Here is a 115343-nt window from a genome sequence, read left to right on the forward strand (position 1 = left end):
GGGGGGCGTTGCGGGGGCCCCGCCCCGGGGGCGGGCGCCGCCCCCCCCCCGGGGGGGGGGGGGGCGCCCCGGGGGCCCCCCCCCCCCCCCGGGGGGGGGGGGCCCCCCCGCCCGCCGCGTGTGTGGGTGTCAGCCCATGTCGAACGTGGCCGGGTCCGGGCCGATCCGGCGGTCCTCGTTCAGGGCGCTGATGGCCGCGAGGTCCTCGGCGTCCAGGCTGAAGTCGAACACCTCGATGTTCTCCTTGATCCGCGACGGCGTCACGGACTTCGGGATCACGATGTTGCCGAGCTGGATGTGCCAGCGCAGCACGACCTGGGCCGGCGTGCGGTTGTGCTTCTGCGCGATGGCGACGACGGCCGGCACCTCCAGCAGACCCTTGCCCTGGCCGAGCGGCGACCAGGCCTCGGTGGCGATGCCCTGCTCCGCGTGGACCTCGCGCGCGGCACGCTGCTGCAGATGCGGGTGCAGCTCGATCTGGTTGACCGCCGGGATGACCGACGTCTCCGCGATCAGTCGCTGCAGGTGTTCGGGGAGGAAGTTGGACACGCCGATCGCCTTGACGCGGCCGTCGGCGTACAGCTTCTCGAGCGCCTTGTAGGTGTCGATGTGCTTGTCCCTGGACGGCAGCGGCCAGTGGATCAGGTACAGGTCCAGATAGTCGAGACCCAGCTTCTCCAGCGACGCGTCGAAGGCGCGCAGCGTGGAGTCGTACCCCTGGTCGCTGTTCCAGAGCTTGGTGGTGACGAAGATGTCCTCGCGGGGCAGGCCTGAGGCGGTGATGGCCTTGCCGGTGCCCTCTTCGTTGCCGTAGATCGCCGCTGTGTCGATGCTGCGGTACCCGGCCTCGAGCGCCGTGGCGACGGCGCTCTCCGCCTCGTCGTCCGGCACCTGCCAGACGCCGAAGCCCAGCTGGGGCATCTCGACGCCGTTGTTGAGGATGATCGGGGGGACCTTGCTGCTCACGAGCTTGTTGATCCTTCGGTTGTCGACAGGTGGTACTCCCATCGTCAACGATCACGCGCCATGATGCATTCCTGACCGCGGAATCCGCACCGACTGACCGGCGAGTCAGTTCCCGGAGGCGCAGATTGGCCGGAAACGCATCCGACGTTATCGGTTCGGACCATTGACCGCGGCCCGTCATCCCGGGACTCTGTATCGCGCCACCGGACGTGTCGATGAACCCGGTGCATGCATGTGAACGGCCTCTGACCACGGCCGCTGTCTGCCCTCTGAGAACCCCCACCCTCAGGAAAGCGGGTACGCACACATGAACAAAACCCTGTTTACGGCCCCTCGTACCGCCCACCGGGACCCGAAGACATCCGATGAAAAGGTCTGGCGAAGCCCCGGTTACCAGGTCGTGGAGACCGCTCTCGAGGTCACTGCCTACGCGCTCGCCGACCGCCGTCCGGCCGAGCCGCCCCAGGCCTCATGAGCACGACCGTCCCGCACATCGAGGACGCCCGGACCGTTCCGCGCACGGGTGCGGCCACGGCCGCCCCGCCCTCCGACGCCGCCTGGCCGGTCGCCGAGTTCACCGAGCGGCTGCGCGCCGTCACCGCCGCCCGCTACCACGACCGGCACCCGTTCAACCTCCGGATGCACCGTGGCGAGCTGACCCCCGCCGAACTGCGCCGATGGATCGCCGCCCGCTTCCACTACCAGCGGCACATCCCCGTCAAGGACGCCCTGATCCTCGCGGGGCTCGACCGGCCCGAGCAGCGCCGCCGCTGGCTGCGCCGCATCCGCGACCACGACGGCACGGGTGACGGCGGCCCGGGGAGCGAGGGCGGCATCGAGCGCTGGCTGCGGCTCGGCGAGGCGGCCGGAATCGGCCGCGAGGAGCTGTGGGACGCCTCCCGGGTGCCGTCCGGTGTGCGGTTCGCGGTCGAGGGCTACGTCACCTTCTGCCGCCTGCGTCCCACGCTGGACGCGATCGCCGCCTCGCTCACCGAGCTGTCCGCTCCGGACCTGATGCGCACCCGCATCGCCGCCTTCGAACGGCACTACCCGTGGATCGACCCGGCCGGCCTCGCCTACTTCCGCACGCGTGTCACCCAGGGTGCCCGCGACGGCGAGGAGGCCCTCGCCCTGGTCCTCGCCCAGGCCCGCACCCGTGAGCAGCAGGAACGGGCGGTGGCCGCCCTCACCTTCAAGTGCGAGGTGCTGTGGGCGCTGCTGGACGCGGTCGCCGCGGCGGACGGGAGCGGGCCGTGACGGCGTGGCGTCCTGCCCCCGGTCCGGCTGCGCAGGCCTCCGCCCCTGGCGGGACGGCGTGGCGCCCGGCTCCCCCGCCCGGGGCCCCGGGGGCGACGGCCTGGCGTCCCGCCCTCGCCCGGGGGGTGGTGCTGCGGCACGACCCGGTTCGGGACACGGATCTGTTGCTGCTGCCGGAGCGCGTGGTCGTCCTGCACGGCCACGCGGGCGCCGTCCTCGGGCTCTGCGACGGCAGCCGGAGCGTGGACCGCATCGTCGCAGAGCTGTCCGCCGGGTTCCCGGGCGCACCCGTCGCCGTCGAAGTCCCCGACTTCCTGGCCCGGTTGCGGAAGGAGGGCTGGCTGACATGACGGCTGTCGCACCACCGTGGGCCCTGCTCGCCGAACTCACCCACGCCTGTCCGCTGCGCTGCGGGTATTGCTCCAACCCCGTCGAACTGGTCGGTCGGTCAATAGAGCTGACCACTGAGCAGTGGGCCTCGGTGTTCCGGCAGGCGGGTGCCCTCGGAGTCGTGCACACTCATCTGTCGGGTGGCGAGCCGCTGTTGCGCCGCGACCTGCCCGACCTGGTGGCCGCCGCCGATACGGCAGGTCTGTACACCCAGCTCGTCACCAGCGGGGTGGGCCTGGGCGAGCGCCGGCTGGCCGGGCTGGCCGAGGCCGGCCTGTGCAGTGTGCAGCTGTCCGTGCAGCACGCGGACCCCGACCTCGCCGAACGCATCGCGGGCGTACGGTCGTTCGCGGCGAAGGAGCGTGCCGCGCGGCTGATCCGCGAGGCGGGTCTGCCGCTCGGGCTCAACGCCGTCCTGCACCGCGCCAACCTCGACGCCCTCGACGAGCTGATCCGGCTCGCCGTGGCGTGGGGCGCGGACCGTCTCGAACTGGCCCACACCCAGTACCACGGCTGGGCGCAGCGCAACCGGGCCGCCCTGCTGCCCACATCAGGGCAGGTCGAACGGGCCCGTTCGGCCGTCGCCCGGTGGCGTGAACGCCTCGGCGAGTCGATGGAGTTGGTGTGGGTGGCCCCCGATCTGGTGGACGCCACGGCGAAGCCGTGCATGGGCGGCTGGGGCCGCATCTCGCTCACCGTGGCGCCCGACGGCACGGTCCTGCCCTGCCCGGCCGCGGCCACCCTGCCGAATCTGGACCCGCCGAACGTCCGGGAGCACCGACTGGCCTGGATCTGGCAGGAGTCGAAGGCCTTCAACGCCTTCCGGGGCGAGTCCTGGATGCCCGATCCCTGCCGCGGCTGTGCCCTGCGCAGCACCGACCACGGCGGCTGCCGCTGCCAGGCGTACGCCCTCACCGGTGACCCCGCACGCACCGACCCCGCCTGCCGGCACGCCCCGGACCACCACCTCGTGCACGACCTCGTCCGCGGGCCCAGGCGGCTCGCGTACGCCTACCGAGAAGCCCAGCGAGAGGGAGGAACATGAGACGCCGACGCCTGCGGGCGGCCCTGACGGCACTCGCGCTCGCCACCGCCGGCCCGGCCGCGCTGCCCGCCGCCGCACCCCCGGCCGCCGCCACCCCCGCGGCGCACCGGCCGGCCGCCGCCCCCGACTGGTCCACCGCCGTCGTCGACTCCACCATGGCCCGCTACACGCCGGCCGGCATCGGCGGCTGGTCGTACCCGGTCGGGCTCTACCTCTACGGCCAGTACCTCACCTACCGGCGCACCCACGACGCGCGCTACCTCACCTACATCAAGAGCTATGTCGACCGCTTCGTGAAGAGCGACGGCTCCATCGGCCAGTCCTTCAACAACCTGGACAGCATGCAGGCCGGCCGCCTCCTGGTGATCCTGCACCACGAGACGGGCCAGGACCGCTACCGCAAGGCGGCGAAGAAGATCCGCGACCGTCTGAAGACCTACCCGCGCACCGGCGACGGCGGCTTCTGGCACGCGGACAACAGCAGCCGCGCCCACCAACTCTGGGCGGACGGCGTCTATATGGTGAACCCGTTCCTCGTCGAGTACGGCAGGGAGTTCGGCGACAGCACGTACACGAACGACGAGGCGGCCGAGCAGCTCGCCGTGTACGGCGGCCGTCTCCAGACGGCGAACGGCTTGCTGAGGCACGCCTACGACGAGTCGAGGACCGCGAGCTGGGCCGACCCGCGGACCGGGCTGGCCCCGGAGCACTGGTGCCGCGCGGTGGGCTGGTACTCGATGGCGATCGTGAACGTCCTCGACGCGATCCCGGCGAACCAGCCGCGGCGGCCCGCGCTCCTCGGCATCCTCCGGCGCCTGGCGGCAGGCCTGGAGAAGTACCAGGATCCGGCCAGTGGCCGCTGGTTCCAGGTCATGGACAAGGGGAGCCGGAGCGACAACTGGACCGAGACCTCCTGCTCCAGCATGTTCACCTACGCCCTCTCGCGCGGTGTCCAGCAGGGGTATCTCGACCCGCACTACGCGGCCGTCGCCCGGCGCGGCTACCAGGGCGTGCTGGCGAAGATCTCGGTCGGCGCGGACGGCCGCACGAACCTCGCCGACATCTCCGTCGGCACGAACGTCGGCGACTACGCGTACTACGCCGCCCGGACCCGGGCCACCGACGATTTCCACGGCCTGGGCGCCTTCCTGATCATGAACGAGCAACTGCGAGGAGATTAGTGTCATGAGCACGTCCAGAAGGAGGCTGTTCGGTACCGCGCTGGGCGGCGCCGCAGGGGCCGCCGTCGGCCGGCCGGCCGCGACCCCGGCCCGGGCCGCGTCGTGGCAGCTCAAGTGGTCCCCGTCGGCGAGCCGGGACGGACTCGGCGCCTTCGAGACCGTCGAGGACGACCGTGCCGACTCCCACCCGGCCGGGCACCCCCACATCCGCGCCACCGGCGACAACTGGCGCTTCGACATGCACACGGTCGACCGCGACACGTCGGCCGACCGCCAGCGGCAGGAGGTCACCGGCCTGCGCACGAGCGGCAGCAGCTACCTCAAGTGGACCGCGGGCCAGACCTGGCGGATCACCTACTCGATGTACATCCCGGGCTCCCTGAAGGCGACCACCACCTTCACGCACATCATGCAGATGAAGCAGCCCGGCAACGGCACGTCGCCGATCGTCGTCCAGTCCCTGCGCCGTGACGGGGGAGGGAAGCAGACCATCGAGCTGAAACTCGTGGACGACGACATCCTGGTGGGCCGCGCCGACCTCGACCCGCTGCACGACAAGTGGACCGACGTCGACTTCCGGATCAAGGTCGGCAACGGCTCGGCCGGTTCGGTCCGCTGGATCCTCAAGAGCGGATCCACGACGGTGATCGACAAGTCGAGGACCGGCGTCGACACCTTCCTCGCCGACCGCGTCCGCCCGAAGTGGGGCATCTACCGCTCCCTCGGCGACACCTCCGGCTCCCTGCAGGACACCTACCTGCTGCTCACCGACCTCCGCGGCTACCAACTCGTCTGAGGAGCCGTCACATGCGATCCAGCATCCCCCACGGGAGAGGTACGGCGGTGACCGTCCTGTCCGTCCTCGCCGTCGTTCTCGGTCTCACCCACCCCACCGCGCTCGCCGCCCCCCAGCCCTCGCACCGCGCCGCCGCCGTCTTCGACGTGCGCGACTACGGAGCCAAGGGCGACGGGTCCGCCAACGACACCCCCGCCGTCAACAAGGCCGTCACCGCCGCGCATTCGGCAGGCGGCGGTACCGTCCGCTTCCCGGCCGGCACGTACAAGTCCAAGAGCACCATCCACATGAAGAGCAATGTGACGCTCCAGGTCGACACGGGCGCCACGATCCAGGGCTCCTCCGCGGACACCTACGACCCGCCCGAGTCCAACGCCTACGACAAGTACCAGGACTACGGGCACAGCCACTTCCACAACGCGATGATCTACGGCGACCGGCTCACGAACATCGGCTTCACCGGCGGCGGGGTCATCGACGGAGCCGGCAACCTCATCACCGGCAACCCGAAGTCCGGCGAGGCCGACAAGATCATCTCGCTGACCCGCTGCGACGGACTGCGCCTCGGCGACGGCCTCACCCTGCGCCGCGGCGGCCACTTCGCGGCGCTGATCAACGGCTGCAAGAACGTCACCTCGGACCATCTCACCATCGACACCGTGAGCGACCGCGACGGCTGGAACATCATCTCCACGACCGGTGTCACGGTGACGAACGCGAACATCAGGGCCAACGACGACGCCCTGGTCTTCAAGAGCGACTACGCCCTCGGCGCCAAGCTCCCCAACGGCCATGTGCGGGTGAACGACTCGTACCTGTCGGCCAGATGCTGCAACGCCCTGATGTTCGGCTCCGAGACCTGCGGCGACTTCTCCGACTACCGGTTCGAGAACATCCGTATCGAGGGCGCCGACAAGTCCGGCCTCGGCATGGTCTCCATGGACGGCGCGAAGATCTCCGACGTCCACTACCGCGACATCACCATGACCGGCGTCCACTCACCGATCATGCAGAAGATCGGCACGCGGAAGCGGTGCGGCAACAGTCCGGGCGTCGGCTCGATCAGCGACATCACCTACGACAACATCACGGCCACCGGCACCAGCCCGTCCCTCAGCCCGAGCCTGTGGGGCGAGAGCGGCCACCGGATCAAGGACGTGACCCTCAACAACGTCGACATCACGGTCCCCGGCGGCAACGGCACCATGTCCACCGGTGTCCCGAGCAACGACCCCAAGGACTACAACCCGAAGTCGATCGGCACCCGGCCGGCCTACGGCTGGTACGTCCACAACGCCGACAATGTCCAATTCGCCGACAGCTCGGTGAAGTTCGCCGCGAACGACGGCCGCCCGGCGGTCATCGCCAACGCGGCGAGCAACATCCGTTTCACCCGCTTCACGGCCCAGAAGGGGAGCAACTCGCCCTTCGACGTGAGCTTCCAGGACACCACCGGATCCTGCCTGACGGACAGTCACAACACGTCCGGTGGCGCGCTGCGGGTCTCGGGCGGTCAGGACTGCGGTACGAAGGCCGGGCCGCTCGACCTGGAGAACCCGCGCCAGGACTTCCTGCGTGCCTCCGTCGGCGGTCTCTTCCTGCACTGGGGCCTGCGCACCGCCCCCGCCCACACCAGCTGCTCCACCTGGGAGAAGGACGTCACGAACGGCGGCTGGACCCCGGACTACTGGGTGAACGAGGCGCAGAAGCTGCACACCCAGTACCTGGTCCTCGCCACCTTCCACAGCCGACTCGGCTACGCCCGCCCCTGGCCGTCGAAGATCCCCGGATCCTGCTCCACCAAGCGGGACTTCCTCGGCGAGCTGATCAGCGCCGCCAAGGCCAAGGGCATGAAGGTCGTCCTCTACATGACCAACGACCCCCAGTGGCACGACGAGGGCGGCCACGAGTGGCTCGACTCGGCCGCGTACTCCGCCTACAAGGGCAAGAACATCGACCTGACCACCAACGACGGCTTCGGACAGTTCAGTTACGACAACTTCTTCGAGGTCATGGACCGCTATCCCGACCTCGGCGGCTTCTGGATCGACAACGACAACGCGTACTGGGAGAGCCACAACCTCTACGCGCAGATCTACCAGAAGCGCCCCAACTACACGCTCAGCAACAACAACGAAGACACGCCGATCATGGACATGATCAGCAACGAGCAGAAGACGGGGATGACGCCCGCCTACGACTACCCGCAGGCGGTCTACACGGCCCAACCCCGCCTGACCGAAGCCGACTTCAAACTGCCCTCGACCGGAGCCTGGTGGTACGACGGCTCCAATCCGTCCGTGGACAGGAAAATCACCCTCGGCAGACTGGTCACCGACGCCGGCTCCTCGGTGAAGTCGTTGATGGCCGAGACGGCTCAGGTCAACGGCAAGTTCCCGTCCAACCAGGCCTCTTTCAACACCTTCGCCGCCTCCTACCTTGCCCCCGTCTGGGAGTCCCTGCACGGCACCGAGGGCGGCGGCTATATGTACGGCGGCCTCAAGCCCGGCTTCTGGAACGACGGCGCCCACGGGGTGACGACCATCGCCAAGGGTGACCCGAACCGGCAGTACATCCACGTCCTGACCCCGCCCGGCACCAGCACCCTGCGCATCCGCGACAACGGCTACCGCATCGCCTCCGTCACCAACCTCCGTACCAGCAAGCCTGTTTCCTGGTCGCAGTCCGGGGGCGTGCTGACCCTGACCGGGCTCGGCGACTGGGACCAGTACGACACCGTCTTCAAGGTCACCAGCGCCGGCCGGCAGGGCATCCTCAGCGGTGTCAAGGTGTCCGCGAGCGCCTCCGCGAGCGGACACGCGGGGTCGGCCGCCGGCGACGGCGACCACCTCACCTACTGGGACAACAACAAGACCCTGCCCGTCAACCTCACCTTCGACCTCGGCTCGGCCAAGAACGTCCGGTACATCGGCCTCAACCAGCGCGAGGACTCCGTCGCCTACGCCCGCTCCGCCACCGAGCAGTCGGCGCGGATCAAGGACTACAAGGTGTACCTGAGCAACGACGGCTCGACCTGGGGGAGTGCGGTCAAGACCGGGCAGGTCCCAAGTCACCGTGGCATCCAGGGAATTGATCTCACCGGGGCCAACGCACGCTACGTCCGCCTCGAGGTCGACACCACCTGGGCCGCCTCCACCGACACGACACGTTACAAGCGGCTGCGCGTCGACGAGGCGTGGATCGGCACGTCCTACGCGACGCCCGTGAACGGGGGACAGTCATGAACCGGTTCAGATCACTCACGGCCGCGGTGGCCGGTCTGCTCGTCGCGGCGGCGGTGCCGCTCGTGGGCACCGCCCAGCCCGCGGCCGCCTCCGACAACGGCCGGTCCGTCCGGCCCGCCATGGGCTGGAGCAGCTGGAGCTTCGTGCGTCGGTGGCCCACCGAAGTGAAGATCGAGGCCCAGGCCGACGCGCTCGCGTCGAGCGGCCTGAAGGGCCACGGCTTCGTCTACGTCAACCTCGACGACTTCTGGCAGAAGTGCGACTCGAGCGGCTTCGTCGTCGACAACTACGGCCGCTGGGCGGTCGACACGGCCAAGTTCCCCGGCGGTATCAGGGCGCTCGCCGACTACGTCCACTCCAAGGGCCTGAAGTTCGGTTTCTACGTGACGCCCGGCATCGCGAAGAACGCCGTCACCAAGAACACCCCGATCGAGGGCACCTCGTACCACGCGAAGGACATCGCGGACACCTCGAAGACCGAGAAGAACTACAACTGCAAGAACATGTACTACATCGACTACTCCAAGCCGGGTGCTCAGGAGTTCGTGAACTCCTGGGCGAAGCAGTTCGCCTCCTGGGGAGTCGACTACCTGAAGATCGATGGAGTGGGCAGTCAGGACGTCCCCGACGTCCGGGCCTGGGACAAGGCGCTGCGCGCCAGCGGACGGCCCATCGACTTCGCGCTCTCCAACAACCTCCCGATCGCCGACGCTGTTAACTGGCGGAAGCTGGCGAACAGTTGGCGTACCCAGGGCGACGTGGAGTGCTACTGCGGCCCCGGTTCCAACGGCAGCGGCTATCCGCTCACCGACTGGTCCCACGTCTCGGCCCGCTTCAACACGGCGGCGTCCTGGCAGCCGTACGCGGGGCCCGGCGGCTGGAACGACCTGGACTCCCTGGAAATCGGCAACGGCGACCAGGTGGGCCTGAGGGCCGACCAGCGGCGCTCGCACTTCACCCTCTGGGCGATGGCCGCCTCTCCGCTGTTGCTCGGTACCGACCTCACCCATCTCGACTCCGTCGACAAGGCGATGCTCACCAACGACCGGCTGATCGCCGTCGACCAGGACGGCGTGGCCGCGAAGCGGATCGTGAACAGCGGCGTCAAGCAGGTCTGGAGCAAACGCGAGAGCAGCGGTGACTACGTGGTGGCGCTGTTCAACACCGGGACCTCCGGCAACTCGACGGTCAGCGTGAACTGGTCGCAGGTCGGCTTCACCGGCTCCGGCGACGTCACGGACCTGTGGTCCGGCTCGCACAAGGGCACGGTCGCGGACACGTACGGCGCGACCCTGCGCCCCGGGGAGACCCGGCTGATCCGGGTCAAGCCCGTCAGCTCTCCGAAGGCGGCCGCCGCTTCACCGGGCATGGCCGTCGCCCCCTATGAGTACCTCGGCTGGGGCAACCCCCAGAACCCGACCTCCGTGATGTCCGCGACGGGCGTCAAGTGGTTCACCTTGGCGTTCATCCTGTCCGACGGAACCTGCAACCCCAAGTGGGACGGCTCACGCCCGCTGACCGGCGGCAACGACCAGTCCAAGATCAACGCAATCAGAGACGCCGGCGGTGACGTCGTCGTCTCCGTCGGCGGCTGGAGCGGCGCCAAGCTCGGCGAGAAGTGCTCCAGCGCCGCCAGGCTCGCAAGCGCGTACCAGAAGGTGATCAGCGCCTACAAGCTGAAGGTCCTCGACATCGACATCGAGAACACCGAGTGGTCCAACGCCACCGTGCGGCAGCGGGTCGTGGACGCGTTGAAGACGGTGAAGGCGGACAACCCGGGCCTCAAGACGGTCATCACCTTCGGCACGACGAGCAGCGGCCCCGACTCCACCGGCGTCGACATGATCAAGCGGGCCGCGAACTCCGGTCTGGCGAACGACGTCTGGTGCATCATGCCGTTCGACTTCGGCGGCGGCGCCACCAACATGGGCACGCTCACCACCCAGGCCATGGAAGGCCTCAAGGCCCGGGTCAAGTCGGCGTACGGCTACGGCGACTCGACCGCTTACGCCCACGTCGGACTGTCGTCGATGAACGGAAAGACCGACGACTCCGGCGAGCGCGTCCGCGTCGCCGACTTCAAGACCATGCTCGCCTACGCCCAACAGCATCACATCGGGCGCCTCACCTACTGGTCCGTCAACCGCGACCGCCCCTGCGGCTCGGGCACCGACGGCGACTCCTGCAGCGGCGTCTCGCAGCAGCCCTACGACTACCTCAAGATCTTCACCCAGTACACGGGTTGAGGGGAACCCCCATGAATCTCAAGAGTGTTCTGCCGTACGGCGTCGCCACGGCCCTCGCCCTGCCCCTCGCGGGCCTGAGCCAGGGCACCGCGCTCGCCGCCACCGACTACCAGGCCGAGAGCGCCCAGATCTCGCAGGGCACCGTGGCCACCAACCACACCGGGTACACCGGCACCGGCTTCGTCGACTACACCAACATCAAGGGCTCCTATGTGGAGTTCTCGGTGAGTGCGGCCTCCGCGGCCACCTCGGCGGTGTCCTTCCGGTACGCCAACGGCACCGCCGTCGACCGGCCCATGGACATCTCCGTGGACGGTACGGTCGTCGCCTCCGGCGTGTCCTTCCCGGCCACCGCCGACTGGAACACCTGGGCAACCAAGACCGTCAACATCCCCCTGAAGGCGGGCTCCAACAAGGTCCGCGCGACCGCCACCACCGCCAACGGCGGCCCCAATCTCGACCGCATCAGCGTCGACACTGCGGCCGACACCCAGGCCCCGACCCGTCCCGGCCGGCCAAGCTGCTCGGACATCGGCGAGAACGGGCTCACCCTGGCCTGGGGCGCCTCGACGGACGACGTGGGCGTGGCCGCGTACGACCTCTACGAGCACGGCAACAAGATCGGTGAGGCACCGGGGCGTTCGACCTCGAAGGCCCTGACCGGCCTGAGCCCCAACACCACCTACAACCTGACCGTCATCGCCCGCGACGCGGCCGGCAACACCTCCTCCGCCAGCCCCGTCGTCGACTGCACCACCAAGCCCAGCTCCGACACCACCCCGCCGACCAAGCCGGGCACGCTCTCCGCCGCCGATGTCACCGCGAACAGCGCCGACCTGAGCTGGGGCGCCTCGACGGACGACACGGCGGTCGTCGCCTACGACGTGCGCAGCGACACGACGGTCTACAAGACCGTCACGAGCGGCACGTCGACCTCGCTGACCGGGCTCGCCTGCAACAGCCCGTACTCGCTGAACGTCGTCGCCCGCGACGCCGCGGGCAATGTCTCGCCCGAGAGCAACACGGTGAACTTCATCACCAAGGCGTGCGCGACGGACGGCGGCGTCCCGTCCTCCATCTCCACCCTCTCCAGCGGCTGGACCATCCCCTGGGGCACCTACTGGATGCCCGACGGCCAGTCGGCCCTGGTCACCGAGCGCGACGACTTCCGGGTCTGGAAGCTGACCAAGAGCGGCACCAGGACCCAGGTGGGCACGGTGCCCAACGCGGTCACCACCAACGGAGAGGGCGGTCTGCTCGGGGTGGCCGTCGACCCGAAGTGGGACACCGACCACTACGTCTACTTCATGCACACCGCGTCCGAAGGCAACCGGGTGGCCCGGATGACCTACGACGGCACCAAGCTCACCGACTACAAGGTCCTGCTCCAGGGCATCAAGAAGAACCGCTACCACAACGGCGGCCGCCTCCTCTTCGGCCCCGACGGCTATCTGTACGTCTCCACCGGAGAGGCCCAGACACCCGACCTCGCGCAGGACAAGAACTCCCTCAACGGCAAGATCCTGCGTATGACGACCGACGGCAAGCCGGCCCCCGGCAACCCGTTCGGCACCTACCTGTACTCCCTGGGCCACCGGAACCCGCAGGGCCTCGCCTTCGACCGCAACGGGCGCCTGTGGGAGGCCGAGTTCGGCAACAGCTCCAAGGACGAGCTGAACCTCATCAAGCCGGGCGCCAACTACGGCTGGCCCACCTGCGAGGGCAACTGCAGCGTCTCCGGCATGACCAACCCGAAGGCCACCTGGAACGTCTCCGAGGCCTCGCCCAGCGGCATCGCCATCGTCCGCAACGTCGTCTACATGGCGTCCCTGCGCGGCGAACGGCTGTGGCGCATCCCGATCAGCGGGGACACCGAGAAGGTCGGCACCCCGACCGCGTACTACGTCGGCACCTACGGCCGGCTGCGGACCGTCACCAAGGTGCCGGGCGCCGACCAGCTGTGGCTGTCCACCACCAACTGCGACAACAACGGAGGCGCGGCGGACGGATCCGACAAAATACTCAAGGTGACGATCAGCTGACGAGGCATCAGGCCCGGTAGAGGGCCTCGACCTCGCTCTCGTACGCGTTCTCGATCGCCTTCCGCTTCAGCTTCAGCGACGGTGTCAGCAAGCCGTGCTCTTCGGTGAACGGCTGCGCCAGGATGCGGAAGGTGCGGATCGACTCGGCCTGGGAGACGAGGGTGTTGGCGGCGACCACCGCCCGCCGCACCTCCGTCTCCAGGTCCGGGTCCCGCACCAGCTGGGCGGGCGTCAGCTTCGGCTTGCCGCGCATCTGCAGCCAGTGCTCGACGGCCTCCTGGTCGAGGGTGACCAGGGCGGCGATGTACGGGCGGTCGTTGCCGACCACGATGCACTGGTTGACCAGCGGATGGTCGCGGACCCGCTCCTCCAGGACACCGGGGGAGACGCTCTTGCCGCCGGAGGTCACCAGGATCTCCTTCTTGCGGCCGGTGATGGTCAGATAGCCGTCCTCGTCGAGGGAGCCGAGGTCGCCGGTGGCGAGCCAGCCGTCGTGCAGCGTCTCGTCGGTGGCCTTCTGATTGTTGAGATAGCCCTGGAAGATGTTGCCGCCGTGCAGCCAGATCTCCCCGTCGTCCGCGATGTGCACGGTGACTCCCGGGATGGCCTGGCCGACCGTGCCGTAGCGGGTCTGCTCGGGCGGGTTGGCGGTCGCCGCCGCCGTCGACTCGGTCAGTCCGTAGCCTTCGAAGATCTGCACGCCCGCGCCCGCGAAGAACAGCCCCAGCCGGCGGTCCATCGCCGAACCGCCGGACATCGCGTTCCGGATGCGCCCGCCCATCGCCGCACGCACCTTCGCGTACACGAGCTTGTCGAACAGCTGGTGCTGCATCCTGAGGGCCGCCGACGGCCCCGGACCGGTGCCCCAGGCCTTGGCCTCGACGGCGTCGGCGTACCGCACGGCGACCTCGACCGCCTTCTCGAACGGCCCCGACTTGCCGTCCTTCTCCGCCTTGCGCCGGGCCGCGTTGAACACCTTCTCGAAGATGTAGGGCACGGCGAGGATGAACGTCGGCCGGAACGCGGCCAGGTCCGGCAGCAGTGCGGCCGCGTGCAGCTGCGGCTGGTGCCCGAAACGGACCCGGCCGCGGATCGCGGCGACCTCCACCATCCGCCCGAAGACGTGCGCCAGCGGCAGGAACAGCAGTGTGGAGGCCGCGTCGTCCTTCTTGGAGCTGAAGACCGGCTCCCACCGCTCGATCATGGTGTCCGCCTCGAACATGAAGTTCGCGTGCGAAAGCACACAGCCCTTGGGGCGGCCGGTCGTGCCCGAGGTGTAGATGATCGTGGCGATCGAGTCCGGGGTGACCGCCTGCCGGTGCCGGTGCACCACCTCGTCGTCCAGATGCGCGCCGGCGTCGTACAGCTCCCGCACACAGCCCGCGTCCAGCTGCCACAGCTGGCGCAGCTGCGGGAGCCGGTCGATGACGGTGGCGATGGTCATCGCGTGGTCCTCGTTCTCCACGATCGCCGCGGAGACCTCGGCGTCGTACAGCATCCAGAAGCATTGCTCGGCCGAGGACGTCGGGTAGATCGGGATCACCTGGGCGCCGATCGTCCACAGCGCGAAGTCGAAGAGGGTCCACTCGTAGCGCGTGCGGGACATGATCGCGACGCGGTCGCCGAACCGGACGCCGCGGGCGAGGAGCCCCTTGGCCAGGGCGAGGACCTCGTCACGGAACTCGGCGGACGTCACGTCCCGCCACTGCCCCGACTCGTCCTTGCGGCCCAGCGCGAGATGCAGCGGATCCGTCCGGGCATGCTCGAACACGACATCGGCCAGACCGCCCACGGGCGGCGCCGACGCCAACGGAGGGGTGGTGAACTCGCGCAAACCTCGCTCCCCGTTCCTTTTTCCTCGGGCACGCCCGCGATGCTCCGCTTCAGCGCCGTGAAAGCTACCCCACCCGATCGTCGGACGGGAGGGGTACGGAAACCGAGCAAACCTCGCACTCTTCCCGGGCAGTGACCGGAAAATGCCCTCACATGGGGAAGGGCCGGACACAATACTGACGGGTCAGTAAGTTTCGGTGCCGTAATCTCCACCGAATCTGTACGACCCGCTTACGGCCCTCGGCCCCGGCCACACGCAGGCAAAAGACGGCCCCGCACGCCGCGGGACCGCCCCTGGAGGCACCGCCCGTCACCCGCGCGGAGGTACCGCTTCCACCTCCTGCCGCACCGCACCGGACGCCGCCCCCGGCGCCGGCAGCGGCGTCCGCACCCGTATCAGCACCAGCGCGGCCGCAGTGATTCCGGCCAGGCCCGCGACCATCAGCGCGCCGTTCGGACCCGAGGCGAACGCGGCACGCAGCGTGTGCTCCGGGACGCCGGCCCCTCCCACATCGCCGGCACCGCGGTCGTCCGTGACACCGCGAGCCTGTACGCCTGTCTCGGCGGGCCCCTCGGCCGGCTGGAGGGGGTGCGGCACGTGGAGACCACGCCGTTCCTGCGCCGGATCGAGCAGCTGACCTGTCAGCGCCCGCCGCGCTGACCCCGGTGCAACCGGTCCCCGCCCGTCAGGACCGCCGCCGCCAGCGCGTTCGCGGCGCCCTCGGCCGCGCCCCGCCCCCGGCCGTGCAGGAGCACGAAGTCGATCTTGCCCAGCTCCGGCAGGCCGGAGCGGTCCGGGACCCGGAACAGCCCCGGCGGAATCAGCCGCCGTGAGTGGGCCATGACACCGAGCCCGGCGCGGGCGGCGGCGATCAGGCCGTTGAGGCTGCCGCTGGTGCACGCGATCCGCCACTCGCGCCCCTGGGCCTCCAGCGTCTCCAGGGCGCGGGCGCGGGTGATGCCGGGCGGCGGATACACGATCAGCGGGACCGGGCGCTCGGGTTCCAGCCGGAGGTGTTCCGAGCCGATCCACACCAGGTCGTCGCGCCACACCAGCTCGCCGCGCGGATCCTGCGGGCGCCGCTTGGCCAGCACCAGGTCGAGCTTCCCCGCGGCCAGCTGCTCGTGCAGGGTGCCCGACAGCTCCACCGTCAGCTCCAGATCGACCTCCGGGTGGTCGTGCCGGAAGCCCTCCAGGATCTCCGGCAGGCGGGTGAGGACGAAGTCCTCCGAGGCGCCGAAGCGCAGTCGGCCCCGCACCCGGGTGCCGGTGAAGAACGCCGTCGCCTGCTCGTGCACCTCCAGCAGCCGGCGGGCGAAGCCCAGCATGGCCTCGCCGTCCTCGGTCAGTTCCACCGAGTGGGTGTCCCGGGAGAACAGCTGACGGCCGGTGGCGTCCTCCAGACGGCGCACATGCTGGCTGACCGTGGACTGGCGCAGCCCGAGCCGCCGGGCGGCCTGCGTGAAGCTGAGCGTCTGCGCCACCGCCAGGAACGTACGCAGATGCGTGGGGTCGTACACGGCGGCAGCGTACCCCCTGTCATCGCGGAACGCGATGGCAGTCAGAGTGGTATGCGGGATTCCCGATCGGCGTGCGGAGGAGGACGATGGAGGGGGCCCTTCGGGCCCGTGCACGCACGTGACGACCTGCAAGTGGAGCACCGTGAAACGCCTGCGCTGGCCGAGCTGGATGCCGATCGACCCCTACATCGTGCTGTTGCTCGGCACGGTGGGTCTCGCGGCGCTCTTCCCGGCCCGCGGCGTCGGCGCCGACGTCGCCTCCTGGGCCTCCACGGCCGCGATCGCCTTTCTGTTCTTCCTCTACGGCGCCCGGCTCTCCACCCGCGAGGCCGTGGACGGCCTGCGGCACTGGCGGCTCCACATCACCGTCCTCGCCTGCACCTTCGTCGTCTTCCCGCTGCTCGGCCTCGCCGCCCGCGGCCTGGTGCCGGTGATGCTGACCCAGCCGCTGTACCAGGGCCTGCTGTTCCTCACCCTGGTGCCGTCCACGATCCAGTCGTCGATCGCCTTCACCTCGATCGCCCGGGGAAACGTGCCTGCCGCCATCTGTGCCGGCTCGTTCTCCTCCCTGGTCGGCATCGTCGTCACCCCGCTGCTGGCCGCCGCGCTGCTGGGCAGCAACAGCGGCGGGTTCTCCGCCGACTCCGTGGTGAAGATCGTGCTCCAGCTGCTGGTGCCGTTCCTCGCCGGGCAGCTGACCCGATACTGCGGAGTCAGAAGGGGCCGCGCGAAGCGCGTCGAGCAGGGTGGTGGTGGGCGGCAGGCGGGCGGCTTCGTCGCCCGGCACAAGAAGGTCCTCGGTCTGGTCGACCGCGGCTCGATCCTGCTGGTCGTCTACACCGCCTTCAGCGAGGGCATGACCCAGGGCATCTGGCACCAGGTCAGCCCCGTCCGGCTGGCCGCACTGCTCGTCGTCGAGGCCGCCGTGCTGGCCCTGATGCTCGTCCTGACCTGGTACGGCGGCAGGGCGCTCGGCTTCGGCCGGGAGGACCGGATCGCCATCCAGTTCGCCGGGTCGAAGAAGTCGCTCGCCTCCGGGCTGCCCATGGCGAGCGTCCTGTTCGGCGCCCATGCCTCGCTGGCCGTACTGCCGCTGATGCTCTTCCACCAGATGCAGCTGATGGTCTGCGCGGTCATCGCCAAGCGGCGCTCCCACGACCCGGAGGCCGCCGAGGAACCGGCCGGGCCGGCCACGGGGTCACGCACCGCGGTCGGCACCGGCTCCCGCTGAGGCACGCCGGGCGTCGGCCGCCGGTCAGCCGCGGACCCGGTCGAGGGGCAGCCACAGCACGGTGTCCTTCGCGGACCGCAGCACCTTCGGGTCGGACAGTTCCTCGTCGGTGAGGGCGCGGTCCCAGACACGGACCTCGTCGATCGCGCCGGTGAAGAAGGCCCGGCTGTCCATGCGCTGGCCGATGTGCACCCCGAAGGGTGAGTTGCGGCTGACGGAGCCCGGCACATCGCCGACGCCGGACCGCGTACCGTCGACGGACAGCGAGAGCCCGTCGGCGCCCCGGCGCAGGACCAGGTGGTGCCACTGGCCGTCGTTGTACGCGGTGGCCGTACGCACGAATGCGGTCTGCGGAGCGGCCGCACCGTTGCGGACGGTGATGAGGCCCTGGATGCGGTTGTTCGCGGGCTCGCCGCGCACCCACACCTGCGGCTGACTGGTGCCGATGCCCCCCATCCACAGCAGCGGCTGCTCCCCGGTCGTGGCCGCGTACCGGAACCACAGCGACGCGGTGAAGTCCCCGCTGCCGAGCGGAAGCCCGGGGCGGTAGGGCAGGCGGACGGCGTCGTCGGTGCCGTCGAACTCCAGCGCCCCGCCGGACACACCGTCCGTCTCCTCGGCGCCGCCGAGCACCGCGGCCGGGCGGGCGTGCCGGGCGAGGTCGGCGGTACGCGGGTCGGGGCCCCGGCGCGGGGCGAGCCAGTCCTCGGTGAAACGGGCGAAGCGGATCTCGTCGCGCGCGTCGACCGCCCCGCCCTCGTACATCAGGCCCACCGTGTCGTGGTCGGCTCGCACCAGGTCGGAGTAGCCGGACCAGTCCGTGGTGACGACCGTGCCGCGGTCCACGCTGTCCCAGGTACGGCCGCCGTCGTAGGAGGAGCGGATCATCATGGTGCGCCGCCGGTCGGGGTCGGCGGGGCAGGCGAGCAGGATGCGGTCGCCCAGGCGCAGCATCGAGCCCTGCACCTGCGGGGTGTAGAGGTCCGGCAGGTCGCGGAAGGGCGCGGTGAAGCTGCTGCCGCCGTCCCGGCTGAGCGCCTGGGTGCGGTGTCCGAGGTCGGTGCCGTCCTGCTCACGGCCGCTGACCAGGACCGAGCCGTCCGTGCGTTCGGTCAGGGTGACTTCGGACGGCTTCTGCCGGAAGGTTCCGTCGGCGGCGATCGGCCAGGTGTCGGTGGCGCCGATCCGCCAGTGCCCGCCGTGGTCGTCGCTGACGATGAGCGCGGCGTGGTTGGCGGTGACCCGGCTGCCGTCCCACGTCTCGGTGTTGACGCCGAAGACCAGCCGGCCGGCGTAGCGGCCACGCGTGAGCTGGATGCCGTGCACGGGGCCGGTCGCGTACCAGGAGTTCCAGTCGGCGGGCAGGATCTCGGGGCTCAGGTCGCGCGGCTCGGACCAGGTCAGTCCGTCGTCGTCGCTGAACTGGAGGTGCGGGGTGCGGTCACAGGGCACCGAGCAGCCGGCGCTGTCCGTACGCCCGGTGTTGTACGTCTCGGCGAGCCAGATCCGGCCGGTGTCGCGGTCCACGATCGGTGCCGGGTTGCCGTGGGTGTCGCCCGCGCCCTCGTTGACCACCCGCAGTGGTCCCCAGGTGCGGCCGCCGTCGGTGGAGCGCTTGACCACGATGTCTATGTCGGCCGCGTCCCCGCAGTTGAGGACCCGGCCCTCGGCGAACGCCAGCAGCGTGCCGTCGGTCGACCGCACGATCGCAGGAATGCGGAAGCAGGCGTAGCCGGGGTCCTGGGACGCCTTGAAGAGGATCTGCTGTGCGAACTCCGGTGTGCCGGCGGCCGGCTGGGCGTGGGCGGGATGGGGGGAGGCGAGCGGCAGCACGAGCAGCCCCGCTGCCGTGAGGGCGGTGACCAGTGCGGATCTGAGACGGGCGCGAAGACCTGACGGCATGCTGCGACCTGCCCTTCGGCGGGACGGACATCCGGACATCCGGACGTCCCACGTCCAACGTCCGTCCCGTCGACGGTAGTTGGGGCTCGGGAGCCCCACAAGAAGCGTGCAGAACAAGACCGGAACAAGAAGCGGGCGAAGGCTACGGGCGCAGGACGACCTTGCCGAGATTGGACCGGGTCTCGATCGCCTCGTGCGCCTGCGCCGCGTCCTCCAGCGCGAACTCGCCGTGCACGGCGGGCCTCAGGGTGCCCTCGGCGAACAGCCGCCACAGCTCGTGCCGCCACCGCTCGTACAGCTCCGGCCGGCCGCGGGCGATCAGCGCCATCTGGAAGCCGATCACCGACTTGGCGCCGACCAGCAGGTCGTAGGCCTGGACCGTGCCGCCGCCCGAGCTGTAGGCGACCAGACGGCCGTGCGCGGCGAGTGCGGCGACAGCGGGGGTGAGCAGGTCGCCGCCGACCGCATCCAGGACACAGTCGACGGGATCACCCCACCTGCCGTCGCCGTAGGGGACGCAGTCGTCCGCGCCGAGCGAGCGCACGAAGTCCGCCTTGGCCGGATCGGAGACGGCGCCCACCACCCGGCCGGCACCCCGCGCCCGCGCCAGCTGCACCGCGAGATGCCCGACCCCGCTCGCCGCGGCCGTGACCAGCACCGACTCGCCCGGTTCGGGGCGAGCCGCCTCCAGTGCGCCGTATGCCACCAGCCCGCTGCGCACCAGCGCGACCGCGTCGACGGCGGTCGCCTTCTCGGGCACGGGCGAGGCCATGGTCTCGTGCAGCACGGCGAAGTCGGCGTACCCGTGTCCGAAGCACAGCCCGGTGACCCGGTCGCCGGTGCGGAAGCGGGTCACGCCCTCACCGACCGCCACCACCTCGCCGGCGAGCTCCCCGCCCAGTGCGATCGGCTCGGCGGCCTCGGCGACCTTGCGGACGACGGGCAGGGTGACGCCGACCGCCTCGCAGCGCACCAGCAATTCGCCGGCCGCCGGCTCGGGGACCGGAGCCTCCTCCAGGAGCAGGGGCCCGCCGGTGGACTCGTATCGAACGCGACGCATCGCAACCTCCAAAGGCCGGGCAGCACCCGGCGGACCGTTGGGAACACCCATGAATTCATTGGGGGCCCCAACGGTACTGAAGGTTCATTGGGGTGTCCAATGATTCTTCGGTAGGCTGCCGGTATGGCCGAAGCACCCCTCCCCGCGATCCGTGCCCTGCCCAGCTGGCTCCTCGGCCGGGCCGCCGCCCGCGGCCGCGCCCTGGTCGCCGCCGCCCTGGCGGCCGAAGGCCTGAAGATGTGGCACCACGTGGTCCTCTCCGCCGTCCGTGACCTCGCCCCCGTCGCCCAGGCCGACCTCGGTCGCGGTGTCGGCCTCGACCCCAAGGACCTGGTCGGCGTCCTCAACGATCTGCAGGCCGCCGGCCTCGTCGTGCGCGCCCCCGACCCCAAGGACCGGCGCAAGAACGCGGTCTCCCTCACGGACGACGGCGCCCGCCTGCTCACCCGCTGCGAGAAGGCCGCCCGGGAGGCCAACGACGAACTCCTGGCCCCTCTGTCGACAGCAGAACGCGATCAGTTCATGGGCCTGTTGATCCGGATTTCCGGCACGGACGGCTGATCGCGGCTAACGTTCCGTCATGACCGCAGCTTCCGTGCTCGATCCGCAGCGCACCGCCCTCGTCCTCGTCGACCTGATGGACCGCATCGTCGCGCTGCCCCTTGAACCCCGCAAAGGCACCGAAGTGCTGGCCACCGCCGAGCAGTTGGCGACCACCTTCCGCTCCGCCGGCGCGCTCGTCGTCCTGATCCGGGTCGAGAGGCCCACGGTCGCCGAGCAGCCGCCCGGCAGCGGGCTGGCGGCGGGACTGCGCAGGGACGGCGACCTGGAGATCGTCAAACGCACCATCGGCGGCTTCCACGGCACGGGCCTGGACGAGCGGCTGCGCGAACGCGGCATCCGCACCCTGCTGTTCGGCGGCATCGCCACCAACCTCGGCGTCGAATCCACCGCCCGCGCGGCCGCCGACCTCGGCTACGACCTCGTCTTCGTCGAGGACGCCATGGCCGCGTTCACCGCCGCCGAGCACGAGGCCTCGGTCAGGCTCGACTTCCCGAGGCTGGGAACCGTCGTGACCGCCTCCCAGGTACGCCTCGCGGCCGGCTGACCCCTCACACCAGCGCCCCGCCCCCGTCCACGAGAACCACCGAACCGGTGCTGTAGCCGCCGCGCATCAGATACAGGTACGCCTCCGCCACATCCGCCGGCTCGCCGACCCGCCCCACCGGGAGCGACTCGGCGGACGAGCGGAACAGCCCCTCCCGCTCGACCTGCGGCAGCTCCCGCCACAGGTCGGTGCGCACCAGACCGGGCGAGACCACGTTCACCCGAACCGGCGCCAGCTCCAGGGCCAGCGCCCGGGTCAGGGACTCCATCGCCCCGCACAGCGCCGCCGCGGCGGTCGTCCCCGGCATCGGCCGCCGCCCCGCCGTCCCGGTGGTCAGCACCACCGAACCGCCCTCGCGAATCGAGTCGGCGCCGTACTTGACCGCCGAGTACGCACCCCACAGCCGTGTGTCCAGGAACCGCCGGGCCCGCACGAGATCCGTCTCGGCCAGGCTCTCCAGCAGCAACGACTCGCCGGCCGTGTACACCAGGTGGTCGAAACCGCCGATCCGCTCGAAGAAGCCGCGTACCGACGCCTCGTCCGTCGCGTCCAGCACATGCCCCTCGGCGCTGTCCGGCAGCCGCTTCAGCGCCGCGTCCACGCTCTCCTGCCGGCGCGAGGCGACCACCACCTCGGCACCCGCCCGCGCAGCGCCCTCGGCGACCGCGAACCCGATGCCCGACGTACCCCCGATGACGACGACACGCTGTCCCTGCAGATCCATGGGAAGTCCCTCTCCAAGCCGGTGTTCCACCTCGTTCGGACGCTTTCCAGCCTGCGGCTGTGAGGACCCGCCCGTCCAAGACCTCTTTCGCCGACGGCGATACCCTGGAGGTATCGCCACCTGTACGACGGAAGGGGCAGCCATGGACCTGGATCTGCGGAAGGTCCGCTATTTCGTTGCGGTGGCCGAACTGCTCCACTTCGGCCGTGCCGCCGAACGGCTGCACATCGCCCAACCCGTCCTCAGTCGTCAGATCAGGGCGCTGGAGAAGGACTTGGGCGCCGATCTGTTCGTACGCGACAGCCATGGCGTGTCGTTGACCGAAGCCGGGCGGCAACTCCTCGACGACGGGCGACAGTTGCTCGACTCGGCCGACGGGACCCGGCGCCGCGTCCTGCGGGCCGCGCGCGGGACCGGGCGGCTCGTCGTCGGCTTCCGCGCCGGCGTCGTCGTCACCCACGCCCTGCGCGCCTTCTGGGCCACCCACCCCGACGTGGAGGGCCACGCCCGCCGGATCGAATGGGACGACCAGGAGCGGCTGATCCTCGACGGCACCGTCGACGTCGCCTACGTACGACGGCCCGTCCAGGAGGACGGACTGGAACTGCGCCCCCTGTACGGCGAGCCCCGTGTGGCGATGCTCCCGGACGGCCACCGGCTCGCCGGGAAGCAGGAGCTGTCCCTCGCCGACCTCGAGGCCGAGACCTGGCTCCGCTACTCCGATCCCCTCCCCGGCGACCTGCCGATCCGTACCATCGAGGAGAAATTCGAATGCGTGGCCGCGGGCACCGGCATCACACTCGTCCCGCGCTCGGTCGCCGAGCAGTACTCCCGTCCGGACATCAGCTACGTACCCGTCACCGACGCCGAACCCGACCAGGTCCTGCTGGCCTGGGCGGCCGGCCGGCACTCACCGCTGATCGCCGCGTTCGCCGAGGTCGCGGCACTGGCGGGCGAGGCGGCCGGACGCGACTGAGGCGGGGCCCCGCGGCGCAGGGGGCGCTCCCCGCCGGTCGGGGCCCCGCCGCCGTGCCGCGGGGAACCGGTCAGCCCTGGGCGGCCGTGGCCCGCAGGGCGACGCGGTCCTCGCCCGCGTACACGTTCATCGAGCTGCCCCGCAGGAATCCCACCAGGGTCAGACCCGTCTCCAGGGCCAGGTCCACCGCCAGCGACGACGGCGCGGACACCGCGGCCAGCACCGGGAGGCCCGCCATCACGGCCTTCTGCACCAGCTCGAACGAGGCCCGGCCCGAGACCAGCAGGATCGTCCGGGACAACGGCAGCCGCCCGTCCTGCAGCGCCCGCCCGACCAGCTTGTCGACCGCGTTGTGCCGGCCCACGTCCTCCCGTATGTCCAGCAGCTCCCCGTCCTCCGTGAAGAGGGCGGCCGCGTGCAGACCCCCGGTCCGGTCGAACACCCGCTGGGCCGCGCGCAGCCTGTCGGGGAGGCTCGCGAGCAGCTCGGGGGTGACCCGGACCGGGGGAGTGTCGGCGATCGGCCAGCGGGCGGTCGTGCGTACGGCGTCCAGGCTGGCCTTGCCGCACAGGCCGCACGAGGAGGAGGTGTAGACGTTCCGCTCCAGGGTGAACTCCGGCAGGGCGACGCCCGGCGCGGTCCGCACGTCGACCACGTTGTAGGTGTTCGAGCCGTCGGCCGTCGCGCCCGCGCAATAGACGATGTTCTGCAGATCCTCCGTGGCGGCCAGCACGCCCTCGCTCACCAGGAACCCCGCCGCCAGCGGGAAGTCGTCTCCCGGCGTGCGCATGGTGATCGCGAGCGGCTTCCCGTTCAGCCTGATCTCCAGGGGTTCCTCGGCGACGAGGGTGTCCGGCCGGGTGGAGACGGCCCCGTCCCGGATGCGGAGGACCTTTCGTCGTTCCGTGACTCGTCCCATGTCCTGATCAGCCCCGGTTCTGTACGTGCTGGTAGCCGAAACGGCCCTTGATGCAGAGGTTGCCGTGGGTCACCGGGTTGTCGTGCGGTGAGGTGACCTTGACGATCTCATTGTCCTGCACATGGAGCGTGAGGTTGCAGCCCACTCCGCAGTATGCGCACACCGTGGTCGTCTCCGTCTGCCGTGACTCGTCCCAGGTACCCGCCGCCCGCATGTCGAACTCCGACTTGAACGACAGCGCCCCCGTCGGACACACCTCGACGCAGTTCCCGCAGTACACGCAGGCGGAGTTGGTGAGCGGCGCATCGTGCTCGACGGCGATCCGCGCGTCGAAGCCGCGCCCGGCCACCGAGATCGCGAAGGAGTTCTGCCACTGGTCGCCGCACGCGTCGACGCACTTGTAGCACAGGATGCACTTGTCGTAGTCGCGCACATACAGCTCGTTGTCGACCCTCGGCTCCTCGTTCAGCCGGGCCGCGTCCGGGCCGAACCGATCCGGCTTCGCCTCGTACTCCTTGATCCACTCGGCGGCCCTCGGGGTGGTCGACAAGTCGACCGAGGAGGCCAGCAGCTCCAGCACGATCTTCCGGCTGTGCCGGGCCCGCTCCGTGTCCGTACGGACCTCCATCCCCGGCTCGGCCCTGCGCGAGCAGGCCGGCACGAGCGTCCGCGCCCCTTCCACCTCCACCACGCACACCCGGCAGGCGTTCTTCGGACGCAGCGTGTCGCCCTGGCACAGGGTCGGGATGTCCTTGCCCGCCGCCCGGCACGCGTCCAGGACGGTCGAGCCCTCCGGGACCCGGGCCTGCTCGCCGTCGATCGTGAACTCCAGCAGACGGCGCGGGATCCCCAGCGGTGTGACGGTCATTCGTACGCCCCCAGACGGTCGATGGCGGATTCGACGGCGTTCCACGCGGTCTGCCCCAGACCGCAGATCGAGGCGTCCCGCATCGCCCGGCCCACCTCGCGCAGCAGGGCGATGTCGTCGGCGGCCCCGGCGCCCGTGCGCTCCACGATCCGGTGCAGCGCCTCCTCCTGCCGGACCGTCCCGACCCGGCACGGCACGCACTGCCCGCAGGACTCGTCACGGAAGAACTGGGCTATGCGCAGCAGCAGGCGCGGGAGCGGCACGGTGTCGTCGAAGGCCATGACCACGCCCGAGCCCAGCGTGGTCCCGGCCTCCCGGGTGCCTTCGAAGGTGAGCGGGATGCCGAGTTCGTCGGGCCGTACGAACCCGCCGGCGGCGCCGCCCAGCAGCACCGCCCGCAACCGGTCCCGCACGCCGGCCAGCCTCAGCAGCTCGCCGAGCGTCGTACCGAACGGCAGCTCGTACACGCCGGGCCGCGCCACGCTGCCCGACACGCAGAACAGCTTGGGGCCGGTGGACCGCCCGGTGCCGATCGCCGCGTACGCCGGTGCCCCCATCGTCAGGACCGGGAGCACGTTGACCAGCGTCTCCACATTGTTCTCGACCGTGGGCCTGCCGAACAGGCCCTTCTCCACCGGGAACGGCGGCTTGGACCGGGGCTCGCCCCGGTGGCCCTCGATGGAGTTGAACAGAGCGGTCTCCTCGCCGCAGATGTAGGCGCCGGCCCCGCGCCGGATCTCGATGTCCAGGCGGTAGCCCTGGCCGAGGATGTCCTCGCCGAGCAGCCCGCGGGCGCGGGCCCGGTCGACCGCATGCCGCAGACGGTGAAGGGCGCGCGGGTATTCCCCGCGGATGTACACGAAGGCCCGGTGTGCGGATATCGCGTACGACGCGATCGTGATCGCCTCCACGAGCGCGTACGGGTCGCCCTCCATCAGCACCCGGTCCTTGAAGGTGCCCGGTTCGGACTCGTCGGCGTTGCACACCAGGTAGTGCGGACGGTCCGGCTGGGACGCCGTGGCCTGCCACTTGCGGCCGGTGGGAAAGGCCGCGCCGCCGCGCCCGACCAGCCCCGAGTCGGTGATCTCCCGGATCACCCCGGCGGGACCCAGCTCGAAGGCCCGCCGCAGGGCCGTGTAGCCGCCGTGCGCCCGGTAGTCGTCCAGCGAGGACGGATCCACCACGCCGACCCGGCGCAGCAGCACCAGCGACGGATCGCCCGCCTGGGGCACGGCCGCCCCCGCCGGCGGCTCCTCGGGCGCCGCGTCCGGCACGCTCGCCGCGTGCACGGCCGCCTCGGCGGCCGCCGGCGCCGACACGGCCGTACGCACCGGATCGCCCGCCCGGATCGCCAGGGCGGCGGGGGGCGCGCTCGCACAGGCCCAGACAGGGGCCGCGCTCGACGCTCACCCCGCTGTCCGGGCCGAGCCGCGACTCGATCCCGGCACACAGCTCGCCCGCGCCGGCGGCCGTGCAGGCCAGGTCCGTGCAGACGTGCAGGACGGTCGCGGGGCGCGGCCTCAGCGAGAACATCGCGTAGAAGGAGGCCACGCCGTACGCCTCCGCCGGCGGCACGGTCAGCCGCCGGCACAGGTAGTCGAGGGCGCCCTCGCTGATCCAGCCGATCCGGTCGTTGATCGCGTGCAGCCCCGGCAGCAGCAGTTCGCGCCGGTCGCGGGCCGCACGGCCGCCACGCGCCCACCTCAGGTCGGCATCCGTTCGGTCGGCGCCCTCCCAGGACGACTCCGGGGGGCCCAGCAACGCGTCGACGGCGGCCCGTTCCTCGTCCGTCGGCTTGCTGTCGCCGAAGTGCAGATCCACGCCATCACCTCACGTACGTCACGGCCGGGAGCTTCTCGATCCGGATCGCCGACGCCTTGAACTCCGCCGTGCCCGCGATCGGGCAGTTCGCCTCGATCGTCAGCTGGTTGGTGTCCACCTCGTCGGGAAAGTGCATGGTCATGAAGGCGAGGCCGGGCCGGAGCGCGGTGTCGACCCACACCGGCGCCAGCACCGAGCCGCGCCGCGAGGACACCCGCACCTCCTCACCGACGACGACCCCGTACCGCTCGGCGTCCTCCGGGCACAGCTCGACGTACTCGCCGCGCCGCAGCGGAGAGGCGAAACCACCGCTCTGCACACCGGTGTTGTACGAGTCCAGGCGCCGGCCGGTGGTGAGCCGGATCGGGTACTCCTCGTCCGTGAGGTCCACCGGCGGATCGTGCTGCACCAGCCCGAACGGCGCCGGAATCCCGCGCCTCTCGGGGTCCGGCTCCCACAACCGGCCGTGCAGATAGGTGGGTTCGAGCCGCTGGGTGCTCGGGCACGGCCACTGGATGCCCTGGTGCTCCTCCAGCCGCTCGTACGTCATCCCGTAGTGGTCCGGGGACACCGACCGCAGCTCGTTCCACACGGCCCGTGCGTCGGCGTACTTCCAGTCGTGGCCGAGCCGGGCCGCCAGCTCACAGATGATGTCGATGTCCTCACGGGCCTCGCCGGGCGGGGTCACGGCACGGCGCACCCGTTGCACCCGCCGCTCGCTGTTGGTGGTCGTGCCCTCCGTCTCCGCCCACCCGGCGGTCGCCGGCAGCACCACGTCCGCCGACTCGGCCGTCTTCGTCAGGAAGATGTCCTGCACGACGAGGAAGTCCAGCGCGCCGAGCCGCCGTACGGCCTGCTCGCTGTCGGCCTCCGACTGCGCAGGGTTCTCCCCGATGCAGTACACCGCCCGCAGCGAGCCCTCCTCCATCGCCTCGAACATCTCTGTCAGATTCAGTCCGTAGTGCGGCTGGATGACGGTGTCCCAGGCCGACTCGAACTTCAGCCGGACGTCGGCGTCGAGGATGTCCTGGAAGCCGGGCAGCCGGTTGGGGATCGCGCCCATGTCGCCGCCGCCCTGCACGTTGTTCTGCCCGCGCAGCGGCTGCAGACCGGAGCCGTACCGGCCGACATGGCCGGTCAGCAGGCACAGGTTGATCAGCGCGCGCACGTTGTCGGTGCCGTTGTGGTGCTCGGTGATGCCGAGCGTCCAGCACAGCTGGGCCCGCTCGGCGCGGGCGTAGGCGTGCGCCAGCTCCTGTACGGCACGGGCCGGCACGCCGGTCACCGTTTCCGCGAGCGACAGCGTCCACGGTTCGACCAGCTTGCGGTACTCCTCGAACCCCGAGGTGGCCCGCTGGACGAACGCCTCGTCGACCAGGCCCGCGTGGATGATCTCCCGGCCGATCGCGTGCGCCATCGGGATGTCGGTGCCGACGTTCAGCCCGAGCCAGCTCTCGGCCCACTCGGCGGTGGACGTCCGGCGCGGGTCGACCGCGTACATCCGGGCGCCGTTGCGGATGCCCTTCAGTACATGCTGGAAGAAGATCGGGTGCGCGAAGCGGGCGTTGGACCCCCACATCACGATGACGTCGGTGTGCTCGATCTCCTCGTACGACGACGTGCCGCCGCCGGAACCGAAGGCGGCCGACAGGCCCGCGACGCTCGGGGCGTGACATGTCCGGTTGCAGGAGTCGACGTTGTTGGTGCCCATCACGACCCGGGCGAACTTCTGCGCCACATAGTTCATCTCGTTGGTGGCGCGGGCGCAGGAGAACATCCCGAACGCGTCCCGGTTCCGCCGCAGCCCCCGCGCGGCACGGTCCAGCGCCTCCTCCCAGCTCGCCCGCCGGAACGGCTCGTCGCGGGAGTCCCGCACCAGGGGATGAGTGAGCCGGGTGTAGGTCTTGGGCTGCCGTTTCCTCATGCGGCGCTCCTCAGGGCGAGCAGGTCCGAGATGGCGTGCACGGTGCGCAGGGTGGGCACCGGAACGCCGGTGATCTCCGCGAGTTCAACGACGGCCGCGAGCAGCACGTCGAGTTCCAGCGGTTTGCCGCGCTCCAGGTCCTGGAGCGTCGAGGTGCGGTGGTCGCCGACGCGTTCCGCGCCCGCGAGCCGCCGTTCGACGGAGACCCCGACCTCGCAGCCGAGCGCCTCGGCGACGGCGAGGGTCTCGCGCATCATCGTCTCGATGACCCGGCGGGTGCCGCCGTGCAGGCACATCTGCCGCATCGTGGCGCGGGCCAGCGCGCTGATCGGGTTGAAGGAGATGTTGCCGAGCAGCTTGACCCAGATGTCGCCGCGCAGGTCCTGTTCCACCGGGCACTTCAGGCCGCCGGCCTTCATCGCCTCGCTGAAGTCCAGACAGCGCGCCGAGACGCTGCGGTCGGGCTCGCCGATGGCGAACCGGGTGCCTTCCAAGTGCCGTACGACACCGGGGGACTGCAGTTCGGTCGCCGCGTAGACGACGCAGCCGACGGCCCGTTCTGGCGCGAGGACGGCGCTGACCGCGCCGCCCGGGTCGACGCTCTCGACGCGGTGACCGTCGTAGGGGCCGCCGTGCCGGTGGAAGTACCACCAGGGGATGCCGTTCTGTGCGGCCACCACCGCCGTCCGCTCGTGCAGCAGCGGCTTGATCAGCGGCCCGCATGCCGCGTACGCGTTGGCCTTCAGGCCCAGGAAGACGAAATCGGCCGGTCCGACCCCGGTCGGGTCGTCGGTGGCCCGGGGGTGCGCGGTGAAGTCGCCGCGCGGGCTGAGCACGCGTACTCCGTACTGCCTCATGGCCGCGAGATGCGGTCCACGGGCGATGAGGTGCACATCGGCGCCCGCGCGGTGGAGCGCGGCACCGACGTAGGCGCCGATCGCACCGGCGCCGAGGACTGCGACTTTCACGGGAACGCTCCGTTCGGTTTGAGGGATACCGCGGAGGTGGGGGAGGAGGAGCCGAATCCTGTCGACGAAATATTGTCTACAGTATGGAGAGGGGGGCAGCAAGGGGTCGCGCGCCGACCGTTGAACGCATTCCGCATACCGTTCACCGCATACGGTCGACGCGGCGTCTTCTCAACTCCCGCGCCCCGCCCTACCGTCCGGGAGTCATGAGCAGCCCCCCTGTGGCACCCCCGGGCTGGAGCCGCTGGCTCGTCCCGCCCGCTGCCCTCTCCGCCCATCTGTCCATCGGCCAGGCCTACGCCTGGAGCGTGTTCAAGCCGCCCCTCGAGTCCGCACTGCATCTCGACGGCACCCAGAGCGCACTGCCCTTCCAGCTGGCGATCGTGATGCTCGGGCTGTCGGCCGCGTTCGGCGGCACGCTGGTCGAGCGCAACGGCCCGCGCTGGGCCATGACCGTGGCCCTCGTCTGCTTCTCCTCCGGCTTCCTGATCTCCGCGCTCGGCGCCGAGACGAAGCAGTACTGGCTGATCGTCCTCGGTTACGGCTTCGTCGGCGGGATCGGCCTCGGCATCGGTTACATCTCGCCCGTCTCCACCCTCATCAAGTGGTTCCCGGACCGGCCGGGCATGGCCACCGGCATCGCCATCATGGGCTTCGGCGGTGGCGCGCTGATCGCCTCGCCCTGGTCGGCTCAGATGCTCGAGTCGTTCGGCACCGGCCACACCGGGATCGCCCTCGCGTTCCTGGTGCACGGGCTGTCGTACGCCCTCTTCATGACGCTCGGCGTGCTCCTGGTGCGCGTGCCACGTGCGGAGGAGCCAGCGGCGAGCGCGAGCGGGCCGAGCGTCGTCGACGGCGTGCAGGTGTCCGCCCGCAGCGCCGTGCGCACCCCGCAGTTCTGGTGCCTGTGGGTGGTCCTGTGCATGAACGTGACCGCCGGCATCGGCATCCTGGAGAAGGCCGCGCCGATGATCACGGACTTCTTCGCGGACAGCTCCACCCCGGTGTCGGTCTCGGCGGCCGCCGGCTTCGTCGCCCTGCTGTCGGCGGCCAACATGGCCGGCCGGATCGGCTGGTCTTCCACCTCCGACCTGATCGGACGCAAGAACATCTACCGCGTCTATCTCGGCGTCGGCGCGGTGACGTACCTGCTGATCGCCCTGTTCGGGGACACGTCGAAGCCGCTGTTCGTGCTGTGCGCGCTGGTGATCCTCTCCTTCTACGGCGGCGGCTTCGCGACGATCCCCGCCTATCTGAAGGACCTCTTCGGCACGTACCAGGTCGGTGCCATCCACGGCCGGCTGCTCACCGCCTGGTCCACGGCCGGGGTGCTCGGCCCGCTGATCGTCAACTGGATCGCCGACCGGCAGGAGGCCGCCGGCAAGCACGGCTCGTCGCTGTACGGGCTGTCGTTCGGCATCATGATCGGCCTGCTCGTCGTCGGCTTCGCCGCCAACGAACTCGTCCGTCCGGTCCACGCCCGTCACCACGTCCCCGCCCAGAGGGAGGCCGCAGATGCCCAGCGACAGCAGCCCGCCTAGCCGACGGGGCCTGATCGCCCTGGCCTGGCTGTGGGTCGGAGCACCCCTCGCCTACGGGCTGTACGAACTCGTGCAGAAGGCGACGCAGCTGTTCACGGGGTGAGTGCTCGGGCGTCCGAGGGTCTGAGGGAAGCCGACAACTCGGGCGCCCGATTCCTGTGGCTTCACCTGCCGTCGTACCCGCGAGTCACTGATCAGACTGGTGGATCCCGCTACTCACGGCACCACCGAGGGGACCCACGACATGCACGGCACGCGCATCGCCGCCATTGGTCACTACCAGCCTGCGAAGGTGCTCACCAACGACGAGCTGGCAGGCATGGTCGACACCAGTGACGAGTGGATCCGCAGCCGGGTGGGCATCCGGACCCGGCACATCGCGGGGCCGGACGAACCGGTCGACGAACTCGCCGCACACGCCGCGGCCAAGGCCCTGGCCGCCGCCGGGCTCACGGCCACGGACATCGACCTGGTGCTGGTGGCCACGTCCACCGCCGTCGACCGTTCCCCGAACACCGCCGCCCGGGTGGCCGCGCGCCTCGGCATCCCGCAGCCGGCCGCGATGGACGTGAACGTCGTCTGCGCCGGCTTCACCCACGCTCTCGCCACCGCCGACCACACGGTCCGGGCGGGCGCCGCGACCCGGGCGCTCGTCATCGGCGCCGACAAGATGTCCGAGGTCACCGACTGGAGCGACCGCACCACCTGCGTCCTGGTCGGCGACGGGGCCGGGGCCGCCGTGGTCGAGGCGTGCGCGCCGGGGCAGGAGGCCGGGATCGGACCGGTGCTGTGGGGATCGGTGCCGGAGATGGGCAACGCGGTGCGCATCGAGGGCACCCCGCCCCGGTTCGCCCAGGAGGGGCAGAGCGTCTACCGCTGGGCCACCACCCAGCTGCCGCCCATCGCCCGGCGCGCCTGCGAGAAGGCCGGCATCGACCCCGCCGACCTTGCCGCGGTCGTCCTGCACCAGGCCAATCTGCGCATCATCGAGCCCCTCGCCGGCAAGATCGGCGCCGTCAACGCGGTGATCGCCCGCGATGTCACGGAATCGGGGAACACCTCCGCGGCCAGCATCCCGCTCGCCCTGTCCAAGCTGATCGAACAGGGCGCGGTCCGCAGCGGCGACGCGGCCCTGCTGTTCGGCTTCGGCGGCAACCTGTCGTACGCCGGGCAGGTCGTGCGGTGCCCGTGAAGCCGTTTGCGGGGGAGCGCGGGGCGACCTTGAAACCCTCCGGGGGGCGCACGGGGCGCCCGTGAAACCGTCCGCGGGGGCGCGCGGGGCGGCGTGACGCGTTCAACTCCCGCTACCTCTGGCTTTTGTGCACCGTAGACTGTAGACGAAAGACAATCCATAGTGGGCAGTCCACCGTGTACCGCACACAGCCCGCTGTGGACGGCTGCCAGCCGAGGAGGGGGACCGCGATGTTGTCGACCGGACTGCCGCAGGGGGCCGTGCCCAAGCTGGAACGGCCCGGACCCTTGCGCGACCGTGTCTACGAGGCGCTGCTCGAACTGATCACCACCCGCGCCCTGCAGCCCGGCCAGCACCTCGTGGAGAGCGAACTCGCCGGACACCTGGGCGTGTCCCGGCAGCCGGTGCGCGAGGCGCTGCAGCGGCTGAACACCGAAGGCTGGGTCGACCTGCGGCCCGCGCAGGGCGCGTTCGTCCACGAGCCCACCCAGGAGGAGGCCGACCAGCTCCTGACGGTCCGCACCCTCCTGGAGGCGGAGGCGGCCCGGCTCGCGGCCCAGAACGCCGACAAGGCGGGCATCGAGGCGCTGGAGGCGCTGTGCGCCGAGGGCGAGAAGGCGGTCGCGGCCGAGGACGTGGACCGTGCGGTCGCTCTCAACGCGGCCTTCCACGCCAAGGTGATGGACCTGGCGGGCAACACGGTTCTCGGTGAACTGGCCGCCCAGGTCGACCGCCGGGTGCGCTGGTACTACACGCCGGTGGCCCGGCAGCGAGGCCGGCAGTCGTGGATCGAGCACCGCGGACTGATCACCGCGATCGCGGACCGTGACGAGCAGCGCGCCACCCACCTGATGCGCGAGCACACGGAGCACACCCGGCGCTCGTACCACGAGCGGAACGCGACCTGAGCGGCGACGGCGGACCGGTTGCGGTGGGCTTCGGTCCTCGAGCAGCCGCCATGCGGTGAGGGCGAGTCCTGCCCGGGTCGGGCGGCCCGTCTCTTCGGCCGGGCCTGTCGCGAGCCGGATGCGCCCGTCCATGCCGTGTTCCCCCTCCAGCGATCGGTGAGCAGACCGCAGAGGGGGAACACCGCCTGGGGCGAGCGGAGTTGTGGCAGGCCGTCAGGAGGCCGGCTGCGGCTCCACGGCCGGTACCCCCGTCCCGCCGGCCCGGCCCGGCTGCCGCAGCAGCAGGGCGATCGCCGCCGCCACCATCGAGACGCCGCCGGCCAGGGCGTAGGCGCCGTTGTAGCCCCAGGCACCGACCACCATCGAGCCGAGGCCGCCGCCGAACAGGCCGCTGACCAGCTTGCCGCTGTACACCAGGCCGTAGTTGGTGGCGTTGTAGTTCTCGCCGAAGTAGTCCGGGGTCAGTGCGGCGAACATCGGGTAGAAGGCGCCGCCGCCGAAGCCGGAGAGGAAGGCGAAGAACAGGAACAGCCACTCGTTCTTCATGTCACCGGCCCAGATGACGCCGAACTGGGCGAGCCCGAGGACCACGATGACGAACACGAGCGTCGTCTTGCGGCCCCACAGGTCGGACAGCCATCCGACCACGGCGCGGCCCACGCCGTTGATGACGGCCATGACGCCCATCGAGGAGGCCGCGACCAGGGGACCGAAGCCGACGTCCTTGGCGAAGTCGACCTGGAAGGAGATCCCGAAGATCGACACTCCGGCGGTCATGACGACCGTGATCCACATCAGCGGGAGCATGCCGGTCCTGATGGCCTCCTTGGGCGTGAACTGGCGTACCGCCGGAGGGTTCTTCGCCAGACTCGCCGCGCTCTTGCCGTTCCCGGAGTGCGACAACGGGTCGACGTCGGCCGGCCACCAGTTCTTCGGCGGATCCTTGAAGAAGAACGCACAGACCGCGACCGCGATCAGTACGTAGACGCCGATCAGGTCGAGCACCTCGTCGTAGTTTCCGGTGTCGAAGGCGTAGTTGAAGATGAAGATGAAGGGCAGGGAGCCGTAGGCGAAGCCCCCGTTGACGAAGCCGGTCCTGGCGCCGCGCCGCTCCGGGAACCACTTGCCGACCATGTTGATGCACGTCGCGTAGATCAGCCCGGAGCCGACACCGCCCACCACGCCGAAGCCGCAGACGGCCAGCAGTACGTTGTCGAGGTGGGCGAGGGCCAGGAAGCCGAGCAGGCACATCGCGGCGCCTATGTACATGGCCCGGCGCGCGGTGAGAATGCCCCGCTCGCGCAGCCAGCCGGCCGGAAAGGCGATGCCCGCCTGGAAGAAGACCCAGACGCTCAGGATCCAGAAGGTGTTGCTCTGGGTCCAGCCATGGGCCGACGACAGGGTGTCCTCCGCCGATCCGTAGGCGTACTCGGAGACGCTGATGGCCATCATGGAGATCCAGGGGAGGTACACCATGAACTTGCGGGAGTGGCCGAGGATGTCCCGGTCGGTCTCGCCGATGCGGTAGACCCGGCCCCGGGCGTCGGTCACTTCGCGGTACGGGCGGTTCGGCGTGCCGGGGCCGGCCGGAGTGTTCCTTGTTGTGGGATCTGCCGTCATGTCAGGCCATCTCCTCGCCGAGGGGGTGCGGATTGGGGACGATGTGCCGGGCGCTCGGTCGGCCCGGAGCCTTGAGGAAGAGCGCCGGCACGGCGCAGGCGAGCCCGGTGCAGCCCGCCAGGACGAAGGCGCCGTGAGGGTGCAGGGCGCCGGGGGAGCCGGCTGCCGTGCCGAAGCCGGCGAGCACGGCGACGACCAGGGAACCGGCGACCAGCCCGTAGACGCTCGCGCTGTGGTTCTCGCCGAAGTGGTCCGCGGCCAGCGCGGTGACCAGCGCAAGGACCGCGCCGCCGGCGAGCCCGGCGGCCGCCGCGCAGCCGAGGAAGAGCGGGACGCTGCCGGCCCCGCCCGCGGCCAGCACCCCGAACTGCGCGATTCCCAGCACCAGACAGGCCGCGATCACGGTGCTGCGCCGCCCGATGCGGTCGGAGAGCGCACCGACCGCTCCCAGCCCGGCTCCGGCCGTGACGGCCAGGGCCACCGCCGTCCGCACGGCCTGGGCGGTGAACCCTGCCTCCCGGCCGAACGGCACCAGGAAGCGGATGCCGAGGGCGGTGACGCCGGCCGCGCCCAGCAGACAGAGCCACATGGGCCACAGCACCGGGGTGCGGGCGGCTTCCGCGGGGGTGTACTGGCGCACGGCGGGCGGGTTCTTCTCCCTTGCACGCCGTGCGACCGGATCGGCGGGCACCCTGAGCGGGTCGATGTGCGGCGGCCACCAGTTCTTCGGCGGGTCCCGGAAGAACCAGCCGGCCGACGCCACCACGAGGCTTACCCCGGCCCCCGTCGCGGCGAGCAGGATCCGGTGGTCCGCCCGGCCGAGCGCGGAGCCGAGGACGGGAAGGAACGGCACGGCCCCGAAGGCGAAGCCGCTCGCCACGAAGCCCGTCGGGCCGCCACGGCGCTCGGGATACCACTTGCCGGGCAGGGTCAGACAGGTCGCGTGGACCAGTCCGGCGCCGACGCCGCCGAGCACGCCGAAGCCCAGACAGGCGACCGGGAGGTTCGGTGCGAACGCGAGCGCGAGATACCCGAGCAGGATGCCGAACGCGCCGGTCAGGACGGCCGTGCGGGCGGGCAGGCGGCGGCTCTCCCGCAGCAGCCCGGCGGGAAGGGCGACGGCGGCCTGGCACAACGCCCACAGGCCGGCCGGCCAGAAGAGGTCTCCGCCCCCCTGGTGGGCGTCACGAAGACCGTCCCGCGCGGCGACGAACGCGTACGCGGCACAGGTGACGCCCGTCAAGCCCAGCCAGGGCAGGACGACCATCCAGATGCGGCTGCGGCCCATGATGTCGACGTCGCTCTCGCCGACCCGGTACACGCGGCCCTTGCGGTCCCTCACCTCCCTGCACAGGAGGGAGGCGGGTGGATCGGTGGTTTCCATGGTGTGGCTGCACCCCTTGCGTCGAAAGCTCTGGCCAGCGCCCCCTGTCCAATGCCTTTCGTGCGCGCACGGGTCCCGGGGCCGGCCGACGCGCACCGCCGGCCGGCCCCTCCTCACTCACCTCATGAACCGCCCCCCAACAAGCCGGCCGCCCGCGCCCACCGGTACTTCGCGCCGAGCACGGCGACCGGCCGCTCGGTCGTGTACGGATACGCCACGACCCCTCGCTCGTAGAGGTACTGGCAGGCCTCCTCGACCTCGACGTCCCCGGCGAGGGAGGCCACGACAGGCTTCTCGATGCCCCGTTCGCGGAACTCGGCGACCACGCGAGCGGTCAGCTCGGCGAACACCATCGGCGGGGTGACGATCGTGTGCCAGTAGCCGAGCACCAGCGCATGGATCCGCGGATCCTCCAGCCCCAGCCGGATCGTCGCCTCGTACGTCGACGGCGGCTCGCCCCCGGTGATGTCCACCGGGTTGCCGGCCGCCCCGAACGGCGGGATGAACCGGCGGAAGGCCTCGTCCAGATCGGGCGGGATCTCCATCAGGGACAGCCCGTTGTCGGTCACCGCGTCGGACAGCAGCACGCCGCTGCCGCCCGCGCCGGTGATGATCACCACGTTGTCGCCCTTGGGGGCGGGCAGGACGGGGAGGGCGCGGGCGTACTCCAGCATGTCGTTCAGGCCCGGCGCCCGGATGACGCCCGCCTGCCTGAGGATGTCGTCGTACACCGCGTCGTCGCCCGCGAGTGCCCCGGTGTGCGAACCGGCCGCCTTCGCGCCCGCCGCCGTGCGACCGGCCTTCAGCACCACGACCGGCTTCTTCGGCACGGTCGCGCGTGCCGCCTCCACGAACGCCCGCCCGTCCTTGAGGTCCTCCAGGTGCATGGCGATGCACTCGGTGTGCGGGTCCTCGCCGAACCAGGTCAGCAGGTCGTCCTCGTCCAGGTCCGACTTGTTGCCGAGGCCGACGATCGCCGACACACCCGTCTTCGTGGTGCGGGCGAAGCCCAGGATGGCCATGCCGATGCCGCCGGACTGCGAGGTCAGCGCCACCGGGCCCTTGACGTCGTAGGGCGTGCAGAACGTGGCGCACAGGTCGTGCCAGGTGGAGTAGTAGCCGTAGATGTTCGGGCCGAGGAGGCGGACGCCGTGCCGCTCGGCGATCCGCACGATCTCCGCCTGGAGTTCGTGCTCGCCGGTCTCCGCGAAACCGGAGGGGATGAGGACGGCGTTGGGGATCTTCTTGCGTCCCACCTCTTCCAGGGCCGAGGCCACGAACCTGGCGGGGATGGCGAAGACGGCCACATCCACCTCACCGGGAACGTCCGTGACACTCTTGTACGCCTTGCGGCCCTGGATGTCATCGGCCTTGGGGTTCACCGGATGGATCTCCCCGGAGAATCCGCCGTCGACGAGGTTGCGCATCACCGAATTGCCGATCTTGCCCTGCTCGTTGGAGGCGCCGATGACGGCGACGGAGGAGGGCTGCATCAGCCGGCGCATCGTCGACAGGATGTCCTCGCGCGCATACCGGCGACGCGACGGCGCCGGCGACTCGGCGAGGATCACCCGGATGTCGGCGGCCATCGCGCCCTCGGGAGTCGCGACCACCGGATTGAGATCCACCTCCGCGATCTCCGGGAAGTCCGCGACCAGTCGGGACACCCGCCGGATCTGTTCGGCGACCGCCCACCGGTCCACGCCCGCCCGCCCGCGCACCCCGCGCAGGATCTCCGCCGACCGTATGGAGTCGAGCATCGACAGCGCCTCGTCGGCCGACACCGGCGCGAGGCGGAACGTCACGTCCTTCAGCACCTCGACCAGCACTCCGCCGAGCCCGAACGCCACGACCTTCCCGAAGGTGGGATCGGTGACCGCGCCGACGATGACCTCCTGCCCCTCGGGCAGCAGCTCCTGCACCTGGACGCCCTCGATACGGGCCGCGGCGTCGTAGGCCCGCGCGTTCTCGACGATCCGGCAGAACGCGGCCCGCACCTCGGTCGCGCCCTCCACCCCGACGACCACTCCGCCGGCGTCGGTCTTGTGCAGGATGTCCGGCGAGACGATCTTCATCACGACGGGCCCCCCGAAGCGAGCCGCCGCGGCCACCGCCGCATCCACGTCCCTGGCCAGCTCCTCGCCCGGTACGGCGATCCCGTACGCGTCGGCGATCACCTTGCCCTCGGGCGCGGTCAGCGCGCTGCGGCCCTCGGCGCGCACGGAGTCGAGGAGCGACCGCACCCTCAGCACCCGGTCTTCGGCCATCACGTCAGATCACTCCGTTCGACTTCAGCAGGCGCAGCTCCTCGTCGCCGAGGCCCAGTTCGCCGATGTAGACCTCTTCGTTGTGCTCGCCGAGCAGGGGTGAACCGGTCACCTCGACGGGGGAGTCGGAGAGCTTGAGCGGGCTGCCCACAGTGACGAACTCGCCGCGCTCGGGGTGCGGGACGCGCACCACCATCTCGTTGGCGGCGAGCGAGGCGTCCTCGATGATCTCCTTGGTGGAAAGGATCGGCCCGCACGGGATGTTGTGCGCGTTCAGCCTCTCCAGGACCTCCCACTTGGGGAGCGTCGACGACCACTCCTCGATCAGCTGGAACATCTTGCTCAGCTTCGGCAGCCGGGCCCGAGGGGTCGCCCACTCGGCGTCGTCGGCGAGTTCGGGCCGGCCGATGAGTGCGCTGAGGGGTTTCCAGCCGACGGGCTGGACGATGACGTACACATAGTCGTTCGGGCCGCCGGGCGCGCACTTGACCGCCCAGCCCGGCTGGCCGCCGCCGGACGCGTTGCCCGAGCGGGGGACCTCGTCGCCGAAGTCCTCGTTGGGGTATTCGGCGAGCGGCCCGTGCGTCAGGCGTTGCTGGTCGCGCAGCTTCACCCGGCACAGGTTGAGCACGGCGTGCTGCATGGCCACGTTGACCCGCTGCCCACGCCCGGTCCTCTCCCGCTGGAACAGCGCCGCGAGTATCCCCGCCACGGCGTGCACACCCGTCCCCGAGTCCCCTATCTGGGCGCCGGTCGCGAGCGGCGGCCCGTCCTCGAAGCCGGTGGTCGACATCGACCCGCCCATGGCCTGTGCGACGACCTCGTACGCCTTGAAGTCGGTGTACGGGCCGTCCCCGAACCCCTTGATGGAGGCATAGACGATCCGAGGGTTGATCTCCTGGACGCGGTCCCAGGTGAATCCCATGCGGTCGACCGCGCCCGGGCCGAAGTTCTCGACCATGACGTCCGAGCGCCGGATCAGCTCGGTGAGGATGTCCTTGCCGCGGTCGGTCTTGGTGTTGAGCGTGATGCTGCGCTTGTTGCAGTTGAGCATCGTGAAGTACAGCGAGTCGACGTCAGGCAGGTCCCGCAGCTGCCCACGGGTGATGTCGCCGGTCGGCGCCTCCAGCTTGACGACGTCGGCGCCGAGCCAGGCGAGCAGCTGGGTGGCGGAGGGCCCGGACTGGACGTGCGTCATGTCCAGGACGCGGATGCCGTCGAGTGCTTTGATGGGCGTTCCGGTCATGCGGGCCACCTCACTTGTACATCGTCTGGTTCATGGTTCCGGGGGCGTACGCGTCCGGGTCGACCCAGACGTTGATCAGCGACGGCTTGCCCGACTCGCGGGCCCGGCGCAGCGCGGGGCCGATGTCGGCGGGGTCGCGGACCTCCTCGCCGTAACCGCCGAGCATCCGGGCGAACTTGTCGTACGCCACGTCGCCGAGGGTGTTGCCGACCCGCTCGCGCTCCTTGCCGTACTTGGCGGCCTGGCCGTAACGGATCTGGTTCATCGAGGAGTTGTTGCCGACGATGCCGACGAACGGGAGGCCGTAACGGACGAGGGTCTCGAAGTCCCAGCCGGTCAGGGAGAACGCGCCGTCGCCGAAGAGCGCGACGATCTCCTTGTCGGGACGTGCCTGCTTGGCGGCGAGCACGAAGGGGACACCGACGCCGAGGGTGCCCAGCGGCCCCGGGTCCATCCAGTGGCCGGGCGACTTGGGTTGGACGACCTGCCCGGAGAAGGTGACGATGTCGCCGCCGTCTCCTATGTAGATCGAGTCCTCGGTGAGGAAGTCGTTGATCTCGCCGACCAGCCGGTACGGATGGATGGGCGAGGCGTCCGAGCGCAGCTGCGGCAACCGCTTCTCGATCGCCGTCTGCTCGGCCGCGCGCAGTTCGTCCAGCCACTCCTTGCGCCTGGACGCGCCGCCGTTGATCCGCCCCGAGGCGGCCTCCGTCACTGACTTCAGCACGAGGCCGGCGTCGCCGACGATGCCGAGGTCGATGTCCCGGTTCTTGCCGACGGTGCGGTAGTCCAGATCGATCTGCACGACCGTGGCGTCGGGGGAGAGGCGTTTGCCGTACCCCATGCGGAAGTCGAACGGGGTGCCGACGATGACGATGACGTCGGCGTGGGAGAACGCGTACCGGCGGGAGAGCTGGAAGTGGTGCGGGTCGCCCGGCGGGAGCGTGCCGCGGCCCGCTCCGTTCATGTACGCCGGGATGTTCAGGGCGCGTACGAGGTCGATGGCGGCCTCGGTGCCGCGGGTCGTCCACACCTGGCTGCCCAGCAGGATCGCGGGCTTCTCGGCGTGCACCAGCAGGTCGGCGAGCTTCTCGACGGCCTCCGGGTCGCCGGCCGAGCGGGTCGAGGCCCGGTAGGCGCCGGACCTCGGCACCCGAGCCCTGTCCGCCGGCACCTTCGCGTCCAGGACATCGCGGGGGATCTCCAGGAAGGAGGGGCCGGGCGCGCCGTGGTAGCACTCACGGAACGCCATCGACACCATGTCCGCCGCCCGTGCCGTGTCCGGCACCGTCGCCGCGAACTTGGTGATCGGAGCCATCATGTCGACGTGCGGCAGGTCCTGCAGGGACCCCATCTTGTGCTGGGTGAGCGCCCCCTGGCCGCCGATCAGCAGCATCGGGGACTCCGCGCGGAAGGCGTTGGCGACCCCGGTGACCGCGTCGGTGGTGCCGGGGCCCGCGGTGACCACCGCGCAGCCCGGTTTGCCGGTGATCCGGGCGTAGCCGTCGGCGGCGTGTGCGGCGACCTGTTCGTGCCGTACGTCGATGACTTCTATGCCCTCGTCGACGCAGCCGTCGTAGATGTCGATGATGTGGCCGCCGCACAGGGTGTAGATGCGGTCGACCCCCTCGGCCTTCAGTGCCTTGGCAACGAGATGACCACCGGAGATCACGTCCTGGGTGTCGTCGGGCATGGCGAGGTCCTTGTCCCTTCGTTCAGGGGTGGGAACGCGCTGGTGCAGCGCATCCACGGGTTCGCTGCATACGGTCGACTGTCGATTGCATACAGTCGACGAATACTGTATGAAGCTTGTTATCCCGCATCCGGTGGGTGGTGTCCAGGGGGCGTGCGGCACTTTTCAGTCATCGGAGTTCGGCCTTTCGATGGCTTCGCAGACAGGAGCCGAAGTGGACCTGTACGAACACCAGGCAAGGGAACTCTTCGCGGAACACGGCATCCCGGTGCCGCAGGCGGAGGTCACCGACTCGCCCAAGGAGGCTCGTGAGATCGCGCGCCGGCTGGGCGGCCGCGTCGTGGTCAAGGCGCAGGTGAAGACCGGCGGCCGGGGCAAGGCGGGCGGTGTGAAGCTCGCCGCCGACCCGGCGGCGGCCGAGCTGACCGCCCGGCAGATCCTCGGGGCGGACATCAAGGGCCACACCGTCGGCAAGGTGATGCTGGCTCAACCCGTCGGGATCGAGAGCGAGTTCTACGTCTCCTACGTCCTCGACCGGGCGGCGGGCCGCTTCCTCGCGATCGCCTCGGCCGAGGGCGGCACGGAGATCGAGGAGGTCGCCGCGAGCCGGCCGCAGGCGGTCGCGCGGATCCCCGTCGACCCGGCCGAGGGCGTCACCTCCGCCAAGGCGGGCGAGATCGCCGACGCGGCCGGGCTGCCGCCGCAGACCACCGACGTCCTCGTACGCCTGTGGCAGGTGCTGGTGCGTGAGGACGCCCTGCTCGTCGAGGTCAACCCGCTGGTGCGCACCGACCGGGGCCGCATCGTCGCCCTCGACGGCAAGGTCACCCTGGACGACAACGCCCTGTTCCGGCAGGCCCGTTGGGGGGCCGGACCGCAGGAGCACCACGATCCGCTGGAGGCCGCGGCCGCCGCCCGCGGCCTCACCTACGTCAAGCTCGACGGCGAGGTCGGCATCATCGGCAACGGCGCGGGCCTGGTCATGTCGACGCTGGACGCGGTCGCCGGCAGCGGCGCGCGGCCCGCCGACTTCCTCGACATCGGCGGCGGCGCCTCCGCCCGGACCATGTCCGACGGACTCTCCGTGATCCTCTCCGACCCGGCCGTGAAGTCCGTCCTCGTCAACGTCTTCGGCGGGATCACCGCCTGCGACGCCGTCGCCGAGGGGATCGTGGCCGCCCTCGACAGCATTCGGCCGGCCAGGCCGCTGGTCGTCCGCCTCGACGGCAACAACGCCGCCCGCGGCCGCGCGATCCTCGACGAGCGCGCGCATCCCCTCGTCGAACAGGTCCCCACCATGGACGGCGCCGCCCGCCGCGCCGCCGAACTCGCCCGCACCGCCTGAGGAGAGGGAACATGGCCATCCATCTCACCAAGGAGAGCAAGGTCCTCGTCCAGGGCATGACCGGCGGAGAGGGCATGAAGCACACCCGGCGCATGCTGGCGGCCGGCACCGACGTCGTCGGCGGCGTGAACCCGCGCAAGGCCGGGCGGACCGTCGATTTCGACGGGCAGGCGGTGCCCGTCTTCGGGTCGGTCGCCGACGGTATGCGCTCGACCGGAGCCGATGTCACCGTCGTCTTCGTCCCGCCCGCCTTCGCCAGGGCGGCCGTCACCGAGGCCGTCGACGCCCGTATCCCGCTGGCCGTCGTCATCACCGAGGGCATCCCGGTCCACGACACCGTCGCCTTCACCGCCCACGCGGCACAACACGGCACCCGCATCATCGGCCCCAACTGCCCCGGCCTGATCACCCCCGGCCAGTCCAACGCCGGCATCATCCCCGCCGACATCACCAAACCGGGCCCCGTCGGCCTCGTCTCCAAGTCGGGCACTCTCACCTACCAGCTCATGTACGAGCTGCGCGAGACCGGCTTCTCCACCTGCGTCGGCATCGGCGGCGACCCCGTCGTCGGCACCAGCCACATCGACTGCCTCGCCGCCTTCCAGGACGACCCGGACACCGAACTCATCGTCCTCATCGGAGAGATCGGCGGCGACGCGGAGGAGCGCGCGGCCGCCTACATCCGCGAGCACGTCACCAAGCCTGTCGTCGGCTACATCGCCGGGTTCACCGCGCCCGAGGGCCGGACCATGGGACACGCGGGCGCGATCGTCTCCGGCTCGGCCGGCACGGCACAGGCGAAGAAGGAGGCCCTGGAGGCGGCCGGCGTCCGGGTGGGTCGCACCCCGACCGAGACGGCGGAGCTCGTGCTCGCACGGCCCGCCGGGACACAGTGACTTCACTCATAGTCGGCGCGCGGTGACTGTCGGCTTTCATGACCTGTCGGTAACTTCTTCGGTCGCGGGCTCCTGCGTACGACGCCCGACGTCCGGCGCACGGGGTGCGAGCCGTGCGCCGGACGGCCAGGCACCGCCACGCAGGACCCGCGGGCCCTTTCTCTCGACCGTGCACCGAGAGCGGAGCATTCGAATGGCACCCACCCTCACTCTCACCCTCAAGGCCGGAACGTCCTGGGCCGAGGCCTGGCGGCGCAGCCTCGCCGCCGCCCCCGAAGCCTTCCGGGACGACCGCGTCCTCAACCTCTGGAACGGCGCCTGGCACGCGGACGGCCGGGCGCTGCCCGCCATCAGTCCGGTCGACGGCAGCCCGGTCGCGGGTCCGCCCCGGCTGGACCGGGCCGCCGCGCGACAAGCGGTGAAGGCCGCGCTCGACCAGCACCGTGCCTGGCGGCACATTCCGCCGGCCGAACGGCGGGCGCGCGTCGCGGCCACCCTCGACGCCCTCGCGGAACACCGCGAACTCCTCGCGCTGCTGCTCGTCTGGGAGATCGGCAAGCCATGGCGGCTCGCCCAGGCGGACGTCGACCGGGCCGTCGACGGGGTCCGCTGGTACGTGGACGGCATCGAGCCGATGATCGCCGGCCGGGCGCCGCTGGACGGCCCGGTGTCCAACATCGCGAGCTGGAACTACCCGATGAGCGTCCTCGTCCACGCACTGCTGGTCCAGGCACTCGCGGGCAACGCGGTGATCGCCAAGACCCCGACCGACGGCGGTGTCGCCTGCCTGACCCTGGCCTGCGCGCTCGCCGCCCGCGAGGGGCTACCCGTCACCCTCGTCAGCGGCAGCGGCGGCGAACTGTCCCAGGCGCTGGTGCGGGCACCCGAGATCGGCTGTGTCTCCTTCGTCGGCGGCCGGGACACCGGCGCGGCGGTCGCCACGGCCGTCGCCGACCTCGGCAAGCGGCACATACTGGAACAGGAGGGCCTCAACACCTGGGGCATCTGGAACTACTCGGACTGGGACGCGCTCACCGCGGTGGTCCCGAAACTCTTCGACTACGGCAAACAGCGCTGCACGGCCTACCCGCGCTTCGTCGTCCAGCGCAGTCTCTTCGACGCGTTCCTCTCCGCCTACCTGCCGGCGGTCCGCAAGGTCCGGGTCGGCCACCCCCTGGCGGTGGAGCGGAGGGACGATCCCTACCCCGAGCTGGACTTCGGTCCGGTGATCAACGCGGCCAAGGCGAAGGAGCTGCGCGACCAGGTGGCGGAGGCCATCGACCGCGGCGCCGTCCCCCTGCACCGCGGCGATCCGGCCGACGCCCGCTTCCTGCCCGGCCAGGACACATCGGCCTACGTCCAGCCGGTCACGCTGCTCAACCCGCCCCGCTCCTCTCCTCTGCACCACGCGGAGCCGTTCGGCCCGGTCGACACGATCGTCCTGGTCGACACGGAGGCGGAGCTGCTGGCCGCGATGAACGCGTCCAACGGTGCCCTCGTCGCCACCCTCGCAACGGACGACAAGGCCACGTTCGAGAGGCTGGCTCCGCAGATCCGCGCCTTCAAGGTCGGCCACGGCAAGCCCCGCTCCCGCGGCGACCGCGACGAGCTGTTCGGCGGCTTCGGCGCCTCCTGGCGCGGCGCCTTCGTCGGCGGCGAGCTGCTGGTCCGTGCCGTCACCCGGGGCCCGGCCGACGAGCGGCTGCCCGGAAACTTCCCCGACTACCAGCTCATGCCCTGACCACCACCCCACCTCCGCCGGCTCATGCCCTGACCACCACCCCACCTCCGCGCTCCGTGCACGACCATTCACTCCATGTGCCCCCCGGCCGGGGCCGCTCCGGCGTGCCCCGGCCGCCGCCCAGCACACGGAATACGCAGGTGAAACGCGCTCCGAAACCTTGGTATTGTTGTCCATGTCGCCGCGGGGAACAGTCCTGGCAAGGCGACAGACACCTGGTCCGGGTGGCGGAATGGCAGACGCGCTAGCTTGAGGTGCTAGTGCCCTTTATCGGGCGTGGGGGTTCAAGTCCCCCCTCGGACACCAGTAAGAACCCCATGGCTGCGGCCATGGGGTTCTTCGTTTGGTACGCCGTCCGTCCGCCCCGTCGTGCGCCGTCCGTCCGCCCCGTTGTCGGTGGCCGACGCTACGGTCGGACCCGTGAACGCGGAGCGAGGTGACGGTGGGCCCGGCGAGGCGGTGCGCGGGACGCACCAGGAGCCGGCGGGCCGACGTGCCGCTCTGGATCATGTGCTGCGCCTCGTCGCGGACGCTCCGTGGAGCGGAACTCTGGTCCTGCGCGGAAGCATGGTCATGCCGGCCTGGGTGGGCAGCGCGGCACGCGAACCCGCCGATCTCGACTGGGTGGTCCTGGAGGACGCCGGGGGTGTCGATCCGCTGGATCCGTATCCGTACGTCGACCGGCTCGACACGGTCCAGCAATGGCCCGAGGCCGCCGACGGCGCGGCACGGTACGAGATCTGGACGTACGAGGAGTTCGACACCGCCGGGCAGCGGCCCGCTCTCCCACCGGAGGGCCTGCACTGGCTGCCTGAGGAGGAGGCCATGGAGACCGGCCCCCCGTACCTCGACCTGCTCGAACGGGTGGCGCAGTGGCCGCAGGCCGCCCCCGGTGTGCTGCTCGACGCGGAGCAGGCGCGCGTGGACGGCACGTGGACCTACGCGGAATACGACACCCCAGGAGTACGACTGCTCATCCCGTGGCACGCGGAAGGTCCGGCCTCCGGCGAGGTACGGCTGGACTTCGCCCGCGACGAACGACTTCCCGAGCCCCCGGTGTGGACCCTGATACCGCGGGGCGACGGCGGAGGACCCACGGCGGTACGGACGGCCGGCCGGGACCTGTCACTGGCATGGAAACTCCTGTGGCTGCATACCGACAGCCGGGACGACGGCCGGGCGCAGGGCAAGGACCTGTACGACGCCGTCCTCCTGGCCGAGGCGGAAGGGGCAGCGCTTCCGCCGCACCTGCTGCGGACGGTCCTGAGCCGGACGGCGCGTCTGGAGGCGGACGCCTTCCGCCCGGACGCGGTGATCCGGTGGGACGTGGACTGGGCCGCGTTCCAGGAGCGGCACCCCTGGGTGCCGGGAACGGCCGAGGACTGGCTGCGCAGGCTCGCCCGGGCACTGGAGGCGATCGCCGCGCGGCGCCCGTCCGAGGGCGGGAGGCAGAGAGAAAACCAGTACTCGCCGCCTGATCCTCTTCCCTAGACTCACCCATGCGTCACGCGCCGTACCGACAACCCGGCGGCGCGCGTCGCTGCCGAAGATTCGTGACCACCGAGGGGAGCCCGGCCGTGCGTGACCGTACCGCCGTCGTCGTTCCCCCGTCCCGGTCCGAGGTGATCCTGGTGTCCTCGTCCGTCCGGTGCCCGCTGCGCGGCCGGCACCGGATGCCCGTGACGACGCTCTGACCCGGTTCGCCCACAGTTCACAGCTCACATCCCCCGCCCGTCGGCGGGCGGTGGGGCCGGGCAACTCCACGCCCTCGTCCGGGAAATCGCGCTGCCCCTTTTCCTGAACCTCAGAAAGGCCATGGGCCGTGCGCACCTACCTCCGCACCCTCACCACCGTCCGCAACCTCGGCATCCTCGCCCACGTCGACGCCGGCAAGACCACCGTCACCGAGCGGATCCTGTACGCGACGGGGACCACCCACAAGCGCGGCGAGGTCCACGACGGCACCACCGTCACCGACTTCGACCCCCAGGAACGCGACCGCGGCATCACCATCTTCGCCGCCGCCGTGAGCTGCGCCTGGGACGGCCACCGCATCAACCTCATCGACACGCCCGGCCACGTCGACTTCGCCGACGAGGTGGAGCGCTCGTTGCGCGTCCTCGACGGGGCGATCGCCGTCTTCGACGCCGTCGCCGGCGTCGAGCCGCAGAGCGAGTCGGTGTGGCGGCAGGCCGACCGGCACGGCGTGCCGAGAATCGCGTTCGTCAACAAGCTGGACCGTGCGGGCGCCGACCTCGACCGGGCCGTCGCATCCATCCGGGAGCGGTTGCATCCGGTGCCGCTCGTCGTTCAGCTGCCGATCGGTGCGGAAGGCGGCTTCACCGGTGTCGTGGACCTGGTGCGCATGCGCTCCCTGGTCTGGGCCGACGGCGACGGTACGGCGGTGGAAGGGCCGGTGCCCCAGGAGTTGGGGGAGGAGGCGTCGCGGCGGCGCCGGTCGCTCGAGGAGACGGTGGCCGAACTCCACCCGGCCGCCCTGGAGGAGTTCTGCGACCAGGAGACGCTCTCCGCCGCCACCCTCGCATCCGCCCTGCGCGACCTCACCCGCACCGGCGACGGCGTGGTCGTCCTGTGCGGCTCCGCCTACCGCAACCGCGGTGTCGAACCGCTGCTGGACGCGGTGGTGGCCTACCTGCCGTCACCGCTCGACGTACCCGCCGTACGCGGTGTCCACGACGGCACCGAACAGTGGCGGGCCGCCGACCCCGAGGCGCCGTTCGCGTCGCTCGCTTTCAAGGTGAACGCGGGCAGTACCGGGCGCCTGACCTATGTGCGCGTCTACTCGGGCACGATCGAGAAGGGAGACACCGTGGGGGACCCCGGCACCGGACGCACCGAGCGGGTGGCACGGATCCTGCGGGTCACGGCGGACCGGCACGCCCAGCTGGACCGGGCCGTCGCCGGTGACATCGTCGCGCTCGCGGGACTGAAGTCGGCGCGGGCCGGCTCGACCCTCTGCGATCCCGGCGCCCCGCTGCTCCTGGAGCCGCCGGTGGTCGCCGAGCCCGTGGTGTCCGTCGCCGTCGAGGCGCGCCGCAGCACCGACACCGGCCGGCTGGCGACGGCGCTGGCGCGGCTGGCGGAGGAGGACCCCTCGTTGGTGGTGCGCACCGACGGCGAGACCGGGCAGACGGTGCTGTCCGGCATGGGTGAACTGCACCTGGAGGTCGCGGTGGAGAAGATCCGCCGTGACGGCGGACCGGAGGTCACCGTGGGCCGCCCGAGGGTCGCGCACCGGGAGACCGTCGTGCGCGGGGTGAGCGGGCTGGTGCACCGGCACGTCAAACAGGACGGCGGGGCAGGGCAGTTCGCCCATGTCGTCCTGGATGTGGAGCCGCTCGGGGCCGAAGCCGGCGTCACGGGCTTCGAGTTCCGGTCCGTCGTGGTCGGCGGGCGGGTCCCGCAGGAGTACGTGCGCGCGGTGGAGGCGGGCTGCCGGGACGCCTTGGCGGAGGGCCCCCTCCAGGGCCACCCGGTGACCGGGCTGCGGGTCACGCTGACCGATGGCTCGACCCATGTGAAGGACTCCTCCGACATGGCCTTCCGCACGGCAGGCCGGCTGGGCCTGCGCGAGGCGCTGCGCGCCTGCGCGATGGCCCTGCTGGAACCGGTCGCCGAGGTCACGGTCACCGTGCCCGAGGACGCGGTCGGCGGGGTGCTCGGGGATCTGGCGGCCCGGCGCGGCCGGGTCACCGGCTCCGAGAGCAGGGGCGGCGCGGCGGTACTGACCGCCACCGTGCCGCTGGCCGAACTGTTCGGCTACGCGACCCGGTTGCGCAGCCGCACCCAAGGGCGGGGCACCTTCACCACCCGCCCCGCCGGCTATGCACCGGCCCCACAGCCGGCACCGGCCCGCTAGCGGCGGCCTCGGCGCGGTGACGGACTCGGCGGTCCGGTGACCGCACCCGCAGGCGGCCGCACCACCCACACCGAGCAGCACGGGTGGTGCGGCCCGCGCATCCGAACGCCGGGGGCGGGGTACGCGTGGTGCGGCCCGCCTGGACAGGTCGCACCACGCAAGCCGGTCACCGCTTCGGATCCCACCCTCCGAGGCCACGGGCCGCGCCCGGCAAGGCAGTTCCCCTCCGGCCGGTCACCGAGCGGCCGGACCCCACCTCCCGAGCCCATCGACACCGCCGATCGGACCAATCCTTCAGGCCAACCGTCCGTCCAACGCGGCCCGCCAAGCCGGTGACGGCACCGAACCCGCCGCGGGACGCGGCCGTTGTCCGCCCCGTGCGAAGAACGCGGCCAGGGGGAGGACCGCCGCGCCCACGGTGACGGCGTCCGGTCCGAGGCGGCCCAGGTCGATGCCGACCCGGCCCGCGGGGAAGCGGAGGGCCTGGGCGAGTGCGTGTTCGCGGACCTCGTCCAGGAAGCCGCCGCCGAGCTGGAGGCCCGCCCAGCCGCCGATCAGGATCCGCTCGGGCTGGAAGAGGTTGATCAGGTCGGAGAGGCCGGCGCCCAGATACTCGGCGGTCTCGGCGAGGACGGCCGCCGCCACCGGGTCGGGTGCCCGGCCGCTCACGGGGTGGGCCGCGGCGAGCAGTTCGGTCAGGGCGGTCTCCCCGCCGGCTCCGGCCGACGGCCGCCCGCCCGCCTCCCGCCAGCGCGCCACCAGCGCCTCCGCGCCCGCGTACGCCTCCAGGCAGCCCCGGGCGCCGCACCGGCACCGGCGCCCTCCGACCCGTACCGTCAGGTGCCCCCACTCCACCGCCCGTCCCTGGGCCGCCTCCTCCGTGACCACACAGGCGCCGACGCCGGAGCCGAACAGGATCACCACGGCATTGCGGGCTCCGCGCCCGGCGCCGAACCACATCTCGGCCTGTCCCAGGGCCTTGGCGCCGTTGTCGACGAAGTAGGGGATACGGGCCGGGAGTCGGCCGGTCCGCCGGAGCAGCCGCTCCAGTGGGACCGCGTCCCAGCCGATCGTCTGGCCGTGCACGACCGCACCCTCCTCGTCGGCGTGCTCGATGATGCCGGGGACGCCGATACCGACGCCGAGGAGGTCGTCGGCGGCGAGACGGGCCGTGCGGAGTACCTCGGCGATGCCCTCGTGGACATGGCCGACGACCGCGTCGACCTCGTACCCACGTGGCCCCAACGGCCGTTCCGTGCGGGCGAGTTCGGTGAGGGCGAGGTCCAGCAGCTCGACCCGGACCCGGGTCTCGCCGACGTCGACGCCGATCAGCCGTCCGCTGTCCGAACGTATCCGCAGCAGCCGGGGCGGCCGGCCGGCGTCGGAGCCGACGCTGCCCGCCTCCTCCACCAGACCGTCGGCGAGCAGCTCGGCCACGACATTGCTGACGGAGCCCGAACTCAGCCCGGTTGCCGGACCGAGAGCGTGCCGGCTCATCGGGCCGTCGAAATACAACCGTTGCAGAACGGCGCTCCGGCTCTCCCGCCGCAGGTCACGCACCGTACGGCCGCCCAGCCCTGCCACCCGACCTCCCTGGTTCGCGCACATTTCCGGCCCGCCGGACCGGATGCCGCTGCCGGATCCCTTGACGAGCGTTTCTCTTGAGGTTTAACTCACATCCTAAATTAAGCCATGAGGGGCTTTCGGGAGCCGAACGGGGTGTCGGCTCCCGCGAGCAGGCCCCTCGGGTTCTCGACTCCCGGAAAGGGACACCAGGAGCCATGCGCAGCATCCGAGCCGCGGCCGTAGGCGCCGTCACCATGTCTCTCGCCCTCGCGGCCACGGCCTGCGGAGGCGGTTCGTCGAGCGGGGGCGGGTCCAACGACTCGCCGAAGACGCTGACCTACTGGGCCTCCAACCAGGGCGCCAGCATCGCGGTCGACAAGAAGGTCCTGCAGCCCGAACTCGACAAGTTCGAGAAGCAGACCGGCATCAAGGTGAAACTGGAGGTCGTGCCCTGGTCCGACCTGCTCAACCGGATCCTCACCGCGACCACCTCCGGTCAGGGCCCGGACGTGCTGAACATCGGCAACACCTGGAGCGCCTCACTGCAGGCGACCGGCGCGCTGCTGCCGTGGGACGCCAAGAACCTCGACAGGATCGGCGGCAAGGACCGGTTCGTCGACTCCGCGCTCGGCTCGACCGGCGCCCAGGGCAAGGACCCGGCCGCCGTACCCCTGTACTCGATGGCCTACGCGCTCTACTACAACAAGCAGATCTTCGCCGACGCCGGCATCTCCAAACCCCCGGCCACCTGGGACGAGCTGATCGCCGACGGAAAGAAGATCAAGGCGAAGGGCAAGTCCGTCCTCGGCGCCGAGGGCTCCAACCTGGCGGAGAACATCCACCACGTCTTCGTCTTCGCCAAGCAGCACGGCGCCGACTTCTTCACCGCCGACGGCAAGCCGGACTTCACCGACCCCAAGGTGGTCGACGCGGTCAAGCAGTACGTCGACCTGATGGCCAAGGACAAGGCCATCCCGACCGGCGACGCCGAGTACGCGCAGAACCAGTCCGTGAGCGACTTCGCCAAGGGCAAGCAGGCCATGCTGCTGTGGCAGTCGGCGGCCGCCAACCTCAAGTCGCAGGGCATGAGCGACGACGCCTACGGCATCGCCCCCGTGCCCGTGCGGTCCGGCACCCCCGGCACCGGCGCACAGACCAACTCGATGGTCGCCGGCATCAACATCGCGGTCTTCAAGAACAGCCACAACCTCGACGGTGCGACGAAGTTCGTGAAGTTCATGACCGGTGACGACGAGCAGAAGATCCTCAACAAGGCCTACACCTCCATCCCGCCGGTCAGGACCGCCCAGCAGGACACGGCGTTCAACGCCCCGGCCAACGCGGTGCTGAAGACCACGCTCGCCACCAGCGCGGCCGCGCTGCCGCAGGTCGCGTCCGAGTCGCAGTTCGAGACGGCGGTCGGTACGGCCGTCAAGGAACTGTTCGCCGATGCCGCCGCCGGACGCGCGGTGACCACCGACTCCGTCAAGGCGAAGCTGGAGAAGGCCCAGCAGCAGATGCCGGCGGCGTGAGCACCATGACCACGACCACCACCGCTGTGAAAGAGCCGGTGCGTGCAGTCTCCCCCGGTGCGGCGCGCGGTCCGCGCCGCACCGGGCGGATACGCCGCATCGGACTGCCGTACCTGCTGCTCCTGCCCGCCCTGCTGCTCGAACTCCTCGTCCACCTGGTGCCGATGGTCATCGGCATCGTGATGAGCTTCAAGGAACTCACCCAGTTCTACATCCGCGACTGGGGGAGCGCCCCCTGGTCCGGCCTCGGCAACTACAAGGTGTCGGTGGACTTCGACGCGCCCGTGGGGGAGGCGCTGCTGCACTCGTTCCTCGTCACCGTCGGCTTCACCCTGCTGTCGGTCGGCCTGTGCTGGCTGATCGGGACCGCGGCCGCGATCTTCATGCAGGACACCTTCCGCGGCCGTGGTCTGCTGCGCGCCCTGTTCCTGGTGCCGTACGCGCTGCCCGTCTACGCGGCCGTCATCACCTGGGTGTTCATGTTCCAGCACGACAACGGCCTGGTGAACCACGTCCTGCACGACCAGCTCCACCTCACCGACAAGCCCTCGTTCTGGCTCATCGGCGACAACAGCTTCTACGCCCTGCTGACCGTGTCGGTGTGGAAGGGCTGGCCGTTCGCCTTCCTCATCGTGATGGCCGGGCTGCAGAACATCCCCAAGGAGCTGTACGAGGCGGCCGCGCTGGACGGCGCGGGAATGCTGCAGCAGATCCGCCGCATCACCCTGCCCTCGCTGCGTCCGGTCAACCAGGTCCTGGTCCTGGTGCTCTTCCTGTGGACCTTCAACGACTTCAACACGCCGTACGTGCTGTTCGGCAAGGCCGCACCCGAGGCCGCCGACCTCATCTCGGTGCACATCTACCAGGCCTCGTTCGTCACCTGGAACTTCGGCACCGGCTCCGCCATGTCCGTCCTGCTGCTGCTCTTCCTGCTGGTCGTGACCGGCGTCTACCTCCTGGCCACCTCACGCGGACGGAGGGCCGCCGATGTCTAGCCCCCACAACTCCCCGATGGCGCCGCCCCGTTCCTTCCTGTGGTCCCGGCGGATCTTCCTCACCCTGCTCACCGGCTTCGTCCTGGTGCCGGTGTACGTGATGGTCTCCAGCTCGCTGAAGCCCCTCGCGGACGTCACGGGCAAGTTCCGCTGGCTGCCGAGCGGGCTGACCCTCCGGCCGTACATCGACATCTGGTCGACGGTCCCGCTCGCGAAGTACTTCGTGAACTCGCTGATCGTGGCGGGCGCGGCGACCGTCTGCTCGGTGGTCATCGCGGTGTTCGCCGCCTACGCCGTCAGCCGCTACGAATTCCGCGGCAAGCGGGTCTTCACGGTCACCGTCCTGTCGACGCAGATGTTCCCGGGCATCCTCTTCCTCCTCCCGCTCTTCCTCCTCTACGTCAACATCGGCAACGCCACCGGCATCGCCCTGTTCGGATCCCGCGGCGGCCTGATCCTGACGTACCTGACCTTCTCCCTCCCCTTCTCCATCTGGATGCTGATCGGATACTTCGACTCCGTGCCGCGCGACCTGGACGAGGCGGCGCTGGTGGACGGCTGCGGGCCGCTCGGCGCGCTGCTCAGGATCGTCGTACCGGCCGCCGTCCCCGGCATCGTCGCGGTCGCCGTGTACGCCTTCATGACCGCGTGGGGCGAGGTGCTCTTCGCGTCCGTCATGACCAACGACACCACCCGCACCCTCGCCGTCGGCCTCCAGGGCTACTCCACCCTCAACGACGTCTACTGGAACCAGATCATGGCCGCCTCGCTCGTCGTGAGCGTGCCCGTGGTCGCGGGCTTCCTGCTGCTCCAGCGCTATCTCGTCGCCGGCTTGACGGCGGGCGCCGTCAAGTGACCGACTCCGCACACCTCGAAGGGACTTCCGTGTCCGAACGCATCGACCTCGCCGCACTCCCGGACGACTTCCTGTGGGGCACGGCCACAGCGGCGTACCAGATCGAAGGGGCCGTCGCCGAGGACGGCCGTTCACCGTCGATCTGGGACACCTTCTCGCACACCCCGGGGAAGATCGCGAACGACGACAACGGCGACGTCGCCTGCGACCACTACCACCGCTGGCGCGAGGACATCGGCCTGATGCGGCAGCTCGGCGTCAACGCCTACCGGCTGTCCGTCGCCTGGCCGCGTGTGCTGCCCGGCGGCGACGGCCCCGTGAACCCCAAGGGCCTGGCCTTCTACGACGAGTTGGTGGACGCCCTGCTGGAGGCGGGCATCGCCCCGTCCGTCACCCTCTACCACTGGGACCTGCCGCAGGCCCTCCAGGACCGCGGCGGCTGGCCGGAGCGGGAGACCGCCTTCGCGTTCGCCGAGTACGCCTCGACCGTCGCCGAACGCCTCGGCGACCGCGTCAAGCTCTGGGCCACCCTCAACGAGCCCTCCTGCTCGGCCTGGATCGGCCATCTGGAAGGCAAGATGGCCCCCGGCTGGACCGACCTCACGGCCGCCGTACGCGCCTCCTACCACCTGCTCCTCGGCCACGGCCTCGCCACGCAGGCCATCCGGGCCGCCGCCCCCGACGCCCGGGTGGGCATCGTCAACAACCTCTCCACCGTGCACGCCGTCACCGACCGCCCCGAGGACCTGGCGGCCGCCCGCCGCCACGACGGCCATGTCAACCGCTGGTGGCTCGACCCGGTCCACGGCCGCGGCTTCCCCGCCGACATGGTCGAGACGTACGGCGTCGAACTCCCCGAACAGGCAGGGGACTCGGAGACCATCGCGGCCCCGCTGGACTGGCTCGGCCTGAACTACTACTTCCCGGCGTACGTCGCCGACGACCCCGACGGCCCGGCCCCCCGCGTGCGTTCCGTGCGCCGCCCGGACGTCCCGCGCACCGGCATGGACTGGGAGATCGACGCGAGCGGCATCGAGACGCTGCTGCTGCGCCTCACCGAGGAGTACGGCGCCGGGAAGATCTACGTCACCGAGAACGGCTCGGCCTTCCCGGACGTGGTCCATCCCTACGGCACCGTCCACGACCCGGAGCGCCAGGACTACCTGGAGCGGCACCTCGCCGCCTGCGCCTCGGCGGCCCGCAAGGGCGCTCCGCTGGCCGGCTACTTCGCCTGGTCGCTGCTGGACAACTTCGAGTGGGCGTACGGCTACGCCAAGCGCTTCGGCCTCGTCCACGTCGACTACCGCACCCAGGTGCGCACGATCAAGGGCAGCGGACACCGGTACGCGGACATCGTCCGCGTCCACCGCGGCCGGGCCTGCCGGGCCGCCTGAGCCCGAACCGACGCGGGGCCGACCGAGTCCGGTCTGGTTCGCCGGGCCGACTGAGTCCGGCCCGGACGACCGGTGGGCGTGGGTGCGGGAGCCTGCGCCCACCGGTCCACCTCCACCGGGTGACGCCGCCATCGCCCGGGACACGGCCGTTCGGACGGCATCAGGTCAGGTCACAGGTTCGACCGAGTCCAGGGACTGATGTTCGATGCGGGGCGGGTGGCCGTTGACTTCCCCGCATGTCCCCGACCGACCCGCGGCGCCTCCTGCGGAACGGCGTGCGCACCGCCGTGGTGACGATCCGCGAGCCCGGGGCGCTCCCTCTCCGCACGGCAGAGGCTCTGCTCGGCGTCCTCCATGCCGACGAGACGGTTCTGGCGCTCTACCGACAGTGGTTCGGGCATGCGGTGCCCACCGAGGAGGCCCTCGTCCTCCTCGGCGGGGACGCTCCCGTCCGGGTTCCCAGGCCCTTGGCGATCCTGCGCCCCGCCCACGGGGCCCGGCGGTGTGTGGACGTGTCCGTGGACGGGCGGCGCATCAGCCTCTGGGGTTCACAGCTGGACGGCTCCGGTGAACTTCTCCAGCGGGCCGGTCGTCCCGTGTCCGATCCGCTGGCCCTGGACCCGCGCACCGCCACGGTCGCCGCGGGTGAGCCTCTCCCTGCCCGACGGCCACAAAAGGGCGCTGCTGGCGTAGTTGGAGCCCGGCGAGGTCGTCCGGTCGCTGTACCACGACGGCTGGGGATACACCGCGCTCACGGCGGACGTCTCATTCTGCCGGGCAACCTCTCCGTGCCCAGCGTCTCCCGCGCGGGGTGGCACCTGCGGATCTCCGGGGCCCGCACGGCATGCCCGGCTCCGTCAAGGTCCTGGTCGACGGCAGACCGCACGAGCTGCACGGCTCCGGACTCGATCCCAAGGGCGAACTCCTCCAAGCTCAGGGCGCGCTCGTTCCCTCCGACCCACCCGCGCTATCCGGTCCCGGAACACCGCTCTCCCCGCCGCTTCGGCCGGGCCCCGGGGCACCGTCCTCCTCACCGGTACCGGCCGGCTCAGGAACCCGGTTCACCACATGGGTGCGCCGGCACCCCGTCCTCACCGCCCTGGTGGCGGTCGAGTGGTCGCCGCCGGGCTGTCCTCGGGTGCCGGCCGGGGGACTGGCGCACACCACCGGTCGTCGTCCCCGACTTCAGCGGGACCACTCTCGAAGACCCTCGGCGACCACCGGCCGCCGGCCCTGCGCGACGCTCACCACCCGGCTGTACCGGTCCTCGCCGTCCCGGTCCTGCCGCGACCCGGGCCATGACTGAACACCACATCCGCGCCGTACGTATCCCCCGGTCGTGGCAGGATCCCTCACCATGAACGCGTCGCCGTCCGTGAGGAGCCTGCGCGCCGTGGTGTTCGCCGCGGTGTGTGTGCTGCTCGCTGCCGCCGGGCACGGTCTGGCCATGGGCGACATGCCGCCCCTGTGGGCCGACGTGGCCGCCTTCCTGGCCGTGTTCGCGATCGGCTGGACGCTCGCCGGACGGGAGCGGTCGCTGACCGGCATCGGTGCGGCCATGTTCCTCACCCAGGCCGGCCTGCACTTCGCCTTCGACTCGGCCCACCGGAGCACCGGCCCGGGCCGTGCCCACACCATGGGCATGGCCTCCCTGCCGGGGCACGCCATGGCAGGCATGCCGGGCCACAGCATGGCCATGATGCACGCCCACGCGACGGCCCATGCGGCGGCCGTGCACGCCACCGCCGTCCACGCCACCGCAGCCCACGCCGCCGCAGCCCACCTCCTCGCCGCCTTGATCGCCTCCTGGTGGCTCAGGCGGGGCGAGGCCGCGCTGTGGTCGCTGCTGCGTCGTGCCGTCGCGCTGGTACCGGGCCTCGTCGCCTGGTGGCGGGACGCCCCGCTGCCCGCCCCCGCCGGGCGCATCCTGCGCGCCCCGTCCGGTCAGGAGCCGCCGTGCCGCCCCCTGCTGCGGCACGCGGTGAGCCGTCGTGGACCCCCGGCCCCGATCCCGTACTCGGTCTGACCATCCACACACGTCACTCGTACGGAGATCCACTCACCCATGTCCACGACACGCACACGCACCGCCCTGCGCCGCGCCGGAACCCTCACCGCCCTGACCGCCGCCGCACTCCTCGCCGCGGCCGGCGCCGCCTCGGCCCACGTCACCGTCCACCCGGAGAGCTACGCCAAGGGCGCCACGGACGGTCTGCTGACCTTCCGCGTGCCCAACGAGGAGGACACCGCCTCCACGACCAAGGTGCAGGTCTTCCTGCCCACCGACCACCCCCTCCTCGGCGTGCTGGTCCACCCGCGGGACGGCTGGACCGCCAAGGTCACCAGCACCAAGCTCAAGAAGCCCATCAAGACCGACGACGGCACCATCACCGACGCCGTCTCCGAGATCACCTGGACCGGCGGGAAGATCGACTCCGGCCAGTACGAGGACTTCGACGTGGCGTTCGGGCAGCTGCCCGACGACACCGACCAGCTGGCCTTCAAGGCCCTGCAGACCTACTCCGACGGCAAGACCGTGCGCTGGATCGAGGAGGCCGAGCAGGGCGGGGACGAGCCGGAGAATCCCGCGCCGGTGCTCAAGCTCACCGCCGGCGCTCAGACGCCGGCCCCGGCGGCGGCGAGCGGCGCGGCCGGTACCGCCGAGGCGGCGGACGCGAGCGACTCCACGGCTCGCGGGCTGGGCGTCGCCGGGCTCGTGGTCGGCGTACTGGGCCTGGCGGCGGCGGCCTTCGCGCTCGTACGGAGCCGTTCCGCACGGTCGTAGCCGCGCAACGAACAGGGCAGCACAGGGAAGGGCCCGGACCGGCAGTCGGTCCGGGCCCTTCCCGCTGTGCCGGATGCTCAGCGAGCCGCCAGCTCCAGCAGCCGCGGCTCCACCGGCGCCTCCTCGGCGGCGGCGGCAGCGCCGGACGCGACGGCGGCCGGACGGGAGTACCGCCACAGCCACAGCACGTCCCGGCCGAACGACCACACCAGCGAGCCGAGGGAGAGGGCTGCCACCGCCAGGTTGGCGGCGTACGGCAGCAGGTCCGCGCCCGCCAGCAGCAGGCAGATGCCCTGCAGCGCGGCGACCGTCTTGCGGGCGAAGGACGGCGGCAGCGGCGCATTCAGCCAGGGGGCGACCCGGGCCGCGGCGACGAAGGCGTAGCGCATGCCTCCGATCAGCAGCACCCACGGGCCGAGCTGCATGGACACGTACACGCTCAGCACCAGGATCAGAAACGCGTCGACCTCCATGTCGAAGCGGGCGCCGAGCGCGGAGGAGGTGCCGGTGCGGCGGGCCACCTTGCCGTCCACGCCGTCCAGCAGGAGGGCCACCGCGGTCAGACCGACCAGCAGGGTGACCGGCGGCGAGCTCTGGAAGGAGTCCGCGACCAGCGCGGTCACCCCGCCGACCAGGGTGGCCCGGCCGAGGGTGACCCGGTTTGCAGGTCCGAACGAGCTGAGCCGGGAGCGGTGCAGGGCGCGGGAGAGGACCGCCCAGGTGGCGAATGCGAAGACCAGTCCCGTCAGCCAGCCGGCCGGCCCCAGGCCGATCACCGTGCCGAGCAGGGCCAGCAGCATTATCTGCACGCCCGCTCCCACAGCGGTCTCCTGCTGGAGCCTCGCGTCATACGTGTTGTTCAGGGCCACCGCACATTCCTCCGGCCGAGTGACAGAGTCGATCAACGCCGCGTACTGTGCGCGGCCAGTGCACTTCTCGGTACGTGAACAACTTCCCGATCGTTCAGGAGGATGCCGATGAACCGGTCGGCCCGCTCGTTCTGGCTCCGCTCGCCGGGGCACGGTGAGCTCCGCGACGTCACCCTCGCGGAGCCCGCCGAGGGCGAGGTTCTGGTCCGCGCGCTCTACTCCGGAGTCAGCCGCGGCACGGAGACCCTGGTCTTCCGCGGCGGCGTGCCGGAGTCCCAACACGCGGTGATGCGGGCGCCGTTCCAGGAGGGCGACTTCCCCGGGCCGGTGAAGTACGGCTACCTGAACGTCGGCGTCGTGGAGGAGGGCCCGCAGGCACTGGTCGGGCGTACGGTCTTCTGCCTGTATCCGCATCAGAGCCGTTACGTCGTTCCGGTGAACGCCGTGACCGTCGTGCCCGAGCGCGTGCCCGCCGGGCGGGCCGTCCTCGCGGGCACCGTGGAGACCGCCGTGAACGCCCTCTGGGACGCGGCGCCCCGGATCGGCGACCGCATCGCGGTGGTCGGCGGCGGCATGATCGGCTGTTCGGTGGCCGCCCTGCTCGCCCGCTTCCCGGGCGTACGGCTGCAGCTGGTCGATGCCGACCCGGCCCGCGCGAAAACCGCCGAGGCTCTCGGCGTGGACTTCGCCGCACCGGCGGACGCCCTCGGCGACTGCGACCTCGTCGTCCACGCCAGCGCCACCGAACCGGGCCTCACCCGTTCCCTGGAACTCCTCGCCGCCGAGGGCACCGTCGTCGAACTGAGCTGGTACGGCGACCGGCGCGTCGCTCTGCCGCTGGGCGAGGCCTTCCACTCGCGCCGGCTCACCGTGCGCAGCAGCCAGGTCGGCACCGTCTCCCCGGGCGCCCGCCCCGGCCGCGGTTACGCCGAACGGATGGCCCTCGCCCTCGACCTGCTCGCCGACCCGGCCCTGGACGCCCTCATCACCGGCGAAAGCACCTTCGAGGAGCTGCCGGAGCTGATGCCACGCCTCGCCGCCGGCGAGATCCCCGCCCTCTGTCACCGCATCAGCTACACCGGCAACGGCCTGACCTGAGAAAAGAGTGAGAGGAGGCTGAACACGGGGAAGCGAAGAGCCGTACTACACGGCAACCCCCGGCAGGGAACCGCCGGGGGCACCAGACGCGCCGCACCTGGAGGGTCGTCCGTTGTTCAGCATCACCGTCCGCGATCACATCATGATCGCCCACAGCTTCCGCGGCGAAGTGTTCGGGCCCGCGCAGCGACTGCACGGCGCCACATTCCTCGTGGACGCCACCTTCCGTCGCGAACAGCTGGACGAGGACAACATCGTCGTCGACATCGGCCTGGCAACCCAGGAACTGGGCGCCGTCGTCGGCGAGCTGAACTACCGCAACCTCGACGACGAGCCCGAGTTCGCCGGGATCAACACGTCGACGGAGTTCCTCGCCAAGGTCATCGCCGACCGGCTCGCCGGACGCGTCCACAAAGGCGCGCTCGGCGAGGGTGCCAAGGGCCTCAAGAACCTCACCGTCACCCTGCACGAGTCGCACATCGCCTGGGCGAGTTACGAGCGTGCCCTGTGACCGATGTGGCCCTGGAGCACACCGAGAAGAAACGGCTGGCCTACGTGCCCGCGCCGTCCCTCGCCGCCGAGAACGTCGGGATCATCCCCATGTCCCTGCGCACCGTGCACTTCGTCATGCCGGGCGGCGTCGACGACCCGGCCGCGCCGAGCGGCGGCAACGCCTACGACCGCCGGGTCTGCCTGGACCTGCCGGGGTTCGGCTGGCAGGCCGTGCGGCACGCCGTGCCCGGCAGCTGGCCGCGTCCCGCCCGGTCCGACCGTGACGTGCTCGCCCGCACCCTGCGGGAACTGCCGGACGACACCGTTGTCCTGCTGGACGGTCTGGTCGCCTGCGGCGTCCCGGAGGTCGTCGTCCCCGAGGCCGAACGCCTCAGGCTCGCGGTGCTGGTGCATCTGCCGCTCGGCGACGAGACCGGCCTGGCCGCGGCCGTGGCCGCCGACCTCGACGCCCGGGAGCGGACGGTGCTGCGGGCCGTGCCCGCGGTGATCGCCACCAGCGACTGGGCGGTCCGCCGCCTCGTCTCCCACCACGGCCTCGCCCCCGACCGCGTGCATGTCGCCGCCCCCGGCGCCGACATCGCACCCCTCGCGCCCGGCACCGACGGCGTCTCCCGGCTGCTGTGCGTCGCCGCCGTCACCCCGCGCAAGGGCCAGCACCGGCTGGTGGAGGCGCTGGCCACGGTGACCGAACTGCCGTGGACCTGTGAGTGCGTCGGCGGGCTGACCAACGACCCGGAGTACGTCGCCCACCTGCGCGCTCTGATCCGCGAGCACGGTCTCCAGGACCGGCTGCGGCTCGCGGGACCGCAGGCCGGCGCCGGACTCGACGCCGCCTACGCGGCGGCCGACCTGATGGTCCTCACCTCGTACGCGGAGACGTACGGCATGGCGATCACCGAGGCGCTCGCCCGCGGTGTTCCGGTGCTGGCGACCGACGTCGGCGGTGTCCCCGAGGCCGTCGGCCGCGCCCCCGACGGCGGCGTCCCCGGCATCCTCGTCCCGCCGGAGGACCCCGCCGCACTCGCCGCCGAACTGCGCGGCTGGTTCGGCGAACCCGACGTACGCCGCCGTCTGAAGGCCGCCGCCCGCAGCCGGCGCGCGGCCCTCGACGGCTGGGCGGCCACCGCCCGCAGCCTGGCCGGAGTCCTCGGCCGGCTCCCTGAGACACCGAGGAGGGCGGCATGAGCGACACCAGGACCGTGACCGACGGGATCCCGGCCCAGCCCGGGCCCAGTGAGGCGGAGTTCGCACGTGGCAGCGAGGAGCCGGTGAGCGGCGTCGATCCCCTGGACGCCGACCCGGCAGAGGTCATCGCCGGAGCCGGCCCCCTTGCCAGGCCCGGTGAGCGGGCCACCGTGCGGCTGCGGGACGGCGCGGAAGAGGACTCACCGCGGTACGCGCCCGAGTGGCTGCAGTTGCGGGAAGGGGCCGACGCGGCCGCCCGCGCACAGGAGTTGCTCGAACCGCTGCGGATCCGGCTGGCCGATCTGCCGGGCCGGACGGGCGGACTGGTCGTGCACGACCTGGGCTGCGGCACCGGCTCGATGGGCCGCTGGCTCGCGCCCCGCCTGGACGGCGCCCAGCACTGGGTGCTGCACGACCGTGACCCGTACCTGCTGCACTTCGCCGCCGTGGCCTCCCCGCGCTCCGCCGCCGACGGCGGCCGGGTCTCCGTCGAGACCCGCCGCGGCGACGTCGCCCGGCTCACCCCGGACGCGCTGACCGGGGCCTCCCTGGTGACGGCCTCGGCACTGCTGGACGTCCTCACCCGCGAGGAGATCGGGACCCTCGCCGCCGCCTGCGCCGGAGCGGGCTGCCCGGCCCTGCTCACGCTGTCCGTCGCCGGACGTGTCGAACTCGGCCCGTCCGACCCGCTGGACGCCGAGATCACCGAGGCGTTCAACGCCCACCAGCGCCGTGGCGGACTGCTCGGGCCGGACGCGGTCACGGAGGCCTGCGAGGCGTTCGCCGAGCGCGGGGCGACCGTGCACGTGGTTCCGAGCCCGTGGCGGCTCGGCCCCGCGGAGTCCGCGCTGACCGCCCAGTGGCTGCGGGGCTGGGTGGGCGCGGCCGTCGAGCAGCGGCCCGAGCTGCGCGAGCCCGCCGAGCGCTATCTCCGCGAACGCCTGGCCGCCTGCGCGGCCGGTGAGTTGCGGGCCGTGATCCAGCACAGCGACCTGCTGGCGCTGCCCCGGCCGGCGAGCGCGGCGTCATGAGCGGGCAGGCGACGCTTCGTACGGCACGGGCGGGACGGGATGCGCGCGTGATGCCACCCCTGGGCGGTACGGATGCGCGTGCGCGCGGCACGGGATCGGCACTCGTGCCTGCCCCCGATGCCGCAACCGCACTGCTGGACCCGCCCGTCGGCGAGGCGGCGCCTGCGCACACGCCCGGGCCCACGGGAGGCGGCATCCGCGGCTCCGTTCGCTCCCGCCTCGACGCCCGCGCCGTTCGCACCCATTTCGGGACGGTCGCCGGCACGGTCATCCTCGCCGCCCTCCTGTGGCGGCTGGGCACGGGGGTGCTCCTCGACGGGCTGCGGCGGATCGACACGGTGACGCTGCTGGCGGCCCTGGGCGTCGGCGTGGTCACCACCGTGTTCAGCGCGTGGCGCTGGCAGTTGGTGGCCCGGGGACTGCGCATCCGGCTGCCGCTGGGCGCCGCGGTGGCCGACTACTACCGGGCGCTGTTCCTGAACGCGGCTCTGCCCGGCGGGGTTCTGGGCGATGTGCACCGGGCGGTCCGGCACGGGCAGAGCGCCGGTGACCTGCGGCGCGGGGTGAAGGCCGTGGTCCTGGAGCGGGTTGCCGGACAGATCGCGCTCACCGTGTTCGGCGCGGTGGCACTGCTGACCCTTCCGTCGCCCGTCCGGGACGACGTCCGCACCTTCGCCCCGGTGACGGCCCTCGCCGGGGCGGGCGCGCTCGCCGTCGTCCTCGCCGTCCGTATGAACCGCGCGGCCTCCGGCCGGGGCGGCGCCCTGCGCAGGGTCCTCGGCGAGGCGCGTCAGGGGCTGTTGTCCCGTCAGGCCGGGCCCGGTGTCGCGCTGTCCTCGGCCGTCGTCCTGGCCGGCCACCTCGCCATGTTCGTCGTGGCGGCCCGGGTCGCCGGATCCGCCGCCTCCGTGGCGGTGCTGCTCCCGCTCGCTGTCCTCGCCCTGGTGGCCATGGGCGTGCCGCTGAACGTCGGCGGCTTCGGCCCCCGCGAGGGCGTCACCGCCTGGGCGTTCGGCGCCGCGGGGCTCGGCGCGAGCAGCGGAGTGGCGGTGGCCGTCGTGTACGGCGTGCTGAGCTTCGTGGCGAGCCTGCCCGGTGCCGTCGTCCTCGTCGTCCGCTGGTACACCGGGCTGCGCGGCTACCCCAGGACGTCCCCGTCCCCGTCCTCGTTCCCGTCGCCGTCGGCGGAGGTCAGCAGCGCGAAAATCGCGCCGAAGGATTCCGCCAGGCTCGCCAGCAGTTCCTTCCCCTTTTCCGCCGACCCCAGGGAAGGACGGCCGATGACGCCCGATTCGGTATAGGCGGACATTCCCACGGTGAGCAGATGACGACGGTCGTCCGCGGTGAAATCGGCGGACTCGTATCCAGGGCGGATGAATTCGGGATGAGCGTGCAGCAGAATGGAGGTCTCGATTTCCCCCGCGTGCATGTCGGTCAGCAGCGAAGTGCGCACCCCCGCCCGCTGCCGTGCCTCCTCCCAGTCCTCGGCGGCCGGGAACAGCGCCGCCTTCTCCCCGCGCGCGGACGCCTCCTGGACGACGTTGCCCAGCACGTAGTTGCCGCCGTGCCCGTTGACCACGACGAGCGCGTCGACACCGGAGCGGCGCAGCGACGCCGCGATGTCCCGGACCACCGCATGGAGGGTCACGGAGGAGATGCTGACGGTCCCCGGCCAGGCCGCGTGCTCGTGCGAGCAGGAGACCGTCACCGGAGGAAGGAGGTGCACCGGGTATGCCTCGGAGATCTCCCGCGCCACGGCACAGGCGATCAGCGTGTCGGTCGCCAGCGGAAGGAAGGGGCCGTGCTGCTCGAAGCTGCCCACGGGAAGGACCGCGACCTGTGCTGACACGCCCGCCCCCCGCAGCCGTACGTCTTCCGTGGTGTCCGCCGGCACCAGCCCGTATGCCGTCCCGCGCGCGCCCGAACCACTCATCTTTTCCCGGCCCTTCGTCTCTGCTTAGGAATCAGATCATGACAGAAAACATCGGCGTCCTCGGCAAGAAGTCCCCGCGGCGTTCGGGCGCGGAGCGCGTGGTGAATGCCCCGCTGCCCACCGTGTACGGGAAATTCCAGGCGATCGGCTACCTGGACCATGACCGAGGTGACGAGCAAGTCGCCCTCGTCTACGGCGAGATCGGCGCCGAGAACGTACTGACCCGGCTGCATTCCGAGTGCCTGACCGGGGACGCGTTCGGCTCCCAGCACTGCGAGTGCGGCGACCAGCTGGCCTCGGCGCTGCGCGCGGTGGTCGCCGAAGGCAGCGGCATCGTCGTCTACTTGAGGGGCCACGAAGGCCGTGGCATCGGCCTGCTGGCGAAGCTGCGCGCGATGGCCCTGCAGGCGGAGGGTCTGGACACGGTCGAGGCGAACCTGGCGCTCGGCCTGCCGGTCGACGCCCGCGACTACGGTGTCGCCGCCGAGATCCTGCACGACCTCGGTGTGCGCTCGGTCCGGCTGATGTCCAACAACCCGCGCAAGCGGGAGGCGCTGGTGCGGCACGGCATCCAGGTCGCCGAGCAGGTGCCGCTGCTGATCGAGCCGTGCGAGAGCAACATCACGTATCTGCGGACCAAGCGGGAGCGGATGGACCACATCCTGCCCCATCTGGACGCGGTCGCGCACGGCTCCTGATTCGGCGGGCTGCCGTCCGGACAGGATCAGGGGATGACCGACGACGTCCTCTTCCTCTCCGGCGCCGAAGTGACGCGGCTGCTCGGCGCGGACGCGGCGATCGCCTCGCAGCGGGCGGCCTTCACCGCACTCGGCACGGGCGAGGCCGACCTGCCCGGGAAGATCATGGAGGCCAGCCGCTTCGACGACAGCGTGGTTTTCGCGTACGTCTCCCGGCTGTCCGAGGACACCGGGGCGGTGGCGAAGTTCGGCAGCGTCAACCCGGGCAACGCGGCGGCCGGGCTGCCCACCGTGCACGCGGTCGTCACCGCGCTGGACCCCGGCACCGGCCGGCTCGCCGCCGTCCTGGACGGGACGGCCGTGACCACGCTGCGCACGGCCGCGGGCAGCGCCGTGGCCGTGGACGTCCTCGCCGTGCCCGGCCGCGCGGAACTGGCCCTGCTCGGCTCCGGCACCCAGGCCCTCGCCCACGCCCGCATGATCGCCCGGGTGCGCCAGGTGACGGCGGTACGGCTGTGGAGCCCCACCCTGAGCCGCCGCACCGCCGCCGCGGACGCCGTCGCCGCCGAACTCGGCGTCCCCGTCAGGGCGGTGGACAGCGCCGAGGAGGCCGTGACCGGCGCTGCGGTGGTCGCCGCCTGCACGCTCAGCACGACCCCCGTGGTACGTGGCACCTGGCTGGCGCCCGGCTGCACGGTGGTCAGCGTCGGCTCCTTCGAGCCCACCCGCCGCGAGGTCGACACCGAGGTCGTACGGCGGGCCGCAGCCGTCGTCGTGGACGACGCCGAGACGGCGGCCGGGCACGCCGGGCCGGTCGTGGACGCCCTGCGCGACGGGCTGCTCGCCCCCGGCGGCCTCGTCCCGCTGGGCGAGGTGCTCACCGGGCGGCGCGCCGCCCGCACCGCGCCGCAGGACATCGTCTACTACAACAGCGTCGGACTCGGTATCCAGGACGCCGCGGCGGCCTGGGCCGTGATCCGCGCCGCGAAGGAGGCAGCCGCGTGAGCCTTCAGGCCCGGGTGGTCATCGTCGGCGGCGGGGTGATGGGGACGAGCATCGCCTACCACCTGGCGCGTGCCGGCGTGCGTGACGTCGTCCTGGTCGAACGGGACGAACTCGCCGCCGGATCCACCTCCAGAGCCGCGGGCGGGGTGCGGGCGCAGTTCTCCGACGAGCTGAACATCCGGCTCGGCGCGCGCAGCCTGGAGGCCTTCGGCCGGTTCGAGGAGGAGGTCGGCCAGGACATCGGGCTGCACCGGGTCGGCTATCTGTTCCTGCTGTCCACACCGGAGCAGGTCGCCTCCTTCGAGGCGGGCGTCCGGCTGCAGAACTCCCTCGGCGTGCCCAGCCGCATGCTCACCCCGCAGGAGGCCCGCCGGCTGTCCCCGCTGATCACCACCGACGGTCTGCTGGCCGCCGCCCACTCCCCGGACGACGGCCACTGCACGCCCGAGGCTGTCGTCCAGGGCTATGCGGCGGCCGCCCGCGCGCACGGCGCCCGCATCCTGCGCCACACCGAGGTGACCGGTATCGAACTGCACGGCGACACCATCACCGCCGTGAGCACCACCCTCGGCCGTATCACCACCGACACGGTGATCTGCGCGGCCGGAGCCTGGTCCAGGACGGTCGGTGCCATGGTGGGCGTGGATCTGCCGGTACTGCCCCTGCGCCGCCAGATCGCCGTCACCGTACCGGTGCCGGGCCTGCCGCCCGCGCTCCCCATGACCATCGACTTCACCACCAGCCTCTACTTCCACGCCGAGGGCCCCGGCCTGCTGCTCGGCATGTCCGACCCGGACGAGAAGCCGGGCTTCGCCACCGACACCCACGACCGGTGGATCCCCCGTTTGTGCGACGCGATGCGGGAGCGTGCCCCCGCCCTGCTCGACCTGCGCCGCACCGGCGGCTGGGCCGGGCTGTACGAGAACACCCCCGACCACAACGCCCTGATCGGCGAGGCGGCTTCACCCTCCCGCTTCCTGTACGCGACCGGTTTCTCCGGCCACGGCTTCCTGCAGGGACCCGCCGTGGGCGAGATCGTCCGCGACCTGTACCTGGGCCGCGTACCCTTCCTGGACGTCCGCCCCCTGAGGGCCGGCCGGTTCGCGGCCGACGCCCCGCGCCCGGAGGCCAACCTGGTATGACCGAACTCCATCTGTGGCTGCGCCACGAGGCCCGTACCACCGAGCGGCGTACGCCGGTCGTTCCCGCCGACGCCCGCCGCCTGACCGACGGCGGGGTGCGTCTGACCGTCGAGGAGTCCCCGCAGCGGATCTTCCCCGTCGAGGAGTACGAGGCGGCCGGCTGCCGGCCCGCTCCCGCCGGCTCCTGGGTGTCGGCACCACCGGACGCCGTGATCCTAGGACTCAAGGAACTACCGGACGAGCCGGCGCTATTGACCCATCGCCACATCTTCTTCGGGCACGCCTACAAGCAGCAGCCGGGTGCGGCGGAGCTGCTGCGCCGGTTCGCGGCCGGGGGAGGGGCGCTGCTGGACCTGGAGTACCTGGTGGACGAGAACGGTCGCAGGCTGGCCGCCTTCGGCTTCTGGGCGGGCTATCTGGGTGCCGCGCTCGCCGTGCTCCAGCACCGGGGCCGGCTGACGGCGCCGCTGCGGCCCACCACCAAGGAGGACCTGGACGCCGCCCTCGAACCCGCCGCCGGGGAATTCACGGCTCTCGTCGTCGGCGCGCTGGGCCGCAGCGGCCGGGGCGCCTCGGCCGCCCTCGACACCGCCGGGGTGGCCGCGACCCACTGGGACCTCGCCGAGACCCGCGACCTCGACCGCCGCGCGCTGCTCGGGCACGACCTGATGGTCAACGCGGTCCTCGCCTCCACCCCCGTCCCGCCCTTCCTGCGGGAGGCGGACCTCGACGACCCGGCCCGCCGCCTGCGCACCCTGTGCGACGTCACCTGCGACGTCGGCTCCCCGCTGAACGTCCTGCCCGTCTACGACCGCACCACCGACTGGACGGATCCCGTGCGCCGCCTGCGCGAGGAGCCGCCGCTTGACCTCATCGCCATCGACAACCTGCCCTCGCTGCTGCCCCGGGAGTCCAGCACCGACTTCTCCGCGGCGCTGGTGCCCCGGTTGTTCCACGTCGGTGCTCCCGGCCCGTGGGGGCGCTGCCTCGACCGGTTCCACCAGGCCTGCCGTGAACTCGGCATCGCAGAAGGGGAGTTCCGTGATGACTGACCGTGTCCCGGCGTCCGGCACCGTCCACTGGATCGGTGCCGGACTGTCCACCGGCAGCGGACTGGCCGCGCTGTGCGAGAGAGCCGAGCGGGTACGGCTGTGGCACCGCACCGAGGAACGCGCGGCCGCCGCCCTCGCCGGCCTGGGCCTGACCGGACGCGCCGAGCCCCGCGCGTTCACCCTGCCCGCGCTCGCTGCCGAACTGGCCCCCGGGGACGTCGTCGTGTCGATGCTGCCCGCGCCCGAACACGCCGGGCTCCTGTCCGCCTGTGCGGGCGCGCGTGCCCACTTCGCCTGCTCCAGCTATGTCTCGCCCGAGGTGCTTGAGCAGGTGCCCGCCGCCGAGGCGGCCGGGCTGGTCGTGCTCACCGAGGCAGGCCTGGACCCGGGCATCGACCACCTCTTCGCGCACAGCCTCATCGGCAGGGCGCGCACGGAGATCGGCGCCGACACCCCGGCCACCTACCGGCTCACCTCCTACTGCGGCGGTGTCCCGGCGGTCCCGAACGACTTCCGCTACCGGTTCAGCTGGGCACCCCTCGGCGTCCTCAACGCCCTGCGCTCGCCCGCCCGTTACCTGGAGGACGGTGACGAGACCACCTCCGTCAGGCCCTGGCAGGCGACCCGCCCGCACATCCTCGACGGGGAGACCTTCGAGGCCTACCCCAACCGGGACAGCATCCCCTTCATCGCGCAGTACGGGCTCCCGGCCGCCTGGACCCCGCGCACCTTCGTCCGGGGCACCCTGCGCCTGGACGGCTGGCGGAAGGCGTGGGAGCCGGTCTTCGAGCAACTGGGGGCAGGCGACGACGAGCGCATCACCGCCCTGGCCAGGGAGCTGGCGGCCGCCCACCCGACGACGGACGAGGACCGCGACCGCGTGGTGCTGTCCGTGTCCCTGGAGGTCGAGACCGGCCCGGACCGCACCTGGACGGGCAGCTACCTCCTCGACCTCGTGGGCGACACCGAGGAGTCGGCGATGGCCCGCTGCGTCTCCCGGCCCCTCGCCCTCGGCGTCCGCCACATCCTCGACGGCGGCTTGCCGGCCGGACTGAACCGGGCGGCGGAGACGGCACGGCGCTCGGACTCGTGGCTCGCCGAACTCGCCGCGGAGGGACTGCGCTTCACGCTGCGGCTGGGTCAGTAGATCACCAGGGAGACGCCGCAGAGACCGAGTCCGGAGTCCGCGGCAAGGCGCCACATGCGCAACGGGCCGTCCAGGACGGACTCCTCCTCGGCGCCATGACCGAGCCAGTCCCGCCGCTCTGCGGCGGCCCGTTCGCCGGGGTCGAACGTCAGCGCTTGTCCGACCCTCGGCAGGGTCTCGCGCACCTCGGCGGAGGTGAGCAGGAAGTTGCCGCACCAGCCGGGCAGCAGGACGGCCCGCGCCGGTCCGACGGCGTGGAGGAAGGACAGGACCGCCCAGTCCTTGCTCTGCACCGAGAGGAACAGACGGTCTCCGATGTCCTCCTGGCCCCACACGTCGTCCAGCATGCAGAACGGGTCGTCGGCGGACAGCCCGTCGTACATCTTCTGGACGTGGTCGCCCCCACTGATCAAGTCCAGGAACTCCTGGGAGGGCCCGGAGGGCCAGGTGCCCCCGGTCGTCCAGCGTTCCCACCGCTGCCGGGCGAGCGGCTCGCCGCGCTCCGCCTCGATCAGCGGCAGGAAGCGCGGTGCCAGTTCCCCGATGAAGGTGTCGTCATGGGCGCTGATGCTCCAGGCGCTGGTGATTCCCATGGGACGGGACCGTAGCCGAGCCCTCAGTCCACCAGCGCCTCGTGCACCAGACGCCGCAGCTCCGGGAAGACCTTCAGTGTCTTCGGCCGTACCTGGGTCATGAACTGCACGGTCAGATCGTGGCTCGGATCGACCCAGAAAGCGGTGGTGGCCACGCCGGTCCAGCCGTAGGTGCCGAGGCCCTGCGGGGCCAGGGTGCGGGCCGGGTCGACGACGACGGAGACGTTGAAGCCGAAGCCGAGGCCCTCGTTGCCTCGATCCTGGTGTGCGGGGGCCCCGAAGGAGCGCAGGCCGGCGCCGCCGGGCAGCTGGTTCCGGGTCATCAGGCCGAGCGTGTGCGACGACAGCAGCCGGGTGCCGTCCAGCTCGCCGCCGCGGCGCAGCATCTCCATGAACCGGTGGAAGTCCCGCGCCGTGGCGACCATGCCGCCGCTGCCGGACAGGAACCGCGGCCGGCCCCGCACCGGCAGCCCCGGGATCGGCGCGATGCCGCCGTCCTCCGTCTCGCCGTACAACTCGGACAGCCGCTCGGCCTGTTCGGGGGTGATGTGGAAGCCGGCGTCGGTCATACCGAGCGGGCGGAAGATCCGCTCGGCGAAGTACTCGTCCAACGGCTGCCCGGAGACCACCTCGATCACCCGGCCCAGCACGTTGGAGGCGACCGAGTAGTTCCACTGCGTACCCGGCTCGAACTGCAGCGGCAGGCGCGCGTACACCTCCATCGTCCGCGCGAGGTCGGCGCCCGGCGGCACCGAAGACTCGAGACCGGCCGCGCGGTACAGGGCGTCCACGGGGTGTTTGTAGTAGAAGCCGAAGGTCAGGCCGGAGGTGTGGGTGAGCAGATGCCGGATCAGGATCGGTCCGCCGGCCGGACGGGTGCGCACCTCGGTGCCCGAACCACTCTCGTACACGCGGGGGTTGGCGAATTCCGGCAGGTGCCGGTCGACCGGGTCGTCCAGGGACAGCCGGCCTTCCTCCACCAGTTGCAGCACCGCGACCGCGGTGACGGGCTTGGTCATGGAGTAGATCCGCCACAGGGTGTCCGTCTCGACCGGCAGTCCGGCCGCGAGGTCCCGGTGGCCGTGCGTGGTGAGGTGGGCGACCCGGCCGCCACGGGCCACGGACACCAGACAGCCGGGCAGGCGTCCTTCGTCGACGTAACGGGCGAAGTGCCGGTCGAGGCGGTGCAGGGCCCCTGCGTCCAGCCCGGCCTCGCCCGGGTCGACTTCCTGTCGCAGCTGTGCCATCGCTCTCCTCGGGTCGCGTCGAACGCGTGCGCCCTGGCGAGCCACCCGCCGCGACGCACACCTCATCGTCCCGCAGGAACCCCGGCACGGGCCCGCTCATCAGGGGTGTCTGTGATCGAAGTGACGCCCGTACCGGGCAGCGCGCGGGCCGCCGGCACGGCGACGGCGGCGACGGCGGCGAGTGCGAGCAGCGCCGTCCGTGGCCCCGCGCCCATCAGCGCCGTGCCCGCGGCCACGCCGAGCACCGGCCCGACGTTGAGCGCGGTCTGCTGGAGTCCGCCCGCCACGCCGGCCACCGCCACCTCCGCGTGCCGTACGACGACATGGGTGCCCGTCACCATCACCGTGCCGAACCCGGCACCCAGCAGCGCGAAGGCACAGCCCTGGGCGAGTGCGCCGGTGGCCCCGGACAGGACGGCGACGCCGAGCGCGAGCACCGCGGTGGCCGCTGCCGCCGTCCGCCGCGCGCCCACCCGGCGCAGCAGCACCGGGCACAGCGGAGCGGACAGCACCATCAGCACCGCCAACGGCAGGCTGCGCAGGGCGCTGTGGAACGGGTCGAGACCGAGCCGGCGCTGCAGCACGTACGTCTCGACGAACAGGGTGCCGAACAGCGAGGCCGACACGGCGACCAGCAGGCCGAGTGCCGCCCCGACGGCCGGCGAGCCGATCACCTCGGGGGGCAGCAGCGGCCGGGCGACCCTCCGTTCGTGCCGTACGAAGGCGGCACAGGCGAGCCCGGCACCGCCGAGCCCGGCGGCGAGGACCGTACCGGAGGTGGGCAGCGCGACCAGGGTCTGCACGAGACAGGCCAGCGTCACGGCGAGGAGCAGCGCCCCCGGCAGGTCCAGCGGGGTACGGGAAGCGGGCGGACGGTCCGGTCCGGCCGGTACCAGTGCCACCAGTCCGATGCCCACGGCCGGCAGCACGCCGAGGAGGAACACCGCCCGCCAGCCCGGCCCGCTCACCAGCGCCCCGCCGACCAGCGGCCCCGCTGCCGCCGCCAGACCGATCGCACTGGTGCGCACCGCCAGCGGCATCGCCAGCCGGTCCGGCGGGAAGGCGGCCCGCAGCATCCCCAGCGTGGCCGGCTGCAGCAGGGCCCCGAAAACGCCCTGCGCCAGGCGCAGCCCGATCACCCAGCCGATCGAGGGCGCCAGTGCGACGCCCGCCGACGCGGCGCCGAACCCCAGCATGCCGAGCGCGAACATCCGCCGCTGCCCGTACCGGTCGCCGAGCCGCCCGGCGAACACCAGCAGGCTCGCCACGGCCACGAGATAGGCGGTACTGGTCCATTGCACCTGTGCGAACGACGCGTGCAGCGCCCGTTGCAGGGAGGGCTGGGCGACCGTGAGGACCGTGCCGTCCAGGGCGACGAGGACGGCGCCCACCACGCTGCTCACCAGCGTCAGCCGGCGGTTCACCGCCCGCCCTCCGGGCCCAGATGGGCGAGCAGGGCCGCATCCAGCAGCGGCCCGAAGTCCTCGTCACCGGTGGCGAACCGGAGACTGCCCCAGCGCCACAGCTGGGCGATGCCGTGCAGGTTCCCCCACAGGGCGCCGGCCGCGTGCCGGGCGTCCGCCTCGGGACGGACCCGCCCGACGAGGTCCGCGAGCAGTCCGAAGAGCGGCAGACTTGTCTCACGCAGCCCCAGGTGGCCGCTCTCCAGCAGATCATGACGGAACATCAGCTCGTACATGCCGGGGTTGTCCAGGGCGAACTCCAGGTAGGCGCGGGCCAGTGCCGCCACCTGTGTGCGTGGATCGCCACCGCCGGCGAGCACCGGCCGGACCCGGTCGCCGAGATCGGCGAACCCCCGTCGGGCGATGGCGGAGAGCAGTTCCAGATGGGTGGGGAAGTAGCGGCGCGGCGCCCCGTGCGAGACCCCCGCGCGCCGGGCGATCTCCCGCAGCGTCAGCGCCTGGACGCCCTCGGAGGCCACCAGTTCCACACCGACGTCGATCAGACGGGTCCGCAGACCCGTCTCGGATTCACTCATAGACACTGTCTACCAGGCGGTGGTAGACAGTGTCTACTGATGACTTCGGTCGGGGGAATGCCCGGCCCTCCGTGCCAGTTGACGCTTCTATGACCCAGGACCCGACGCAGGACGCACTGCTCAAGCTGCTCTCCGGGACGCGAGGCGGGGTGCTGGTCACCCTCAAGAGCGACGGCCGCCCCCAGCTGTCCAATGTCAGCCACGCCTACTACCCCGACGAGCGAGTCATCCGGATCTCCGTCACCGACGACCGCGCCAAGACCCGCAATCTCCGCCGCGATCCCCGCGCCTCCTATCACGTCACCAGCCAGGACCGCTGGGCGTACACGGTCGCCGAGGGCCTGGCCGAGCTGTCGCCGGTCGCCCGCGATCCGCACGACGAGACCGTCGAGGAGCTGATCCGGCTCTACCGGGACGTCCTCGGCGAGCACCCGGACTGGGACGACTACCGGGCCGCCATGGTCCGCGACCGCCGGCTGGTGCTGCGGCTGCCCGTCGAGCGGGCCTACGGCGTCCCGAAGGGCTGACCTACGGAGCCTCGGCGGTCCGTGCCTCGATCGCCCGCAGCACCGCGACCATGTCCTGGCCGCCGTACCCCTGGGCCACCGTCTCCTCGAACAGGGTGTGGCAGATGTCGAGCAGTGGCGAGGCCAGATGCGCCTTGCGGGCCGCCTCCGCGATGAGCCGGTTGTTCTTCAGTACGTCCAGGGCGCCCGCCTGCACGGCGAAGTCCCGCTCGCGCAGCTTGGGCGCCTTCATCCGGGAGACCCCGCTGGCCATGGGGCCCGCGTCCAGCACATCCAGGAACAACCCCCGGTCCAGACCCCGCCGTTCGGCGAAGTGGAAGGCCTCGGTCAGCCCGGTCACCAGCGTGATCAGGAACAGGTTCACGGACAGCTTCATCAGCAGCGCGGCCGGCGCCGGGCCGCACACGAACGTCTCCCGGCACAGGGGCGCGAGCAGCGGTCGTACGACCTCCACGGCGGACTCCTCGCCGGCCAGCATGGCCACCAGCTGCCCCTGCTCGGCCGGCACCCGGGACCCGGAGACGGGCGCCTCGACGTACCGGCCGCCCGCCGCGCGCACGTCGGTCTCCAGCGAGTGGGAGTACTCGGGAGAGGTCGTGCCCATGTGGACCACGACGCGTCCGGCGACCCGCGCGGCGAGAGCGGGCGTGCCGCGGCCGAGGACGGTGTCGACCGCCGTCTCGTCGGCGAGCATCAGCAGTACCACCCCCGCCCGCGCGAACACCTCGTCGGCGTCCGACGCGACCTGCGCACCGGCCGCGCGCAGCGGCTCGGCCCGCTCCGGTGTCCGGTTCCACACCACGAGGGGGGTGCCGGACGCCGCCAGGCGCAGTGCCATGGGCCTGCCCATCACTCCGAGACCGATGAAACCGACGTTCACGGGGGCCGCCTCTCACTCGACGAGCCGACTATGACCGCTGTCATAGTAGCCTCGCTTATGACGTCGGTCATAGAGTGGCGGCGAGGGTGAGCGGAGGTCGGTCATGACGGAGTCACGCCACGGCCCGCGCGAGCGGATGGTGTTCAGCGCGGCCCAGCTGATCCGGCGCGACGGGGTCGGCGCCACCGGCATGCGGGATGTCGCCACCCACGCCGGAGCCCCGCGAGGCTCGCTCCAGCACTACTTCCCGGGCGGCAAGGAACAGCTCGTCAACGAGGCCGTGGCCTGGGCCGGCCGGTACGCCGGCAAGCGCGTCGCCCGCTTCCTCGCGGGCCTGGACGAGCCGACGCCGAGCGGCCTGTTCGCGGCGATGGCCGCCCAGTGGACCCACGAGTACGAGACGGACGGCTTCGCGGGCGGCTGCCCCGTCGCCGCCGCGACCGTGGACCGCGCCTCGGCGGACGCCTCCACCCGCGAGGCGGTGGCCGCCGCCTTCGCGACCTGGCGAGGGCCGGTCGCCGAGGCCCTGACCGGTATGGGCGTCCCCGCGGGCCGCGCAGACTCCCTCGCCACGCTCATGATCAGCACCCTGGAGGGCGCGATCCTGATGGCCCGCGCCGAACAGGACGTGCGCCCGCTGACGACCGCGGTGCGCGAACTCGGGCCGCTGCTCGACACCGCGGTGGCCCCCTCCTCGTGAATCCCGGCGCGGTGGTGCTTGTTCCGCATGGGATCCCGCACTAGCCTCCGCGCGTGATCAATGGGGCACATGTGGTGATCTACAGCCGGGACGCCGAAGCCGACCGGGCCTTTCTGCGGGACGTCCTCGGGTGGGCGCACGTAGACGCGGGCCGTGGATGGCTGATCTTCCAGGCGCCGCCCGCGGAGGTGGCCTGCCATCCCACGGACGGCGACCCGTCGCACGAGCTGATGCTGATGTGCGACGACCTGGACGCGACCCGGCAGCAACTCGCCGAGAAGGGCGTGGAGTTCGCGCAGGCGGTGGAGGAGGCGCGCTGGGGCCGGATCACCGCGCTCCGGCTGCCGGGCGGCGGCCGCCTCGCCCTGTACGAGCCGCGCCACCCACGGCCGTAGCGCGCCCCACAGCCGGTCCTGGCCCGCTGGGGTGGTGCGCCCGCGCTTCCGTGCGCCCGCGTTTCCGCCGGGCCGAGAGGCCGTGCGCGCGGCGGTCAGCCCGCGGCCCGCTCCGCGGTGAGGTAGGCGATCACCATGTCGCCGAGCATGGTCCGGTAGTGCGCGCGCCTTGCCGGGTCCACCAGGTCGCGGCCGAACAGCGTGCCGAAGGTGTGCCGGTTGGCGACCCGGAAGAAGCAGAACGAGCTGATCATCGCGTGCAGGTCGACCGCGTCCACATCGGCCGTGAACAGCCCGGCCTCCCGCCCGGCGGCCAGGATCCGGCGGATTACGTCCAGTGCCGGCGAACCGATCCGGCCGAGCTTCCCGGAGGCGGCGATGTGCTCGGCGCCGTGGATGTTCTCGATGCTGACCAGACGGATGAAATCCGGGTGCCGCTCATGGTGGTCGAACGTCAGCTCGGCAAGGCGCCGGATCGACGCGACCGGGTCCAGGTGCTCGACGTCCAGCCGCTGCTCGGCGTCCCGGATCGCGCCGTACGCCCGCTCCAGCACGGCCGTGAACAGCTGCTCCTTGCCGCCGAAGTAGTAGTAGATCATCCGCTTGGTGGTGCGGGTGCGGGCCGCGATCTCGTCCACCCGGGCGCCGTCGTAGCCGGCCCGTGCGAACTCCTGGGTGGCCACGTCGAGGATCTCGGCCTTGGTGCGGGCGGCGTCACGTGTCCGTCCGCCGGGGCGCACCGGTTCATCGACGCTGGTCATCGGCTTCCTTCGGGCCATGGTGCGGGCGGGCGGGTCGCTCACGCGCGTGCCGGTGATTGTAGAAGCAGGGCCCGTCGCCGCCCATGGGTCTTCCCCAGGGTCCGTGCGACCGATGTGTCCGACGTGCTGGTGGCGCGACCGGCCGTCCTGGGCACCCCGTGCCGACCGCAGACCGCCCACGCCCGGGCACCCGACCCGGCCGCCGCACCACTGCGGCCCGGGTCCCACAGGGTGACCCGGGCCGCAGTCAGGGCTGTCACAGGCGTCTGTTCCACTCGGCGATCACGGGCCGCCCGTGCTCCGTGGACAGCCGGCTCACCGTGCCGGTCGCCAGCTGGAACAGCCGGCCCTCGGCGGGCGGCAGACCCAGCCGGCGGGCGGCGAGCACCCGCAGGAAGTGGGCGTGTGCGACCAGGATCACGTCACCGGTGTCCGTGGCGAGGGCCGGCTCCACCCGGGCCAGCACCCGGTCGGCGCGCGCCCCGATCTCCTCGGGCGACTCGCCGGGATGACCCTCGGGGCCGGGCGGCACGCCATCGGTCCACAGGTCCCAGCCGGGGCGGGCGCGATGAATGTCGACCGTGGTGACGCCCTCGTAGCCGCCGTAGTCCCACTCGTGCAGATCGGGGTCGGGTACGGCCGCGGTGAGGCCGGCCAGCTCGGCGGTGCGTATCGCGCGGCCCAGCGGGCTGGTCAGCGCGAGGGCGTAGGTCCGTTCGGTGAGCAGCGCGGCGAGGGACTTGGCCTGTTCCTCGCCGTGCGTGGTGAGGGGCAGGTCGGTCCGGCTGGTGTGCCGGCCCGACACGCTCCACTCCGTCTCGCCGTGGCGGACCAGCAGAAGGTCCCCCACGGCTGCTCAGTCCTTCTTCTCTACGGCGTGCCCGCCGAACTGGTTGCGCAGCGCGGCGATCATCTTCATCTGCGGCGAGTCGTCCTGCCGGGAGGCGAACCGGGCGAACAGGGACGCGGTGATCGCGGGCAGCGGCACCGCGTTGTCGATGGCCGCCTCGACCGTCCAGCGGCCCTCGCCGGAGTCCTCCGCGTAGCCGCGCAGCTTGTGCAGGTGCTCGTCCTCGTCCAGGGCGTTCACCGCGAGGTCCAGCAGCCACGAGCGGATGACCGTGCCCTCCTGCCAGGAGCGGAACACCTCGCGCACGTTGTCCACCGAGTTGACCTTCTCCAGCAGCTCCCAGCCCTCGGCGTAGGCCTGCATCATGGCGTACTCGATGCCGTTGTGGACCATCTTCGAGAAGTGCCCGGCGCCGACCCGGCCGGCGTGGACGTAGCCGTAGGGGCCGTCGGGCTTGAGGGCCTCGAAGATGGGCTTCAGGGGCTCCACGTGCTGCTTGTCGCCGCCGACCATCAGCGCGTAGCCGTTCTGCAGGCCCCAGACGCCGCCGGAGACGCCGGCGTCGACGAAGCCGATGCCCTTGATGCCGAGTTCGGCGGCGTGCTTCTCGTCGTCCGTCCAGCGGGAGTTGCCGCCGTCGACGACCGTGTCGCCCGGGGACAGCAGGTCCTTGAGTTCGTCGATGACGGTCTGGGTGGCGGTGCCCGCCGGGACCATCACCCAGATGGTGCGCGGCGCGTCGAGCTTCCCGACCAGCTCTTCGAGGCTCTTGACGTCGGAGACTTCGGGGTTGCGGTCGTATCCGACGACGGTGTGGCCGGCGCGGCGGATCCGCTCGCGCATGTTGCCGCCCATCTTGCCGAGACCGATGAGGCCCAACTGCATGGCTGCCATGATCAGATTCACTTCCTGAGAGAACGGTAGGCGGCGACGAGGGCCGTGGTGGACGGGTCGAGAGCGGGCACCTCGGCGCCCATGGTCAGGGCGGGCTCGATGCGCTTGGCGAGGACCTTGCCCAGCTCCACGCCCCACTGGTCGAAGGAGTCGATGTTCCAGACGGCTCCCTGGACGAACACCTTGTGCTCGTAGAGCGCGACCAGCTGGCCGAGCACGGACGGGGTCAGCTCGGCGGCCAGAATCGTGGTGGTGGGGTGGTTGCCGCGGAAGGTGCGGTGCGGCACCTGCTCTCCGGAAACGCCCTCCGCACGGACCTCCTCGGCCGTCTTGCCGAAGGCGAGGGCCTGGGTCTGGGCGAGGAAGTTGGCCATCAGCAGATCGTGCTGGCCCTTGAGTTCGTCGCTCAGCTCCGCGACCGGGCGGGCGAAGCCGATGAAGTCGGCCGGGATCAGCTTGGTGCCCTGGTGGATCAACTGGTAGTAGGCGTGCTGCCCGTTGGTGCCGGGCGTGCCCCATACGACCGGCCCCGTCTGCCACTGGACCGGGTCGCCGTCCCGGTCCACCGACTTGCCGTTGGACTCCATGTCCAGCTGCTGCAGATAGGCCGTGAACTTCGACAGGTAGTGGCTGTACGGCAGCACCGCGTGCGACTGCGCGTCGAAGAAGTTGTTGTACCAGATGCCCAACAGGCCCAGGAGCAGCGGCGCGTTGGCCTCGGCGGGCGCGGTGCGGAAATGGTCGTCGACGATCCGGAAGCCGTCGAGCATCTCCCGGAAGCGGTCGGGGCCGATGGCGATCATCAGGGACAGGCCGATCGCGGAGTCGTACGAGTAGCGGCCGCCGACCCAGTCCCAGAACTCGAACATGTTGGCCGGGTCGATACCGAACTCGGTGACCTTCTCGGCGTTCGTCGACAGCGCCACGAAGTGCTTCGCCACGGCCTTCTCCTCGCCGCCCAAGCCCTTCAGGAGCCAGGAGCGGGCCGAGGTGGCGTTGGTGATCGTCTCGATCGTGGTGAAGGTCTTGGACGCGACGATGAACAGGGTCTCCGCCGGGTCCAGGTCGCGGGTGGCCTCGTGCAGGTCGGCGCCGTCCACGTTCGACACGAACCGGAACGTCAACTCGCGTGCCGTGTAGGCGCGCAGGGCCTCGTAGGCCATGGCCGGGCCGAGGTCGGAGCCGCCGATGCCGATGTTGACGACGTTCCGGATCCGCCTGCCGGTGTGGCCGGTCCACTCGCCCGAGCGGACCCGCTCGGCGAAGCCGGTCATCTGGTCCAGGACGGCGTGCACCCGCGGTACGACGTTCTCGCCGTCGACCTCGACGACCGCGTCCCGCTCGGCACGCAGCGCGGTGTGCAGCACGGCCCGCCGCTCGGTGATGTTGATCCGCTCGCCCTGGAACATGGCGTCCCGCAGCGCGAACACACCGGTGGCGGACGCGAGTTCCCGCAGCAGGGCCAGAGTCTGATCGGTGATCAGGTGCTTGCTGTAGTCGATGTGCAGATCGCCGACCCGGACGACGTACCGCTCGGCGCGGCCGGGGTCCGTCGCGAACAGCTCACGCAGGTGCGGCTGCCCCTCGGCGCGGTGGTCGGCGAGCGCCGTCCACTCGGGCCGGCGGTCCGGCTTCAGGGTGTCTGACGGTGCGTCGGACATGTCAGGCGTTCTCCTTGGCGGCCTCGCCCTTGAGGGCGATGGCGTACATCTCGTCGGCGTCGAGGCGGCGCAGCTCCTCGGCGATGAGTTCGGAGGTGGGGCGGACCTTCAGGGCGAGGGTGCGTGGCGGCTGGCCCGGCAGGGTCAGCGTCGCGAGCGGCCCCTCGGGGCGGTCGATGACGACCTCGCCGCTCCCGGTACCGAGGCGCACGGCCGTGACGAACGGGCCGGCCGTCACCACCCGGTCCACCCGGACGTTCAGGCGGGCTTGCAGCCAGCGCGCGAGAAGCTCGGCGCTGGGGTTGTCCGCCTCGGCCTCCACAGCGGCCGACGTCACCTTCTCGCGGGCCTGGTCGAGGGCCGCGGCCAGCATCGACCGCCACAGGGTCAGCCGGGTCCAGGCGAGGTCGGTGTCGCCGGGCGCGTAGTTGCGCACGCGGGTCTCCAGGGCCTCCAGGGGACGCTCGACGGCGTACAGGTCGGTGATCCGGCGCTGGGCCAGCGCGCCGAGGGGGTCCTTGGACGGGGCGTCGGGCGCGTCCACCGGCCACCACACGACCACCGGCGCGTCGGGCAGCAGCAGCGGCAGGACCACGGACTCGGCGTGGTCGGACACCTCGCCGTACGTCCGCAGGACGACCGTCTCGCCGGTGCCGGCCTCGGAGCCGACCCGCACGTCCGCGTCCAGCCGGGAGTGGGTGCGGTCGCGCAGTGTGCGGGCGTGCCGCTTGATGACGACCAGGGTCCGCGAGGGGTGCTCGTGCGAGGCCTCCTCGGCCGCCTTGATCGAGTCGTAGGCGTTCTCCTCGTCCGTGACGATGACCATCGTCAGGACCATGCCCACGGCCGGGGTGCCGATGGCGCGGCGGCCCTGCACCAACGCCTTGTTGATCTTGCTTGCCGTGGTGTCGGTCAGGTCGATCTTCATGGCCTGCGCCAGCTCCGTCCGTCTCGTGAGAGCATCTCGTCCGCTTCCCTCGGTCCCCAACTGCCCGACGCGTACTGCGCCGGCCTGTCGTGTGCCGCCCAGTACCCCTCGATCGGGTCGAGGATCTTCCAGGACTCTTCCACTTCCTGGTGACGGGGGAACAAATTGGCGTCGCCGAGCAGCACATCCAGGATGAGCCGCTCATATGCCTCCGGGCTCGACTCGGTGAACGACTCGCCGTAGGCGAAGTCCATGGACACGTCCCGGATCTCCATCGAGGTGCCCGGCACCTTGGAGCCGAAGCGGACGGTCATGCCCTCGTCGGGCTGGACGCGGATGACGATCGCGTTCTGGCCCAGTTCCTCGGTGGCGGTGGAGTCGAAGGGAGAGTGCGGGGCCCGCTTGAAGACCACCGCGATCTCGGTGACCCGGCGGCCCAGCCGCTTGCCGGTGCGCAGATAGAAGGGGACGCCCGCCCAGCGGCGGTTGTCGATGCCCAGCTTGATCGCGGCGAAGGTGTCGGTCTTCGACTCGGGGTCGATGCCGTCCTCTTCGAGGTAGCCGACCACCTTCTCGCCGCCCTGCCAGCCGGCCGCGTACTGGCCGCGCACGGTGTGCGCGCCGAGGTCCTCCGGCAGCCGCACCGACATCAGCACCTTCAGCTTCTCGGTGAGCAGCGCCTCCGCGTCGAACGCGATGGGCTCCTCCATGGCGGTCAACGCCATCAGCTGCAGGAGGTGGTTCTGGATGACGTCACGGGCGGCGCCGATGCCGTCGTAGTAGCCGGCCCGGCCGCCGATGCCGATGTCCTCGGCCATGGTGATCTGCACGTGGTCGACGTACGAGCGGTTCCAGACCGGCTCGTACATCTGGTTCGCGAAGCGCAGCGCCAGGATGTTCTGGACCGTCTCCTTGCCGAGGTAGTGGTCGATGCGGAACACCTGGTCCGGCTCGAACACGCCGTGCACGATCTTGTTCAGCTCGATGGCGCTGGCCAGGTCGTGGCCGAACGGCTTCTCGATGACCGCGCGCCGCCAGGAACCCTCGGGCGGGGAGGCCAGGCCGTGCTTCTTGAGCTGCTGCACGACCTTGGGGAAGAACTTCGGCGGCACGGAGAGGTAGAAGGCGAAGTTGCCGCCGGTGCCGCGGGAGGCGTCCAGTTCCTCGACGGCCTGCTTCAACTGCTTGAAGGCGGTGTCGTCGTCGAAGTCGCCGGGGATGAACCGCATGCCCTCGGCGAGCTGCTGCCACACCTCCTCGCGGAACGGGGTCCGGGAGTGCTCGCGCACCGCGTCATGGACGACCTGCGCGAAGTCCTGGTCCTCCCAGTCCCGGCGGGCGAAGCCCACCAGCGAGAAGCCCGGCGGCAGCAGACCGCGGTTGGCCAGGTCGTACACGGCCGGCATCAGCTTCTTGCGGGACAGGTCGCCGGTCACTCCGAAGATGACCAGGCCGGAGGGGCCCGCGATGCGGGGCAGCCGGCGGTCGCGGGCGTCCCGCAGCGGGTTCACCCAGTCGGTGGCCGGGGCGACGGGCATGCGCACCTCCTCGACGGAGGGCTGCGCGGCCGGCTGCTCCGGCTCAGGAGCCTGGGTCGTCATTACGCGTCAACTCCCTTGCTGTTCAGGGACTTGGTGACGGCGTCCAGCAGGTCCTGCCAGGCCGTCTCGAACTTGGCGACGCCCTCGTCCTCCAGCTGCTGGACGACCTCGTCGTAGGAGATGCCGAGCCGCTCCACGGCGGCCAGGTCCGTGCGGGCCTGCGCATAGCCGCCGGTCACCGTGTCGCCGGTGATCCCGCCGTGGTCGGCGGTGGCCTTCAGGGTGGCCTCCGGCATGGTGTTCACGGTGCCGGGCGCGACCAGCTCGTCCACGTACAGCGTGTCCTTGTACGCGGGGTCCTTCACACCGGTGGACGCCCACAGCGGGCGCTGCCGGTTCGCCCGGTCACCGGCCAGCGCCTGCCAGCGGTCGGACGGCCGGGTCGCACCGTCGGCAGAGCCGAACACCTCCTCGTAGGCCTCGTAGGCGAGCCGCGCGTTGGCGAGGGCCGCCCGGCCCTTGAGCGCGAGGGCCCCGTCGGTGCCGAGGACGGTCAGCCGCTTGTCGATCTCGCTGTCCACGCGGGAGACGAAGAAGGACGCCACCGAGTGGATCTTCGACAGGTCGAGACCCCGCTCGCGGGCCTTCTCCAGGCCGGCCAGGTAGGCGGCCATGACCTCGCGGTACCGCTCCAGGGAGAAGATCAGCGTCACATTGACGCTGATGCCGAGACCGATGACCTCGGTGATCGCCGGGAGGCCCGCCCGGGTCGCCGGGATCTTGATCATCACGTTGGGGCGGTTCACCAGCCAGGACAACTGCTTGGCCTCGGCGACCGTCGCCCCGGTGTCGTGGGCCAGGCGGGGGTCGACCTCGATGGAGACGCGGCCGTCACGGCCGGCCGAGGCGGTGTACACGGACTGCAGGATGTCGGCGGCCGCGCGCACATCGGCGGTCGTCATCATCCGTACGGCCTCGTCGACCGTGACACCCCGTACGGCGAGGTCGGTCAGCTGCTCCTCGTAGCCCTCCCCGGAGCCTATGGCCGCCTGGAAGATCGACGGGTTGGTGGTGACGCCGACGACGCCGCCGGTCGCCATCAGCTCGGCAAGACCGCCCGAGACGATCCGCCGGCGCGACAGGTCGTCCAGCCATATCGACACGCCCTCGTCCGCAAGGCGCTCAAGGGCTCGCGGGGTCGCGATTGCTTCGGTCACTGTGATCATCTTTCCAGTCGCGTCGGTATCAGGCGCGCGCAGCGGCCAGCGATTCGCGGGCAGCGGCGGCGACGTTCTCGGGGGTGAAGCCGAACTCGGCGAAGAGCGTGGTCGCGTCCGCGGAGGCACCGAAGTGTTCGAGGGAGACGATCCGGCCCGCGTCGCCCACGAACCGGTGCCACGTCAGACCGATACCGGCCTCGACGGCGACGCGGGCCCTGACGGCCGGCGGCAGCACGCTGTCGCGGTAGGCGCGCGGCTGCTCCTCGAACCACTCCACGGACGGCATCGACACCACCCGCGTGCCGATCCCCTCGGCCTCCAGCTGCTCCCGCGCGGCGACGGCGAGCTGCACCTCGGAACCGGTCGCGATGATGATCACCTCCGGGGTCTCGGTCGAGGACTCGCGCAGTACATGCCCGCCCTTGGCCGCGTCCTCGTGGGGCGCGTACGTCGGCACGCCCTGGCGGGTGAGCGCGAGCCCGTGCGGGGCCGGGTCGGTGGCGTGCCTCTTCAGGATCTCGGCCCAGACGATCGCGGTCTCGTTGGCGTCCGCCGGGCGGACGACGTTCAGGCCCGGGATCGCGCGCAGTGAGGCCAGGTGCTCGACCGGCTGGTGCGTCGGGCCGTCCTCGCCGAGACCGATGGAGTCGTGCGTCCACACGTAGGTCACCGGCAGCTGCATCAGCGCCGACATACGGACGGCGTTGCGCATGTAGTCGGAGAAGACCAGGAAGGTGCCGCCGTAGACGCGGGTGTTGCCGTGCAGGGCGATGCCGTTCATCTCCGCGGCCATCGAGAACTCGCGGATGCCGAAGTGGACGGTACGGCCGTACGGGTCCGCCTCGGGCAGCGGGTTGCCCTTCGGCAGGAAGGAGCCGGTCTCGTCGATCGTCGTGTTGTTCGAGCCGGCGAGGTCGGCGGAGCCGCCCCACAGCTCGGGCAGGACCGGGCCGAGCGCCTGCAGCACCTTGCCGGACGCGGCACGGGTGGCGACGGACCTGCCCGCCTCGAACACCGGCAGGGCGTCCTCCCAGCCCTCGGGCAGCTCGCCCTTGCTCACCCGGTCGAAGAGCTGCGCCCGCCGAGGGGCGGCCGTGCGCCACTCGGCGATCCGCTTGTCCCAGGCCGCATGCGCCTCGGCGCCCCGGTCCAGGGCCCGGCGGGTGTGCTTCAGGACCTCGTCGGTGACCTCGAAGCTCTGCTCGGGGTCGAAGCCGAGGACGCGCTTGGTGGCGGCGATCTCGTCCTCCCCGAGGGCGGAGCCGTGGGAGGCCTCGGTGTTCCGCGCGTTCGGGGCCGGCCAGGCGATGATCGTGCGCATCGCGATGATCGAGGGCCGGTCGTTCTCCGCCTGGGCGGCCTTCAGCGCCGTGTACAGGGCGGGCACGTCGATGTCGCCGTCGGCGGTGGGCTCGACGCGCCGGGTGTGCCAGCCGTAGGCCTCGTACCGCTTCAGCACGTCCTCGGAGAAGGCGGTGGCGGTGTCGCCTTCGATGGAGATGTGGTTGTCGTCGTAGAGGAAGACCAGGTTGCCGAGCTTCTGGTGACCGGCCAGGGACGAGGCCTCGGCGGAGATGCCCTCCTCCAGGTCGCCGTCGGAGACGATCGCCCAGATGGTGTGGTCGAAGGGGGAGGTGCCCTCGGGGGCCTCCGGGTCGAACAGACCGCGCTCGTAGCGGGCGGCCATCGCCATGCCGACGGCGTTGGCGACACCCTGGCCGAGCGGGCCGGTGGTGGTCTCGACCCCGGCGGTGTGCCCGTACTCGGGGTGGCCGGGCGTCTTCGAGCCGTGGGTGCGGAACGCCTTCAGGTCGTCCAGCTCCAGCTCGTACCCGGCGAGGAAGAGCTGGGTGTAGAGGGTCAGCGAGGTGTGGCCGGGGGACAGGACGAAGCGGTCACGGCCGGTCCACTCCGGGTCTGCCGGGTCGTGTCGCATCACCTTCTGAAAGATCGTGTACGCGGCAGGGGCCAGGCTCATCGCGGTGCCCGGGTGGCCGTTGCCGACCTTCTGCACGGCGTCGGCCGCGAGAAGCCGGGCGGTGTCCACGGCACGCCGGTCGAGGTCGGTCCACTCGAAGCCGTCGGATGTCTGCGTGCTCATCTTCAAGAAGTCCTCGTTCAGGGCGGGATTGCTGACCGGACGCGTTCAAACTTAAAAGTCTGACTTTTTAGGGGGAAGGGTGGGATGTGTCAGCCTGTGGTGAATCTGGGACAGCGATCACGCGGCAGGGGCGGCACGAAGAGAACATGGCGGACATAACATCCCGATCCGGTGACGACGGCGCGGACGGCGACGGGATCAGGACCTTCCCCTTCCCGGCCGAGCTGGCCGTCGGCGGTGTCGGCATGCAGATCGGCCCGATGGGTGCCGACCGCACCTGGCACGCCGACGCCCCGCTGCACCGGGTCCACCGCATCGACTTCCACGTCGTCATGCTCTTCACCGACGGTCCCGTACGGCACATGATCGACTTCGCCGAGTACGAGGCCGCGGCCGGCGATCTGCTGTGGATCCGCCCCGGACAGGTCCACCGGTTCTCCCGGGCCGGCGAGTACCGCGGAACCGTGCTGACCATGCAGCCCGGTTTCCTGCCCCGCGCCACCGTCGAGGCCACCGGCCTGTACCGCTACGATCTGCCGCCGCTGCTGCACCCCGGCCCGGCGCAACTCGCCGCGCTCCGGGCGGCCCTCGAACAGCTGCGCCGCGAGTACGAGGACACCGCGACGCTCCCGCTGAGCCTGCACACGGCGGTGCTCCGGCACGCCCTGACCGCGTTCCTGCTGCGTCTCGCCCACCTCGCGGCCAGCTCGGCTCAGGCGTCCGGGGAGCGGACGGACACCACGTTCACCCTCTTCCGGGACGCGGTCGAGAAGGGCTTCGCCACGCGTCACAGCGTCAGCGCCTATGCCGACGCGCTCGGCTACTCCCGCCGCACCCTCGTCCGTGCCGTCCGCGCGGCCACCGGCGAGACACCGAAGGGCTTCATCGACAAGCGGGTGATCCTGGAGGCCAAGCGCCTCCTCGCCCACACCGACATGCCGATCGGCCGCGTCGGGGCGGCCGTGGGCTTCCCCGACGCGGCGAACTTCTCCAAGTTCTTCCATCTGCACGCGGGCGTCACGCCGGCGGCGTTCCGGGCGGAACTGCGCTGACAGGGGGGCGGGCCCAGCGGGCGCGCCCCCCCTGTTCACCCTGTGCGGATCACCAGCCGATGCCGAGCGTCAGGCCGGTCGGAGGGTTCGCGTTGCCCAGGATCTGTACCGACGACTGGTCGTTGATGTCGTCGTACGGGAAGGCATAGGCGCGCTCGTCGAGTCCGACGGTGTGCAGGAAGGCGGCGTAGTCGTTCTTGATGCCTCCGGTGTAGTAGGCGGACGGGGTGTACCAGGCCGAGGTGTCGAGGGCCGTGCCGCGGTTGAACGCGGCACAGAACTCCGCGCCGAGCTGCTTCTCCGGGTCGCTGCCCGAGGCCAGCGCGCCCGCGCAGGCCACGACGTCCGGGGAGGACGGCTTCTGGAGCGTGTAGGGGCCGGCGCCGTTCTTCGTGAAGGTGAGGGTGTTCCCGGAGACCTGCCCCGAGAAGGTCTCACCGAGCCGGGTCAGCTTGAAGGGGTGGGCGGAGTAGTAGGACCAGGCCTGGTCGACGTACGACTGGAGGTAGTTCGCCCGGGAGCCTCCCGCGAGGAAGAGGTTCGAGGAGCGCGGGGCGATGATCCGGTACGTGTTCTGCAGCGGCTTGAACGCCGCGCCCACCGAGGCGGTGTACTGCGACATGACCTGGGCGCGGGTCAGTGTGATGCCCCGAGTGGTGTCGTAGCCGCTGGAGGTCTGCGTCAGTCGCGAGGTCATCGGGAAGCCGAACTGGTCGACCTGTGTGGTGTTGCCGCCGAAGGCCACCTGCCCGAAGACGTACGTGTACTCGTACCAGTCGAAGTACACATCGGTGTTGGGGTCGTTCGGGTTGCGCAGGTCGGGGCCGCCCCAGCCCTGGTCGTCCGGGGAGACCGGGATGTACAGGGGGGAGCCGAGGGAGACGTAGATCCGGCCGCCGCGGATCGATGTCGGCGAAGGCACCGACCCGCCCGACCGGTCAAGCGTGAACGACATGTTCGGGTAGTTCACGCCGTTCTTGGTCAGGTGTCCGGGTGCGGTCGCGTCCAGGTGGTTGATGTGGACCATGGTCCCGTCGGCCTTCATGTACGACCACTGACCGGGCGTCACCTGGCCGAGCACCGTGACGTAGATCTGTGAATCCGCGTACGTGCCACGGGTGTTGTTCTGGAACGTGATCGGAAAGCTGCCGGTTCCGCCGCCACCGCCGCCACTCCCTCCGCCGCTGCCGACGGTGTAGGTGAAGTGCGGGGTGTCGTGGAGCGGGCCGCCCTTCTCGTACGTGAACCAGTACTCCAGGGTGAAGCCGCTCGGCAGGCCGCCGACCGTCTGCTGCCAGGTGCCCGCGTCGTTCGTCATCCGGAAGTTCTGCTGACCGGCAGCGGGCGACACGTAGTGCACGTCGACCAGGGAGGCGGGTGTGGTCGGCTTGAACCAGATCTGGACGGATCCGGACCCGGTCGGGGTGACTCCCTGGGTGTGGTCGGCGGCGGCCCTGGCGGGCGCCGCCCCGGTCAGGCCGAGGGCCAGCACCGTGAGGAGCGCGGTCAGGACGGCCGTCACCAGCCGCCTTCCGTCGGGGCGGAGCGCCTTGGACCCGGCCGGGGAGCGTGTGGTCATCGGTCGACTCCCTGTCAGTGGCCGAAGTCGAACCAGTTGACGTTCACGAAGTCCGCCGGCTGACCGCTGGTGAAGGTCAGGTAGACGTCGTGGCTGCCGGTGACGGAGCTGATGTTCGCGGGCACCGTCTTCCAGGACTGCCAGCCGCCGGTGCCGGCCACCGCGAAGCTGCCGACCGGCGCGCTCGTACGGCTGTCGAGGCGCACCTCGACGAGTCCGCTGACGCCACCCGCGGCGCCGCTCGCGACCCGGCCGTAGAACTGATGGGCCGCCGTGGAACCGAAGTCGACGCCCTTGTAGAGCGCGTAGTCGCCGTTCGCGAGCGTACTGATGTTCTGGCCGCCGCCCGTGTCCGTGGTGGTCTCGGTGCCGACGCCCGCCTGGCCGTCGTACGACTCGGCCTGGATCGCGCTGTACGCGTCGCGGTTGCCGGACGGCGGCGGGGTGGTGGGCGGCGGGGTCGTGCCGCCACCGCCGGCCGACTGGAGCACCTGGACGTAGTCCACCACGAGCGGGTGGCCGGGGTCCGTGCCGCCGTCGGGGCCGCCGCCGAAGGCCGCCGGGAACTCGCCGCCCATCGCGACGTTCAGGATGATGAAGTAGCCGTGGTTGGTGGCATCGGCCCAGGTCGCCGCGTCGACCTGGCTCTGCCTGACCGTATGGAAGTTGACGCCGTCGAGGTAGAAGCGCATCTCCTCGGGGCTGGTCGATCTGTCCCACTCGACGGCGTAGGTGTGGAAGCCGCCCTGACAGGTCGTGCCTTCGCAGACCTTCTGGCCGCCGATCCCGGACTTCTCGTTGCAGGGGCCGCCGGGACTGGTGCCGCAGTGCATCGTGGCCCACTCGTTGTTGATGCCCTGGACGTTCTCCATGATGTCCAGCTCGCCGATGCCGGGCCAGTTCCACCAGTTGCCGCGATACGGCGCGCCCAGCATCCAGAAGGCCGGCCAGTAGCCCTTGGCGGCGGCGCCGGTCACGTTCGGCATCTGGAGCCGGGCCTCGACGCGCAGCTTGCCGCCTGCGGGCGGCTGGAAGTCGGAGCGGTTCGTCTCGATACGGCCCGACGTCCAGTTGCCCGCACCGTCGCGCCGTGGCGTGATCCGGAGGTTTCCGGCCCCGTCGAGCGAGACGTTGTTGGTGCTGGAGGTCATCGTCTCGACCTCGCCGGTACCGAAGCCGGCGGGGCCGCCGGGGTAGCTCGTGCCCGTCGTGTACTGCCAGTTGGCCGTGTTGACGCCCGAGCCGGCGGGCCCGTTGAAGTCGTCGAGGAAGACCTGGGACCAGCCGGAGGGAGGCGTGGGGGCGGACGCGTTCGCGGGAAAGCCGGCGGCCGTGGCGACGGCGGCCGCCAGGCCGAGGGTGCCGAGCGCGGCGAGGAGCGCCCGGCGCAGGGGGCGCCGCCCGGGTATGCCGGAGGTTTCGCGCATGGGGAGGCCTCTCGGGTACGGAGGGGTGTGCGGGAGTCGATGAGAGCGCTCCCACGGTTACTTGAGAGCGCTCTCAAGGTGTCGCCAATGTGCTCCCCAGCCCTGCAGTCGTCAAGAGTTAAAGCAGAGAAAGTCCCTTCCCCGCAAAAGAGTTCAGTCCGTGAAGCCGCCCGCCACCGGCTCGGACCGCGCTGCCGGCCCGCCACTCGGACCACGACAGGTTCCACCCGTTGAGCCCGTTGGCCGGATCCACCGTCTTCGCGCCGGAGTTCTTGACGATCACCACGTCGCCCGGCATCGAACTCTCGTAGAACTTGTAGCCGTCCATGGAACTGTCGCCTGCACCCTTGGCGTCGTGCAGGCCACCGCGGCCGTGACCGGCATTCCGGTGCCCGAACACCGAGGTGGACGCCCGGTGGTTGTCGTGCACGAAGGTGCCGGTGGCCGGAGTCGCCGCCGGTGACCGGATTGAGAATCCGTGGGGTGCCGGCCGGGATTCCGGTGCGGGCCGGCCGCCGGTCAGGGGGAGGGCGGCGGCGTGTGCCGGGTGTCCGGCTTCGCTCTGCCGAAGGCCGCGAGCACGAAGGTGACGCTGATGAGCAGGGCCCATGCGCCGAACTTGCCGACGTCGACGGGCTGCCAGCCGTGGAGCTGGTACGGATAGCGCCACGCGCCCACGTAGGTGGCGAGGTTCTCCGCCAGCCACAGGAAGAAACCGATCAGGGCGAACGACAGCGCGAGCGGCATGCGCCGCCGTACCCCGCGCACCGTGTAGTGCACGAAGGTGCCCCCGGTGACGGCCACCAGGAGGGCCGCGAGCGGCCAGCGGGCGTCGGGCAGCCAGTGATGGCTGAAGAAGTTGACGTAGACGCCCGCGGCCACCAGTGCTGTCGCCCGCGGCCGGTAGCGGGTCAGCTCCAGGCCGAACAGGTGCCAGGCCCGGCAGACATAGCTGCCGACGGCCGCGTAGAGGAAGCCTCCGTACAGGGGGACACCCGCGAACTTCAGCACGGCCGGTTCCGGGTAGCTCCATGAGCCGAGCGAGACCTTCACCAGCTCGAAGGCGAGACCGATGACGTGGCAGGCGGCGATGACGGCGACATCGCGTCCGCTCTCCCAGCCGCGCCGCCAGAACAGCAGGGTGAGGAACACGCCGTAGCCGAGGAGCAGGTCGTAACGCGCCACCGGCAGCCGCGGCAGCAGGGCCGATGCCGCCACACCGGACAGCAGGGCGATGGCGAAGGCGCAGGAGCGGGCCTGCGTCCAGGTGAAATCGAGCAGCTGGCCGACCGGGGAGGCCGGGAAACCGGCCGGGTGTGGAGTGGGCATGATGATCAGGGAGACGACGCCCGGGCCTTCTCCGGTTGCCTCGTCACGCTAGTCAACGGCACACAGCCCTGCCCCCGCCGGTTCGTCGTCCTTTAACTATCAGCGCTTACCTACGGTTCCGTAACCTCACGGCCTCAGCTCTCCGTACCTCTTCACCCCACGGAAGGGATGCTCTGAGATGATCTCCCACAGGTCGAGGAAAGCACTGCCGAAGAGAGCCGCACTGCTCGCCGCCGCGGGCCTGCTCGGCGGACTGCTGGCGGTGCCGGCCGTGACCGCGACGGCCGGAACCCCCCAGGCGTGCGCCGCCGCGGACGCCGACATATACCGGCCCCCGGATCGCGCCACCGCCGCACCGGGCGCCGTCGTCGCCTGCCGACAGGTCGGCTCGCTGCCCATGGTGATCGGCGGCCCCCCGCTGAACGCGTGGAAGGTGCAGTACGGCTCCACCGACGGGCGGGGCCGGCCGGTCTCCGTGGCCGGCACCGTCGTCGTACCGCAGAAGCCGTGGACCGGTCCGGGCGAGCGGCCGCTGGTCGCGTTCGTGCCGGGCACCCTCGGCATCGGACCGAAGTGCGGGTTCTCCAAGCAGCTGGCGGGTCAGTACCAGGACGCCTACGAGGGCCCGAACGTGGCGGCGCTGCTCAACGCCGGGTACGCCGTGGCCGCGACGGACGGCCAGGGATACATGGACGGCCAGGTGCACCCGTACGCCTCCGGGGCCGAGGCCGGCCGCGCCACCCTGGACATGGCCCGCGCGGCCTCCCGGGTGCCCGGCGCCGGGGTGGGTCCCAGCGCCCGGGTCGGGATCTGGGGCTACTCGGAGGGCGGCTCCGGCAGCCTGTGGGCGGCCCAGCTCGCCCGGTCGTACGCCCCCGAGCTGAAGGTCGTCGGCTCGGCCTCCGGCGGCATCCCCGCCGACCTCGAGCAGGTGGCCGGCAACCTCGACGGAAAGTTCTTCGCCGGGTTCCTGGTGGACGCGTTCATCGGTCTGTCCGTCACCCATCCGGAGCTGCCGTTCGACGAGATCCTCGACGACAGCGGCCGCAAGGCCGTCAAGGACGCCGAGTCACTGTGCGCGCTCGGCACGGTGAGCCGCTTCCCGGGCGCGCGGATCGAGCAGTACACCAAGGACGGGCTGACACTCGACCAGATCTACGCCCTGCATGGCTCCGACGGCACCACCTGGGGCGACGCCGTCGGAGCCAGCAAACTGGGTGTCGGGGTCGGCGCCCCCGGTTCCGGCGCCCGCTACGAGATCGGCTTCCCGGTGTTCCAGTACCGCGGCCTGCTGGACGAGGTGATCCCCGCCCGGACCGCGAGCGAGGCCCGCCGCGCCTACTGTGCCGCCGGCATCAGCACCCGCTGGACCACGTACGCGGGCGACCACCTCACCAGCGACCCGCACGCGATCAGCGATGTGGTGGACTGGCTCGGCGACCGCTTCGACGGCAAGGCGGACACCGGGAACTGCTGATCCTCCGCCCCGGAGAAGCCGTACCGCAGAGGTCCCCGCGCCGGAACCCACCGGCGCGGGGACCTCACGCTTCCGCCCGCTCCGGCTGCCGGCCGGTCGCCGGTCGTCGAGGGAGGCGTGGCGCCCGGCGAAGCCGCATGGGCGCCTACTGCTGCCGGTAGGCGTACACGGTCGTCGCGACCGCGCACACGCCCGGCGGGATCACCTCGGCCCGCAGCGTGCCGCTGTCCGGGGCGTAGTCGACGCCCTCCGCCTCGAACGTGCCGGTGCACACGCTCTTCTGCGGAACACCGAACAGGCTCGTGACCGTGCCGGTGACGGGCCTGCCGTCCAGCGCGTGCGGCAGGTCGACCTGGAGCAGCGGCCTGCTCTGCGGGAAGAGCGCGCCGGAGGTGTCGTCCGAGGCGCACACCAACCGGGTGGCGGTGACGAAGTCACAGCCCTGGATGTCCCGCACCGGCCGGTCCAGGGTGATCTGCCCGGCCTGTGCGAGCGACCCGCCGGTGGCCGGCGTGGCCGGGTTGAGCAGGGGCGCGGGGAACACCTGGAGCCGGCTCTGGTCGCCCCACTCGCCCGACACCAGCCACTGGCCGTCGGGCGAGACGGTGGCGAAGGAGTTGTTCACCTTCTCGCCCGGGTCCAGCGGATGCACGTAGTCGTACCGCTTCCCGGACGGCGTGGTGACCGCGTACAGCTTCGAGGCGGCCGTGTCGGCACCCTGGTAGGCGTCGAAGACATATCCGCGTGCGATGTCCGGGTCGCCGACGTGGTTCCAGCCCTTGATCCGCAGGTCCAGCGGGATGTCCAGCAGACCGCGGTGCAGCAGTGACCCGTCGGCCCGGCTCGCGAGGCCCTGTCCGCCGCCGAGGGTGTCGGTGTACGACGTCCCGGCCGGCGCCCACTGCGGGCCTTCGGCGGCGGAGGCGCTCGGCGCAGCCAGCGCGATCGCGCTCAATAAGGCGCTGAGAGTGAGGAGATGACGCTTCATCGGGCTCCTGCCACGTCGACGAAGATGGGGTTGGAATAGAACCACGTATCGGCCCACGGGTCACCGTTTCCGGGCTCGTGGGAGATCGGCCCGTGCGGGTCGACGGCCGCGCCCAGGTAGCCGGCGCCGTGCCGGTTGCCGTCGCTGCCGCGCAGCCGCACGTAGAAGGACTCCTCGCCGACGGTCAGCGGGATGCGCAGCGTGTACGTCCCCTTGCGGTCGGACACGTCCCACGTGCGCACGACCTTGGTGTCCGGTGCCTTCCAGGTGTCCCGGTCGGCCACCGGGCCGCGCACCGCACCCCGGATCACGTCCACATGGGCCAACCGGGGCAGGATTTCCCGGGGGTTGGCCCGGGAGGCGGTCGTGACCGTCACGTACAGCGTGATCCGCTCGCCCCTGCGGGCGCGCAGCCGGCCGCCGAGCGTGACGCCCCGGCCGCCGTCGCAGTCCCGCTTCACCCGCACGTCGAGCCCGTCCAGGAGATGCCCGTGGTCGAGCCAGACCCGGCCCGCGCGCAGGCCCGCCATCACCGCGCGATAGCCGTAGCGGGTCACACCGACGTGGGTGCGGCTGAACTCGCCGGGCCAGAAGTCGCTGCCGGGCTGCGGGGTGTCGGTGTTCACCGGGTCGGGCAGCCTGCCGGTGTTGTCGAAGTTCTGTCCGGCCGGCCAGTCGCCGTTCTTCCAGGTGTCGAAGACGGTCCGGTGGTTGTCGGAGTTGGTGGTGATCGAGAACAGCCGGCCCTCGGCCAGCATCGAGTCCCACAGCCCTCCGACGGTCGCGGTCGCCCAGTCGAAGCCCCCGTACGTGAGATAGGCGTCCGCCGGGTAACCCGCCCAGGACTGGGCCGACGGCTTGTTCTCGTACTCGCCGCGGATGGACGTGGCGCCGCGCCCGCCGGGGATCGCCGCACCCTGGGCGCCCGGCGCGCCCTCCATGCCGATCATGATCTCGGGGGCCGCGTCGCGCCAGTTGCGCATCTCGTGCGGGGAGTCGATGCCGAGGCGCAGCGGGTGGTTGGCGAGGACCAGGACGTCGTCGACGTAGCCGGTGCGGCGCTGTTCGGCCAGCCACCTGATGGCCTTGACCGCGTGTGCCTCGTTGCGGGCGGTGTCGGTCGCGCCGGCGGCGCCCTCGGTGTAGTTGAGCAGCTTGCCGTCGTAGGCGAGCTCGAACCGCGTGAGCAGGTCGACCTCGTTCGGGCCGGGGGCCGCGAAGACCGTGCAGTGCTCGGCGGCCGGGATGTACCACTCCAGGCCCTGGAAGATCAGCTGGCGCGGGTTCTTCCTGCGGGCCTCGAGGATCTCCTGGTGCTCCAGCGCGGCGCCGTAGCGGGCGTGCCCGAAGTTGGAGTGCTCGTTGAACACCATCCAGTCCAGGCCGTACTTGGCGGCGGCCCGGGCCTGCTGGGAGAAGGTGTACTTCGCGTCGTGGCTGTAGACGGAGTGGACGTGGTGGTCGCCGACCAGGTAGGCGAGGTGCGGGTCGTCGCCGCCGAAGCCCCGGCCGGTGGCCGCGACGGCCGGGGCAGCCGCCCCGCCCAGGGCGAACGCGGCGCCGAACAGGCCCGCGCGGCGCAGGAGTCGGCGTCGCGAGACGCCCTGGGTGTCCAGGTCGGTGGGGGAGACCGCCGGGTCGGCCCAGGCGGGCAGCTGCTGCTCGGTCATGGTGATCCTCGCGAGGGGGGTCAGTGGGTCATGAAGGAGGTGACGGGCAGGGCCCGGGACACGATGCGGACGTCGCCGAGCCGCCCGTGCAGGATCTGGTCGATCTTGTCGGCGTACTCGTAGCCGCCGAGCAGCCAGGGCAGCCCGGCCGAGGCGATACCGACGGCGGCGGCGTGCGGGTTGCGGGCCACGGGGCAGCCCTGGACGTACATCGTCGTGTGCCGTCCGTCGTTGACCACGGCCACGTGCCACCACTTCTCGCGTGCGGTCTCGTCCCCCCAGTTGGTGGCGAGCCGCTGCTGGCCGAGCGGGTGGACCGCCCACTGCGGGCCCGGTCCGTCGGAGATCGACAGTGTGGCGAGCGGCTCGTCGGGGTCGTCCGTGACCTGGCCGGCGGAGCCGTTGCGGCCGGTGCGGCCGACCAGGCCGGACCAGGCGTGGTGGCCGGCGTCCCAGTCGGCGGGCAGCCGGTAGAACGCCTCGATGGTGTAACCGCTCTTGAGGGTGGCCGAGTTGAGCGGGGCTCCGTCCACCGTGCGCAGATAGGCGCCCGTCAGCGGGGACTTGTTGCCCTGGAACTCCAGGCTGCCGTGGCCGGGCTGGTCGGGGTGGTGGTCGGAGGACCAGTTCAGGGTGCCGCCGCCGACACTGACCACGGTGAGGTCGTTGCCGCGCCCGGACAGGTCGCGGACGGTGCCGGTCACCGCCGTACCGTCGGCGTGGCCGTCGAAACGCCAGTAGGCGACCGTGCCCGGTATCAGCATCTTCGACGCGGGTCGCGCCGGGCGGGCCGGAACCGGGTCGAAGCCGGAGAACCGGTCGGTGAAGTCGATGTCGACGGAGAAGCGGTCGGCGTCGCCGCTCAGCTCGATCTCCTGCCGCTCCAGCTCGTTGAGGCCCTTGGCCGCCCGCCCCAGGATCCACGGGGAGATCGTCTCCACGTCGATGACGTCGCGGTCCAGGTCGAAGCGGTAGAGGCGGATCATCGCCGCGCCGCCGAAGTAGCGGTTCTGGTAGTTCGTCAGATGCAGGTGCACCTCGTGGCCTGCCGCGTTCTTGCGGATCGCGCGGCCCGCGGGCCAGTAGTGGCCGTTCAGGGTCAGGAAGATCTGGTCGTGGTCCTCGATCAGCCGGTCCCACATCTGCTGCCCGTACGTCGACAGCGTGTCGTCCTCGACGACCAGTTCGTGCGTGGTGAGGATGACCGGCGTCCTCGGGTGCCGGGCGAGCACGTCCTTCGCCCAGGCGTATCCCTTCGCCGACAGCCGCCAGTCCAGCGCGAGGACCATCCACTCGCGCCCGGCCGCCCTGAACAGGTGGAAGGTGTTGTACCCGTCCGAAGAGGCGCCCCCGAACGTCGGCCTGTCCCTGAAGCGCCGCGGCCCGAACGCGTCCAGGTACGGTGTCGAGCCGCGCTGGTCGTCCGTGGACGACTTCACGTCGTGGTTGCCGGCCAGGACGCTGTAGCCGACGCCCCGCCGGTCCAGGAGTCCGAACGCCTGGCTGATCGCGGCGAATTCGTCCTCTGCCCCGTTCTGGGTGAGGTCACCGAGGTGGGACAGGAAGACGATGTTCTCGTCCCTGCCGTGCTCCAGCAGGTAGCGCAGGGACGCCTCGACCGGCGCCTTGTCGATGCTGGGCCCGTCGAAGAGGTACTGGGTGTCGGGCATCACGGCGAGTGTGAAGCGACGGCTGTCGGAGTCGGGCCGCCGGCCGCTCGCCGGAGCCGCCTCGGCGACGGCCGGCAGCGCGACCCCCGCGGTGGCGGCGGCGCCGAGCAGCGCGGTGGCCCGGAGGAAACTGCGCCGTGCGGCACCGGCCTGCGCGGCCTCGCTTTGGCTGTGGTCATGCGAAGTACACACGTGTGCTCCGTGAAGGGTGACGTAAGGGTGGAGGCGGGGGATGCGGGCCGGGGGGTACAGGCGGGGGATCACAGAACGCGCAGGGTCCAGCTCCAGCGGTGGACGCCCGGTGGGATGCGGTACTCGGGGGACGTGTCGGGGCCGCACGACGCCGTGCCGAGACCCCGGTGCGCCGCGTCGATGTGCACCACGCAGCCGGAACGCGGCACCAGCTCGTCGTGATGCGCCGCGGCCGTCAGGTCCTCGGCGCGATGCCGGGTGACGGAGACCTGGCGCGGCTCGTCCAGCACGACCGCGAGTCCGGTCCCGTCCGGCGCCGACAGGCTGAAACGCCGTACACCGTGCCGGCCGCCGCTCTCCTGCGGGCGCAGATACGGCGTGAACAACTCGTCCACCGGCAGCGAGTGATGGCCGACCGGGGCTCCCGTCGAACGGTCCGGGTACGACTCCCACGGCCCCTGCCCGAACCAGTCCAGCAGATCGGGCCCCGGTACCGTCTCGAACACCGAGCCGACCCGGGCCACATCGGCGAACCCGTCCGGCAGCTCGGCGCACTCGGCCACCCGCACGCCGCCCTCGACCGGCGTGAACTCCTGCCGGTGCCGTACCACGCCGGCCGTCCCCAGGTACTCGCAGAGCACGGTCACCGCCGCGCCCTCCCGGTGCACCGAGACGACCTTGCGGACCAGGGAGTCCAGGCCCCAGGTGCGCCAGCGGCGGGCGATGCCGCCCAGCTCGTCGTTGTCGGTGGGCGCCCGCCACAGGGACAGCACCGGCGCGGCCGCCAGCAGCGGATGCACCAGCAACCCGTCGTCGTCCACCTCCACCGGCCGCCCTGCCGCCACCGGCCGGGGCTCCGGGACGACGGCCGCCCGCAGCCGCACCTGGGGCGCGCACACCTCCGTACCGCGCGGCGCCCACGGCTCGTCCTCGGCGGTCGTCACCCGCAGCGTCAGCCAGGCCTCGCCGCCGTCCTGCGGCAGTGTGAAGGGCAGCGGCACGGCGGCCGTCTCGCCCGGCCGCAGATCGGGCAGCTCGGCGGGCGCGGTCAGGGTGCGGCCGTCGGCCAGGGCCAGCTCCCAGCTGGCCGCCAGCCAGGTCAGGCCGCGGAAGTGCTGGTGATTGGCGAGGACGATCCCCTCGTGCCGGTAGCACCGGATGCGGACCGGAGCCGCGATCTCCCGGTGCTCGTACAGGGCCGGCTTCGGGGTACGGTCGGGGAAGACCACCCCGTCCGCGACGAACGCGCCGTCGTGCACCGGCTCACCGAAGTCGCCGCCGTACGCCCACCGGTACCCGGGCGCCGCGACACCGTTGTCATACAACCCGGCGCCCGCGCGCCCGGCCGGTCTGCCATCGCTCACACGCTGCAGAATTCCGTGGTCCCAGAACTCCCAGATGAAGCCGCCCTGAAGACCCGGCGTTGACTCGATGGCCGCCCAGTGGTCCGCGAGGCTGCCGTTGCTGTTGCCCATGGCGTGCGAGTACTCGCACTGGATCAGCGGCTTCGTCTGCTCCCCGGACAGGGCGTGCGCCACACAGTCCTCGATCGGGGCGTACATCGGGCAGGCGATGTCGGACGCCACCTCCGGATCCACCCAGCCGCGCTTGGCGGCCCCCTCGTACTGGACCGGCCGGGTCGGATCGTGCCGCCGCACCCAGCCGGCCGCGGCGTCGTGGTTCGCGCCGTAGTCGGACTCGTTGCCCAGCGACCAGACGATGACCGACGGGTGGTTCTTGTCCCGCAGCACCATCCGGGAGACCCGGTCCACGAACGCGTTCAGATACCGGGGGTCGTCGGCGATCTCGTGCGCGTGGTCGTGGGACTCCAGGTCCGCCTCGTCCACGACGTAGAAGCCCAGCTCGTCCGCGAGGTCGTACAGGGACGGGTCGTTCGGGTAGTGCGAGGTGCGGAGCGCGTTGAAGCCGAACCGCTTGAGCAGGACGAGGTCCGCGCGCATGTCGTCGTACGACACGGTCCGCCCGGTCAGCGGATGGAAGTCGTGCCGGTTCACACCCCGGATGAACACCCGCTCCCCGTTGACCAGCAGATCCCGGCCCGCGATCACCACGTCCCGGAAGCCGACACGGTACGCGCAGACATCGGCTGTCGTGCCGTCGGCGCGGTGCAGGCGCACAGTGAGGCCGTACAGCTCGGGGGTCTCCGCGTTCCAGGTACGGACCTCGGGGACGACGGCGCTGACGCGTGCCTCGCCCAGGAAGTCGGAGACCCGTTCGTCCTCGGTGCGTGCCCGGTCGAACTCCTCGTCCTGCGCGAGCGGGGTGCCGTCCAGCTCCGCGCCGACGTACCACCCGCCGGGCAGCGCGCCGCCGCCCGCCTGCCGTACCAGGCAGTCCACGCGCAAGGTGCCGTCGTGGTGCGCCCGGACGGTGACGTCCGCCAGATACAGCGGGTCCGTCGCGTACAGCAGCACGGACCGGGTGATCCCGCCGTGCCACCACTGGTCCTGGTCCTCGATGTGCGAGGCGTCCGACCACTTCACCACGGTCAGGCGTACGACCGCCCGCTCGCCCGGCCGTACCACCTCGGTGAGGTCGAACTCGGCCGCCAGGTGGGAGTCCTTGGAGAGGCCGACGGGCCGTCCGTCCACGTGCACCAGCAGTACGCTCTCCGCCGCGCCCGCCTGGAGGACGATCCGGCGACCGGACCAATCGGCGGGGATGGCGACCGTGCGTTCGTAGATGCCGGTGGGATTGGTGGCGGGCGCGTGCGGCGGGTACTCCGCGAACGGCATACGGACGTTCGTGTAGTGCGGCCGGTCGTCCGTGTCCTGCAGGGTCCAGGCCCCCGGGACATGTGCGGTCGACCATGCGTCGTCGGCCGGCGGCGCGCCCGGCGCCGGCAGCAGCTGGAAGCGCCATGCACCGTCCAGGGACAGCGCATCGCGCCGACGGTCGACCGCGTTCATCGGAAGCCGTCCCCACGACGTCACCTCGGGCGCCCGCCAGGGACGCAGCGCCAGCAGGGGGTCCATCAGCGGATGGCCCCCTTGCCGAGGTCCCCGATGATCTGCCGGGCAGCGATCGCGAACACGATCAGCAGGGGGATCAGGGCGAGCAGCGCGCCGGTCATCACCATGCCGTAGTCGGTGGTGCCATGGGTGCCGTTCAGCTGGGACAGCGCCACCTGGAGGGTGACGTTGTCCGGGTCGGTGAGGGCGATCAGGGGCCAGGCGTAGTCGTTCCACTGGCCCATGAAGGTGAAGATGCCGAGGAAGGCCAGCCCGGGCCGGACCACCGGGAGGGCCACGTGCCAGTACTGGCGCAGGAAGTTCGCGCCGTCGATGCGGGAGGCGTCCAGCAGCTCGTCGTGGATGGCGCCCCGCATGTACTGGCGCATCCAGAAGATGCCGAAGGCGTTGGCCGCCGCCGGCACGATCAGCGAGGTCATCGAGCCGATCCAGCCGAGCTTCGCCATGATCACGAACTGTGGGATGGCGGCGAGCTGGGCCGGCACCATGAAGATGAGCATGAGCAGTCCGAACAGCAGCCGCCTGCCGGGGAAGTCGAACTTGGCGAACACGAACGCGGCGAGCGAGTCGAAGAACAGCACAAGCACCGTCACCGAGCCCGCGACCAGCAGCGAGTTCAGCATGGAGCCGAAGAAGTCGACGCTGTCGAAGAGGTGGCGGACGTTCTGCAGGAAGTGCGAGCCGGGCAGCAGCTTCGGCGGGTAGGAGAAGATCTCGCTCGACGCGTGCGTCGACATGATGACGGCCCAGTAGAACGGGAAGGCCGACAGCAGCAGGCCGAGTATCAGAACGGTGTGCAGCGCGATCCCTCTGCTCCGGGATCCCTTGATGGAAGCCATGGTGACCGGCCCGCCTATTCTTCGCCCCGGCGCTGCAGCAGGCGCCAGTTGATGATCGAGAAGAGGACGACGACGAGGAAGATCCCCCAGGCCACGGCGGCGCCGTAGCCGAAGTCGTTGTTGTCGAAGGTCTGCTGGAAGAAGTAGAGGACCATGGTCCGGCCGGCGTGGCCCGGACCGCCCGAGAACGTGGAGTCGTTGGCGGAGGTCTGCAGCAGCACCTGCGGTTCCGAGAAGCTCTGCAGACCGGTGACCGTCGAGACGACCAGCACGAAGAGCAGCACCGGCCGCATCATCGGCAGCGTGATCCGGAAGAAGGTCTGCACGGGACCGGCGCCGTCCATGCGCGCCGCCTCGTACAGCTCGCCCGGGATGGTCTGCAGTCCCGCGAGGAAGATGATCGCGTTGTAGCCGGTCCACTGCCAGGTCATCAGCGTGGCGACGGCGACCTTGATGCCCCACGGGGTGTTCAGCCACGCCACCTGGTCCAGACCCACGGCCCGCAACAGGGCGTTCATCAGGCCGAAGTTGGTGGAGAACACCGAGCCGAAGACGATCGCGATCGCCACGACGGAGGTGACGTTCGGCAGGAAATAGGCGAAGCGGTAGACGTTCTTGAAGCGGACCGCCGAGTTGAGCAGCACGGCCGACACCATCGCGAGGAAGATCATCGGGAAGGTGGCCAGCGCCCAGATGAGGACGGTGTTGCCGACCGAGCTCCAGAAGCCGCTGTCGCCCAGCAGGTAGTGGTACTGCGACAGGCCCGCCCACTCCATCGTGCCGAGGCCGTCCCAGCGGTGGAAGGAGACGTAGAGCGAGAAGCCGACGGGAATCAGGCCGAAGCCGAGGAACAGCAGATAGAAGGGGGAGATCGCGGCATACAGATGCCAGTGCGAACGCAACCCCTTCCTGGTCGGGGCGGTGGCGGTCCGCTCCACGGTGGTGGTGGGTTTGTCCAGGGCGGTGGCCATCAGTGGCTCACCCCCAGGTGCTGTGCGATGCGACGGCATTGGCTCATGGCGTCACTCCAGGCCTTCTCCGGGTCCTTGCCGAGGACGCCGACGTTCTTGATCTCGTCCTTGAGGGGCTGCCCGAGCGCCACGTCGTACGGGCTGTTGTAGGCGATCGCGATGTTCTGCGCGGCGGGTCCGAACACGTCCATGGTCACCTGGCCGCCGAAGAAGGGGTCGGGCTCGCGCAGTTGCCTCAGGTCGTAGGAGGCGGGGGTGGAGGGGAAGAGGCCGGCATCGACGAAGCCCTGGGCCTGGTTGGCCGCGTTCAGGAGCCAGGCGATGATCCGGAAGGCCTCCTCGGGCTGGCGGCACGCCTTGGTGACCGACAGGAACGAACCGCCGTTGTTGGAGGGGCGTACGGGCATCTGCGCCACCCGCCACCGGCCCTTGGTCCGCGGCACGCCGTTCTTGATGTCGTTGGTGGCCCAGGAGGCGTTGAGCTGGCTGGGCAGCTTGCCCTGCTGGATGGCGGAGAGCTGGTCCGGGGTGCCGTTGACGAGGTCCGAGACGATGTTCCGCCGCTTCGCCTCCACGGCCAGCGCCCAGGCGTGCCGCACATGCTCCTGGTCGCCGATGAAGCGGCGGTCCTTGTCGACGTACCGTTTCCTGCCCTGCTGCACCACGTTCTCGAAGACGGCGTTGGCATCGGTGAGCAGGTAGGTGCCCGGAATGCGCTTCTTCAGCCGCTCGCCGGCCGCGAAGAACCTGTCCCAGGTGTTCAGCTCCTTGGACACGTCAGCGGGTTCGTACGGCAGCCCGGCCTTCCGGAAGACCGTGTACTGGTAGAAGTGCGCGACCGGACCGCAGTCGATGGGGAAACCGATCATCGTGCCGTCGTCGGCGATGCCCTGGTCCCACTTCCATGACAGGTACCGGGACTTGAACCTGTCCGCGCCGAGCGTGCGCAGATCCACGAACTGGTCGGCGTTGGGCAGGTAGGACGCCATGTCCTCGCCCTTGAGGCCCGCGATGTCGGGGATGTGGGCCCGGCCGGTCATCGTGGTGATCAGCTTGGACCGGTAGTAGCCGCCGATCTTGATGGCCTGGAGGTCGACGGAACTGCCGTAGCGGGCTCGGGCGTTCTTCAGGACCGTGTCGCCGAGGCCGCCGTCCCAGTACCACAGGACCATGTTCCGGCCGGTGGAGCCGGTCGGAACGGCACAGCCGGACGCCAGTCCGCCGAGCGCCGTGGCGGCCGCAGGGGCCAGGCCCGCGCGCAGCAGGCCTCTTCGTGAGAGCCGCACAGCTCCCACCGCCTTTCGGATCTGTTCGGGACTTCGCATGGGTGCGGGGGCGGGCCTGTCACGGGCCCAGGTGCTGCCGTGCCGGGGGAGTGACGGGGGCGTACCTCACGGGCGGACCCGGGTCCGCCGGGAGACGGTCCGCGAGGAAGCCGTACGCGCGCCCGAGTTCGGGGTCGGTCAGCGAGCGCCACCAGCGGTCGACGCCGTACCAGCCGGGTGCCGCAAGGGCCCCGCCGTGCCGCTGGACGGACAGGCCGGCGGCCAGGACGGCGAACCGCAGCCGCTCCTCCAGGGGCCAGCCCGCGAGTGTGGCGGCGACGAAGCTCGCCCCGAACACGTCACCGGCGCCCGTCGCGTCCACGACATCGATGTCGAGGGCCGGGACGTCGGCGAACTCGCCGGTGGTCTGGTCGACGGCGACCGCTCCCTCGCCGCCGCGTGTCACGACGGCCACCGGGATCAGGTCGGAGAGTGCGCCGAGCGCGGCGCGGGCGCTGTCGGTGCGGGTGTAGGCCATCGCCTCGGTCTCGTTGGGGAGGAAGGCGTGGCACAGGGAGAGCTGGTCGAGGAGGTCGCGGGACCACTGCCGGGTTGGGTCCCAGCCGACGTCGGCGTAGATGTGCGTGCCGTTCGCGGCGGCCTTGGCGAGCCATGCGCGGGGCTCCGCCTCCAGGTGGACGAGGGCGGTGCGGGCCTCGGGCGGGTCGCCCATCAGGTCGTCCTGCGAGTACGGCGGCTCGGTGCCGTGGGTGATCAGGGCGCGGTCGACGGCGGGGGTCCCCTCGTGCGGGGGAAGCCGGGAGCGGGGGAGGGCGAGGGAGACGGTGACCGGGGTGGGCCAGCCGTCCGCCCGGCGGGAGAGCGCGAGGCCGACGCCCTCCTGGCCGGCCAGGATCTCCCGGCAGTGGGCGCCGTAGAAGTCGTCGCCGAAGACGGTCGCGAGCGAGGTGCTCAGGCCGAAGCGGGCGGCGGCGACCGCGAGATTGGCCATGCCGCCCGGGCCGCAGCCCATGCCCGTCGTCCAGATCTCCTCGCCCGGTGCGGGCGGTCTGCCCAGACCCGTGAGGACGAGGTCGTAGAAGAGCAGCCCGGTCAGCAGCACATCGGGCCGGTCGTCATCCACGGAGGCGTCCTCTCGTCGGAACCGTTCGTCAGAACTGTTCAAATTCGGTGCACGGAATCGTGCGCCGCACCGGGAGTCTGGTCAATACCCGAGCAGAACTGCGCATGGATTTGATTGAAGATGACGAGTAGTGTTCATGTCGTGCTGGCAGAACGACGACACCAACTCATCCTGCGGGCCCTGCGCTCCGGTGGCCCCGCAGCCGTGACCGACCTCTCCGAGCAACTGGGCGTGAGCCCCGCGACGATCAGGCGTGACCTGGTCAGGCTGGAGGAGGACGGCCTGCTCACCCGGGTCCACGGCGGAGCCGTCGCGGAGGAGGGCGACCAGCCCTTCGCCGAGGTCGCCGAGGTGCGCGTGGCCGAGAAGGACGCCATAGCCGAGCACGCGGCCGCGATGGTCGAAGACGGTCAGTCGGTCCTCCTCGACATCGGCACCACCGCCTACCGGCTCGCCCGCAGACTGCACGGCCGCCGGCTCACCGTGATCACCAGCAACCTGGTGGTCTACGAGGAGCTGGCCGACGACGAAGGCATCGAACTGGTGCTGCTCGGCGGCATGGTCCGCCGCGACTACCGCTCCCTGGTCGGCTTCCTCACCGAGGACAACCTGCGCCAGCTGCACGCCGACTGGCTCTTCCTCGGCACCAGCGGAGTGCGTCCGGGCGGGCAGGTGATGGACACGACGGTCGTCGAGGTGCCGGTCAAGCGCGCCATGATCAAGGTGAGCGACCGGGTCGTGCTGCTCGCCGATGCGGCGAAGTTCCCGGGTACGGGAATGGCGAAGGTCTGCGGTCCCGAGGACCTGGACGTGGTGGTGACGAACGCGCCGGCCGACCCGGTGACCCGCTTCGCACTTCAGGAGGCGGGCGTCGAGGTGGTCCTGGCAGGAGAGGTGCAGGCGTGAAGCTGACGATTCTGGGCGGCGGCGGGTTCCGGGTGCCGCTCGTGTACGGGGCGCTCCTGGGGGACCGGGGCGAGGGACGGGTGACGGAGGTCGTTCTGCACGATCTGGACGACAGCCGCCTGTATGCGGTCTCCCGTGTGCTGTCCGAACAGGCGTCGACGGTCGCCGACGCCCCCCGGGTGACCGCCACGACCGACCTCGACGATGCCCTGCGCGGTGCCGACTTCGTCTTCTCCGCGATCCGCGTCGGCGGCCTGGAGGGCCGGGCGGACGACGAGCGGGTGGCCCTCGCGGAGGGTGTCCTCGGCCAGGAGACGGTCGGCGCGGGCGGCATCGCCTACGGGCTGCGGACCGTGCCGGTCGCCGTCGACATCGCGCGACGGGTGGCCCGACTGGCCCCCGACGCCTGGGTCATCAACTTCACCAACCCGGCAGGGCTGGTCACCGAGGCCATGTCCCGCCACCTCGGCGACCGTGTCATCGGCATCTGCGACTCGCCGGTCGGCCTCGGCCGCCGTATCGCCCGGGTGCTCGGCGCGAACCCGAGGGAGGCCTGGATCGACTACGTCGGCCTCAACCACCTCGGCTGGGTGCGCGGTCTGCACGTCGCGGGCCGGGACGAGCTGCCACGCCTGCTCGCCGATCCCGGCCTGCTCGGCTCCTTCGAGGAGGGCAAGCTCTTCGGCGTCGACTGGCTGCAGTCGCTGGGCGCGATCCCCAACGAGTACCTGCACTACTACTACTTCAACCGCGAGGCCGTACGCGCCTACCGGGAGGCCGAGAAGACCCGCGGCGCCTTCCTGCGCGACCAGCAGGCGCGGTTCTACGAGGACGCCGGGCGCACGGACGTCTCCGCCCTCGACGTCTGGGACCGCACCCGCGCCGAGCGCGAGGCGACCTACATGGCCGAGAACCGGGAGACGGCCGGTGCCGGCGAACGGGACGCCGACGACCTCTCCGGCGGCTACGAGAAGGTGGCCCTCGCGCTGATGCGGGCCATCGCCCGGGACGAGCGCACCACCCTGATCCTCAACGTCCGCAACCGAGGCACCCTGTCCGTGCTCGACGCGGACGCCGTCATCGAAGTCCCTTGCCTGGTCGACGCCAACGGTGCCCACCCGGTGGCGGTCGCCCCGCTGCCCGGCCACGCCACCGGCCTGGTGTGCGCGGTCAAGGCCGTCGAGCGCGAGGTGCTCGCCGCCGCGGAGTCCGGCTCGCGTACGACCGCTGTGAAGGCCTTCGCGCTGCACCCGCTGGTGGACTCGGTCAACGTGGCCCGTCGCCTGGTCGAGGGGTACACGGCCGTCCACCCCGGCCTCGGGTACCTGAAGTAGGCTCCGCGGACAGTGCGGCAAGCGCTTTCCGCCCGCCTTCGCCCAGCTCTCCCCGCTCTGCCCAGCCGACCCCGTCGCTCCGCCCTCTCGGGAGACCTCTCATGCACGACGAACGCCGCCGCATCGACGAGCGCGTAGAGCGCCTCCACCACCAGCGCATCAAACCGGCGATCCACGCGGCCGCCGTCCCCTTCGAGGTGGCGGCCTGGCAGGCGCCGGGCGAGCCGGTCTCCTTCGAGGAGGCAGCGGCCGCGCCGTACGAGCCCTTCGCGATGGACACCCCGTGGGGACCGCCCTGGGGCACGACGTGGTTCCGGATGCGCGGCCAGGTGCCGGCCGAGTTCGCGGGCCGGCGCGTGGAGGCCGTCATCGACCTCGGCTTCGTGGGGGACTGGCCCGGCAACCAGGCCGAGGCCCTCGTCCACCGCACGGACGGCACCCCGCTGAAGGCCGTCAACCCGCTCAACCAGTACGTGCCGGTCGCCCACCCGGCGGCGGGCGGAGAACCCGTCGACTACCTGGTGGAGGCCGCCTCCAACCCCGACATCCTGGCCGGCGACTTCGCGGGCCCGACCCCGTTGGGCGACGTACTGACGGCGGGCGACCGTCCGCTGTACACCTTCCGCCGCGCCGACATCGCCGTCCTCGACGAGGAGGTCTGGCACCTTGACCTCGACGTCCAGGTGCTGCGCGAGCTGATGCTGGAGCTGGGCGAGCACGACCCACGCCGGCACGAGATCATGCACGCCCTCGACCGGGCCATGGACCTCCTCGACCTGGACGACATCTCCGGCTCGGCGGCCGCCGTGCGCGAGGCCCTGAAACCGGTACTGTCCAAGCCCGCGCACGCGAGCGCGCACATCATCTCCGGCGTCGGGCACGCGCACATCGACTCGGCCTGGCTGTGGCCGATCCGCGAGACCAGGCGCAAGACCTCCCGCACCTTCTCCAACGTCACCTCCCTCGCCGACGAGTACGAGGAGTTCGTCTTCGCCTGCTCACAGGCCCAGCAGTACGAGTGGGTGCGCGACAACTACCCGCAGGTGTGGGCCCGTATCCAGGAGTCCGTGAAGCGGGGTCAGTGGGCGCCGGTCGGCGGCATGTGGGTGGAGGCCGACGGCAACCTGCCGGGCGGCGAGGCGATCGCCCGCCAGCTCGTCCACGGCAAGCGGTTCTTCATCGAGCACTTCGGCATCGAGACCAAGGGTGTCTGGCTGCCCGACTCGTTCGGCTACACCGCCGCCTACCCGCAGCTCGCCAAGCTCGCCGGAAACGAGTGGTTCCTCACCCAGAAGATCTCCTGGAACCAGACCAACAAGTTCCCCCACCACACCTTCTGGTGGGAGGGCATCGACGGCACCCGCATCTTCACCCACTTCCCACCCGTCGACACCTACAACGCCCGCTTCAGCGGCGAGGAGATGGCCCGCGCGGTCCGCAACTACAGCGAGAAGGGCGGCGCCACGCGCTCCCTGGCCCCGTTCGGCTGGGGCGACGGCGGTGGCGGCCCCACCCGCGAGATCATGGAGCGGGCACGGCGGCTGAAGGACCTGGAGGGCTCCCCGAAGGTCGAGATCGAACACCCCGACGCGTTCTTCGCGAAGGCCCGCGCCGAATACCCGGACGCACCGGTCTGGGTCGGCGAGCTGTATCTGGAGCTGCACCGCGCCACCTACACCTCCCAGGCCCGCACCAAGCAGGGCAACAGGCGCAGCGAACACCGGCTGCGCGAGGCCGAGTTGTGGGCGACGACGGCCGCGCTGCACGCGCCGGGCTACACCTACCCGTACGAAAAGCTCGACCGCCTGTGGAAGACGGTCCTGCTGCACCAGTTCCACGACATCCTGCCCGGCTCGTCCATCGCCTGGGTGCACCGCGAGGCGGAGGCCGAGTACGCCCGGGTGGCCGGGGAACTGGAGGAGCTGACCGCCGAGGCGGTGGCGGCGCTCGGCACCGGCGGGACCCGGGTGTTCAACGCCGGCCCCTTCGACCGCGCGGAGGTGGTCCGCACCGCCGAGGGCACACCCGCCTACGTCGAGGTGCCCGCGAGCGGCAGCGCCCCGCTGACGGACGCCGAGCCGCAGCGACCGGTGACGGTCGGCGGGCGGGTGCTGGACAACGGCCTGGTCCGGGTGCAGGTGAACGAGGACGGCACCCTGTCGTCCGTGTTCGATCTACGGGCGAACCGCGAAGTCCTGGCCGAGCCCGGCAATCTGCTGCGCCTGCACACGGACCTGCCCAACTACTGGGACGCCTGGGACATCGACAAGCACTACAAGAACCGGTACACGGACCTCCTGGACGCCGAGTCGGTCACGGTCGTCGAAGAAGACCCGCTCGTGGGCGCGATCCGTGTCACGCGCCCCTTCGGCAAAGGCTCGAAGATCACCCAGACGATCACCGTCCGCGCGGGCAGCCCCCGCATCGACTTCGAGACGGACATCGACTGGCACGAGGCCGAGAAGATCCTCAAGGCCGCGTTCCCCGTGGACATCAGGGCCCCGCACTCCTCGGCCGAGATCCAGTTCGGCCACGTCCAGCGCCCCACCCACACCAACACCAGCTGGGAGGCGGCCCGCTTCGAGGTCTCCGGCCACCGCTGGGTGCACATCGGCGAACCCGGCTACGGCGTCGCGGTCATCAACGACTCGACGTACGGCCACGACGTCTCCCGCACGGTCCGCGAGGACGGAGGTACGACCACCACGGTGCGGCTGAGCCTGGTGCGCGCCCCACGCGTCCCGGACCCGGGGGCCGACCAGGGACGGCACCGATTCACCTACTCCCTGCTGCCCGGCGCGGACATCGCGGACGCGGTCGCCGAGGGCTACGCGCTGAACCTCCCGCTGCGGGTGACCCGGGCGGCGGGCGAGCCGGAGCCGGTGGTCGCGGTCGAGGGTGAGGGTGTGACGGTCGAGGCGGTCAAGCTCGCCGACGACCGCTCCGGTGACGTCGTCGTACGGCTCTACGAGTCCCGTGGCGGCCGCGCCGGCGGTGTGCTGCGCCCCGGCTTCCCGCTCGCCGACGCCCGGGTCACCGACCTGCTGGAACGCCCCCTTCAGGACGCGGTCGTCACGGCCGACGGCGGGGTGTCCGTCGCACTGCGGCCCTTCCAGATCCTGACCCTGCGGCTGCGCCGCGCCGAGGTGGGCTGAGCCATGGCCGTACAACCCTGGTTCGCCGACTCCAAGTTGGGGATCTTCGTCCACTGGGGCATCTACGCCGTCGACGGCGTCCAGGAGTCCTGGTCGTTCTACGACGGCATCGTGCCGTACGACCGGTACATGTCGCAGCTGGACCGGTTCACGGCCGCGCGCTACGACCCCCGTGCGTGGGCCGCCCTGTTCGCCCGTGCGGGCGCCGGGTACGCCGTGCTGACCAGCCGGCACCACGACGGCGTCGCCCTGTGGGACACGGCCCACGGCGATCTCCACCTGGGCCGCGACTTCATCGGCCCCTACGCCGACGCCCTGCGCGAGCAGGGCCTCAGGGTCGGCCTCTACTACTCGCACTCCGACTGGAGCCACCCCGACTACGCCTCCACACGCAGGCCGGGCCGCCCGCCGGAGCAGGAGGACAACCGGTACTCGGAGGTCGCGGCCGGGTCCGAGGATTTGACGGCCTGGGAGCGGTTCATCGCCTACCGGGACGGTCAGGCAAAGGAACTGGCCTCCCGCTACCGGCCCGACCTGATGTGGTTCGACGGCGAGTGGGAACGCAGCGAGGAACAGTGGCGCATCCCTGAACTCGCCGCGCTGATCCGCTCGTACGCGCCGGACTGCGTCTTCAACGCGCGGATGCTCGGCGAGGGCGACTACGCCACGCCCGAGCAGGGCGCCCCGGTGATCCCGCCGGCGGGCCCCTGGGAGCTGTGCCTGACGGTCAACGACTCCTGGGGTTTCCAACACCACGACCACAACCACAAATCGGTCGACCAGTTGATCCGGTACTTCGCCGAGACCATCGGCGGCGGGGGCAACCTGCTGCTCGACGTCGGCCCGAGGGAGGACGGGACGATCCCGGCCGAGCAGGCCGAACGCCTGGAAGGGCTCGGCGAGTGGATCCGCAGGCACGCGGAGGCCGTGTACGGGACGCTGCGGGGGCTCCCCGCCGGGCACCACTACGGCCCGAGCACCCTGTCCCCGGACCGACGCACCCTGTACCTGGTCCTGTTCGACGCCCCGCGCGCCGAGATCAACGTACGCGGGCTGCTCGGCGGGGTGCGCCGCGTCACCGTGCTCGGCAGCGGAAGGGAGCTGGCCCACCGGGTCACCGGCGGTCTGCACGAGACGCCCGGGGTGCTGTGGATCGAGCCGCCCGCCGGGGCCGACCTCGACCCGCACGCCACGGTGCTCGCGGTGGAGCTGGAGGGTGAGCTGGAGCTCTACCGGGGGGCGGGCCGCTCCTGACCGCGGGGCGCCCGCTGCCGCTGCGGGAGGTGTGCATCGGGCCGGCCGGTCGCTCCCCGTGACCGCGGCCGACCGACCCGATCCCCCGTTCCCCCGTTGGTGCTTCCCCCGTTTCCCCGTGGTGCTTCCCCCGTGGTGCTTCCCCCGTTGTTCCCCCGTGTTCCGTGTTGCTGTTATGAAGAGCGGCCAGGTCGCCCCCTGATACACCCCGGGCGGAAAAAAATCCCCCCGGCCCGGGAGCCAGGGGGATCTCGGTCGTGCCGGAGCCGCCTCAGCCGGTGAAGCCGGCCGTGATCGAGGTGAACTGCCAGTTGTTCTGGCTGATGCCGGAGCAGTTGCTCACCACGCCGCCGCCCGCACAGGGCCGGTCGCGGTTGACGGACCAGAAGGCGAGCCGGGCGATGTGGTGGGAGTTGGCCCAGTCGCGGATCTGGGTCCAGATCGCCGGGGTCGTCGTCTCCTGCTGGTCGGACAGGCCGTTCATGCCGGAGATGCCGATGTGCGAGTAGGCGGTCGCGTCGTCCCAGCCGAAGGTGGACTTCAGCTTGTTCTTCAGGCCCTCGGCCGCGCCCACCGTGTTGCCGTACATGTCGGATCCGCCGCCGAAGTCGAACGGCATGATGGTGAAGACGTCGATGTTGGCGCCGAGCGACTGCGCCTGCTCGATGAGCCGGTTGCCGTAGTAGGTCGGGCCGGTGGTCGAGGTGCCGAAGGTGACGATGGTCTTCAGGCCGGGGTTGTTGGCCTTGACCGTCTTCAGAGCGGTGAGGATCTTCGCCTGGACGGCCTCGTTCTCGAACTCGTCCGTGTTCTCGATGTCCATGTCGATCGCCTTGAGCGAGTAGGCGTCGATCACCCGCTGCAGCGCCCCGGCCAGTGCGCTCGCCGAGGAGCAGTTGGCGCCGAGCTTGCTGCCCTGCCAGCCGCCGAACGACGGGACGATGTCACCGCCCGCCGAGCGGATCTGGTTGATCGCGCTCTGGTCGACACCGCCGGTGAGCGCCCGACTGCCGTCCCAGGCGGGGGTGCAGCCGCCCGAGTCCAGCACGAACGCCATCGTGAACCACTTGATGCCGGTCGCGCTCATCACCGTGCTCGGGCTCGGCGGGTCGCCCCAGCCCTCGTACAGGTAAGGGGCCGCCTGCTTGAAGCCGGTTCCGCCGCCGCTGCCCGCGTCCGTCGTGACGGACACGGAGTTGGAGGCCGCGGAGCTGTTCCCGGCCGCGTCCCGCGCCTTCACGCTGAAGGTGTACGACGTGCTCGGCGACAGTCCGCCGACCGTGGCGGACGTACCGGAGACGCTGAGGACCTGACTGGAGCCGCTGTAGATGTCGTACGCCGTCACGCCCACGTTGTCGGTGGCGGCGTTCCACTTCAGGGACACGCTCGACGAGGTCTTGCCGGTCGAGGCGAGCCCGCTGGGTGCGGTCGGCGCCTGGGTGTCCCCGCCGCCACCGCCGCCCGGTCCGTCCAGGCTGATGTCGTCGGCCTGGTACGAGCCCTGCGCGTACCAGCCGTGCACATAGATGGTGGCACTGGTCTGCGAGGCGCCCGTGGTGAAGGAGACGCTCAGTTGGCTGTAGGCGGACGGCGACGTGGTCCAGGTGGAGGCGCCGCCGTTGACGCCGAGGTAGACGTAGCTGCCGCGGACCCAGCCGCTGAGCGAGTACGTCGTGTTCGGCTGGACCGCGACCGTCTGGCTGCACTGTGCGTTGTCGCTCGCGGTCACGGCGCCCTGCAGGGCCTTGGAGCCGCCGTGCACGGGGGAGGAGACGACCGAACCGAGGTTGCCGGTGCAGGTCCAGGGGGACAGGCCGCCCGATTCGAAGCCTGCGTTGGAAAGGACGTTGGCCGCCTGGGCGGTGCCCGGCAGCGCGACGGCTCCGCCGAGCGCGAGGGCGGCGGAGCCGAGCAGAGCGAGGAGCCGGCGTCTGGGACGCCCGAGTATGTGGCGCACGCGATCTCCCTGTGGGGACGGGGTGTTGGGGAGTACAGGGGAGTACAGGGGAGTGCGGAAGAGATGCGCCAACCAAGTTGGTATGGACCAATCGGACTGTCAAGGGTCACGACGGGAATTGGTCCATACCGGTGAGTGAAGCGCCCCCGAGGGGGCGTGGGGAACTGCGCGAGCGGCCACGGACCGCCCGCAGCCGGCCCGATGCGCCGGACAGGCCCTAAAGCGGCAGCACCTCGGCCGCCTCGGCCGCCTGCGCGGGCGCAGGGACCGCCGGCAGCAGAACCTCGGCCTCCTCCACCCGCTGCCGCGGAAGCGCCGCCGGCCTCAGCGGACGCGGCCCGGACACCACCGTGTAGTCCTGGCCCAGGAACGGCGGTTCGATCACACCCGGGTCCTCGCCCAGTGCCAACTGCACCGCCGCCCAGGGGGCGTTCACCCCGCAGAGCGACAGCTGGTGCAGCCCGCCGGCGGGCCGCGTGTTGACGTCGAGCAGCACCGGGCGGTCGCCGAGCATCCGGAACTGGATGTTGGACAGGTGGTGCAGTCCGAAGCCCTCCGCGATCAGCCGGGCCGGCGCCAGCCACTGCTCGTGCAGCGTGAAGCCCCGGCGGCGGCCGTTCTTGGTCCGGCCCACGGCCAGCCGGACGCGGTTGTCCGGACCGGTCAGGCAGTCCACGGACACCTCCGGCTGCTCCAGACGCGGCATCACCAGCCAGTCCACGGGTTCCTCCGCCCGCCGCAGCGCGTCGACCACCAGATCCAGCTGGACGTACGGACCGGGGAAGCCGCTGAGGTGCAGAAGCGAGAAGGGGGCGCGGGTGATCACCCGGAAGCCGACCCCGCCCGCGCCGGCGGCCGGCTTGAAGCACGCCCTGTGCCCGGCCGCCTCCAACTCCTCCACCACGGCGACGAGTTCGTCCGCCGTGCGGACCCGCCACCACGGCGGCACCGGCACACCGACCGAGCGGACCGCCTCGTACGCGGTCGCCTTGTCCTCGAACACGGCCACCGCCTCGGGCGTCGGGGCCAGCAGTGCCGTACCCGCCGCCGCGAACTCGGCGCGGTGCGCCACGATCGCCGCCTGGTGCAGCCGGGGCACGAACACGTCGATGCCCCGCCGAGCGCACTGGTCGAGCGCGTACTCGACGTACCCGGCCGGGGACAGGCCCTCCGGCTCCAGGTCGGCGGTGTCGGCGGCGGCCAGCACGGGGGAGTCGGCATCCCCGTGGGTGGCATGGATCTCGACCGCCCGGTCGCTGGGATTTCTCCGCAGCTGATCCATGAAGAACACGTTCTCCGCGTACGTG

General features: G+C 71.3%; 93 protein-coding genes, 1 tRNA gene and 3 pseudogenes (1 of these 97 running past the window's edge). 50 read left to right on the top strand and 47 right to left on the bottom strand.

Annotated features, from left to right (window positions below; translation table 11 throughout):
- Nucleotides 1-129: 129 nt before the first annotated feature.
- Nucleotides 130-966, bottom strand: a complete 837-nt coding sequence (locus ACIRU3_RS05875) for an aldo/keto reductase (RefSeq protein WP_404051923.1) — start codon at nt 964-966, stop codon at nt 130-132.
- 307 nt (nt 967-1273) lie between these two features.
- Between ACIRU3_RS05875 and pqqA the strand changes: the two genes are divergently transcribed.
- Genes pqqA through ACIRU3_RS05920 form a run of 9 tightly spaced genes read left to right on the top strand, consistent with a single transcriptional unit; the run spans nt 1274 to nt 13168 of the window.
- Nucleotides 1274-1441 (top strand): pyrroloquinoline quinone precursor peptide PqqA, encoded by a 168-nt coding sequence (gene pqqA, locus ACIRU3_RS05880; RefSeq protein ID WP_404051926.1) that lies wholly within the window; start codon nt 1274-1276, stop codon nt 1439-1441.
- A complete protein-coding gene (gene pqqC / locus ACIRU3_RS05885; RefSeq protein WP_404051928.1) occupies nt 1438-2223 on the top strand; it encodes a pyrroloquinoline-quinone synthase PqqC in 786 nt (261 codons plus the stop codon). Before pqqA ends, pqqC begins: the two co-directional genes overlap by 4 nt.
- On the top strand, nt 2220-2573 hold the full coding sequence (pqqD, locus tag ACIRU3_RS05890) for a pyrroloquinoline quinone biosynthesis peptide chaperone PqqD (protein WP_404051931.1): 354 nt from the start codon (nt 2220-2222) through the stop codon (nt 2571-2573). The genes pqqC and pqqD overlap by 4 nt, the downstream gene beginning before the upstream one ends.
- Complete coding sequence (pqqE, locus tag ACIRU3_RS05895; protein WP_404051934.1) at nt 2570-3658, top strand: pyrroloquinoline quinone biosynthesis protein PqqE; 1089 nt, start codon at nt 2570-2572, stop codon at nt 3656-3658. Before pqqD ends, pqqE begins: the two co-directional genes overlap by 4 nt.
- Entirely contained in the window at nt 3655-4839 is a 1185-nt protein-coding gene (locus tag ACIRU3_RS05900; RefSeq protein ID WP_404051937.1) for a glycoside hydrolase family 105 protein, read from the top strand. Before pqqE ends, ACIRU3_RS05900 begins: the two co-directional genes overlap by 4 nt.
- 4 nt (nt 4840-4843) lie before the next feature.
- Nucleotides 4844-5635: a Tat pathway signal sequence domain protein gene (locus ACIRU3_RS05905; RefSeq protein WP_404051940.1), complete on the top strand. Its 792-nt coding sequence runs from the start codon at nt 4844-4846 to the stop codon at nt 5633-5635.
- Between the two features lie 11 nt (nt 5636-5646).
- Nucleotides 5647-8880: a glycosyl hydrolase family 28 protein gene (locus ACIRU3_RS05910; RefSeq protein ID WP_404051942.1), complete on the top strand. Its 3234-nt coding sequence runs from the start codon at nt 5647-5649 to the stop codon at nt 8878-8880.
- The gene (locus ACIRU3_RS05915) at nt 8877-11126 is read left to right on the top strand and encodes an alpha-galactosidase (RefSeq protein WP_404051945.1); all 2250 of its coding nucleotides are present in this window, start codon (nt 8877-8879) and stop codon (nt 11124-11126) included. Before ACIRU3_RS05910 ends, ACIRU3_RS05915 begins: the two co-directional genes overlap by 4 nt.
- An 11-nt stretch (nt 11127-11137) precedes the next feature.
- A complete protein-coding gene (locus ACIRU3_RS05920) occupies nt 11138-13168 on the top strand; it encodes a PQQ-dependent sugar dehydrogenase (RefSeq protein WP_404051947.1) in 2031 nt (676 codons plus the stop codon).
- A gap of 7 nt (nt 13169-13175) precedes the next feature.
- On the opposite strand, the gene ACIRU3_RS05925 is transcribed toward ACIRU3_RS05920, so the two are convergent.
- Nucleotides 13176-15002 carry an AMP-dependent synthetase/ligase gene (locus ACIRU3_RS05925; RefSeq protein ID WP_404051949.1) on the bottom strand — a complete coding sequence of 609 codons (1827 nt, stop codon included), beginning with the start codon at nt 15000-15002 and terminating at the stop codon, nt 13176-13178.
- 483 nt (nt 15003-15485) lie between these two features.
- On the opposite strand from ACIRU3_RS05925, the gene ACIRU3_RS05930 reads away from it, so the two are divergent.
- On the top strand, nt 15486-15662 hold the full coding sequence (locus ACIRU3_RS05930) for a hypothetical protein (RefSeq protein WP_404051952.1): 177 nt from the start codon (nt 15486-15488) through the stop codon (nt 15660-15662).
- Here the strand turns inward: ACIRU3_RS05930 and ACIRU3_RS05935 are convergent.
- Complete coding sequence (locus ACIRU3_RS05935; protein ID WP_404051955.1) at nt 15644-16522, bottom strand: LysR substrate-binding domain-containing protein; 879 nt, start codon at nt 16520-16522, stop codon at nt 15644-15646. The two genes, ACIRU3_RS05930 and ACIRU3_RS05935, sit on opposite strands and share 19 nt — an antisense overlap.
- A 142-nt stretch (nt 16523-16664) precedes the next feature.
- Here ACIRU3_RS05935 and ACIRU3_RS05940 point away from each other — a divergent pair, with 142 nt between their 5' ends.
- Nucleotides 16665-17753, top strand: coding sequence for a bile acid:sodium symporter family protein (locus tag ACIRU3_RS05940; protein ID WP_404051958.1), 1089 nt, complete (start codon nt 16665-16667; stop codon nt 17751-17753).
- A 24-nt stretch (nt 17754-17777) separates the two neighbouring features.
- On the opposite strand, the gene ACIRU3_RS05945 is transcribed toward ACIRU3_RS05940, so the two are convergent.
- Both ACIRU3_RS05945 and ACIRU3_RS05950 read right to left on the bottom strand, forming a co-directional pair.
- Nucleotides 17778-19655 (bottom strand): exo-alpha-sialidase, encoded by a 1878-nt coding sequence (locus ACIRU3_RS05945; RefSeq protein WP_404051961.1) that lies wholly within the window; start codon nt 19653-19655, stop codon nt 17778-17780.
- Between the two features lie 142 nt (nt 19656-19797).
- Complete coding sequence (locus ACIRU3_RS05950) at nt 19798-20715, bottom strand: zinc-binding alcohol dehydrogenase family protein (RefSeq protein ID WP_404051963.1); 918 nt, start codon at nt 20713-20715, stop codon at nt 19798-19800.
- 123 nt (nt 20716-20838) lie between these two features.
- Here ACIRU3_RS05950 and ACIRU3_RS05955 point away from each other — a divergent pair, with 123 nt between their 5' ends.
- Both ACIRU3_RS05955 and ACIRU3_RS05960 read left to right on the top strand, forming a co-directional pair.
- Nucleotides 20839-21276, top strand: a complete 438-nt coding sequence (locus ACIRU3_RS05955; protein ID WP_404051965.1) for a MarR family winged helix-turn-helix transcriptional regulator — start codon at nt 20839-20841, stop codon at nt 21274-21276.
- 19 nt (nt 21277-21295) lie between these two features.
- Nucleotides 21296-21823: an isochorismatase family protein gene (locus ACIRU3_RS05960; RefSeq protein WP_404051968.1), complete on the top strand. Its 528-nt coding sequence runs from the start codon at nt 21296-21298 to the stop codon at nt 21821-21823.
- Between the two features lie 4 nt (nt 21824-21827).
- On the opposite strand, the gene ACIRU3_RS05965 is transcribed toward ACIRU3_RS05960, so the two are convergent.
- The gene (locus ACIRU3_RS05965; protein WP_404051971.1) at nt 21828-22547 is read right to left on the bottom strand and encodes an SDR family oxidoreductase; all 720 of its coding nucleotides are present in this window, start codon (nt 22545-22547) and stop codon (nt 21828-21830) included.
- 142 nt (nt 22548-22689) lie between these two features.
- Between ACIRU3_RS05965 and ACIRU3_RS05970 the strand changes: the two genes are divergently transcribed.
- On the top strand, nt 22690-23523 hold the full coding sequence (locus ACIRU3_RS05970; protein WP_404051974.1) for a LysR family transcriptional regulator: 834 nt from the start codon (nt 22690-22692) through the stop codon (nt 23521-23523).
- Nucleotides 23524-23593: 70 nt separating this feature from the next.
- Here the strand turns inward: ACIRU3_RS05970 and fdhD are convergent, their stop codons facing one another.
- From fdhD to ACIRU3_RS05995, 5 genes and pseudogenes are all read right to left on the bottom strand, one after another.
- Entirely contained in the window at nt 23594-24442 is an 849-nt protein-coding gene (fdhD, locus tag ACIRU3_RS05975; RefSeq protein ID WP_404051977.1) for a formate dehydrogenase accessory sulfurtransferase FdhD, read from the bottom strand.
- Nucleotides 24443-24449: 7 nt separating this feature from the next.
- Complete coding sequence (locus ACIRU3_RS05980; protein ID WP_404051979.1) at nt 24450-25310, bottom strand: 2Fe-2S iron-sulfur cluster-binding protein; 861 nt, start codon at nt 25308-25310, stop codon at nt 24450-24452.
- Nucleotides 25307-27131, bottom strand: a pseudogene (locus ACIRU3_RS05985) (NAD(P)H-dependent oxidoreductase subunit E). Before ACIRU3_RS05985 ends, ACIRU3_RS05980 begins: the two are co-directional and overlap by 4 nt.
- A gap of 4 nt (nt 27132-27135) precedes the next feature.
- Nucleotides 27136-29055 (bottom strand): molybdopterin oxidoreductase family protein, encoded by a 1920-nt coding sequence (locus ACIRU3_RS05990; protein ID WP_404051982.1) that lies wholly within the window; start codon nt 29053-29055, stop codon nt 27136-27138.
- Nucleotides 29052-30023: a 2-dehydropantoate 2-reductase gene (locus ACIRU3_RS05995; RefSeq protein WP_404051985.1), complete on the bottom strand. Its 972-nt coding sequence runs from the start codon at nt 30021-30023 to the stop codon at nt 29052-29054. Before ACIRU3_RS05995 ends, ACIRU3_RS05990 begins: the two co-directional genes overlap by 4 nt.
- Nucleotides 30024-30229: 206 nt before the next feature.
- Between ACIRU3_RS05995 and ACIRU3_RS06000 the strand changes: the two genes are divergently transcribed.
- The 4 genes from ACIRU3_RS06000 to ACIRU3_RS06015 all read left to right on the top strand — a co-directional run bounded on the left by ACIRU3_RS06000 (nt 30230) and on the right by ACIRU3_RS06015 (nt 33664).
- Nucleotides 30230-31564: an OFA family MFS transporter gene (locus ACIRU3_RS06000; protein WP_404051988.1), complete on the top strand. Its 1335-nt coding sequence runs from the start codon at nt 30230-30232 to the stop codon at nt 31562-31564.
- Nucleotides 31539-31667 carry a hypothetical protein gene (locus ACIRU3_RS06005; RefSeq protein ID WP_404051990.1) on the top strand — a complete coding sequence of 43 codons (129 nt, stop codon included), beginning with the start codon at nt 31539-31541 and terminating at the stop codon, nt 31665-31667. The genes ACIRU3_RS06000 and ACIRU3_RS06005 overlap by 26 nt, the downstream gene beginning before the upstream one ends.
- A gap of 141 nt (nt 31668-31808) precedes the next feature.
- Complete coding sequence (locus ACIRU3_RS06010; protein WP_404051992.1) at nt 31809-32756, top strand: beta-ketoacyl-ACP synthase III; 948 nt, start codon at nt 31809-31811, stop codon at nt 32754-32756.
- 230 nt (nt 32757-32986) lie between these two features.
- Nucleotides 32987-33664, top strand: coding sequence for a GntR family transcriptional regulator (locus ACIRU3_RS06015; protein WP_404051995.1), 678 nt, complete (start codon nt 32987-32989; stop codon nt 33662-33664).
- 213 nt (nt 33665-33877) lie between these two features.
- On the opposite strand, the gene ACIRU3_RS06020 is transcribed toward ACIRU3_RS06015, so the two are convergent.
- The 5 genes from ACIRU3_RS06020 to ACIRU3_RS06040 all read right to left on the bottom strand — a co-directional run bounded on the left by ACIRU3_RS06020 (nt 33878) and on the right by ACIRU3_RS06040 (nt 41874).
- Nucleotides 33878-35284: an OFA family MFS transporter gene (locus tag ACIRU3_RS06020; protein WP_404051998.1), complete on the bottom strand. Its 1407-nt coding sequence runs from the start codon at nt 35282-35284 to the stop codon at nt 33878-33880.
- Nucleotide 35285: 1 nt separating this feature from the next.
- Entirely contained in the window at nt 35286-36668 is a 1383-nt protein-coding gene (locus tag ACIRU3_RS06025; RefSeq protein ID WP_404052001.1) for an MFS transporter, read from the bottom strand.
- A 122-nt stretch (nt 36669-36790) separates the two neighbouring features.
- The gene (locus ACIRU3_RS06030; RefSeq protein WP_404053155.1) at nt 36791-38935 is read right to left on the bottom strand and encodes an acetate--CoA ligase family protein; all 2145 of its coding nucleotides are present in this window, start codon (nt 38933-38935) and stop codon (nt 36791-36793) included.
- Between the two features lie 4 nt (nt 38936-38939).
- Nucleotides 38940-40181, bottom strand: coding sequence for a formyl-CoA transferase (frc, locus tag ACIRU3_RS06035; RefSeq protein ID WP_404052003.1), 1242 nt, complete (start codon nt 40179-40181; stop codon nt 38940-38942).
- A 10-nt stretch (nt 40182-40191) separates the two neighbouring features.
- Nucleotides 40192-41874 (bottom strand): thiamine pyrophosphate-binding protein, encoded by a 1683-nt coding sequence (locus ACIRU3_RS06040; RefSeq protein ID WP_404052006.1) that lies wholly within the window; start codon nt 41872-41874, stop codon nt 40192-40194.
- Nucleotides 41875-42088: 214 nt separating this feature from the next.
- Here ACIRU3_RS06040 and sucC point away from each other — a divergent pair, with 214 nt between their 5' ends.
- From sucC to fusA, 6 genes are all read left to right on the top strand, one after another.
- The gene (gene sucC / locus ACIRU3_RS06045; RefSeq protein WP_404052008.1) at nt 42089-43219 is read left to right on the top strand and encodes an ADP-forming succinate--CoA ligase subunit beta; all 1131 of its coding nucleotides are present in this window, start codon (nt 42089-42091) and stop codon (nt 43217-43219) included.
- Nucleotides 43220-43230: 11 nt separating this feature from the next.
- Nucleotides 43231-44115: a succinate--CoA ligase subunit alpha gene (gene sucD / locus ACIRU3_RS06050; RefSeq protein WP_404052011.1), complete on the top strand. Its 885-nt coding sequence runs from the start codon at nt 43231-43233 to the stop codon at nt 44113-44115.
- Between the two features lie 193 nt (nt 44116-44308).
- Entirely contained in the window at nt 44309-45856 is a 1548-nt protein-coding gene (locus ACIRU3_RS06055) for an aldehyde dehydrogenase family protein (RefSeq protein WP_404052013.1), read from the top strand.
- A gap of 218 nt (nt 45857-46074) precedes the next feature.
- Nucleotides 46075-46162 (top strand) — tRNA-Leu (locus tag ACIRU3_RS06060).
- 114 nt (nt 46163-46276) lie between these two features.
- Nucleotides 46277-47347, top strand: coding sequence for a nucleotidyl transferase AbiEii/AbiGii toxin family protein (locus tag ACIRU3_RS06065; RefSeq protein ID WP_404052015.1), 1071 nt, complete (start codon nt 46277-46279; stop codon nt 47345-47347).
- 331 nt (nt 47348-47678) lie between these two features.
- Nucleotides 47679-49736, top strand: a complete 2058-nt coding sequence (gene fusA, locus ACIRU3_RS06070) for an elongation factor G (protein ID WP_404052018.1) — start codon at nt 47679-47681, stop codon at nt 49734-49736.
- Between the two features lie 294 nt (nt 49737-50030).
- Here fusA and ACIRU3_RS06075 read toward each other — a convergent pair whose 3' ends face one another.
- Nucleotides 50031-51320: an ROK family protein gene (locus ACIRU3_RS06075; RefSeq protein WP_404052021.1), complete on the bottom strand. Its 1290-nt coding sequence runs from the start codon at nt 51318-51320 to the stop codon at nt 50031-50033.
- A gap of 197 nt (nt 51321-51517) precedes the next feature.
- Here ACIRU3_RS06075 and ACIRU3_RS06080 point away from each other — a divergent pair, with 197 nt between their 5' ends.
- Genes ACIRU3_RS06080 through ACIRU3_RS06095 form a run of 4 tightly spaced genes read left to right on the top strand, consistent with a single transcriptional unit; the run spans nt 51518 to nt 56079 of the window.
- On the top strand, nt 51518-52834 hold the full coding sequence (locus ACIRU3_RS06080; RefSeq protein WP_404052024.1) for an ABC transporter substrate-binding protein: 1317 nt from the start codon (nt 51518-51520) through the stop codon (nt 52832-52834).
- A gap of 5 nt (nt 52835-52839) precedes the next feature.
- Nucleotides 52840-53829 (top strand): carbohydrate ABC transporter permease, encoded by a 990-nt coding sequence (locus tag ACIRU3_RS06085; RefSeq protein ID WP_404052027.1) that lies wholly within the window; start codon nt 52840-52842, stop codon nt 53827-53829.
- Between the two features lie 16 nt (nt 53830-53845).
- Nucleotides 53846-54685: a carbohydrate ABC transporter permease gene (locus ACIRU3_RS06090; RefSeq protein WP_404053158.1), complete on the top strand. Its 840-nt coding sequence runs from the start codon at nt 53846-53848 to the stop codon at nt 54683-54685.
- A 29-nt stretch (nt 54686-54714) separates the two neighbouring features.
- A complete protein-coding gene (locus ACIRU3_RS06095; RefSeq protein ID WP_404052030.1) occupies nt 54715-56079 on the top strand; it encodes a GH1 family beta-glucosidase in 1365 nt (454 codons plus the stop codon).
- Between the two features lie 548 nt (nt 56080-56627).
- Here ACIRU3_RS06095 and ACIRU3_RS06100 read toward each other — a convergent pair.
- Nucleotides 56628-56834, bottom strand: a complete 207-nt coding sequence (locus ACIRU3_RS06100) for a hypothetical protein (protein ID WP_404052032.1) — start codon at nt 56832-56834, stop codon at nt 56628-56630.
- A gap of 89 nt (nt 56835-56923) precedes the next feature.
- On the opposite strand from ACIRU3_RS06100, the gene ACIRU3_RS06105 reads away from it, so the two are divergent.
- From ACIRU3_RS06105 to ACIRU3_RS06115, 3 genes are read left to right on the top strand one after another with little or no spacing between them, the layout of a single operon-like run.
- The gene (locus ACIRU3_RS06105) at nt 56924-57385 is read left to right on the top strand and encodes a hypothetical protein (RefSeq protein WP_404052034.1); all 462 of its coding nucleotides are present in this window, start codon (nt 56924-56926) and stop codon (nt 57383-57385) included.
- A 51-nt stretch (nt 57386-57436) separates the two neighbouring features.
- Complete coding sequence (locus ACIRU3_RS06110) at nt 57437-58105, top strand: hypothetical protein (RefSeq protein WP_404052036.1); 669 nt, start codon at nt 57437-57439, stop codon at nt 58103-58105.
- A gap of 39 nt (nt 58106-58144) precedes the next feature.
- Nucleotides 58145-58864: a YcnI family protein gene (locus ACIRU3_RS06115; protein ID WP_404052038.1), complete on the top strand. Its 720-nt coding sequence runs from the start codon at nt 58145-58147 to the stop codon at nt 58862-58864.
- Between the two features lie 77 nt (nt 58865-58941).
- Here ACIRU3_RS06115 and ACIRU3_RS06120 read toward each other — a convergent pair whose 3' ends face one another.
- A complete protein-coding gene (locus ACIRU3_RS06120; RefSeq protein WP_404052041.1) occupies nt 58942-59733 on the bottom strand; it encodes a CDP-alcohol phosphatidyltransferase family protein in 792 nt (263 codons plus the stop codon).
- A 108-nt stretch (nt 59734-59841) separates the two neighbouring features.
- Here ACIRU3_RS06120 and ACIRU3_RS06125 point away from each other — a divergent pair, with 108 nt between their 5' ends.
- From ACIRU3_RS06125 to ACIRU3_RS06145, 5 genes are all read left to right on the top strand, one after another.
- Nucleotides 59842-60831: a zinc-binding alcohol dehydrogenase gene (locus ACIRU3_RS06125; RefSeq protein ID WP_404052044.1), complete on the top strand. Its 990-nt coding sequence runs from the start codon at nt 59842-59844 to the stop codon at nt 60829-60831.
- Between the two features lie 112 nt (nt 60832-60943).
- A complete protein-coding gene (locus tag ACIRU3_RS06130) occupies nt 60944-61342 on the top strand; it encodes a 6-pyruvoyl trahydropterin synthase family protein (protein WP_404052047.1) in 399 nt (132 codons plus the stop codon).
- Nucleotides 61339-62529 carry a glycosyltransferase family 4 protein gene (locus tag ACIRU3_RS06135; protein ID WP_404052049.1) on the top strand — a complete coding sequence of 397 codons (1191 nt, stop codon included), beginning with the start codon at nt 61339-61341 and terminating at the stop codon, nt 62527-62529. Before ACIRU3_RS06130 ends, ACIRU3_RS06135 begins: the two co-directional genes overlap by 4 nt.
- A complete protein-coding gene (locus tag ACIRU3_RS06140) occupies nt 62526-63560 on the top strand; it encodes a trans-aconitate methyltransferase (RefSeq protein ID WP_404052051.1) in 1035 nt (344 codons plus the stop codon). Before ACIRU3_RS06135 ends, ACIRU3_RS06140 begins: the two co-directional genes overlap by 4 nt.
- Nucleotides 63561-63664: 104 nt before the next feature.
- Complete coding sequence (locus ACIRU3_RS06145; protein WP_404052054.1) at nt 63665-64861, top strand: lysylphosphatidylglycerol synthase transmembrane domain-containing protein; 1197 nt, start codon at nt 63665-63667, stop codon at nt 64859-64861.
- Here ACIRU3_RS06145 and ACIRU3_RS06150 read toward each other — a convergent pair.
- Nucleotides 64831-65493 (bottom strand): annotated as a pseudogene (locus ACIRU3_RS06150) (creatininase family protein); the annotation flags it as partial. The gene ACIRU3_RS06145 and the pseudogene ACIRU3_RS06150 sit on opposite strands and share 31 nt — an antisense overlap.
- A 38-nt stretch (nt 65494-65531) precedes the next feature.
- Between ACIRU3_RS06150 and ribA the strand changes: the two are divergent.
- The 5 genes from ribA to ACIRU3_RS06175 are packed head-to-tail and all read left to right on the top strand — an operon-like array spanning nt 65532 to nt 70537.
- Entirely contained in the window at nt 65532-66191 is a 660-nt protein-coding gene (gene ribA / locus ACIRU3_RS06155) for a GTP cyclohydrolase II (protein WP_404052056.1), read from the top strand.
- A gap of 33 nt (nt 66192-66224) precedes the next feature.
- The gene (locus ACIRU3_RS06160; protein WP_404052058.1) at nt 66225-67196 is read left to right on the top strand and encodes an ornithine cyclodeaminase family protein; all 972 of its coding nucleotides are present in this window, start codon (nt 66225-66227) and stop codon (nt 67194-67196) included.
- A complete protein-coding gene (locus tag ACIRU3_RS06165; RefSeq protein ID WP_404052061.1) occupies nt 67193-68338 on the top strand; it encodes an NAD(P)/FAD-dependent oxidoreductase in 1146 nt (381 codons plus the stop codon). The genes ACIRU3_RS06160 and ACIRU3_RS06165 overlap by 4 nt, the downstream gene beginning before the upstream one ends.
- Nucleotides 68335-69390: a saccharopine dehydrogenase gene (locus tag ACIRU3_RS06170; protein WP_404052063.1), complete on the top strand. Its 1056-nt coding sequence runs from the start codon at nt 68335-68337 to the stop codon at nt 69388-69390. The genes ACIRU3_RS06165 and ACIRU3_RS06170 overlap by 4 nt, the downstream gene beginning before the upstream one ends.
- Nucleotides 69383-70537, top strand: coding sequence for a saccharopine dehydrogenase family protein (locus ACIRU3_RS06175; RefSeq protein WP_404052066.1), 1155 nt, complete (start codon nt 69383-69385; stop codon nt 70535-70537). The genes ACIRU3_RS06170 and ACIRU3_RS06175 overlap by 8 nt, the downstream gene beginning before the upstream one ends.
- Here ACIRU3_RS06175 and ACIRU3_RS06180 read toward each other — a convergent pair.
- From ACIRU3_RS06180 to ACIRU3_RS06195, 4 genes are all read right to left on the bottom strand, one after another.
- Entirely contained in the window at nt 70531-71130 is a 600-nt protein-coding gene (locus ACIRU3_RS06180; protein WP_404052068.1) for a hypothetical protein, read from the bottom strand. The two genes, ACIRU3_RS06175 and ACIRU3_RS06180, sit on opposite strands and share 7 nt — an antisense overlap.
- 23 nt (nt 71131-71153) lie before the next feature.
- The gene (locus tag ACIRU3_RS06185; RefSeq protein WP_404052071.1) at nt 71154-72377 is read right to left on the bottom strand and encodes a serine hydrolase domain-containing protein; all 1224 of its coding nucleotides are present in this window, start codon (nt 72375-72377) and stop codon (nt 71154-71156) included.
- 62 nt (nt 72378-72439) lie between these two features.
- Nucleotides 72440-73801: an MFS transporter gene (locus ACIRU3_RS06190; protein WP_404052074.1), complete on the bottom strand. Its 1362-nt coding sequence runs from the start codon at nt 73799-73801 to the stop codon at nt 72440-72442.
- Nucleotides 73798-74376: a TetR/AcrR family transcriptional regulator gene (locus tag ACIRU3_RS06195; protein ID WP_404052076.1), complete on the bottom strand. Its 579-nt coding sequence runs from the start codon at nt 74374-74376 to the stop codon at nt 73798-73800. The genes ACIRU3_RS06190 and ACIRU3_RS06195 overlap by 4 nt, the downstream gene beginning before the upstream one ends.
- Nucleotides 74377-74465: 89 nt before the next feature.
- Here ACIRU3_RS06195 and ACIRU3_RS06200 point away from each other — a divergent pair, with 89 nt between their 5' ends.
- The gene (locus tag ACIRU3_RS06200) at nt 74466-74903 is read left to right on the top strand and encodes a PPOX class F420-dependent oxidoreductase (RefSeq protein WP_404052079.1); all 438 of its coding nucleotides are present in this window, start codon (nt 74466-74468) and stop codon (nt 74901-74903) included.
- A 1-nt stretch (nt 74904) separates the two neighbouring features.
- Here ACIRU3_RS06200 and ACIRU3_RS06205 read toward each other — a convergent pair whose 3' ends face one another.
- Nucleotides 74905-75783, bottom strand: a complete 879-nt coding sequence (locus ACIRU3_RS06205) for an NAD(P)-dependent oxidoreductase (RefSeq protein ID WP_404052081.1) — start codon at nt 75781-75783, stop codon at nt 74905-74907.
- A 103-nt stretch (nt 75784-75886) separates the two neighbouring features.
- Here ACIRU3_RS06205 and ACIRU3_RS06210 point away from each other — a divergent pair, with 103 nt between their 5' ends.
- Both ACIRU3_RS06210 and ACIRU3_RS06215 read left to right on the top strand, forming a co-directional pair.
- Complete coding sequence (locus ACIRU3_RS06210) at nt 75887-76483, top strand: TetR/AcrR family transcriptional regulator (protein ID WP_404052084.1); 597 nt, start codon at nt 75887-75889, stop codon at nt 76481-76483.
- 53 nt (nt 76484-76536) lie between these two features.
- A complete protein-coding gene (locus ACIRU3_RS06215) occupies nt 76537-76878 on the top strand; it encodes a VOC family protein (protein ID WP_404052087.1) in 342 nt (113 codons plus the stop codon).
- 95 nt (nt 76879-76973) lie between these two features.
- Here the strand turns inward: ACIRU3_RS06215 and ACIRU3_RS06220 are convergent, their stop codons facing one another.
- From ACIRU3_RS06220 to tkt, 8 genes are all read right to left on the bottom strand, one after another.
- Nucleotides 76974-77639, bottom strand: a complete 666-nt coding sequence (locus ACIRU3_RS06220) for a TetR family transcriptional regulator (RefSeq protein ID WP_404052090.1) — start codon at nt 77637-77639, stop codon at nt 76974-76976.
- A 256-nt stretch (nt 77640-77895) separates the two neighbouring features.
- Nucleotides 77896-78489 carry a histidine phosphatase family protein gene (locus ACIRU3_RS06225; RefSeq protein ID WP_404052093.1) on the bottom strand — a complete coding sequence of 198 codons (594 nt, stop codon included), beginning with the start codon at nt 78487-78489 and terminating at the stop codon, nt 77896-77898.
- Nucleotides 78490-78495: 6 nt separating this feature from the next.
- Nucleotides 78496-79374: a phosphogluconate dehydrogenase (NAD(+)-dependent, decarboxylating) gene (gene gnd, locus ACIRU3_RS06230; RefSeq protein WP_404052095.1), complete on the bottom strand. Its 879-nt coding sequence runs from the start codon at nt 79372-79374 to the stop codon at nt 78496-78498.
- A 17-nt stretch (nt 79375-79391) separates the two neighbouring features.
- The gene (pgi, locus tag ACIRU3_RS06235) at nt 79392-81044 is read right to left on the bottom strand and encodes a glucose-6-phosphate isomerase (protein ID WP_404052098.1); all 1653 of its coding nucleotides are present in this window, start codon (nt 81042-81044) and stop codon (nt 79392-79394) included.
- A 1-nt stretch (nt 81045) separates the two neighbouring features.
- Nucleotides 81046-81972 (bottom strand): glucose-6-phosphate dehydrogenase assembly protein OpcA, encoded by a 927-nt coding sequence (opcA, locus tag ACIRU3_RS06240; protein WP_404052101.1) that lies wholly within the window; start codon nt 81970-81972, stop codon nt 81046-81048.
- On the bottom strand, nt 81969-83510 hold the full coding sequence (gene zwf / locus ACIRU3_RS06245) for a glucose-6-phosphate dehydrogenase (protein ID WP_404053161.1): 1542 nt from the start codon (nt 83508-83510) through the stop codon (nt 81969-81971). The genes opcA and zwf overlap by 4 nt, the downstream gene beginning before the upstream one ends.
- A 62-nt stretch (nt 83511-83572) precedes the next feature.
- Complete coding sequence (gene tal / locus ACIRU3_RS06250; protein WP_404052104.1) at nt 83573-84739, bottom strand: transaldolase; 1167 nt, start codon at nt 84737-84739, stop codon at nt 83573-83575.
- Between the two features lie 19 nt (nt 84740-84758).
- A complete protein-coding gene (gene tkt / locus ACIRU3_RS06255; RefSeq protein WP_404052106.1) occupies nt 84759-86834 on the bottom strand; it encodes a transketolase in 2076 nt (691 codons plus the stop codon).
- 146 nt (nt 86835-86980) lie between these two features.
- Between tkt and ACIRU3_RS06260 the strand changes: the two genes are divergently transcribed.
- Nucleotides 86981-87886 (top strand): helix-turn-helix domain-containing protein, encoded by a 906-nt coding sequence (locus tag ACIRU3_RS06260; protein WP_404052109.1) that lies wholly within the window; start codon nt 86981-86983, stop codon nt 87884-87886.
- Between the two features lie 49 nt (nt 87887-87935).
- Here the strand turns inward: ACIRU3_RS06260 and ACIRU3_RS06265 are convergent, their stop codons facing one another.
- The 4 genes and pseudogenes from ACIRU3_RS06265 to ACIRU3_RS06280 all read right to left on the bottom strand — a co-directional run bounded on the left by ACIRU3_RS06265 (nt 87936) and on the right by ACIRU3_RS06280 (nt 92221).
- Nucleotides 87936-89465 carry a glycoside hydrolase family 64 protein gene (locus tag ACIRU3_RS06265; RefSeq protein WP_404052111.1) on the bottom strand — a complete coding sequence of 510 codons (1530 nt, stop codon included), beginning with the start codon at nt 89463-89465 and terminating at the stop codon, nt 87936-87938.
- A gap of 14 nt (nt 89466-89479) precedes the next feature.
- The gene (locus ACIRU3_RS06270; protein WP_404052114.1) at nt 89480-90892 is read right to left on the bottom strand and encodes a glycoside hydrolase family 16 protein; all 1413 of its coding nucleotides are present in this window, start codon (nt 90890-90892) and stop codon (nt 89480-89482) included.
- Between the two features lie 184 nt (nt 90893-91076).
- Nucleotides 91077-91334 (bottom strand): annotated as a pseudogene (locus ACIRU3_RS06275) (hypothetical protein); the annotation flags it as partial.
- A gap of 77 nt (nt 91335-91411) precedes the next feature.
- Nucleotides 91412-92221 (bottom strand): DUF817 domain-containing protein, encoded by an 810-nt coding sequence (locus ACIRU3_RS06280; protein WP_404052117.1) that lies wholly within the window; start codon nt 92219-92221, stop codon nt 91412-91414.
- Nucleotides 92222-92399: 178 nt separating this feature from the next.
- Here ACIRU3_RS06280 and ACIRU3_RS06285 point away from each other — a divergent pair, with 178 nt between their 5' ends.
- On the top strand, nt 92400-93698 hold the full coding sequence (locus ACIRU3_RS06285) for a lipase family protein (protein ID WP_404052120.1): 1299 nt from the start codon (nt 92400-92402) through the stop codon (nt 93696-93698).
- A gap of 145 nt (nt 93699-93843) precedes the next feature.
- Here ACIRU3_RS06285 and ACIRU3_RS06290 read toward each other — a convergent pair whose 3' ends face one another.
- The 8 genes from ACIRU3_RS06290 to ACIRU3_RS06325 form a co-directional block, all read right to left on the bottom strand.
- On the bottom strand, nt 93844-94686 hold the full coding sequence (locus ACIRU3_RS06290) for a hypothetical protein (protein ID WP_404052122.1): 843 nt from the start codon (nt 94684-94686) through the stop codon (nt 93844-93846).
- A complete protein-coding gene (locus ACIRU3_RS06295) occupies nt 94683-96356 on the bottom strand; it encodes a histidinol-phosphatase (RefSeq protein ID WP_404052125.1) in 1674 nt (557 codons plus the stop codon). The genes ACIRU3_RS06290 and ACIRU3_RS06295 overlap by 4 nt, the downstream gene beginning before the upstream one ends.
- Before the next feature lie 20 nt (nt 96357-96376).
- Nucleotides 96377-98218, bottom strand: coding sequence for a LamG-like jellyroll fold domain-containing protein (locus ACIRU3_RS06300; protein ID WP_404052126.1), 1842 nt, complete (start codon nt 98216-98218; stop codon nt 96377-96379).
- Nucleotides 98219-98286: 68 nt separating this feature from the next.
- The gene (locus ACIRU3_RS06305; RefSeq protein WP_404052129.1) at nt 98287-101214 is read right to left on the bottom strand and encodes a glycoside hydrolase family 2 TIM barrel-domain containing protein; all 2928 of its coding nucleotides are present in this window, start codon (nt 101212-101214) and stop codon (nt 98287-98289) included.
- Nucleotides 101214-102050, bottom strand: a complete 837-nt coding sequence (locus ACIRU3_RS06310; RefSeq protein WP_404052131.1) for a carbohydrate ABC transporter permease — start codon at nt 102048-102050, stop codon at nt 101214-101216. Before ACIRU3_RS06310 ends, ACIRU3_RS06305 begins: the two co-directional genes overlap by 1 nt.
- Nucleotides 102051-102064: 14 nt before the next feature.
- Complete coding sequence (locus tag ACIRU3_RS06315; RefSeq protein WP_404052133.1) at nt 102065-103021, bottom strand: carbohydrate ABC transporter permease; 957 nt, start codon at nt 103019-103021, stop codon at nt 102065-102067.
- Nucleotides 103021-104307, bottom strand: coding sequence for an extracellular solute-binding protein (locus ACIRU3_RS06320; RefSeq protein WP_404052136.1), 1287 nt, complete (start codon nt 104305-104307; stop codon nt 103021-103023). Before ACIRU3_RS06320 ends, ACIRU3_RS06315 begins: the two co-directional genes overlap by 1 nt.
- A gap of 58 nt (nt 104308-104365) precedes the next feature.
- Complete coding sequence (locus ACIRU3_RS06325; protein ID WP_404052138.1) at nt 104366-105430, bottom strand: carbohydrate kinase family protein; 1065 nt, start codon at nt 105428-105430, stop codon at nt 104366-104368.
- A gap of 141 nt (nt 105431-105571) precedes the next feature.
- Here ACIRU3_RS06325 and ACIRU3_RS06330 point away from each other — a divergent pair, with 141 nt between their 5' ends.
- The 4 genes from ACIRU3_RS06330 to ACIRU3_RS06345 all read left to right on the top strand — a co-directional run bounded on the left by ACIRU3_RS06330 (nt 105572) and on the right by ACIRU3_RS06345 (nt 112079).
- Nucleotides 105572-106336, top strand: a complete 765-nt coding sequence (locus ACIRU3_RS06330; RefSeq protein ID WP_404053164.1) for a DeoR/GlpR family DNA-binding transcription regulator — start codon at nt 105572-105574, stop codon at nt 106334-106336.
- A complete protein-coding gene (locus ACIRU3_RS06335; RefSeq protein WP_404052141.1) occupies nt 106333-107670 on the top strand; it encodes a 6-phospho-beta-glucosidase in 1338 nt (445 codons plus the stop codon). The genes ACIRU3_RS06330 and ACIRU3_RS06335 overlap by 4 nt, the downstream gene beginning before the upstream one ends.
- 101 nt (nt 107671-107771) lie before the next feature.
- Entirely contained in the window at nt 107772-110825 is a 3054-nt protein-coding gene (locus ACIRU3_RS06340; protein WP_404052144.1) for an alpha-mannosidase, read from the top strand.
- 3 nt (nt 110826-110828) lie between these two features.
- On the top strand, nt 110829-112079 hold the full coding sequence (locus tag ACIRU3_RS06345) for an alpha-L-fucosidase (protein WP_404052147.1): 1251 nt from the start codon (nt 110829-110831) through the stop codon (nt 112077-112079).
- A 271-nt stretch (nt 112080-112350) separates the two neighbouring features.
- Here ACIRU3_RS06345 and ACIRU3_RS06350 read toward each other — a convergent pair whose 3' ends face one another.
- Together ACIRU3_RS06350 and ACIRU3_RS06355 are read right to left on the bottom strand one after the other, a co-directional pair.
- Nucleotides 112351-114036, bottom strand: a complete 1686-nt coding sequence (locus ACIRU3_RS06350) for a carbohydrate binding domain-containing protein (protein WP_404052150.1) — start codon at nt 114034-114036, stop codon at nt 112351-112353.
- Between the two features lie 217 nt (nt 114037-114253).
- Nucleotides 114254-115343: the 3' portion of an ATP-grasp domain-containing protein gene (locus ACIRU3_RS06355; protein ID WP_404052152.1), read on the bottom strand. The gene runs 32 nt beyond the window's last position; the window shows 1090 of its 1122 coding nt (coding positions 33-1122); its start codon lies off the right edge, out of view; it ends in the stop codon at nt 114254-114256.

This window comes from Streptomyces sp. NPDC101151, assembly GCF_044768335.1.
Taxonomy (GTDB): domain Bacteria; phylum Actinomycetota; class Actinomycetes; order Streptomycetales; family Streptomycetaceae; genus Streptomyces.

What these genes read in the sequence shown, in the direction of transcription:
- ACIRU3_RS06170 (WP_404052063.1), top strand. Translation starts at nt 68,335, where the DNA reads ATGACCGAACTCCATCTGTGGCTGCGCCACGAGGCCCGTACCACCGAG.
- ACIRU3_RS06010 (WP_404051992.1), top strand. Translation starts at nt 31,809, where the DNA reads ATGCACGGCACGCGCATCGCCGCCATTGGTCACTACCAGCCTGCGAAG.
- ACIRU3_RS05910 (WP_404051942.1), top strand. Translation starts at nt 5,647, where the DNA reads ATGCGATCCAGCATCCCCCACGGGAGAGGTACGGCGGTGACCGTCCTG.
- ACIRU3_RS05915 (WP_404051945.1), top strand. Translation starts at nt 8,877, where the DNA reads ATGAACCGGTTCAGATCACTCACGGCCGCGGTGGCCGGTCTGCTCGTC.
- ACIRU3_RS06280 (WP_404052117.1), bottom strand. Translation starts at nt 92,221, where the DNA reads ATGCCCACTCCACACCCGGCCGGTTTCCCGGCCTCCCCGGTCGGCCAG.
- ACIRU3_RS05955 (WP_404051965.1), top strand. Translation starts at nt 20,839, where the DNA reads ATGGCCGAAGCACCCCTCCCCGCGATCCGTGCCCTGCCCAGCTGGCTC.
- ACIRU3_RS06265 (WP_404052111.1), bottom strand. Translation starts at nt 89,465, where the DNA reads ATGACCACACGCTCCCCGGCCGGGTCCAAGGCGCTCCGCCCCGACGGA.
- frc (WP_404052003.1), bottom strand. Translation starts at nt 40,181, where the DNA reads ATGACCGGAACGCCCATCAAAGCACTCGACGGCATCCGCGTCCTGGAC.
- ACIRU3_RS06040 (WP_404052006.1), bottom strand. Translation starts at nt 41,874, where the DNA reads ATGCCCGACGACACCCAGGACGTGATCTCCGGTGGTCATCTCGTTGCC.
- ACIRU3_RS05945 (WP_404051961.1), bottom strand. Translation starts at nt 19,655, where the DNA reads ATGCCGTCAGGTCTTCGCGCCCGTCTCAGATCCGCACTGGTCACCGCC.
- gnd (WP_404052095.1), bottom strand. Translation starts at nt 79,374, where the DNA reads ATGCAGTTGGGCCTCATCGGTCTCGGCAAGATGGGCGGCAACATGCGC.
- pqqA (WP_404051926.1), top strand. Translation starts at nt 1,274, where the DNA reads ATGAACAAAACCCTGTTTACGGCCCCTCGTACCGCCCACCGGGACCCG.
- pgi (WP_404052098.1), bottom strand. Translation starts at nt 81,044, where the DNA reads ATGTCCGACGCACCGTCAGACACCCTGAAGCCGGACCGCCGGCCCGAG.
- tkt (WP_404052106.1), bottom strand. Translation starts at nt 86,834, where the DNA reads ATGAGCACGCAGACATCCGACGGCTTCGAGTGGACCGACCTCGACCGG.
- ACIRU3_RS06200 (WP_404052079.1), top strand. Translation starts at nt 74,466, where the DNA reads ATGACCCAGGACCCGACGCAGGACGCACTGCTCAAGCTGCTCTCCGGG.
- ACIRU3_RS06220 (WP_404052090.1), bottom strand. Translation starts at nt 77,639, where the DNA reads ATGACCAGCGTCGATGAACCGGTGCGCCCCGGCGGACGGACACGTGAC.
- ACIRU3_RS06285 (WP_404052120.1), top strand. Translation starts at nt 92,400, where the DNA reads ATGATCTCCCACAGGTCGAGGAAAGCACTGCCGAAGAGAGCCGCACTG.
- ACIRU3_RS06310 (WP_404052131.1), bottom strand. Translation starts at nt 102,050, where the DNA reads ATGGCTTCCATCAAGGGATCCCGGAGCAGAGGGATCGCGCTGCACACC.
- ACIRU3_RS06290 (WP_404052122.1), bottom strand. Translation starts at nt 94,686, where the DNA reads ATGAAGCGTCATCTCCTCACTCTCAGCGCCTTATTGAGCGCGATCGCG.
- ACIRU3_RS06210 (WP_404052084.1), top strand. Translation starts at nt 75,887, where the DNA reads ATGACGGAGTCACGCCACGGCCCGCGCGAGCGGATGGTGTTCAGCGCG.
- ACIRU3_RS05990 (WP_404051982.1), bottom strand. Translation starts at nt 29,055, where the DNA reads ATGAGGAAACGGCAGCCCAAGACCTACACCCGGCTCACTCATCCCCTG.
- ACIRU3_RS06085 (WP_404052027.1), top strand. Translation starts at nt 52,840, where the DNA reads ATGACCACGACCACCACCGCTGTGAAAGAGCCGGTGCGTGCAGTCTCC.
- pqqE (WP_404051934.1), top strand. Translation starts at nt 2,570, where the DNA reads ATGACGGCTGTCGCACCACCGTGGGCCCTGCTCGCCGAACTCACCCAC.
- ACIRU3_RS06025 (WP_404052001.1), bottom strand. Translation starts at nt 36,668, where the DNA reads ATGGAAACCACCGATCCACCCGCCTCCCTCCTGTGCAGGGAGGTGAGG.
- ACIRU3_RS06080 (WP_404052024.1), top strand. Translation starts at nt 51,518, where the DNA reads ATGCGCAGCATCCGAGCCGCGGCCGTAGGCGCCGTCACCATGTCTCTC.
- ACIRU3_RS06270 (WP_404052114.1), bottom strand. Translation starts at nt 90,892, where the DNA reads ATGCGCGAAACCTCCGGCATACCCGGGCGGCGCCCCCTGCGCCGGGCG.
- ACIRU3_RS06020 (WP_404051998.1), bottom strand. Translation starts at nt 35,284, where the DNA reads ATGACGGCAGATCCCACAACAAGGAACACTCCGGCCGGCCCCGGCACG.
- ACIRU3_RS06305 (WP_404052129.1), bottom strand. Translation starts at nt 101,214, where the DNA reads ATGGACCCCCTGCTGGCGCTGCGTCCCTGGCGGGCGCCCGAGGTGACG.
- fdhD (WP_404051977.1), bottom strand. Translation starts at nt 24,442, where the DNA reads ATGGGACGAGTCACGGAACGACGAAAGGTCCTCCGCATCCGGGACGGG.
- ACIRU3_RS06005 (WP_404051990.1), top strand. Translation starts at nt 31,539, where the DNA reads ATGCCCAGCGACAGCAGCCCGCCTAGCCGACGGGGCCTGATCGCCCTG.
- ACIRU3_RS06140 (WP_404052051.1), top strand. Translation starts at nt 62,526, where the DNA reads ATGAGCGACACCAGGACCGTGACCGACGGGATCCCGGCCCAGCCCGGG.
- ACIRU3_RS06180 (WP_404052068.1), bottom strand. Translation starts at nt 71,130, where the DNA reads ATGGGAATCACCAGCGCCTGGAGCATCAGCGCCCATGACGACACCTTC.
- ACIRU3_RS05965 (WP_404051971.1), bottom strand. Translation starts at nt 22,547, where the DNA reads ATGGATCTGCAGGGACAGCGTGTCGTCGTCATCGGGGGTACGTCGGGC.
- ribA (WP_404052056.1), top strand. Translation starts at nt 65,532, where the DNA reads ATGACAGAAAACATCGGCGTCCTCGGCAAGAAGTCCCCGCGGCGTTCG.
- ACIRU3_RS05900 (WP_404051937.1), top strand. Translation starts at nt 3,655, where the DNA reads ATGAGACGCCGACGCCTGCGGGCGGCCCTGACGGCACTCGCGCTCGCC.
- ACIRU3_RS06345 (WP_404052147.1), top strand. Translation starts at nt 110,829, where the DNA reads ATGGCCGTACAACCCTGGTTCGCCGACTCCAAGTTGGGGATCTTCGTC.
- ACIRU3_RS05920 (WP_404051947.1), top strand. Translation starts at nt 11,138, where the DNA reads ATGAATCTCAAGAGTGTTCTGCCGTACGGCGTCGCCACGGCCCTCGCC.
- ACIRU3_RS06315 (WP_404052133.1), bottom strand. Translation starts at nt 103,021, where the DNA reads ATGGCCACCGCCCTGGACAAACCCACCACCACCGTGGAGCGGACCGCC.
- ACIRU3_RS05950 (WP_404051963.1), bottom strand. Translation starts at nt 20,715, where the DNA reads ATGCGTCGCGTTCGATACGAGTCCACCGGCGGGCCCCTGCTCCTGGAG.
- ACIRU3_RS06090 (WP_404053158.1), top strand. Translation starts at nt 53,846, where the DNA reads ATGGCGCCGCCCCGTTCCTTCCTGTGGTCCCGGCGGATCTTCCTCACC.
- ACIRU3_RS06015 (WP_404051995.1), top strand. Translation starts at nt 32,987, where the DNA reads ATGTTGTCGACCGGACTGCCGCAGGGGGCCGTGCCCAAGCTGGAACGG.
- ACIRU3_RS05970 (WP_404051974.1), top strand. Translation starts at nt 22,690, where the DNA reads ATGGACCTGGATCTGCGGAAGGTCCGCTATTTCGTTGCGGTGGCCGAA.
- ACIRU3_RS06295 (WP_404052125.1), bottom strand. Translation starts at nt 96,356, where the DNA reads ATGACCGAGCAGCAGCTGCCCGCCTGGGCCGACCCGGCGGTCTCCCCC.
- ACIRU3_RS06105 (WP_404052034.1), top strand. Translation starts at nt 56,924, where the DNA reads ATGCCCGGCTCCGTCAAGGTCCTGGTCGACGGCAGACCGCACGAGCTG.
- ACIRU3_RS05905 (WP_404051940.1), top strand. Translation starts at nt 4,844, where the DNA reads ATGAGCACGTCCAGAAGGAGGCTGTTCGGTACCGCGCTGGGCGGCGCC.
- sucD (WP_404052011.1), top strand. Translation starts at nt 43,231, where the DNA reads ATGGCCATCCATCTCACCAAGGAGAGCAAGGTCCTCGTCCAGGGCATG.
- zwf (WP_404053161.1), bottom strand. Translation starts at nt 83,510, where the DNA reads ATGCCCGTCGCCCCGGCCACCGACTGGGTGAACCCGCTGCGGGACGCC.
- ACIRU3_RS06055 (WP_404052013.1), top strand. Translation starts at nt 44,309, where the DNA reads ATGGCACCCACCCTCACTCTCACCCTCAAGGCCGGAACGTCCTGGGCC.
- ACIRU3_RS06030 (WP_404053155.1), bottom strand. Translation starts at nt 38,935, where the DNA reads ATGGCCGAAGACCGGGTGCTGAGGGTGCGGTCGCTCCTCGACTCCGTG.
- ACIRU3_RS06340 (WP_404052144.1), top strand. Translation starts at nt 107,772, where the DNA reads ATGCACGACGAACGCCGCCGCATCGACGAGCGCGTAGAGCGCCTCCAC.
- tal (WP_404052104.1), bottom strand. Translation starts at nt 84,739, where the DNA reads ATGATCACAGTGACCGAAGCAATCGCGACCCCGCGAGCCCTTGAGCGC.
- ACIRU3_RS06195 (WP_404052076.1), bottom strand. Translation starts at nt 74,376, where the DNA reads ATGAGTGAATCCGAGACGGGTCTGCGGACCCGTCTGATCGACGTCGGT.
- ACIRU3_RS05960 (WP_404051968.1), top strand. Translation starts at nt 21,296, where the DNA reads ATGACCGCAGCTTCCGTGCTCGATCCGCAGCGCACCGCCCTCGTCCTC.
- ACIRU3_RS06115 (WP_404052038.1), top strand. Translation starts at nt 58,145, where the DNA reads ATGTCCACGACACGCACACGCACCGCCCTGCGCCGCGCCGGAACCCTC.
- ACIRU3_RS05980 (WP_404051979.1), bottom strand. Translation starts at nt 25,310, where the DNA reads ATGACCGTCACACCGCTGGGGATCCCGCGCCGTCTGCTGGAGTTCACG.
- opcA (WP_404052101.1), bottom strand. Translation starts at nt 81,972, where the DNA reads ATGAAGATCGACCTGACCGACACCACGGCAAGCAAGATCAACAAGGCG.
- ACIRU3_RS06000 (WP_404051988.1), top strand. Translation starts at nt 30,230, where the DNA reads ATGAGCAGCCCCCCTGTGGCACCCCCGGGCTGGAGCCGCTGGCTCGTC.
- ACIRU3_RS06110 (WP_404052036.1), top strand. Translation starts at nt 57,437, where the DNA reads ATGAACGCGTCGCCGTCCGTGAGGAGCCTGCGCGCCGTGGTGTTCGCC.
- ACIRU3_RS06160 (WP_404052058.1), top strand. Translation starts at nt 66,225, where the DNA reads ATGACCGACGACGTCCTCTTCCTCTCCGGCGCCGAAGTGACGCGGCTG.
- pqqC (WP_404051928.1), top strand. Translation starts at nt 1,438, where the DNA reads ATGAGCACGACCGTCCCGCACATCGAGGACGCCCGGACCGTTCCGCGC.
- ACIRU3_RS06125 (WP_404052044.1), top strand. Translation starts at nt 59,842, where the DNA reads ATGAACCGGTCGGCCCGCTCGTTCTGGCTCCGCTCGCCGGGGCACGGT.
- ACIRU3_RS06185 (WP_404052071.1), bottom strand. Translation starts at nt 72,377, where the DNA reads ATGGCACAGCTGCGACAGGAAGTCGACCCGGGCGAGGCCGGGCTGGAC.
- ACIRU3_RS06260 (WP_404052109.1), top strand. Translation starts at nt 86,981, where the DNA reads ATGGCGGACATAACATCCCGATCCGGTGACGACGGCGCGGACGGCGAC.
- ACIRU3_RS06175 (WP_404052066.1), top strand. Translation starts at nt 69,383, where the DNA reads ATGACTGACCGTGTCCCGGCGTCCGGCACCGTCCACTGGATCGGTGCC.